The organism is Kribbella caucasensis (genome assembly GCF_004361855.1).
Taxonomy (GTDB): domain Bacteria; phylum Actinomycetota; class Actinomycetes; order Propionibacteriales; family Kribbellaceae; genus Kribbella; species Kribbella caucasensis.
The window spans coordinates 1-103,917 of sequence record NZ_SNWQ01000026.1; the positions used below are offsets into that span (position 1 = coordinate 1).

98 protein-coding genes, 1 tRNA gene and 1 pseudogene are annotated in these 103,917 nt (G+C 67.3%); 51 read left to right on the plus strand and 49 right to left on the minus strand.

The genetic code is table 11. From position 1 onward, the window contains the following. Nucleotides 1-232: 232 nt before the first annotated feature. Nucleotides 233-988, plus strand: coding sequence for a lysophospholipid acyltransferase family protein (locus tag EV643_RS36325; RefSeq protein ID WP_133804750.1), 756 nt, complete (start codon nucleotides 233-235; stop codon nucleotides 986-988). A 109-nt stretch (nucleotides 989-1,097) separates the two neighbouring features. Here EV643_RS36325 and EV643_RS36330 read toward each other — a convergent pair whose 3' ends face one another. Next, entirely contained in the window at nucleotides 1,098-1,496 is a 399-nt protein-coding gene (locus EV643_RS36330) for a nuclear transport factor 2 family protein (RefSeq protein WP_133804751.1), read from the minus strand. 82 nt (nucleotides 1,497-1,578) lie between these two features. On the opposite strand from EV643_RS36330, the gene EV643_RS36335 reads away from it, so the two are divergent. Together EV643_RS36335 and EV643_RS36340 are read left to right on the plus strand one after the other, a co-directional pair. Continuing rightward, on the plus strand, nucleotides 1,579-2,142 hold the full coding sequence (locus tag EV643_RS36335; protein WP_133804752.1) for a TetR/AcrR family transcriptional regulator: 564 nt from the start codon (nucleotides 1,579-1,581) through the stop codon (nucleotides 2,140-2,142). A gap of 254 nt (nucleotides 2,143-2,396) precedes the next feature. Next, complete coding sequence (locus EV643_RS36340; protein WP_133804753.1) at nucleotides 2,397-2,888, plus strand: hypothetical protein; 492 nt, start codon at nucleotides 2,397-2,399, stop codon at nucleotides 2,886-2,888. A gap of 66 nt (nucleotides 2,889-2,954) precedes the next feature. Here EV643_RS36340 and EV643_RS36345 read toward each other — a convergent pair whose 3' ends face one another. The 7 genes from EV643_RS36345 to EV643_RS36375 all read right to left on the minus strand — a co-directional run bounded on the left by EV643_RS36345 (nucleotide 2,955) and on the right by EV643_RS36375 (nucleotide 8,204). Beyond that, entirely contained in the window at nucleotides 2,955-3,953 is a 999-nt protein-coding gene (locus EV643_RS36345) for an inorganic phosphate transporter (protein ID WP_133804754.1), read from the minus strand. Nucleotides 3,954-3,955: 2 nt separating this feature from the next. Further along, nucleotides 3,956-4,588 (minus strand): DUF47 domain-containing protein, encoded by a 633-nt coding sequence (locus EV643_RS36350; RefSeq protein WP_133804755.1) that lies wholly within the window; start codon nucleotides 4,586-4,588, stop codon nucleotides 3,956-3,958. A gap of 150 nt (nucleotides 4,589-4,738) precedes the next feature. Continuing rightward, entirely contained in the window at nucleotides 4,739-5,056 is a 318-nt protein-coding gene (locus EV643_RS36355; RefSeq protein WP_238166052.1) for a DUF202 domain-containing protein, read from the minus strand. Continuing rightward, nucleotides 5,053-5,415 carry a YidH family protein gene (locus EV643_RS36360; protein ID WP_133804756.1) on the minus strand — a complete coding sequence of 121 codons (363 nt, stop codon included), beginning with the start codon at nucleotides 5,413-5,415 and terminating at the stop codon, nucleotides 5,053-5,055. The genes EV643_RS36355 and EV643_RS36360 overlap by 4 nt, the downstream gene beginning before the upstream one ends. Next, nucleotides 5,412-6,662 (minus strand): glycoside hydrolase family 3 N-terminal domain-containing protein, encoded by a 1,251-nt coding sequence (locus EV643_RS36365; protein ID WP_238166053.1) that lies wholly within the window; start codon nucleotides 6,660-6,662, stop codon nucleotides 5,412-5,414. Before EV643_RS36365 ends, EV643_RS36360 begins: the two co-directional genes overlap by 4 nt. Nucleotides 6,663-6,730: 68 nt before the next feature. Continuing rightward, nucleotides 6,731-7,216 (minus strand): MarR family winged helix-turn-helix transcriptional regulator, encoded by a 486-nt coding sequence (locus EV643_RS36370; protein ID WP_133804758.1) that lies wholly within the window; start codon nucleotides 7,214-7,216, stop codon nucleotides 6,731-6,733. Nucleotides 7,217-7,286: 70 nt separating this feature from the next. Then, on the minus strand, nucleotides 7,287-8,204 hold the full coding sequence (locus EV643_RS36375; protein ID WP_133804759.1) for a DMT family transporter: 918 nt from the start codon (nucleotides 8,202-8,204) through the stop codon (nucleotides 7,287-7,289). 38 nt (nucleotides 8,205-8,242) lie between these two features. Here EV643_RS36375 and EV643_RS36380 point away from each other — a divergent pair, with 38 nt between their 5' ends. Next, the gene (locus EV643_RS36380; protein WP_133804760.1) at nucleotides 8,243-8,875 is read left to right on the plus strand and encodes a TetR/AcrR family transcriptional regulator; all 633 of its coding nucleotides are present in this window, start codon (nucleotides 8,243-8,245) and stop codon (nucleotides 8,873-8,875) included. A gap of 31 nt (nucleotides 8,876-8,906) precedes the next feature. Here EV643_RS36380 and EV643_RS36385 read toward each other — a convergent pair whose 3' ends face one another. Next, entirely contained in the window at nucleotides 8,907-9,428 is a 522-nt protein-coding gene (locus EV643_RS36385) for an acyl-CoA thioesterase (RefSeq protein ID WP_133804761.1), read from the minus strand. Between the two features lie 123 nt (nucleotides 9,429-9,551). Here EV643_RS36385 and EV643_RS36390 point away from each other — a divergent pair, with 123 nt between their 5' ends. Together EV643_RS36390 and EV643_RS36395 are read left to right on the plus strand one after the other, a co-directional pair. Continuing rightward, entirely contained in the window at nucleotides 9,552-10,520 is a 969-nt protein-coding gene (locus tag EV643_RS36390) for a hypothetical protein (RefSeq protein WP_238166054.1), read from the plus strand. Between the two features lie 42 nt (nucleotides 10,521-10,562). Further along, nucleotides 10,563-11,942, plus strand: coding sequence for a pyridoxal phosphate-dependent decarboxylase family protein (locus EV643_RS36395; protein ID WP_133804762.1), 1,380 nt, complete (start codon nucleotides 10,563-10,565; stop codon nucleotides 11,940-11,942). Here the strand turns inward: EV643_RS36395 and EV643_RS36400 are convergent. Then, a complete protein-coding gene (locus EV643_RS36400; protein WP_133804763.1) occupies nucleotides 11,904-12,560 on the minus strand; it encodes a flavin reductase family protein in 657 nt (218 codons plus the stop codon). The two genes, EV643_RS36395 and EV643_RS36400, sit on opposite strands and share 39 nt — an antisense overlap. A 102-nt stretch (nucleotides 12,561-12,662) precedes the next feature. On the opposite strand from EV643_RS36400, the pseudogene EV643_RS46145 reads away from it, so the two are divergent. From EV643_RS46145 to EV643_RS36410, 3 genes and pseudogenes are all read left to right on the plus strand, one after another. Beyond that, nucleotides 12,663-12,911: pseudogene (locus tag EV643_RS46145) on the plus strand (phosphotransferase family protein); the annotation flags it as partial. A 111-nt stretch (nucleotides 12,912-13,022) separates the two neighbouring features. Then, complete coding sequence (mgrA, locus tag EV643_RS36405; protein WP_238166064.1) at nucleotides 13,023-14,087, plus strand: L-glyceraldehyde 3-phosphate reductase; 1,065 nt, start codon at nucleotides 13,023-13,025, stop codon at nucleotides 14,085-14,087. A gap of 324 nt (nucleotides 14,088-14,411) precedes the next feature. Then, nucleotides 14,412-15,083, plus strand: a complete 672-nt coding sequence (locus EV643_RS36410) for a hypothetical protein (RefSeq protein WP_133804765.1) — start codon at nucleotides 14,412-14,414, stop codon at nucleotides 15,081-15,083. Nucleotides 15,084-15,446: 363 nt separating this feature from the next. Here EV643_RS36410 and EV643_RS36415 read toward each other — a convergent pair whose 3' ends face one another. After that, nucleotides 15,447-16,427, minus strand: coding sequence for a TAXI family TRAP transporter solute-binding subunit (locus tag EV643_RS36415; protein WP_133804766.1), 981 nt, complete (start codon nucleotides 16,425-16,427; stop codon nucleotides 15,447-15,449). Next, nucleotides 16,424-18,451, minus strand: a complete 2,028-nt coding sequence (locus tag EV643_RS36420) for a TRAP transporter permease (RefSeq protein WP_133804767.1) — start codon at nucleotides 18,449-18,451, stop codon at nucleotides 16,424-16,426. Before EV643_RS36420 ends, EV643_RS36415 begins: the two co-directional genes overlap by 4 nt. A gap of 117 nt (nucleotides 18,452-18,568) precedes the next feature. Here EV643_RS36420 and EV643_RS36425 point away from each other — a divergent pair, with 117 nt between their 5' ends. Then, on the plus strand, nucleotides 18,569-19,234 hold the full coding sequence (locus EV643_RS36425) for a response regulator transcription factor (RefSeq protein ID WP_012918592.1): 666 nt from the start codon (nucleotides 18,569-18,571) through the stop codon (nucleotides 19,232-19,234). Nucleotides 19,235-19,270: 36 nt separating this feature from the next. Next, a complete protein-coding gene (locus tag EV643_RS36430) occupies nucleotides 19,271-20,608 on the plus strand; it encodes a sensor histidine kinase (RefSeq protein WP_133804768.1) in 1,338 nt (445 codons plus the stop codon). Between the two features lie 15 nt (nucleotides 20,609-20,623). On the opposite strand, the gene EV643_RS36435 is transcribed toward EV643_RS36430, so the two are convergent. Then, nucleotides 20,624-21,616: a TAXI family TRAP transporter solute-binding subunit gene (locus tag EV643_RS36435; protein ID WP_133804769.1), complete on the minus strand. Its 993-nt coding sequence runs from the start codon at nucleotides 21,614-21,616 to the stop codon at nucleotides 20,624-20,626. Between the two features lie 178 nt (nucleotides 21,617-21,794). Between EV643_RS36435 and EV643_RS36440 the strand changes: the two genes are divergently transcribed. Both EV643_RS36440 and EV643_RS36445 read left to right on the plus strand, forming a co-directional pair. Next, entirely contained in the window at nucleotides 21,795-24,815 is a 3,021-nt protein-coding gene (locus EV643_RS36440) for an alpha-mannosidase (RefSeq protein WP_133804770.1), read from the plus strand. A gap of 349 nt (nucleotides 24,816-25,164) precedes the next feature. Then, nucleotides 25,165-26,496 (plus strand): cytochrome P450, encoded by a 1,332-nt coding sequence (locus tag EV643_RS36445; RefSeq protein ID WP_133804771.1) that lies wholly within the window; start codon nucleotides 25,165-25,167, stop codon nucleotides 26,494-26,496. Nucleotides 26,497-26,512: 16 nt separating this feature from the next. On the opposite strand, the gene EV643_RS36450 is transcribed toward EV643_RS36445, so the two are convergent. Continuing rightward, nucleotides 26,513-27,016 carry a DUF5709 domain-containing protein gene (locus EV643_RS36450; protein WP_133804772.1) on the minus strand — a complete coding sequence of 168 codons (504 nt, stop codon included), beginning with the start codon at nucleotides 27,014-27,016 and terminating at the stop codon, nucleotides 26,513-26,515. A 91-nt stretch (nucleotides 27,017-27,107) separates the two neighbouring features. Here EV643_RS36450 and EV643_RS36455 point away from each other — a divergent pair, with 91 nt between their 5' ends. Beyond that, a complete protein-coding gene (locus EV643_RS36455; protein WP_133804773.1) occupies nucleotides 27,108-28,262 on the plus strand; it encodes an FUSC family protein in 1,155 nt (384 codons plus the stop codon). A 492-nt stretch (nucleotides 28,263-28,754) separates the two neighbouring features. Here the strand turns inward: EV643_RS36455 and EV643_RS36460 are convergent, their stop codons facing one another. Together EV643_RS36460 and EV643_RS36465 are read right to left on the minus strand one after the other, a co-directional pair. Further along, nucleotides 28,755-29,198, minus strand: a complete 444-nt coding sequence (locus EV643_RS36460) for an OsmC family protein (RefSeq protein ID WP_133804774.1) — start codon at nucleotides 29,196-29,198, stop codon at nucleotides 28,755-28,757. A 4-nt stretch (nucleotides 29,199-29,202) separates the two neighbouring features. Continuing rightward, complete coding sequence (locus EV643_RS36465) at nucleotides 29,203-30,399, minus strand: phosphatidylinositol-specific phospholipase C1-like protein (RefSeq protein WP_133804775.1); 1,197 nt, start codon at nucleotides 30,397-30,399, stop codon at nucleotides 29,203-29,205. 147 nt (nucleotides 30,400-30,546) lie between these two features. Here EV643_RS36465 and EV643_RS36470 point away from each other — a divergent pair, with 147 nt between their 5' ends. Then, nucleotides 30,547-31,179 carry a TetR/AcrR family transcriptional regulator gene (locus EV643_RS36470; protein WP_133804776.1) on the plus strand — a complete coding sequence of 211 codons (633 nt, stop codon included), beginning with the start codon at nucleotides 30,547-30,549 and terminating at the stop codon, nucleotides 31,177-31,179. 65 nt (nucleotides 31,180-31,244) lie between these two features. Here EV643_RS36470 and EV643_RS36475 read toward each other — a convergent pair whose 3' ends face one another. From EV643_RS36475 to EV643_RS46155, 3 genes are all read right to left on the minus strand, one after another. Beyond that, nucleotides 31,245-31,646 carry a DUF3592 domain-containing protein gene (locus EV643_RS36475; protein WP_238166056.1) on the minus strand — a complete coding sequence of 134 codons (402 nt, stop codon included), beginning with the start codon at nucleotides 31,644-31,646 and terminating at the stop codon, nucleotides 31,245-31,247. A 293-nt stretch (nucleotides 31,647-31,939) separates the two neighbouring features. Continuing rightward, the gene (locus tag EV643_RS46150; RefSeq protein ID WP_238166057.1) at nucleotides 31,940-32,890 is read right to left on the minus strand and encodes a hypothetical protein; all 951 of its coding nucleotides are present in this window, start codon (nucleotides 32,888-32,890) and stop codon (nucleotides 31,940-31,942) included. Nucleotides 32,891-32,985: 95 nt separating this feature from the next. Beyond that, nucleotides 32,986-33,900 carry a DUF5107 domain-containing protein gene (locus tag EV643_RS46155; protein ID WP_238166058.1) on the minus strand — a complete coding sequence of 305 codons (915 nt, stop codon included), beginning with the start codon at nucleotides 33,898-33,900 and terminating at the stop codon, nucleotides 32,986-32,988. 89 nt (nucleotides 33,901-33,989) lie between these two features. Between EV643_RS46155 and EV643_RS36485 the strand changes: the two genes are divergently transcribed. Both EV643_RS36485 and EV643_RS36490 read left to right on the plus strand, forming a co-directional pair. Then, nucleotides 33,990-35,645: an FAD-binding dehydrogenase gene (locus EV643_RS36485; protein ID WP_133804777.1), complete on the plus strand. Its 1,656-nt coding sequence runs from the start codon at nucleotides 33,990-33,992 to the stop codon at nucleotides 35,643-35,645. A 115-nt stretch (nucleotides 35,646-35,760) separates the two neighbouring features. After that, complete coding sequence (locus EV643_RS36490; RefSeq protein ID WP_133804778.1) at nucleotides 35,761-36,939, plus strand: 3-hydroxybutyrate oligomer hydrolase family protein; 1,179 nt, start codon at nucleotides 35,761-35,763, stop codon at nucleotides 36,937-36,939. Here EV643_RS36490 and EV643_RS36495 read toward each other — a convergent pair. The 3 genes from EV643_RS36495 to EV643_RS44450 form a co-directional block, all read right to left on the minus strand. Further along, entirely contained in the window at nucleotides 36,936-37,859 is a 924-nt protein-coding gene (locus EV643_RS36495) for a serine protein kinase RIO (protein ID WP_133804779.1), read from the minus strand. The genes EV643_RS36490 and EV643_RS36495 overlap by 4 nt on opposite strands. A gap of 151 nt (nucleotides 37,860-38,010) precedes the next feature. Then, complete coding sequence (locus tag EV643_RS36500; protein WP_238166059.1) at nucleotides 38,011-38,706, minus strand: NIPSNAP family protein; 696 nt, start codon at nucleotides 38,704-38,706, stop codon at nucleotides 38,011-38,013. 149 nt (nucleotides 38,707-38,855) lie between these two features. Continuing rightward, nucleotides 38,856-38,999 carry a GPGG-motif small membrane protein gene (locus EV643_RS44450; RefSeq protein ID WP_166665715.1) on the minus strand — a complete coding sequence of 48 codons (144 nt, stop codon included), beginning with the start codon at nucleotides 38,997-38,999 and terminating at the stop codon, nucleotides 38,856-38,858. Between the two features lie 244 nt (nucleotides 39,000-39,243). Between EV643_RS44450 and EV643_RS36505 the strand changes: the two genes are divergently transcribed. Beyond that, nucleotides 39,244-40,221, plus strand: coding sequence for a TIGR03557 family F420-dependent LLM class oxidoreductase (locus EV643_RS36505; RefSeq protein WP_133804781.1), 978 nt, complete (start codon nucleotides 39,244-39,246; stop codon nucleotides 40,219-40,221). On the opposite strand, the gene EV643_RS36510 is transcribed toward EV643_RS36505, so the two are convergent. Next, nucleotides 40,201-40,827: a UdgX family uracil-DNA binding protein gene (locus EV643_RS36510; protein WP_133804782.1), complete on the minus strand. Its 627-nt coding sequence runs from the start codon at nucleotides 40,825-40,827 to the stop codon at nucleotides 40,201-40,203. The genes EV643_RS36505 and EV643_RS36510 overlap by 21 nt on opposite strands. 165 nt (nucleotides 40,828-40,992) lie before the next feature. Between EV643_RS36510 and EV643_RS36515 the strand changes: the two genes are divergently transcribed. Next, nucleotides 40,993-41,811: a sigma-70 family RNA polymerase sigma factor gene (locus tag EV643_RS36515; RefSeq protein ID WP_133804783.1), complete on the plus strand. Its 819-nt coding sequence runs from the start codon at nucleotides 40,993-40,995 to the stop codon at nucleotides 41,809-41,811. Here the strand turns inward: EV643_RS36515 and EV643_RS36520 are convergent. The 4 genes from EV643_RS36520 to EV643_RS36535 all read right to left on the minus strand — a co-directional run bounded on the left by EV643_RS36520 (nucleotide 41,762) and on the right by EV643_RS36535 (nucleotide 46,225). Further along, nucleotides 41,762-42,508 carry a DUF8692 domain-containing protein gene (locus EV643_RS36520; protein WP_133804784.1) on the minus strand — a complete coding sequence of 249 codons (747 nt, stop codon included), beginning with the start codon at nucleotides 42,506-42,508 and terminating at the stop codon, nucleotides 41,762-41,764. The two genes, EV643_RS36515 and EV643_RS36520, sit on opposite strands and share 50 nt — an antisense overlap. Before the next feature lie 106 nt (nucleotides 42,509-42,614). After that, nucleotides 42,615-42,938 carry a plasmid stabilization protein gene (locus tag EV643_RS36525; RefSeq protein ID WP_133804785.1) on the minus strand — a complete coding sequence of 108 codons (324 nt, stop codon included), beginning with the start codon at nucleotides 42,936-42,938 and terminating at the stop codon, nucleotides 42,615-42,617. Between the two features lie 62 nt (nucleotides 42,939-43,000). Continuing rightward, complete coding sequence (locus EV643_RS36530; protein WP_133804786.1) at nucleotides 43,001-44,014, minus strand: DNA topoisomerase IB; 1,014 nt, start codon at nucleotides 44,012-44,014, stop codon at nucleotides 43,001-43,003. 36 nt (nucleotides 44,015-44,050) lie between these two features. Then, nucleotides 44,051-46,225 (minus strand): alpha/beta hydrolase-fold protein, encoded by a 2,175-nt coding sequence (locus tag EV643_RS36535; RefSeq protein ID WP_133804787.1) that lies wholly within the window; start codon nucleotides 46,223-46,225, stop codon nucleotides 44,051-44,053. 292 nt (nucleotides 46,226-46,517) lie between these two features. Between EV643_RS36535 and EV643_RS36540 the strand changes: the two genes are divergently transcribed. Next, the gene (locus EV643_RS36540; protein WP_133804788.1) at nucleotides 46,518-47,384 is read left to right on the plus strand and encodes a hypothetical protein; all 867 of its coding nucleotides are present in this window, start codon (nucleotides 46,518-46,520) and stop codon (nucleotides 47,382-47,384) included. 34 nt (nucleotides 47,385-47,418) lie between these two features. Beyond that, nucleotides 47,419-48,324: a non-homologous end joining protein Ku gene (gene ku, locus EV643_RS36545; RefSeq protein WP_133804789.1), complete on the plus strand. Its 906-nt coding sequence runs from the start codon at nucleotides 47,419-47,421 to the stop codon at nucleotides 48,322-48,324. A 14-nt stretch (nucleotides 48,325-48,338) separates the two neighbouring features. Here the strand turns inward: ku and EV643_RS36550 are convergent, their stop codons facing one another. Further along, on the minus strand, nucleotides 48,339-49,031 hold the full coding sequence (locus EV643_RS36550) for a hypothetical protein (protein WP_133804790.1): 693 nt from the start codon (nucleotides 49,029-49,031) through the stop codon (nucleotides 48,339-48,341). Between the two features lie 275 nt (nucleotides 49,032-49,306). Here EV643_RS36550 and EV643_RS36555 point away from each other — a divergent pair, with 275 nt between their 5' ends. Next, entirely contained in the window at nucleotides 49,307-51,409 is a 2,103-nt protein-coding gene (locus EV643_RS36555) for a thiamine pyrophosphate-dependent enzyme (RefSeq protein WP_133804791.1), read from the plus strand. A 39-nt stretch (nucleotides 51,410-51,448) separates the two neighbouring features. On the opposite strand, the gene EV643_RS36560 is transcribed toward EV643_RS36555, so the two are convergent. Continuing rightward, nucleotides 51,449-51,931 carry a DnaJ family domain-containing protein gene (locus EV643_RS36560; protein ID WP_133804792.1) on the minus strand — a complete coding sequence of 161 codons (483 nt, stop codon included), beginning with the start codon at nucleotides 51,929-51,931 and terminating at the stop codon, nucleotides 51,449-51,451. Nucleotides 51,932-52,289: 358 nt separating this feature from the next. On the opposite strand from EV643_RS36560, the gene EV643_RS36565 reads away from it, so the two are divergent. Genes EV643_RS36565 through EV643_RS36575 form a run of 3 tightly spaced genes read left to right on the plus strand, consistent with a single transcriptional unit; the run spans nucleotide 52,290 to nucleotide 55,978 of the window. Beyond that, entirely contained in the window at nucleotides 52,290-53,882 is a 1,593-nt protein-coding gene (locus tag EV643_RS36565) for an aldehyde dehydrogenase family protein (RefSeq protein ID WP_133804793.1), read from the plus strand. 11 nt (nucleotides 53,883-53,893) lie between these two features. Next, entirely contained in the window at nucleotides 53,894-55,039 is a 1,146-nt protein-coding gene (locus tag EV643_RS36570) for an NAD(P)/FAD-dependent oxidoreductase (protein WP_133804794.1), read from the plus strand. Then, nucleotides 55,040-55,978 (plus strand): ornithine cyclodeaminase family protein, encoded by a 939-nt coding sequence (locus tag EV643_RS36575; protein ID WP_133804795.1) that lies wholly within the window; start codon nucleotides 55,040-55,042, stop codon nucleotides 55,976-55,978. A gap of 26 nt (nucleotides 55,979-56,004) precedes the next feature. Here the strand turns inward: EV643_RS36575 and EV643_RS36580 are convergent, their stop codons facing one another. From EV643_RS36580 to EV643_RS36590, 3 genes are all read right to left on the minus strand, one after another. After that, nucleotides 56,005-56,664 carry a hypothetical protein gene (locus EV643_RS36580; protein ID WP_133804796.1) on the minus strand — a complete coding sequence of 220 codons (660 nt, stop codon included), beginning with the start codon at nucleotides 56,662-56,664 and terminating at the stop codon, nucleotides 56,005-56,007. 157 nt (nucleotides 56,665-56,821) lie between these two features. After that, complete coding sequence (locus EV643_RS36585; RefSeq protein ID WP_133804797.1) at nucleotides 56,822-57,853, minus strand: hypothetical protein; 1,032 nt, start codon at nucleotides 57,851-57,853, stop codon at nucleotides 56,822-56,824. A 201-nt stretch (nucleotides 57,854-58,054) separates the two neighbouring features. Further along, nucleotides 58,055-59,065: a LacI family DNA-binding transcriptional regulator gene (locus EV643_RS36590; protein WP_133804798.1), complete on the minus strand. Its 1,011-nt coding sequence runs from the start codon at nucleotides 59,063-59,065 to the stop codon at nucleotides 58,055-58,057. A gap of 200 nt (nucleotides 59,066-59,265) precedes the next feature. On the opposite strand from EV643_RS36590, the gene EV643_RS36595 reads away from it, so the two are divergent. The 8 genes from EV643_RS36595 to EV643_RS36630 all read left to right on the plus strand — a co-directional run bounded on the left by EV643_RS36595 (nucleotide 59,266) and on the right by EV643_RS36630 (nucleotide 67,235). After that, on the plus strand, nucleotides 59,266-60,753 hold the full coding sequence (locus EV643_RS36595) for an ABC transporter substrate-binding protein (RefSeq protein WP_133804799.1): 1,488 nt from the start codon (nucleotides 59,266-59,268) through the stop codon (nucleotides 60,751-60,753). Further along, entirely contained in the window at nucleotides 60,750-61,754 is a 1,005-nt protein-coding gene (locus tag EV643_RS36600) for a carbohydrate ABC transporter permease (RefSeq protein WP_133804800.1), read from the plus strand. Before EV643_RS36595 ends, EV643_RS36600 begins: the two co-directional genes overlap by 4 nt. Next, nucleotides 61,754-62,656: a carbohydrate ABC transporter permease gene (locus EV643_RS36605; protein ID WP_133804801.1), complete on the plus strand. Its 903-nt coding sequence runs from the start codon at nucleotides 61,754-61,756 to the stop codon at nucleotides 62,654-62,656. Before EV643_RS36600 ends, EV643_RS36605 begins: the two co-directional genes overlap by 1 nt. Before the next feature lie 3 nt (nucleotides 62,657-62,659). Continuing rightward, nucleotides 62,660-63,802: a hypothetical protein gene (locus EV643_RS36610; protein ID WP_133804802.1), complete on the plus strand. Its 1,143-nt coding sequence runs from the start codon at nucleotides 62,660-62,662 to the stop codon at nucleotides 63,800-63,802. Then, nucleotides 63,802-64,788 carry a hydroxyacid dehydrogenase gene (locus EV643_RS36615; protein WP_133804803.1) on the plus strand — a complete coding sequence of 329 codons (987 nt, stop codon included), beginning with the start codon at nucleotides 63,802-63,804 and terminating at the stop codon, nucleotides 64,786-64,788. The genes EV643_RS36610 and EV643_RS36615 overlap by 1 nt, the downstream gene beginning before the upstream one ends. After that, nucleotides 64,785-65,741, plus strand: a complete 957-nt coding sequence (locus tag EV643_RS36620; protein ID WP_133804804.1) for a D-2-hydroxyacid dehydrogenase — start codon at nucleotides 64,785-64,787, stop codon at nucleotides 65,739-65,741. Before EV643_RS36615 ends, EV643_RS36620 begins: the two co-directional genes overlap by 4 nt. 288 nt (nucleotides 65,742-66,029) lie before the next feature. Further along, nucleotides 66,030-66,743 carry a YqeB family protein gene (locus EV643_RS36625; RefSeq protein WP_133804805.1) on the plus strand — a complete coding sequence of 238 codons (714 nt, stop codon included), beginning with the start codon at nucleotides 66,030-66,032 and terminating at the stop codon, nucleotides 66,741-66,743. A 54-nt stretch (nucleotides 66,744-66,797) separates the two neighbouring features. Further along, a complete protein-coding gene (locus EV643_RS36630) occupies nucleotides 66,798-67,235 on the plus strand; it encodes a nitroreductase family deazaflavin-dependent oxidoreductase (RefSeq protein ID WP_133804806.1) in 438 nt (145 codons plus the stop codon). 11 nt (nucleotides 67,236-67,246) lie between these two features. Here EV643_RS36630 and EV643_RS36635 read toward each other — a convergent pair whose 3' ends face one another. The 3 genes from EV643_RS36635 to EV643_RS36645 all read right to left on the minus strand — a co-directional run bounded on the left by EV643_RS36635 (nucleotide 67,247) and on the right by EV643_RS36645 (nucleotide 68,871). Then, the gene (locus EV643_RS36635) at nucleotides 67,247-67,633 is read right to left on the minus strand and encodes a pilus assembly protein CpaE (RefSeq protein ID WP_133804807.1); all 387 of its coding nucleotides are present in this window, start codon (nucleotides 67,631-67,633) and stop codon (nucleotides 67,247-67,249) included. Nucleotides 67,634-67,786: 153 nt separating this feature from the next. Further along, complete coding sequence (locus EV643_RS36640; protein WP_133804808.1) at nucleotides 67,787-68,161, minus strand: hypothetical protein; 375 nt, start codon at nucleotides 68,159-68,161, stop codon at nucleotides 67,787-67,789. A 17-nt stretch (nucleotides 68,162-68,178) separates the two neighbouring features. Beyond that, nucleotides 68,179-68,871: a M15 family metallopeptidase gene (locus EV643_RS36645; RefSeq protein ID WP_133804809.1), complete on the minus strand. Its 693-nt coding sequence runs from the start codon at nucleotides 68,869-68,871 to the stop codon at nucleotides 68,179-68,181. A 167-nt stretch (nucleotides 68,872-69,038) separates the two neighbouring features. Between EV643_RS36645 and EV643_RS36650 the strand changes: the two genes are divergently transcribed. Together EV643_RS36650 and EV643_RS36655 are read left to right on the plus strand one after the other, a co-directional pair. Beyond that, nucleotides 69,039-70,373 (plus strand): sensor histidine kinase, encoded by a 1,335-nt coding sequence (locus tag EV643_RS36650; RefSeq protein WP_238166060.1) that lies wholly within the window; start codon nucleotides 69,039-69,041, stop codon nucleotides 70,371-70,373. Continuing rightward, complete coding sequence (locus EV643_RS36655) at nucleotides 70,352-71,119, plus strand: response regulator (protein ID WP_133804810.1); 768 nt, start codon at nucleotides 70,352-70,354, stop codon at nucleotides 71,117-71,119. Before EV643_RS36650 ends, EV643_RS36655 begins: the two co-directional genes overlap by 22 nt. Nucleotides 71,120-71,154: 35 nt before the next feature. Here EV643_RS36655 and EV643_RS36660 read toward each other — a convergent pair whose 3' ends face one another. The 3 genes from EV643_RS36660 to EV643_RS36670 form a co-directional block, all read right to left on the minus strand. Then, nucleotides 71,155-72,462 carry an esterase-like activity of phytase family protein gene (locus EV643_RS36660; RefSeq protein WP_133804811.1) on the minus strand — a complete coding sequence of 436 codons (1,308 nt, stop codon included), beginning with the start codon at nucleotides 72,460-72,462 and terminating at the stop codon, nucleotides 71,155-71,157. Nucleotides 72,463-72,785: 323 nt separating this feature from the next. Next, on the minus strand, nucleotides 72,786-73,025 hold the full coding sequence (locus tag EV643_RS36665; protein ID WP_133804812.1) for a DUF6343 family protein: 240 nt from the start codon (nucleotides 73,023-73,025) through the stop codon (nucleotides 72,786-72,788). 34 nt (nucleotides 73,026-73,059) lie between these two features. Next, nucleotides 73,060-73,413, minus strand: coding sequence for an MmcQ/YjbR family DNA-binding protein (locus EV643_RS36670; protein ID WP_238166061.1), 354 nt, complete (start codon nucleotides 73,411-73,413; stop codon nucleotides 73,060-73,062). A gap of 159 nt (nucleotides 73,414-73,572) precedes the next feature. On the opposite strand from EV643_RS36670, the gene EV643_RS36675 reads away from it, so the two are divergent. From EV643_RS36675 to EV643_RS36685, 3 genes are all read left to right on the plus strand, one after another. Then, nucleotides 73,573-74,610 carry an alpha/beta hydrolase gene (locus EV643_RS36675; protein WP_133804813.1) on the plus strand — a complete coding sequence of 346 codons (1,038 nt, stop codon included), beginning with the start codon at nucleotides 73,573-73,575 and terminating at the stop codon, nucleotides 74,608-74,610. A 76-nt stretch (nucleotides 74,611-74,686) separates the two neighbouring features. Beyond that, nucleotides 74,687-75,433, plus strand: a complete 747-nt coding sequence (locus EV643_RS36680) for an esterase family protein (protein ID WP_133804814.1) — start codon at nucleotides 74,687-74,689, stop codon at nucleotides 75,431-75,433. A 13-nt stretch (nucleotides 75,434-75,446) separates the two neighbouring features. Then, nucleotides 75,447-76,688 carry an ATP-grasp domain-containing protein gene (locus EV643_RS36685; protein WP_133804815.1) on the plus strand — a complete coding sequence of 414 codons (1,242 nt, stop codon included), beginning with the start codon at nucleotides 75,447-75,449 and terminating at the stop codon, nucleotides 76,686-76,688. A gap of 419 nt (nucleotides 76,689-77,107) precedes the next feature. Here the strand turns inward: EV643_RS36685 and EV643_RS36690 are convergent, their stop codons facing one another. Continuing rightward, entirely contained in the window at nucleotides 77,108-77,557 is a 450-nt protein-coding gene (locus EV643_RS36690) for an ArsR family transcriptional regulator (RefSeq protein WP_238166062.1), read from the minus strand. A gap of 81 nt (nucleotides 77,558-77,638) precedes the next feature. Here EV643_RS36690 and EV643_RS36695 point away from each other — a divergent pair, with 81 nt between their 5' ends. Beyond that, a complete protein-coding gene (locus tag EV643_RS36695; protein WP_166665716.1) occupies nucleotides 77,639-78,505 on the plus strand; it encodes an amidohydrolase family protein in 867 nt (288 codons plus the stop codon). Between the two features lie 5 nt (nucleotides 78,506-78,510). On the opposite strand, the gene EV643_RS36700 is transcribed toward EV643_RS36695, so the two are convergent. After that, entirely contained in the window at nucleotides 78,511-79,296 is a 786-nt protein-coding gene (locus tag EV643_RS36700; protein WP_133804816.1) for an epoxide hydrolase N-terminal domain-containing protein, read from the minus strand. 202 nt (nucleotides 79,297-79,498) lie between these two features. Here EV643_RS36700 and EV643_RS36705 point away from each other — a divergent pair, with 202 nt between their 5' ends. Next, complete coding sequence (locus EV643_RS36705) at nucleotides 79,499-81,310, plus strand: glycoside hydrolase family 2 protein (RefSeq protein ID WP_133804817.1); 1,812 nt, start codon at nucleotides 79,499-79,501, stop codon at nucleotides 81,308-81,310. Nucleotides 81,311-81,327: 17 nt separating this feature from the next. Here EV643_RS36705 and EV643_RS36710 read toward each other — a convergent pair whose 3' ends face one another. After that, the gene (locus EV643_RS36710) at nucleotides 81,328-82,395 is read right to left on the minus strand and encodes a YeiH family protein (RefSeq protein ID WP_133804818.1); all 1,068 of its coding nucleotides are present in this window, start codon (nucleotides 82,393-82,395) and stop codon (nucleotides 81,328-81,330) included. 111 nt (nucleotides 82,396-82,506) lie between these two features. Here EV643_RS36710 and EV643_RS36715 point away from each other — a divergent pair, with 111 nt between their 5' ends. Next, on the plus strand, nucleotides 82,507-83,283 hold the full coding sequence (locus EV643_RS36715; RefSeq protein ID WP_133804819.1) for a GntR family transcriptional regulator: 777 nt from the start codon (nucleotides 82,507-82,509) through the stop codon (nucleotides 83,281-83,283). 114 nt (nucleotides 83,284-83,397) lie between these two features. Here the strand turns inward: EV643_RS36715 and EV643_RS36720 are convergent, their stop codons facing one another. After that, nucleotides 83,398-83,793, minus strand: a complete 396-nt coding sequence (locus EV643_RS36720; protein ID WP_133804820.1) for a RidA family protein — start codon at nucleotides 83,791-83,793, stop codon at nucleotides 83,398-83,400. Between the two features lie 101 nt (nucleotides 83,794-83,894). Between EV643_RS36720 and EV643_RS36725 the strand changes: the two genes are divergently transcribed. Both EV643_RS36725 and EV643_RS36730 read left to right on the plus strand, forming a co-directional pair. Continuing rightward, nucleotides 83,895-84,599, plus strand: coding sequence for an ArsR/SmtB family transcription factor (locus tag EV643_RS36725; RefSeq protein WP_133804821.1), 705 nt, complete (start codon nucleotides 83,895-83,897; stop codon nucleotides 84,597-84,599). A gap of 63 nt (nucleotides 84,600-84,662) precedes the next feature. Continuing rightward, nucleotides 84,663-84,902, plus strand: coding sequence for a hypothetical protein (locus tag EV643_RS36730; protein WP_133804822.1), 240 nt, complete (start codon nucleotides 84,663-84,665; stop codon nucleotides 84,900-84,902). A 266-nt stretch (nucleotides 84,903-85,168) separates the two neighbouring features. Here the strand turns inward: EV643_RS36730 and EV643_RS36735 are convergent, their stop codons facing one another. From EV643_RS36735 to EV643_RS36745, 3 genes are read right to left on the minus strand one after another with little or no spacing between them, the layout of a single operon-like run. After that, nucleotides 85,169-85,831: an anti-sigma factor family protein gene (locus EV643_RS36735; protein WP_133804823.1), complete on the minus strand. Its 663-nt coding sequence runs from the start codon at nucleotides 85,829-85,831 to the stop codon at nucleotides 85,169-85,171. Next, nucleotides 85,828-86,337: a sigma-70 family RNA polymerase sigma factor gene (locus tag EV643_RS36740; RefSeq protein ID WP_133804824.1), complete on the minus strand. Its 510-nt coding sequence runs from the start codon at nucleotides 86,335-86,337 to the stop codon at nucleotides 85,828-85,830. Before EV643_RS36740 ends, EV643_RS36735 begins: the two co-directional genes overlap by 4 nt. Before the next feature lie 60 nt (nucleotides 86,338-86,397). Continuing rightward, nucleotides 86,398-86,811, minus strand: a complete 414-nt coding sequence (locus EV643_RS36745) for a DoxX family protein (protein WP_133804825.1) — start codon at nucleotides 86,809-86,811, stop codon at nucleotides 86,398-86,400. A gap of 217 nt (nucleotides 86,812-87,028) precedes the next feature. On the opposite strand from EV643_RS36745, the gene EV643_RS36750 reads away from it, so the two are divergent. Together EV643_RS36750 and EV643_RS36755 are read left to right on the plus strand one after the other, a co-directional pair. Further along, nucleotides 87,029-87,101 (plus strand) — tRNA-Lys (locus EV643_RS36750). A gap of 277 nt (nucleotides 87,102-87,378) precedes the next feature. Further along, on the plus strand, nucleotides 87,379-88,815 hold the full coding sequence (locus tag EV643_RS36755) for a helix-turn-helix domain-containing protein (protein WP_133804826.1): 1,437 nt from the start codon (nucleotides 87,379-87,381) through the stop codon (nucleotides 88,813-88,815). A 217-nt stretch (nucleotides 88,816-89,032) separates the two neighbouring features. Here the strand turns inward: EV643_RS36755 and EV643_RS36760 are convergent, their stop codons facing one another. Continuing rightward, on the minus strand, nucleotides 89,033-91,729 hold the full coding sequence (locus tag EV643_RS36760) for a hypothetical protein (RefSeq protein ID WP_133804827.1): 2,697 nt from the start codon (nucleotides 91,727-91,729) through the stop codon (nucleotides 89,033-89,035). 357 nt (nucleotides 91,730-92,086) lie between these two features. On the opposite strand from EV643_RS36760, the gene EV643_RS36765 reads away from it, so the two are divergent. Continuing rightward, complete coding sequence (locus EV643_RS36765) at nucleotides 92,087-92,905, plus strand: DUF5131 family protein (protein WP_238166065.1); 819 nt, start codon at nucleotides 92,087-92,089, stop codon at nucleotides 92,903-92,905. Here EV643_RS36765 and EV643_RS36770 read toward each other — a convergent pair whose 3' ends face one another. Next, entirely contained in the window at nucleotides 92,906-94,027 is a 1,122-nt protein-coding gene (locus tag EV643_RS36770; RefSeq protein ID WP_133804829.1) for a three-Cys-motif partner protein TcmP, read from the minus strand. Between the two features lie 580 nt (nucleotides 94,028-94,607). On the opposite strand from EV643_RS36770, the gene EV643_RS36775 reads away from it, so the two are divergent. Next, nucleotides 94,608-94,886 (plus strand): hypothetical protein, encoded by a 279-nt coding sequence (locus EV643_RS36775; protein ID WP_133804830.1) that lies wholly within the window; start codon nucleotides 94,608-94,610, stop codon nucleotides 94,884-94,886. A 594-nt stretch (nucleotides 94,887-95,480) separates the two neighbouring features. On the opposite strand, the gene EV643_RS36780 is transcribed toward EV643_RS36775, so the two are convergent. Beyond that, the gene (locus tag EV643_RS36780) at nucleotides 95,481-96,104 is read right to left on the minus strand and encodes a hypothetical protein (protein ID WP_133804831.1); all 624 of its coding nucleotides are present in this window, start codon (nucleotides 96,102-96,104) and stop codon (nucleotides 95,481-95,483) included. A gap of 177 nt (nucleotides 96,105-96,281) precedes the next feature. Between EV643_RS36780 and EV643_RS36785 the strand changes: the two genes are divergently transcribed. The 4 genes from EV643_RS36785 to EV643_RS36800 all read left to right on the plus strand — a co-directional run bounded on the left by EV643_RS36785 (nucleotide 96,282) and on the right by EV643_RS36800 (nucleotide 99,431). Then, complete coding sequence (locus EV643_RS36785) at nucleotides 96,282-97,220, plus strand: protein NO VEIN domain-containing protein (protein WP_166665717.1); 939 nt, start codon at nucleotides 96,282-96,284, stop codon at nucleotides 97,218-97,220. A 193-nt stretch (nucleotides 97,221-97,413) separates the two neighbouring features. Next, entirely contained in the window at nucleotides 97,414-97,839 is a 426-nt protein-coding gene (locus tag EV643_RS36790; RefSeq protein ID WP_133804833.1) for a hypothetical protein, read from the plus strand. 492 nt (nucleotides 97,840-98,331) lie between these two features. Then, a complete protein-coding gene (locus EV643_RS36795; protein ID WP_133804834.1) occupies nucleotides 98,332-98,754 on the plus strand; it encodes a hypothetical protein in 423 nt (140 codons plus the stop codon). Nucleotides 98,755-99,179: 425 nt separating this feature from the next. Further along, nucleotides 99,180-99,431: a hypothetical protein gene (locus tag EV643_RS36800; RefSeq protein WP_133804835.1), complete on the plus strand. Its 252-nt coding sequence runs from the start codon at nucleotides 99,180-99,182 to the stop codon at nucleotides 99,429-99,431. A gap of 1,363 nt (nucleotides 99,432-100,794) precedes the next feature. On the opposite strand, the gene EV643_RS36805 is transcribed toward EV643_RS36800, so the two are convergent. Further along, the gene (locus EV643_RS36805; protein WP_133804836.1) at nucleotides 100,795-103,125 is read right to left on the minus strand and encodes a fibronectin type III domain-containing protein; all 2,331 of its coding nucleotides are present in this window, start codon (nucleotides 103,123-103,125) and stop codon (nucleotides 100,795-100,797) included. Nucleotides 103,126-103,917 lie beyond the last annotated feature (792 nt).

Below are 103,917 nucleotides of genomic sequence, written 5' to 3' on the forward strand. Positions count from 1 at the left end.
ACAGGACTCAAAGGTCCAGGACGTAGGAGTGCTCACCCACCGGCGGCTTACCAGTCCCGAGTCTGCCGGACGGCGACTCGGTAACTCTCATTAGGACGTAGTCCGCGGATCGCAGCCCCGCCCCGCCTGCTCGAGCGCCGGCCGGCCGCGTTTTGACGGACTACCTCCTAATCGAAATGCACACACCGATCAGTTCTAGTGCCCCCTTGCGCGGACCCGGTAGCGTCAGGGGATGCGCGACATCGTCTATCCGCCGGTGGTCGGGTTCGCCCGGGCGGCATTCAAGGTGCTCGACCTGCGGTTCACCATGACCGGGACCGAGAACGTGCCGCGGACCGGTGGGGCGGTGATCGCTCTCAACCACATCAGCTACGTCGACTTCATCCTCGGCGGCTACGGCGCGGTGCCGAGCGGGCGGCTGGTCCGGTTCATGGCCAAGGAGGTGCTGTTCCGCAACCGGTACTCAGGTCCGCTGATGCGCGGCATGCACCACATCCCGGTCGACCGGAGCGCCGGGACGGCCTCCTACCAGCAGGCGGTCCGCTACCTCGGCGAGGGCGAGGTGGTCGGCGTGTTCCCGGAGGCGACGATCTCCCGGTCGTTCGAGCTGAAGGAGTTCAAGTCGGGCGCGGTCCGGATGGCGGCCCAGGCCGGTGTGCCGGTGATCCCGTTGATCCTGTGGGGTACCCAGCGGATGTACACCAAGGACCACCCGCGCGACTTCACCCGGCACCGGCCGATCTCGATCACCGTCGGCGAGCCGATCACGGTCACTCCGGAAGACGACGCGACGGAGGCGACCGCCCACCTGCGGACCACGATGGCCGGCCTGCTCGACCAGACGATCCGGGCCTATCCGGAGCAGCCGGCCGGCGCCTGGTGGTTGCCCGCGTCGTACGGCGGCGGCGCGCCCACCCCGGAAGAGGCCGAACGCCTCGACCAGGAGGAACTACGCCGCCGCGCCGCCAAAAGGTCCGGCCGGAGTTAGCGGATCAGTTCCTAGGCTCGGGTGATCTGCTGCCGCAGACTGTTGCCGGCAGGATCCTTCATCACGAGCTTCAGGACGCCCGTAGTACGGGGAGTTTGACCGCCTGCCCTCACTCCGGGAGTGGGAGCCCGCCGGGCACTTTGGTGTAGCCGAGTTGCTCGATGACGCGTCCGCTGCTCACCCGGGTTACGTTCACGCCGAGCACTGATTCTGCGTCCGTAGGTCCGAAGCGGTAGCGCCACCGGACCGTTGCCCAGGCGCCATCGGCGAAGACGTGCTGGACCTCGAAGGTGCTGGCCTCGTCGGCCATCAGCTCCGCCCAGAAGTCCACGCACGCCTCCTTTCCGACATACGCGGTGCCGTCCGGTGCCGGTTGCGCAGACACCATCAGGCACTCGTCGTGGACCAGTGCGGCCATCGCCTCGGTGTCGCGGCGCCGGAAAGCGTCGCTGAACAGGCGGATGGTTTCGGCGGTCTCAGTGGTCGAAGGAGCGTCCGGTGCAGTCATCTTGAGGTTCCTCCAGAAGTAGACTGATTGGTCTATGCGGTAGCATATAGACCGATCGATCTACTGGCAAGGAGAGCCGAGCATGAACGGGAAGGCCGAGACCGCGGGGCCTCGGGAGCGACTGCTCCTCGCTGCCGAGAGGCTCCTCTACTCGCGTGGCGGCTCGGTCGGCGTGAGCGCCCTGCTGGAGGAGGCGAGCGTCGCCCGTAGGTCGCTCTATGAGCACTTCGGCGGCAAGGACGGCCTGGTGGCCGCTGTTCTACGTCGCACCGCCGATGAGGATCTGGCGTGGTACGAGTGCGCTCTGGGCGACGGTGATTCGCCCCGAGGCCGGCTCCTGACGCTGTTCGACCGGCTGGATGAGCTTGTGTCGGACGCGGGCTTCCGCGGCTGTCGGTACCTTGCGATCGACCTTGCCTTCGCGGATCGGGACCATCCGGCTCATGCTGAGACGGATGCGTACCGGCGGCGGATCCGTGCCCTGCTGGTCCGGGAGCTCGAGGCCCTCGGTCATGCCCGGCCCGAGCACGCTGCGGAGCAACTGCACCTGCTGCTCGAGGGGACATTGGTCATGGGCGCCACCCAGAATCATCAGCACCCCGCCCGGGTCGCACGAGACCTCGCCGCGATCGTGCTGGACGGCTGAACGTCGTCCGCTTGATGTGTGACGCCTCTGAGTCGGCGTGTTGGGCCGAAGTGAAGACTCGGAAATGATTGACGCGTCAGGCTTGACCGGGGGCCGGGGACCGGAGTACCAAGGGCCTTTGGTGTCGTACCGGATCTGGGGGATCCCTCTCGACAGAGCCGACGGTCCCGGGCGGGGGCCGCCGGTCAAGTCAGCAGGGCGGGGGAAGGTCGTTGTTTCAATCTGGCGAGGAGTTGCATCTCTTCGAGCCGGGAATGCTGAAGATTCCCGCACATGTCGCGGAGGAGATTCCGGACGCGGGCGCGTTCTTCCTGTCCTGGGCGACAGCGGATCTGCGCCCGGAGCAGATCCGCGAGGTGGAGTCCGCGGTGAACGGGCGGCGGTGCCAGAACGGCTGGTTCCCGCTGGAGAGCCTGGACAACATCGGCAGCCGCGGGTTCTGGCGCGGCCCGCTCACCTATCTGGCGAAGATGACGGCCAACGACGCCGCCGTACTGCAGGCCTGGGCGACGCAGGGGCTGGAGGGGTCGAATGCCGACTCGGTACGCCGGATCGACGCGACGGCGAACCACCTGCTCTTCACCCAGGGCCACGCGGCCGCCGCGACCTGGGTGCTGGCAGTCCGCCCGCAGGCGTTCCTCAACATCTCCCAACTAGGCGACGCCCTGGCCGGCAACTGGGAAACCTGCCTGTCCGGCCTCCGCACCAAAGACGTAGCCAAGGCAATCCGCCGCTGGAACCGCTGAAACCAAACCACCGGGCCCGCACCGCCCCGCCCGCGCGCCAGGCGGCTCGTAGTACGAGAGGGCGGTCTACTCGAGGATCAGGTGGGCCAGGGCGTAGCAGCCGGCGGCGACCAGACCGGCGGCCGGGATGGTCAGGATCCAGGCGGTGATGATGCCCCTGGCAACACCCCACCGGACCGCCGACAACCGCTTCGTCGCGCCCGTCCCCATCACCGCCGACGTGATGGTGTGCGTTGTCGAGACCGGCGCGTGCAGCCCGATCGCCATCACATACAGCACCGTGGCAGCGACCGCCTCGGAGGCGAACCCCCGGGCGGGATCGAGGTGGATGATCCGCCGGCCCAGTGTGCGCATGATCCGCCACCCACCCGAGTAGGTGCCGAGGGAGATCGCGGACGCCGCGGCGATCTGCACCCAGAGCGGAATCCCGTCGCCGGCGTCGACATGCCCGGTCGTGAGCAGGGCGAGGAACATCACCCCCATCGTCTTCTGCGCGTCCTGGAGCCCATGGCCGAGCGCCATCGCGGCCGCCGACAGCGACTGGGCGAGCCGGAACCCCCGGTTCACCTTGCCCGGGTTGCTGCGCCGGAACACCCACAGGATCGCCGTCATCAGCCCGAACGCGCCGAGGAAGCCGACGGCGGGCGACACCACCATGGGGATCACGACCTTGTCCACGATGCCGGACCACAGCACCGTGCTGGCCGAGGCGAGCCCGGCTCCGACCAGGCCCCCGATCAGCGCGTGCGACGACGAGCTCGGCAGGCCGAAATACCAGGTGATCAGGTTCCAGGTGATCGCGCCGACCAGGGCCGACAGCACGATCACCAGGCCGTGCTCTCCGGTGGGTGTGTTGATGATGCCCTTGCCGACCGTCTGTGCCACCTCGGTACCGACGAACGCGCCGACGAAGTTCATCACCGCGGCCATCGCCAAAGCGACCCGCGGCGTGAGCGCGCGGGTCGAGACCGAAGTGGCGATGGCGTTGGCGGCGTCGTGGAAGCCGTTGGTGTAGTCGAAGACCAGCGCGATCGCGATGACCACGACGACGAGCGCGAGCTCCACGCTCAGCTCTCCTTGACTGCGATCTGCTCGACCGTGTTCGCGACGTGCTCGAAGGCGTCGATCGCGGCCTCCAGCAGGTCGACCACGGTCTTCACCTTCATCACCGTGAGCGCGTCGAACTCGCCGCTGAACAGCTTGGCGATGAGCCGGCGGTGCACCGCGTCACCTGTGTTCTCCAGCCGGTTGATCTCGATCCAGTACTCGGCCAGATCCTTCATCGTGCGCAATCGTGGCATCGTCTCGGCGGTCAACGTCGCCGCCCGCTGCAGGACCTCGATCTGCTCAGCGATCTCCTCCGGCAGCTTCTCCAGGCCGAACAGGTGGACCGAGTCGACGGCCTCCTCCATGAAGTCCATCACGTCGTCCAGATCGGACGCGAGCCGGTAGATGTCCTCCCGGTCGAACGGCGTGACGAAGGTGGAGTTCACCCGGCGGATGATCGAGTGGGTGGTCTCGTCGGCCGCGTGTTCGGCGTCCTTCATCTGGGCGGCGATCTTCTGGCTGGCCGACAACCCGGTCCCCGCGGTGCTGCCGAGCAACTCGGCCAGGATGCGGGCGCCTTCGACGAGGTGGTTGGCGGACTCGGTGAAAAGGTCGTAGAACGTCGGGTCGTTCGGACGCAGACGTAACGGCACTTCAAGCTCCGGGTGAACGAGGGACAAACCGTGAACATGCTAAGTGCAACGGATCGCCTACTTCGCATCCGCCCCGGTCAACGTATCGCGAGTTCGTGAACAAGTTGACGATGCACCTACATTGCGCAACCAATCCGTAACCAGTTGATGTCAGCGAGTGAAAACGGCGTACAGGTCGAAGACGCCGACCACCAGAACCACGCCTGCGGCCGCCTGCAAGACGCGGTCGTGGCCGAGGGCCCCTGGAGCCTGGGACGCTCGGGCTGCCCGGCGGAAGACCGCGCTCACGGCCGCCCAGCCGAAGAGCGCCAGCACCAGGACGACGATGCCGAGCCCGAACCGCACACTCGACGTACCGTGGCCGGAAGCAAGCAACAGGATCCCGTTCGCGATCAGGCCGAGTGACGTCCGCCGCCACGCGAGCATGGTGCGCTCGGGCTGCAGGCCGGGATCCGGTGTCATCGTCATCGCCAGAGGGTGAACAGCAACCCGATCGCGCCGACCACGGTGATGGTTGCTCCGAGCATCAACGGCAGCCGGGTCACCGGGAGCCGTCCGCCCCGGCGCATCGCGGTGATGTTCTGCTGCCACCGGAGGAACGCGCCCGCGGTCGTGACGATCCCCGCCGTCACCAGCACGATTCCGATGATCCGGGCCGGCCAGCGGTCATTGCCGAGGTCAAGGAACTGTACGGCGGACAGCCCACCGGCGTAACAGGCCAGTGAGGTCCGCAGATAGGCCAGGTACGTCCGCTCGTTCGCCAGCGTGAACCGGTAGTCCGGCTCCTGGTCGGGCTCCTCCTGGGGCTGCCCGGGCTGATCCGTCACCCGCAGGTCACCAGGCCCCGGTCATGCTTCAGCGCGAGCACCCGTCGGACGCTGGTCCGCAACTGGGCCGCGAACGCCGGGTCCTGCTGGGCCTTCGTGACGAGCGCCCCGACCATCACGGACGTGAGCGACGCCTTGGCCGTGATGACGATGTCGCCACCAGCCGCGACGAAACGGGTGGCCCGCGCCCCGACCGGCACCGACGCAACCTCAGCCGCCGCGCCGACGTCGTCGGTGATCACCACCCCGTCGTACCCGAGGTCGCCACGCAGCATGCCCTGGATGATCGTCGGCGAGAACACGGCCCGGTTCTTCGCGTCGATCTTGGTGTAGGTGGCCGTGGACACCATCACCATGTCGCTGCTGGCCTGGATCCCCGCGGCGAACGGCGCCAGGTCGTCGTCATCGCGAACCGTGCTGCTGTCCACCACGCCGGAGGAGAAGTCCGTGTTCCCGCGCACGTGTCCGAGCCCCGGGAAGTGCTTGACCGACGTCATCACCCCCGCGGCATCCATCCCCTTGATGAACGCGACCACGTGCTCCCCGACCGGACCAGGCGTACTGCCATAACCGCGATCCAGTGCACCGATGGGCGCGTTGGCGTCTCCCATCGACGCCGGTACTACGTCCGCGACCGGCGCGAGGTCTATGTTGATGCCCGCCCGCTTGAGCTGAGCGCCCCAGTCCTGCGCTTCGCTGGTGAGCTTCTGCGTGGACCAGGTCCCCTGCACCGTTGCCGAGGGGATGCGGTCGAATCCGGACCCCTTCAGCCGCTGGACTTTCCCGCCTTCCTGGTCGGCGGCGACGAACGGCTTGATGCCGTCCGTAGTACTGGCTGCCGATGCCGTGGCCATCGCAGTACGGGTATGGGAGGCGCTGCCACCGGAACCCATCAGGAGGAGACCGCCCGGTTTCTGCGCGCGGACGACAGAGCGCTCGGACGAGGTCATGCCCTGCGCGTCGATACCGGTCATGATCAGCTGGGCCGCCTGCTCGCGGAGGGTCAGTCCGGTCAGCTTCTGGTCGACACAGCTCGGCACCGGGGTGCTCGGCGTCGGGCTCGGTGTCTGGCTGGGCGTCGTCGGGGTACTGGGCGGGGTGTCGGTCGAGGGGGTCGTCGTCGGGGTGATCGGGACCGTCGACGAGGGGATCGTGCTCGGACCGGCCGTCGGCGGAGCGGAGTCACTGCAGCCGGCCAGCAGCAGTACTGCGGCGGCGACCGCCAGTGCGCCTTGGAAGGTCTTCATCGGCGTCATTCTTGCTGATGCGCTCACCAGCTGTCCGGGCCGATCTGCGAACGAGCGAACGTGCTTCTTCAGCGCTGCTCCAAGGCCGGACTGTCGGACGTGTCCTCCGAGTGCCGCGCCAACGTCGCGCAGATGTCGTGCAACTGTGCGACCTGCTCCTCGCTGAGCGCGTCGAACACCGCTGCCCGGACCGTCTCGACATGACCGGGCGCGGTCTCCTTGAGCTTCTGCCGGCCCGCCTCGGTGATGATCGCCACCTGACCGCGCCGGTCGGACTCGATCCCTTCCCGGCGGACCCAGCCGACCTGCTCCAGCCGGTTCACAGCGTGCGACAGGCGGCTGCGCGAGCCCAGGGTGGCGACGGCGAGCTCACTCATCCGCAGTCGTCCGTCGGTCGCGTCGGACAGCCGGACCAGGATCTCGTAGTACGTGTGCGGCATCCCCGCGTCGCGCTGCAACTGCTGCTCGATCCGCCCGTTGACGACCCGCTGGGCCGCGATGAACGCTCGCCAGGCCTGCTGTTCGCTGTCATCCAGCCATCGCGGTTCCGCCATGCTCGCAGCGTAACCATCTCTCGGACGCTCCGCCTGTTCATCGCCGGCCGCGCCTCGCAACTAGGGCCCGTCAGACAGGCCCTAACCGACCCCTGAACCGGATCAGCAGTACTGCGACGGCGCAGACCACCATGCCGGCCAGGGCGAGCAGTCCGATCGTCTCGTTGAAGGCGAAGAAGGCGATCACCATCGTGGTCGGCGGTACGAGGTACATGAGGCTGCTGATCCGCGTTGCTCCCGACAGCCTCAGGTTGACCAGGTACAGCCCCCATCCCCCACCAGTGGACAGCACCACAAGCCACACGGCCGCACCGTAGAAGCCCGGCTCGCCATGGACCGTCATCTGGCCGGTGGCGGTGGCGACTGCGATGAACATGACGCAAGAGGCCAGAGACTGCAGACAGAGCGCGTCGACCAGTCCGGCGGTGGGCTTCCGCGTTCTCTCCAGACAGGTGCCCGCGACAAGTCCGAGCAGACCGCCCAGGGGAAGCAGGAACAACAGCAGTGAGGTGTGGCCCTCGCCGAGGTCCTCTGCGACGACAAGACCGACTCCTACAAGTCCCAGGGCCAGACCGATCCACTGGCGCGGGGTTACGTGCTCGCCGAGCAGCGGACCCGCGACCGTGGCGATCAGTAGCGGCTGGAGCGAGCCGATGAGGGCAGTGACGCCGGCGGGGATGCCGTGGTCGATCCCGATGAAGATGAGGCCCAGGTAGACGAACTGGGTGAGGAGCGCCATGCCGAGGTGCGTGACGACGTCCCGCTGAGTGAACCGAGGTCGTCGTACGAGCAGGACCATCGCAGCCAGTCCGCCCGCGATCAGGAAGCGCCAGGCGAGCAGGTCGACCGCCGACGAGTACTCCGTCCCCCAGCGCGCGCCGATGAAGCCGGAGCTCCAGAAGACGACGAACCCGGCACCCGCGAGGAACGGGATCGCGCGGCCGGCCGCGGTTCGCAGTACGGGCGTCTGGAGCGTCTCGGTTGTCATGGCCGGACTGTAACCACACCGGTCGGTATACTGTCAGTATGGTAGTTCAGCAGGTGAGACCGGGACTGCTGGTGGAGCGGACCGGCGTCGAGGAGCCGGCCAAGCCGTTGACCGCGGCCGGCGAGCGGATCCTGACCGCGGCGTCGACCCTGTTCTACGAGCAGGGCATCCGCGCGGTCGGGGTGGACGCGATCGCCATGGCGGCCGAGGTGACGAAGAAGACGTTGTACGACCGGTTCGGGTCGAAGGACCGGCTGATCGCGGCGTACCTCGACCGGCGGAACCGGGTGTGGCACGCGTTCCTCGACGAGCAGCTGGAGCGGCGCCGGCCGGGTGGCCCGGAGGAGGTCATCCTGGCGGTGTTCGCGGCGCTGACCGACTGGCTGGCGGAGTCGCGGCGCGGGTGCGGGTTCATCAACGCGAGCGTCGAGCTGGCGGCTCCGGATCATCCGGCGATGCCGGTGATCGTGGGGCAGAAGCAATGGCTGCGGGCCGAGTTCGTCGCACAGGCAAGGCTGGCCGGGTTCGCCGAGGTGGAGGAGCTGGCGGATCGCCTGTTGCTGCTGCACGAGGGAGCGCTGGTGAGCTTCCGGGTGGCGGCGATGGAGCACGCCCCCGAGGTCGCCGAACGCGCGGCCGCGGACCTACTGGCCGGCTGGCCGCGGGGTTAACTGCCCTGTCGCCTCGCAATGGTGAAGACTGTCATTCGGCTTTGTCGCCGTTCGCCTGCCGGGACTCGATGATCGCCTGGCGCCGGGCCAGCCGGTGACTGCGGCGGATCTCGGCCTCGCGGGTCCGGCGGCGTTCCTCATCGGTCTCCGGCACAACCTGCGGGACCGGGCGCGGCTTGCCCTCGTCGTCGACCGCCACGAACACCAGGTACGCCGACGCCACGTGGACCTGTGGACTGACCGAGTCCCAGCGATCGGCGGTGATCCGGACACCGACCTCCATCGAACTGCGGCCGGTCCAGTTCACCTGAGCGCTGAAGTGGACCACGTCGCCGACCCGGACCGGGACCAGGAAGACCATCTCGTCCATTGACGCGGTGACCGCCGGACCGCCCGAATGCCGCGCGGCGACGACTCCGGCGACCGAGTCGACCAGGGTCATGACCACGCCACCGTGCACGGTGCCGAGCAGGTTCGTCTCGTTCTGCGCGGTGATGTGCGACAACGACAACCGCGTCGCCGAGGTGGGACGGGACTGCGGCTCGTCGGCCATGGCTCTCTGCTCCTTGCAGGGTGCGTTTCGGGCGAACACCCGCCGAGTTTTCCACAGGCTCTCAATTCGCCGCCGGGCAACGGGGTGAACACCCGTACTTTCTCTGGCGAGGAGGTGGAGAACATGATCATCCACGACGAATCCACCGAACGGGCCGCGGGCAACCATCACCCGCTCGCCCCACTGACCCAGGCCCAACTGGCCCACCTGGTCCGGCTCTGCGTGACCGCCGCGGCCGAGCGCGGCCTGCACGCCACCTACAACGGCTCCGACGCCCTCTTGCTCGAGCCGCGCACCGAGGCGTTCGCACCCGGCTTCTCCCCACCCCTGATCGCCGGCCTGACCAACCTGGCCAGAGTCGTCGCCCGGAACCGCCAGCGCGACTGGCCCCACCTCGTCGCAACCCACTTCGACGAGCTCCGGATCAACCTCCACACCGGCCCACCACCACCGCCGGCCGACCCCGAGCGCGATCTGCTCCTGAGCCTGACCCCGAAGACTTCACTCCCGCCCGACTGGACGGCGCAGACCCCCGAGTTCCTGCCCAGCCTCCTCGCCGTCCCCTGCACGTACGACGACAACATCGCCACACTTCATTGCGACCCATCTGATTACGGCATGACCCCCGCCGAAGCCCATCAGGCCGGTTTGGCCAACCTGTGCCGCCTCACCGACACCGTCGAGTACGTCGAGAACGACGGCGCCCAACTCGCCGTCCTCAGCGACTCCCCTTTCGCCGCCTCCCGGGCCTTGGTCCTGGACACCGTCCTCCGCGAAACCCTCCACATCGAAGACCCACCCCATGGAGTCCTGGTGGCTCTACCCGTCCGCAGCGTCCTCCTCATCCACGTCATCACCGACCTCTCCGTCCTCCCCGCCCTGGCCTCCCTGCTCGCCATCACCCTCCGCACCCACACCGAACTCCCCGGGCCCTTGACGCCCTGGATCTACCTGGCCGCCCCGCAAGGCTCAGGAGCGCCGATGGTCGCGCCCCCGTGGACTCCCGCCACCACCCAACCCGCCAACCTCCGAGACCTCCGCCCGTCCCCCGCCTTCCTGGCCCTCGCCCAAACCCTCAGCAACCTCGAGTAGTTCTTCATCGGCAACATCGGACAGACCTGGGAGAGTCGGATCATGGGAGACAAAACACCGGATCTGCGCAAGCTGTTCATCGACGCGGCCGGCCACGCCGCGGCGTACCGGGAGTCGCTCAGCGAACGGCGCGTGCGTGCGCCGAAGCCAGTGGGCGAAGTGCGTGCGGACTTTCATCGTCCCTTCGGCGATGCACCGCGGCCGGCGGATGAGGTGATCGAGGAGTTGGTGTCGGTGGCCGATGGCGGTCTGGTCGCGACCGCCGGTCCGCGGTACTTCGGTTTCGTTGTCGGGGGTGCGCTTCCGGCCGCGACCGCGGCCGACATCCTCGCGGCCGGCTGGGACCAGAACGCCTTCAACAGCGTGCTCTCTCCCGCCGCCGCAGCCGCCGAAGAAGCAGCCGGCACGTGGCTGAAGGAGCTACTCGGCATCCCACCAACGGCATCGGTCGGATTCGTCACCGGCGCCCAGGCGGCCAACACCGTCGGCCTCGCCACCGCGCGCAACCACGTGCTGCTGCAAGCCGGCTGGGACGTCGAGACCGACGGCCTGACCGGTGCGCCCAAGGTCAGGATCCTGGCCGGCGAAGAACGTCACGCGACGATCGACCGATCACTCCGCCTGCTCGGCTTCGGCTCGGCAAACCTCGAACTAGTGCGCTCAGCGCCCAACGGTGCCGTCGACCTGGCAGACCTGAGAGCCCGGCTCGTCGACCATGTGGGTCCACTGATCGTCTGTCTCCAAGCAGGCAACGTGAACACCGGCGCCATCGACCCACTCGGCGAGGCTTGCGAGCTCATCCACGAATACGGCGGCTGGGCGCACGTCGACGGCGCCTTCGGCATCTGGGCGTCGGCCAGCCCCACTCTCCGGGATCAGGTCACAGGCGTCGAACTGGCGGATTCCTGGGGCTGTGACGGGCACAAGTGGCTCAACCTGCCGTACGACAGCGGGTTCGTGTTCACCGCCCACCCCGATAGCCATGCCAGGGCCACCTCCTACAGCGCCTCGTACCTCATCACCTCAGGTGCGCCCGAGCCAGGCGACTTCACCCTTGAGTCGTCCCGTCGCGCCCGCGGGCTGGCGGTGTGGGCCGGCCTCCAGGAACTGGGCCGTGACGGGGTCCGCGAGATCATCGACCGCTGCTGCCACCTGGCCCGCCGATTCGCCGTCCAGCTCGCCGAGGCCGGGTACGAGATCGCCAACGAGGTCAACCTCAACCAGGTTCTGGTCTCCTTCGGCACCGATCAGGAGACCGATCGGGTCATCGCCGCGACTCAACAGGCCGGCGTCTGCTGGCTGGCCGGCACCACCTGGAACGACCGCCACTACGTACGGATCTCGGTCTCCAACCATCTGACCACCGAATCCGACGTAGACCGATCAGTGGCCGCGCTCCTCGCTGCCGCCCAGACCACCTGAGGAGTTGGCTGAATAGTGGCCGGGCCAGTCGGTGTAGCGGATGCGGGAGATGGTGCGAACTTCGCCGAGCGTGGACCACTCGTCTTTGCCGAGGCGGGCGAGTGGGCGGAGTTTGTGGATGTCGGGATGGTTGCCGTCCATCACGGTGGACGCGATGGCGAGATGACGGACGCGGCCGATGACGACGGTGGAGTCGCCCAGTTCGAGGGTGGTGTGCAGGGTGCATTCGATCGCGACCGGGGATTCCGCGACTCGGGGTACCGAGATCGTCCGGGACGGCTCGGTGGTGAGGCCGACCGCTTCGAATTCGGAGATCTCGGGCGGGAAGTTCGTCCCCGTCGCGTTGACCTTCTCGAACAACGCCTCGGCCGCGAAGTTGACCACGAACTCACCGGTCGCCTCGACGCTGTTCAGGCTGTCCTTGCGGCCGACGGAGGTGAACTGCACCATCGGCGGGCGCACACACGAAACGGTGAAGAACGAGTGCGGCGCGAGATTCAGTACGCCGCCGGCCGACCGCGACGAGACCCACGCGATCGGCCGCGGTACGACGACCGCGTTCAGCGCCGCGTAGAAGTCCCTGCCACCCACGACTTCCGGATCAAGGTCCACTCGCACCCCGTCAGTATCCAGGCGAGCGAGGAAAACCGTGGGCCGGCATGACGCTGAGGGAGCAGACTGCGGGGGGTGGATGTCGATGTGGTCGCGGCTCGGTATGGGGTGCAGCCCGCAGGTGTTCGTGAGCTGGCGGGAGGTGTTGCGAATCGGGTCTTCGAGCTTGGCTACGACCTCGTACTGCGGGTTCCGCGCGCGGCGGAGTTCGAAGGGGATCTGCGGAAGGAGGTTGCCGTGATCCCCATTGCTCGGCGAGCGGGAGTGCGGACGCCCGCGATCGTGGAGTTCGACGAATCCCGCGCGCTCATCGACGCGCCGTACGTGGTGATGGAGCGGGTCCACGGCAACGAACTCGAGGCGACCCCCCGCACCACCATCGCCATGGGCCGATCTGACGTAGATCAAGAAGGTGGATCGCTGGCACTCATCGACCCCGTTTCTGCAGTAATACAAGGGTTCGCGGACATGTCCTGGCATGAGGCAGACTGGGTTTCCGTGACTGACTACGTAGCTGCCCAGGAACGGTACGACGACCAGATGGCCTACCGGCGGACCGGCCGCAGCGGATTGCAGCTGCCGGCGATCTCGCTCGGGCTGTGGCACAACTTCGGCGACGACAAGCCGTTCGCGACCCAGCGCGACATCCTGCGCCGCGCGTTCGACCTCGGCGTCACCCACTTCGACCTGGCGAACAACTACGGGCCGCCGTACGGCTCGGCCGAGACCAACTTCGGCACCCACTTCGCCCGCGACTTCAAGCAGTACCGGGACGAGCTGATCCTCTCGACCAAGGCCGGCTACGACATGTGGCCGGGGCCGTACGGTCAGGGCGGCGGCTCGCGGAAGTACCTGCTCGCCTCGCTCGACCAGTCGCTGTCCCGGATGGGCCTGGACTACGTCGACATCTTCTACTCGCACCGGTTCGACCCGGACACGCCGCTCGAGGAGACGATGGGCGCGCTCGACGCCGCCGTCCGCTCCGGCAAGGCGCTGTACGCCGGGATCTCGTCGTACTCCGCGGACCGGACCCGCGAGGCAGCCAGGATCCTGCAGGAGCTGGGCACCCCGTTGCTGATCCACCAGCCGTCGTACTCGATGCTGAACCGCTGGATCGAGGAGGACCTGCTCGACGCCGTCGGCGAGCTCGGCGTCGGCGTGATCGCGTTCTCCCCGCTCGCGCAGGGCCTGCTCACCGACCGCTATCTGGACGGTGTCCCCGCGGACTCGCGGGCGGCGCAGGGCAAGTCGCTGAGCACCGACATGCTGACCGAGGAGACCCTCAAGCACGTCCGCGCGCTGAACGAGATCGCCAAGCAGCGCGGCCAGTCGGTCGCCCAGCTCGCCCTCGCCTGGACCCTCCGTGACGAGCGCGTCACCAGCGCCCTGATCGGCGCCTCCAGCGTCACCCAACTGGAGGACAACCTCGCCACCGTCCGGAATCTCTCCTTCACCAAGGAAGAACTGGACGCCATCGACGCCGACGCCGTCGAGGCAGGCATCAACCTCTGGAAGAAGAGCTCCGACAGCTGACACAAGCCGCACGTGCGGTGGCCAGGAGACCCGTCCCGGCCACCCGCCCGCCGCACTGCCGAGACACGAGGCCGCGGGACGGTCGCCCAGTGCGGATGCCCAGTGCGGATGCCCAGCGACGGCGCAACACGCGATGCGGGATGCGGTGCTGGGTGCGAGGTGCCGGGTGGGTGCGAGGTGCCGGGTGGGTGCGGGGTGTGATGCGGGGCTGTGGGGCGGGGTGGTTCACGGTAGGGGTTCGGTGTGGTTACGGGGTGTGCGGGGGCGGTTGCGCGTGTTCCGAGACAGGCGCAGGCTGGGGGTAACCCCCGGGAGGTGGTTGTCATGACCCCTTCGACGCTCGAACTGGCCCTGACCTACGAACACGACAGGATCCGCGAACTCGCGGCGCCGGCCCATCAGCCGGACGCGGCGAAACCGGATCGCCGGCACCAGACCGACTGGTTCTACGCCATCGCCGCCCAGCACCTGGCCGCGGCCGAGGACATCCTGTTGCCCCACGTCCGCAAATTGCCCGACGGCGAGAACCTGGTCGCGATCTATGTCGGCAACGCGAGGGAACTCGAACGATCACTGCGCTTCCTCAAAGGCCGCCAGTACGGCGACAGCCGGGCGCAGCACCTTCGCCCGGCCGACGTGTGGGAAGTGATCGACAGGCTGCTCCTTGAACACGAGCAACTGGAAACGGAGTACGGCCGGATGCTCGGCGAACGACTGGACAGCGAGGACGTAACCACGCTGACCGAGAAACTGCTCACCGCCGAGGAAGTCGCGCCGACCCGCGCGCACCCGTTCTCACCACACACCGGACTCCCCGGCCGCCTCGCCCACCGCTGGTGGAGAGTCGCTGACACCGCCTGGGACAGCGCCGAGGGTCGAGTCGTCCCCACCAAGTACCACGTCCACCCCAAGCGCGACTCCACGCTCTCCCACTACCTCTACGGCACGCCTCTCCCAGAAGCCAACCTCGAAGAACGCGAAAACCAAGCCGAGTAGGCGGCAGGTACTCGAACCACCGGCCGACGGCCGGCGCTGTTACACGCCTTCGCGTGCGGTCAGCGCTCCTGCGGCTCTCCTCAGACGGAAAGAGCGGAGTGGTCGGGCGGCCGGTGAAGTGGGGCGGACGGGCGCGGAAAAGAGCGGCCGGGCCCGTGGTCCCTTTGGATGCCTCCGCAGGGCGCGGGCCCGGCCTGGCCCTTCCCCACTGCGCCTGGTTGTGGGGGAGGGCGTACCCGCCCTCGCTGCGCCTGGTTTGCGGGGGTGGGTGTGGTTCCCGCCTCCGCTGCGCCTGGTTTGCGGAGGTGGGACCTTGCGTCCTCCCCCGCTGCGCCTGGTGTGCGGGGAGGACGGATCCGAGGGTTACTTGAGCGAGTCGATCGCCTTCTTCGCGCCGGGGTGCAGCGGCACCGGGTCGGTCTGGGTGGCGGTCTCCAGGGTGATGCCCTTGGCCGCCGCGTTCACCTGGACCAGGCGGTCCTTGTTCTCGAAGATCACCTTGGTGAGCTTCTCGGCCAGCTCGTCCGGCATGTTCTTCCGGACCAGCAGCACGTTCGGGACGATGATGGTCGCCACGTCGGCCGGCTGCTTGTACGTCGCGCCCGGGATGGTGCCCTGCGCATAGATGTCGCCGTACTTCGTCTGCAGCGCGGGAAGCAGATCCGTGATCGGGATCAGCTTGACGTCCTTGCCGAGGCTGGTGGTCAGGTCGGTGATCCCACCGGTCGGCAGGCCGCCGGACCAGACCAGCGCGTCGATCGAACCGCTCTTCATCGCGTCCACGGACTCCGGCAGGCCGAGCCGCTGGGCGGTGACGTCGCGGACCGGGTCCAGCCCCGCCGCCTCGATCAGCCGGCGGGCGATCACCTCGGTGCCGGAGTTCGGCGAACCGGTGGAGACCCGCTTGCCCTTCAGGTCGGCGATCTTGGTGATCCCGGACGACGCGCGAACGGCGACCTGGGTGTAGTTCGGGTAGAGCCGGGTCAGCGCCACCACGTCCTGCACCTGCTTGAAGCTGTTCTGCCCCTTCACCGCGTCGGTCGCGGTGTCACCGAGGGAGAAGGCGATGTCATAGTTGCCGGCCACCAGGCCCTGCACGTTCTGCACCGAGGCGCCGGTCTCGCTCGCGGTCGCCTTGTACCCCTCCACCTTCTCCGAGATCACCGACGCCAGCGCACCACCGAGCTGGTAGTACACGCCCGTTGTGTTGCCGGTGGCAATCGTCAGCCGGCCGCCATCGGTGCCGGCTCCACCTTCGTCGGGTTCACGCTGACCACCACAGGCAACCAGTGAGAGGACGGTGGCGAGCGCGACCACAGCAGCGGGGTAGCGACGGGTTCTCATTCTGTGACGGATCCTTCCGTGGGTCCGGCCTGGCGTTGCCGCCGGACCAGATTGATGACGACGGCAACAATTAGCAAACCGATTCCGGTCGCGATGGTTACGGGGGCGAGGTACAGCAGGAGTGCGGCGGAAGGCACACACAATGCCCGTTCGATCCAGCCGGCGCCAGTCACGATCCAGCCACCGGTCACGACGGCCAGCGCGGCGACGGCCAGCGCGGACACCACCAGCGTCCACAGCATGCCGACGAAGTTGCCCTGGCCGAGCAGGGACGCCCCGTTGTCGGTCAGCACGAACGCGAACGGCACCAGGAACGCGGGCAGCGTGTACTTCCACGCCTGCCACATCGTCGGCATCACCTTGCCGCCGGTGATGGCGGACGTGGCCACCGCCGCCAGCGCGGTCGGCGGCGACACCTCGGACAGCACGGCGTAGTAGAAGATGAACATGTACGCCTCGGCCTGGGTGACGCCGAGCTGGATCAGCGCCGGCGCGATGATCACGGCCGCGATGATGAACGACGCCGTCACCGGTACGGCGAGCCCGAGCACCAGCACTGCGAACGCGGACAACACCACCGTCAGGATCAGTACGACGGTGTGGTTGTCGGTCAACCCGCGAGCCGCCTCCACGATGATCTCGGCCAGGTTGAGCCCGAGTCCCGTCTGCGTGGTCACCGCGACGATCACGCCTGCGGTCGCACACGTCGCCGCCACCGGCAGAACCGAACGGGTGCCCTGGGCAAGCGCCTTGAACAACGGGCCGGGAGTCAGCCGGTGCTCGCGGTCCAGGAACGACAACGCGAGCTGGATGATCACGGCGTACACGACGGCCTTGAACGGCGGGACGTCGATGGCCATGAAGCCGACGATCACGAACAGCGAGAGGAAGTGGTACCCGAACCGCAGCAACAGCTTCCAGGCGGACTGGATCGACGCCGGCTCGGTCGACGTGGTGCCGTGCCGGCGGGCGTCGATCTCGATCGCGAGCAGGATGCCGAGGTAGTACAGGATCGTCGGGATCACCGCGTAGCCGAGCACGGTCAGGTACGAGACCTGGAGGAACTCCGCGATGATGAACGCGGCCGCACCCAGCGTCGGGGGCGACAGGATCGCGCCGATACCGGCGGCCGCGAGCATCCCGCCGGCCGGTTCGGCCGGATACCCGGCCCGGCGCAGGATCGGCCAGGACACGGTGCCCAACGACACCGCGGTCGCCGTCCCCGAACCCGACACGCTGCCGAGCAGGAACCCCGCGAGCGTCACGGTCCGCCCCGGCGCAGTACGGCTGCGTTTGAAGGCGGCGAACGACAGGTCGATGAAGAATTTGCCGGCGCCGGAGTAGTCGAGCACCGCGCCGTAGATGGTGAACAGGACGATGTAGCTGGCCGCGACGTTCAGCGGGGTGCCGTAGAACCCGGCGGTGCCCATCGTGAACTGCGCGATGATCGCGTCGAAGTTGAACCCTTGGTGGGCCAGCGACCACTGGTACGGGAGATAGCCGCCGTAGTACGCGTACGCGATGAACAGCAGGCTGAAGAGCGGCAGCACCCACCCCGTCGTACGGCGGCATGCCTCGAGCAACAAGATCAGCAGGATCGCGCCGGCGACCACGTCGAGAGAGGTCGGCGCCTGGCGGCGTTCGAGGAAGCCGTCGAAGTCGCGCAACGGGTAGAGACAGACGACCAGCGCGACCAGGGCCAGCGCCCAGTCCAGCAGACCCGGGTCGTCATGCGTCCGACCCTTCAACGGGTTGACGAAGGCCGGCACCTTCCAGCCCCGGTAGCACAACAACGTGATCGGGAGGACCGCTGCGAGAAAGATCACTAAATAGAACTGCGTGCCCTGCGCCAGCGGGAAGAACACCTGCAGCAGCACGCCCACGCTGATCACGGCGCACCACGCCGAGATGACCAGATCCAGGGCAGGGCGAAGCCGCCGAGCTGGCCTCTCTTGCTCGAACTCGGCTACTTCGGACTCGGAGAGCGCGGCAGAGCCGCCCCCCGTGTTGATACCGACAGTCATCGACCGGTTCCCTCCTGTGGTCGAAGGCTAATGTCGGCGACCACTCCATGGAGTCGCGTGATTACGTCTTTACCAAGATCTGATACAGATGAGCGCCTCCTGCCCTACGATCTCGGCATGAGCGGCGCCGTCAGGATTCTGTTGGTCGAGGACGATCTCGATATCGCGAACGCTCTGATACCTGCGTTGCGCCGGTACGGGCTGATGGTGACGCATGTCCGGACGGCCGCGGACGCGCTCGCCGCGGACCCCGGCGACCTGGTCCTGCTGGACCTCGGCCTGCCGGACGGCGACGGCATCAACGTCTGCCGGCAGATCCGTACGGTGTCGGACGTCCCGGTGATCGCGGTGACGGCGCGCGGCGAGGCCGCCGACCGGGTCCGCGGTCTGCGCAGTGGCGCCGACGACTACGTGGTGAAGCCGTTCGCCATCTCCGAACTACTCGCCCGGATCGACGCGGTGCTGCGCCGGACCGGGCTGCTGCAGCCCCGCCCCCGGGTGACCGTCGGCGACCTGACCGTGGACATCGAGGCACGAACCGTCCAGGTCGCGGACAAGCCCATCAGCCTGACTCGCAAGGAGTTCGACGTGCTAGCTGTGCTGGCCGCGCACCACGGCCGGGTGGTGCCGCGCGAACAGGTCGCCCTGTATGCGTGGCAGTCAGTCTTCGAGGCGTCCTCGCGGACGATGGACGTCCACGTCGCGAGCCTGCGGGCCAAGCTCGGCCGGCCGGAACTCGTCCAGACCATCCGCGGCGTCGGTTACCGCCTGGGCTCGGACTGACCGTTGCGCCGTCGCCTGCTGCAGTCCCTTGTTCCGATGGTCGTGATCCTGGCCATCGTCGCCGCCGTACCGCTCGCCAACTACATCGCGACCAGCACGTCCCGGACGCTGTTCCTTTCCCGCAGCAACGACGCGGACTGGTTCGCCACGATGGCGGAGTCGCCGCTGCAGTCCGGTGACATCGCCAGCCTGCGCGAGCTCGCGGTCCGCTACCACCAGCTCTACAACACCCCGGTGTTCGTAGTGGACGTCGACCGCCGGGTGATCGCCACCTCCCGGTCCGGAGTCGACGTGAAGGCGCCCGACCTAAAGGTCGCGCTGGACAGCACCCTGGCCGGCCGGCTGCCCGCCGAACCGCCCGCGCTGTGGCCGTGGCGGACCGGCGAGATGGTCGTCGCCCGCCCCGTGGTGAACAACGGCCGCGTCCTCGGCGCCGCCGTACTGCGGGTCCCCACCGAGAAGGGCCGGGACCAGGTCGAGCGAGGGCTGCTCCTGTTGCTCGGAGGTCTGCTGATCGCCATCGGCGCGGTCGTCATCGGCATCGTCCGCCCGATCACCCGCTGGGTGCTGCGGCCGCTGAACGACCTCGACAACGCGACCCACCAGATCACCCGTGGCGCACTGGATACGCGGGTGTCGACGGACGGCCGTGCGCCAGAGCTGCGCCGACTGGGTGACAGCTTCAACTCGATGGCGCTGAGCCTGCACCAGGCCCGGCAGCGCGAGCGGGAGTTCGTCGCCGACGCGTCCCACCAGCTCCGTACGCCGCTCACGTCGGCGCGGATCCACATCGAGGGTCTGTCCCGGTTGTCCCCGACGGCGCGGTTCGCGCTCAGCGACATCGACCGGCTCGGCCGGATCGTCCAGCGGCTGTCCCGGCTGGCCGGTTCGGACCGCCCAGGCGATATCGAGGGCAGCGAAGCGCCGCTGGACCTGGCCCAGGCAGTGAAGGAGCGGCTGGTCGGCTGGAAGGCCGTGTACGCCGCTGACGACCTGGAGCTGATCATCGGCGAAATGGTCCCCGGTGGGGTCGCCGCCGAACTCGAGGTGGACGACATCCTCGACGTACTGCTCGACAACGCCTCCAAGTACGGCGCGCCGCCGGTCGAGGTGTCGGTCACCCGGGACGGCACCGAGGTCGTCATGTCGGTCCGGGATCACGGGCTCGGGCTGGGTTCGCGCGATCTGAAGAAGGTCGGCGAGCGCTTCTGGCGGAGCGCGCACCACCGGGAGATGCCAGGCACCGGACTCGGCCTGGCAATCGTCCGCTCCGAGGCAGCCCGCGTCGGCGGCCGCGTAGTAGCCCGCCCCCCGATCGGCGGCGGCCTCGTGATCGAAGTCCGAGTCCCCCTGATCGACGACTACGAAGACTGATCCCAACCCGGGCGATCAGATGTGGTTGTTCTTGTACCAGCGTTCGGCGGCTGGGTGGAGGGGGATCGGCATGGTGGCGATCGCCGATCGGGCGTCCAGCGAACCGGCTTCGGGGTGGATGGCCATCAGGTCGGTCTGGCGGCGGAACATCGTGTTCAGGGTCCACCAGGCCCATGAGTCGGACAGGCCGCGGCGGGCCAGCAGGTAGTTCGGGATCGACAGGGTCGGCACCGAGGCGGACAGCGAGTAGACCGACGGCGGGATCGACGACAGCACATAACCGCCGAACCGCTGGTTGGCCAGCTTCTGCGCGGCGCCACCGATGTCGACCAGCCGGAACCCGAGGGACTGCAGTTCCTGAATCGGCTTGGTCGGCAGACCGCCACTCCAGATCAGCGCGTCGACGCCCTTCTTCGGGTCCTTCATCCGGTCCCTGAGCGCCTGAACGGCGGTCTCCAGACCGTAGTGATGCGGTTTGACCTTGATACCCGCGGTGCCGAGGATCCGCTCCGCGACCACCCGGGTGCCGGAGTTCTTCGGGCCGATGCTTACGTCCCGATCCTTGAGGTCCTTCAGTTGGTCGATGTCGGAGCCGGTCGGCACCACCACGTGCACGTAGTTGTCGTACACCCGGGCCAGTGCGCTGAAGCGGAGCGCGCCGGAGGCGAACTGGGTCCCGGGTGCACCCTCCCAGGCGTCCAGCGCGGAGTCGGACAGGCTGAACCCGACGTCGGCGTTCCCGACCGCGAGCATCTTCAGGTTCTGCACCGAGCCCTCGGTCGGGAGCGGCGTCATCGCCACCCCGGTCACCTCGCTGACCAGCTTCGCCAGGCCGGCGCCGTACACGTTGTACACCCCGCCCGCGTTGCCGGTGGCGAATTTGGCCGGGCCGGCCGGAGCGGGCTCGTCCGAGCGGCCGCGCGAGCAGCCCGGCGTCACCATGGCCGCCGCAGCCGCGGCTCCGAGCCCGAGCACGCTCCGTCGATTCAGCTGGCGGGGACGATCCATGGGGGACAACTTAGAGGGCGGGAGGTCCGCACCGGTAGTTTGCCGCCGCGAGCGGGAACGGAGCGCAATCAGCCGAACACCAGGGAAACTGCGTCTGGACGGGCCCCCGGAGTATGTGACAGCGTTGTCATGCAGTCGGCCCGCTGGGTCGCGGAAAACGTCATCGGAGGATGATTTCGTGCACGACGATCGACAACTGATCGAGGAGCGGTTGTACCGCGCCCTGCGGGAGCGGATCCGCCCCGCGATCTATGGTGCCTCCGTTCCGCTGGCCATCGAGGTGTGGCACGCGCCCGGTGAGCCGGTATCGCCCGCCGAGGCGCTCGCCGCGAGCTACGAGCCGGCCGAGATCGGCCTGCCCTGGGGTCCGGCCTGGGGCACCGCCTGGTTCAAGTTCAGCGGCCAGGTGCCCGCCGAGTGGGCCGGTTCGCAGATCGAGGCCGTGATCGACCTCGGCTTCAGCGGCGGCCCGGGCTTCTCCGCCGAGGGCCTGATCCACACCACCTCCGGCGTCCCGCTGAAGGGCCTGCACCCGCGGCAGACCTACGCGCCGCTGTCGATCCTCGGCCCGGACGGTACGGCGGCGTCGGCCGGCGACCGGATCGAGTTCTACGTCGAGGGCGCCGCCAACCCGGAGGTACTGGGGTCGAACGCCTTCGCGCCGACCGACATCGGCAGCAAGCCGGAGCCGGGCGGCCGGCCGATCTACCGGCTGGCCCGGGCCGACCTGGCCGTCTTCAACCCCGAGGTCTGGGACCTGATCCTCGATCTGGAGGCCCTCGACGGCCTGCAGAAGGAGCTTTCGCCGCAGGAGCCGCGCCGCCGCGAGATCCTGCGCGCGCTGAGCCGGGCCCTCGACGCGCTCGACTACGAGAACGTGGCCGGGACCGCGACGGACGCCCGCGCCCAGCTCACCGACGTACTGAGCCGTCCGGCGCACGCCAGCGCGCACCAGCTCTCCGCGGTCGGCCACGCGCACATCGACTCCGCCTGGCTCTGGCCGCTGCGCGAGACCCGCCGCAAGGTGGCCCGCACGGTGTCCAACGTGGCGACCCTCGCGCAGGAGTACCCGGAGCTCGTCTTCGCGTTCTCGCAGGCGCAGCAGCACGCCTGGGTGAAGGAGAACTACCCCGAGGTGTGGGAGCGGCTGAAGAAGGCCGTTGCCGACGGCACCATCGTCCCGGTCGGCGGGATGTGGGTGGAGTCCGACACCAACCTGCCCGGCGGCGAGGCGCTGGCCCGGCAGTTCGTGCACGGCAAGCGGTTCTTCCTCGACGAGTACGGGATCGACACCCAGGAAGTCTGGCTGCCGGACTCGTTCGGCTACACCGCGGCGCTGCCGCAGCTGGTCAAGCTGTCCGGTTCGAAGTGGTTTCTGACCCAGAAGATCTCCTGGAACAAGGAGAACAAGTTCCCGCATCACACCTTCTGGTGGGAGGGCCTGGACGGGACCCGGGTGTTCACCCACTTCCCGCCGATCGACACCTACAACTCCGACCTGTCCGGCCGCGAGCTCGCGCACGCGCAGCGCAACTTCGCCGAGAACGGCGCGGCGACCCGGTCGCTGGTGCCGTTCGGGTACGGCGACGGCGGTGGCGGCCCCACCCGCGAGTTCGTCGCGACCGCTCGCCGGGTGGCGAACCTGGAGTCCTCGCCGCGGGTGACGATCGAGTCGCCGACCGAGTTCTTCGCCGCCGCCGAGGAGGAGTACGCCGGGCACGCGCCGGTCTGGTCAGGTGAGCTCTACCTGGAGATCCACCGGGCGACGTACACCTCACAGGCCAAGACCAAGCAGGGCAACCGGCGCAGCGAACACCTGCTCCGCGAGGCCGAACTGTGGTCCGCCGCGGCGGTACTCGCAGGCAAGCTGGACGCGTACCCGTACGAGGAGCTGGACCGGATCTGGAAGGCCGTGCTGCTGAACCAGTTCCACGACATCCTGCCCGGCAGCTCGATCTCGTGGGTGCACCGCGAGGCCGAGGCGACGTACGCGCGACTGGCCGAGGAGCTCAACGCCATCATCGCCAAGGCCCAGCAGGCGCTGGCCGGCGAGGGTTCGACCCCGATCGTCTTCAACGCCGCGCCGCACGCTCGGAACGGTGTCGCCGGTATGGGCGCCGGGGCTGTCTCCACCAATGCGCAGCTCGCGACGATCGACGGCAACATCCTCGACAACGGGCTGATCCGCGTCACCGTCGACCAGCGCGGCCTGATCACCAGCCTGTACGACGTGGCGGCCGAGCGCGAGGTCATCGCACCGGGCAGCGCGGCCAACCTGCTGCAACTGCACGTGGACACCCCGAACCACTGGGACGCCTGGGACGTCGACTCGTTCTACAAGAACAACGTCCGCGACGTCACCGAGGTGGACACCGTCGACTTCAGCACCGTCGACGGGGTCGCCACCGTCGTGGTCAAGCGGTCCTTCAACCGGTCCAGCATCACCCAGACGCTGCGGTTGCGGCCGGGCACGAAGCGGGTCGACATCGAGACGTCCGTCGATTGGCACGAGTCGGAGAAGTTCCTCAAGGCGGCCTTCCCGGTCGATGTGCACGCCGACCGGTCCGCCTCGGAGACCCAGTTCGGCCACATCTTCCGGCCGACCCACCAGAACACCTCGTGGGACGCGGCCAAGTTCGAGATCGCGGCCCACCGCTGGGTGCACGTGGGCGAACCCGGGTACGGCGTTGCCGTGGTCAACGACTCGACGTACGGCCACGACATCAACCGGACGGCGCGCGAAGACGGTGGCACGACCACCACAATCCGTACGTCGCTGATCCGGGCGCCGCGGTTCCCCGACCCGCAGACCGACCAGGGCGTGCATGTGGTGAACCACGCACTGGTGGTCGGCGCCGGGATCCCCGAGGCGATCGAGGAGGGCTACCGGATCAACCTGCCGGAGCGGGTCGTCACCGGCGCCGACGGCGTCGAGCCCATCGTTGCTGTGAGCAACAACAACGTGGTGGTCGAGGCGATCAAGCTGGCCGACGACCAGTCGGGCGACGTGGTTGTTCGGCTGTACGAATCCACCGGCGGCCGCTCCCGCGCGATCGTCACCCCGGGCTTCGCGGCCATCTCGGTCGCCGAGGTCGACCTGCTCGAGCGCCACCTGGCCGACCGCGAACTGACCGACGACGGAGTCTCCTTGGAACTCCGCCCCTTCCAGATCCTCACCCTCCGCTTCAAGCGTTCCTAGCACCACCCCAAGGGACCCGGTCGGAAGCCGGGGACCACAGGCGGCAGCGCCACTCCGCCCGCGGTCCCCACTCCCGACCCCCGGCAACCACGGCTGCGGCCAGCAGCAACAGTCGACGCGGCCTCATGATTGCGCGGCTGTTGCGACGATCTGGGCGCCTGCCCGAAGGCTGGTGCCGTCGCAGCGATCCGGGCCGCCAGTTGGTCCACGCCACCTGGCCTTGATCCGGCCCACGCGGATCAGCTCCCCAGGCTTGTTGCCGCACTGGCCGCCTACGACGCCTCGTGAGTTCACCGTCCTGACGTAGCGTTGTCGTACCGACTTTGGTTCGCGGATCGGGAGGTGGCCAGTGGCCGCACAAACACCGTTGCTGGGCTCGCGCACGCTCGATCGGCAGACCGCCCGGACGCTTCCACCCGGGCCGCGGCTGCCGACGTTGGTGCAGACGGTGTTGTTCGCCAGTCATCGCAGGACGTTCTTCCCGCGGATGCGCGAGCGGTACGGCGATGTCTTCACGATCCGGCTGGTGCCGTCGAGCCGGGTGGTCGTCGTACTGAGCCGGCCGGAACACTTCAAGGAGGTGTTCACCACGCCGCCGTCGGTGATGCACGCCGGCGAGGGCAACACGGTGCTCGCGCCGATCATGGGGAACCACTCCCTGCTGCTGATCGACGACGAGGACCACGCCCGGATGCGGCGGCAGTTGATGCCCGCGTTCATGGGCAACGCACTGCGCGGGTACGCCGGGATGATCGCGGAGCTGGCCCGGGCCGAGGTGGAGTCCTGGCCGATCGGCGTACCGTTCAAGCTGCACGACCGGATGCGCCAGCTCACCCTGGAGATCATCCTGCAGGTCGTGTTCGGGGTCACCGACGACGACCGGCTGGCGCGGTTGCGGCCGTTGGTCGACCGGATCGTGTCGGTCCCACCGGTCATCATGCTCGGCGGCTTCTACCCACGGCTGCTGAAGTTCCCGCCCTGGAGCCGCTACCTCGACACCCAGCGGCAGGTCGACGAGATCCTGTACGACGAGATCGCCAAGAGCCGGGAGAACTTTGCCGGACGCAACGATGTGCTGAGCCGCCTGCTCGAGGCCGGCACCTGGTCCGACGTCGAACTGCGGGACCAGTTGATCACGCTGCTGCTGGCCGGACACGAGACGACGGCGACCGCGCTGGCCTGGGCGTTCCACGAGCTCGCCCGCCAGCCCGAGCAGCTCCGGGCAGGACAGCTGGCCGCCGACGAGGGTGACGACGAACGGCTGGACGCGATCGCCAAGGAGTCGATGCGGCTGCACCCGGTCGTCTACCAGGTCGGCCGGCGCGTCACCGAGACCGTCGACATCGCCGGCTACCGACTCCCCCGCGGCACCACGATCATGCCGGCGATGGGCCTGGTCCACGCCGACGGCGAACACTTCCCGGCCCCGGAAGAGTTCCGCCCCGAACGCTTCCTGTCCGAAGACCCGCCGGCCCCCGGCACCTGGCTCCCCTTCGGCGGCGGTGCCCGCCGCTGCATCGGCGCCGGCTTCTCCCTCCTCGAAGCCACCGAAATCCTCCGAGCCTGTCTCACCCGCTACAACTTCCAAGCCCCCAACCCAAAGCCAGAATCCGCAAAGCCAAAAAACGTCACCTTGATCCCGTCCCGCGGCGCCGAAGTCCTAGTAACCCCGCGCACCTGAATAGCAAACGGGTTTGTCAGTCCTCCGGGTCGCCTATGTCACCGAGGTCTACGTCGGACAGGTCTTCGAGGTCTGATTCGTCCTCGTCATCCAGTTCGAAAGGTTCTTCGTCGTCGACTGTGTGGACGGCTGCTTCCTCGGCGCTGGCGGCTGAGCCGTCGATACCGACATCCTCGGCGATCAACTCGGACTCCTGGTCCTCGTGCGCACCCTCATCCGGCGCGACCAGGCGCCCCGAACGCTCCACACCGACCTCCGGACCAGCCACGTTCTCCGGGTCCTCGGCGTACGGGTCGACGTCGGGTTCCTCCTGGGCCAACCGCTGGTCCAGTGACTCGCCCTGCACCGCCTCGTCGGCGGTGGTGCCGAATCCCTCGCCGGCCGACCACTTCTCCGGCGGCGAGTAGCCCTCGTCCAGCAGATCGTCGACGCCACGGTCGTTCAGCGTGTCCTGCGGCTGCAGCTGGTCCTCGTCGTCGACGCTGTAGCTGCCGTAGTCCTCGCGGTTGTTCTCGGTCATGGCACCACCCTGACCGTCCACCGGAGACGAATCAAGACGGAGCGCAGTACGCCGCCGCGCCCGCGACCGTGGTACCGGAGATGATGGGACCGTGGACCCGGTCAGGCTGACGCTCGAGCAGTTGCGGGAGTTGCGCGACGACATCGCCCCGCAGGCGGCCCGCCGATCCAGGGCGTCGGTCCGCCGCCGGGTGGAGCGCTGGCGGGACCGGGTCTTCTTCATCATCCAGTGCGCCCTCGCCGCCGGTGTCGCCTGGACGGTGGCCCGGCACGTCGTCGGCCACCCGGAGCCGTTCTTCGCGCCGGTATCCGCGATGGTCTGTCTCGGGTTCAGCTACGGTCAGCGGCTGCGCCGGGTGGCCGAGGTGATGGTCGGGGTTTCCGTCGGGGTCGGCGTCGGCGACCTGTTCGTGAAGTTCTTCGGCACCGGCCCCGCCCAGATCGTTTTCGTCATCGCGCTCGCGATGAGTATCGCCGTGCTGCTCGGCGCGGGCACCCTGATGACCACCCAGGCCGGCGTCCAGGCCGCGATCGTCACTACCCTGCTGCCGAACGCCGGCGCCGGGTTCAGCCGCTGGCTGGACGCGGTGATCGGTGGCGTGGTCGCGTTGGCGGCGGCAACGATCGCGCCGGCCGCGGCGATTCGTCGCCCGAGGCAACAAGCTTCCGAAGTGCTGAACGAGCTGGCCGCGATCCTGATCGAGACCGCCGAAGGTCTGCGCGAGAGCGACGAGGACAGGGTCACCGACGCACTCCGCCGGGCCCGGGGCAGCGAATCCCTGCTCGACGATTTGCGCAGCGCGGCCGACGAGGGGGTCGCCGTGGTCCGGCTCTCCCCGTTCCGCCGCCGGCACCGCGGCCGGGTCCAGCAGATCGCCGATCTGGTCGTCCCGCTGGACCGCGCGATCCGCAACATCCGCGTCCTGGTACGCCGCTGCGCCGTATCGGTCTGGCGCGACGAGAAGATGCCGTCGGAGTACCCGATGCTGCTCGAACGACTGGCCGACGGGGTCCGGCTGATCGCGGAATCCCTGTTCGAGCCGCACGCCGACGTCGCCGCCCACCGGGTCCTCGGCGAACTCGGCCGCCGCACCGCCGTGATGCCGATCCCCGGTTCGCTGTCCGGAGTCGTGGTCCTGGGCCAGATCCGGTCGACCATCGTGGACCTGCTCGAGCTCACCGGTACGTCGTACGACGAGGCGCGCGAACTCGTCCCGCTGCGCGCCGACGGGTTGGACGAAAAGTAGCCCCATCGCTGCGGAGAGCACCGAATCAGGAGCCCTCGGCAACGAATGAGAAGTAGGTCACACGAAAAGTTCTGTCAGATCGCCGTCATACCCGCCATCGGCGTGCGTCTCACCGGCATGACGATCCACCGACTGATGGCAGCCATCGCGAGCGAGCAGGTCAGCCTGCGTGGCGAAGACGAGCCCACCCAGACCACCGACGACCGGAACGACGCCGCCGCCGAGCAGCAGTAACGCTCAAGGCACGTGCCGGACGGACGGACCCGGCGGCGCACCCGGACGGTCTTCCCCACCGAGGTAGACCGCACGGATGTCGCACAACGCAGAGGCGCCCTTGCGAAAGCGCCGCCGCGGTCCGTCGAGTGCACCGCCACAGAGGTGCACGGAAAACCACCCGCCGGCTGTCCTGACGCCGCTTGCGCGAGGCTCAGGGCAGCCGGCCGGGTGGTTTTCACGTCCCGGCCGGTACGCCGACAACCGGCGTACCAGTGGCTAGCTTTCGACCGTGATCTCGGTGGTCACCGAGTTCGCGATGAAGCACTCCTGGTGGGCCAGGTGATGCATCCGCTCCAGCGTCTCCGCATCCGGCGTCGGCCCCGCGAAAGTGATCTTCGGGTGCAGGGCGACCTGGGTGACGGCCATCCTGCCGCGCTCGTTCTTCGACATCACCCCGACCGCGTGATCGTCGTACGAGTCGACCACGATCCGCTTCCGCGCCGCGATCGCGAGGAACGTGAGCATGTGGCACGACGACAACGCCGCCACGAACGCCTCCTCCGGATCGACCGGCCCCGGGTTCCCCAGGTACGTCGGATTCGCGGACGCCGGCACCGTCACGCCACCGTCGAAGCGCCACTCGTGATCGCGGTTGTAGGTCTGGTAGGTGAACTCGTGCTCACCCCTGGACCAACTGACGTCGACCACGTGCTCCGACATACCCTCACCTCTCCGAAACGTCGCCCCGGCACCAAGCGGGAGATGACACAGGGTTGCATCGTACGGGAGTGTCGCCCGGCAGTTTGGCCACGAATTCACTGTCGTACCGAGCGGCCATGCCGACCACCGGGAAGTCGGTGGTGACGTACTGCGCACCGCTCTCCAGCGCGATCCCGACCCGGCTGTACTCCTTGTTCAGCACGGTCGACATCGGCTCGTCGGACCGGGTCCGGACCAGGTAACCCTTCCGGACCAGCCGCTGGATCTCGGCCTGGTTCGCGCCCCGCGGGTCGTTCACCATCGTCACCGCGGCGTCCGGCTGACCCTCGGGACCGCGGGTGAAGACGGCCCGGCCCTCCAGGCTCGGCTTGCCCTCGCGGTAGGTGTCGCGGATCGCACCGGGCCCGCCGTTGTCGAAGAAGAACATCACCTTGCTGCGGGCCTGGTCGACCGTCGGCCAGCCCTTCTTCAGCACGGACTGCTCCAGCGTCAGACCCGGCTTGCGGACGTCATCCGGAGACAACAGCTGCTTCTCGCTGAACACCGACCGGATCTCGGTGTCGATGCTGTTCAGGTTGCCCAGGTCCCACGGCGGCGCCTTCACCCCGCCGGCCGCGACCAGCCGCGGATCGGACTGCTTCAGCTCGAGCTGGATCACGATCGGAGCGTGGCTCGGGTTGGCATCGGACCAGGTCTTCACCTGGTTGAGGCACTTCGCGAACGTCGAGCAGGTGGTTCCGTAGTCGAAGTCTGCCCAGTGCAGCACCTTGATCCCGGGCTTGGCCAGGTCCGGATCCGTCAGCGGGCCCTTGCCGGCCAGCTTGCGGATCAGCGGGTAGGTGTAGAGCCCGCCGGCCGGGTCCGGGAACAGGTCCAGCTCGACCATCCGGATGTTCTGCTGTTCGAGCTGGTCCGGGATCGACGCGTGCGAGTAGAACAGGCCGACCGCGCCCGGGTCCTGGGCCAGCTGGATCTTCTTCTCGTCGTCCGGCGCCTCCCGGTGGTAGGCGTTGTGGGCGCCCATGACCTGGACCTGGTTCATCCGCAGACCCGAGCCGTTCCGCGCGTCGTACTGCGTGGCCGTGGTTGGCGCCTGCGCCTGGCTGCCGGCCTGGCCGGTGCTGAGCGCGGTGCCGGCCAAGCCCGCGGCGGCGACGGCCGCGGACGCGAGTCCGGCGGCCAGTTTGCTGCTGATCCGCATGCTGGTGTTCCCCTCGATTCGATCGGGCGGGTGTTCCTCCGGCCGATTCTGCTCGAAGTGAGGTTCCAGGGAGCTGGCGGAAAGCTGTCATCAAACTGAACAGCTCGGGTGGCAACGTTGTCCCTCTGCCACATGCACAATGACCTCATGGTCACCACTACTGCCGGTGAGGAGCCGGGTGCCTACCCGCTGCGCCGGACGCCGACCCAGGACCGGGCCAGCCGGCAGGTCGAGCGCATCCTGGACGCCGCCTGCGCCGAGGTGGTCGAACGCGGGTACGACGCGGCCTCCACCAGCAGCATCGCCAAGCGCGCCGAGATCGCCGTCGGCAGCGTCTACCGGTACTTTCCCGACAAGCGCACCCTGATCCAGGCGATCGAGCGCCGCAACCAGCACCGCTACACCGAGGCCGTCCGCGAACGCCTGGCCTCCGTCGGCGACTGGCGCGAGGCCGTCACCGTCACGCTCGAGACCTTCCGCGAGATGCATCGCACGGATCCCGGCTTCCGGGCCGTCGTGCTGAGCGGTCTGGGCGATCCGGAGCTGGAGGCCACGCCGGGCGAGTTCGACGACCAGCACGCCGGCGAGTTCGCGGAGCTGCTCAGCCAGCGCTTCGGCGCCCGGGACGGTCGCGAGTTCCGCCTCACCGTCACCCTGACCATCACGATGGGCGAGGCCCTGTCCCACCTGGCCGACCGGCTCCCGCCCGAGGATGCGGACCACGTCCTGGCGCAGGGGATCCCCACGCTCCACCGCCTGCTGGAGCCCTACCTGCCGTAGTAACCACGAGAACCCTCGCCTTCTCCCAGGCGAGGGTCCGACCGACGGCGTACTGCAATGAAGAGTCAGGGCATCGGGACCGTAGTGGATGATCTCGGTCCCAGCTGCGGCCAGTGGCTGACCCGGCCGGCCAGTCTGGCCCGGCGCGGAGTCCTGACGTCGTAGCTGACGATCACGCGGTCGTCCACTGCGTACGGATTCCTGCTGCCCACCGGCATCCGGCGGTGGACCTCGAACGGTCCCTCACCGTGCCGGGTGTAGTACTCGACGGTGATCTCGACGTAAGCCGCCGGAACCCCGCCGTCCAGCTGACCACGGACCGGGCCACGAACCCGGGTCACGCGTCCCGCGGTCTTCTCCTCACCGAGGACCAGGCGTCGCCTGGACCCCGCCACCACGTCAGCCAAGATGCATGCCGCGACCAGCAGCACCAGGCCGAAACCACCCACAACAGCGATAGTCAACATGGCACTCCCCCGACGCGCCGCCCGCAAGCAGCGCGGTCGTCGTAGTCGATCCTTCTGCGCGGCCCTTGCCGCACATCCATGAGACGCCAGCTGAAAGGCGTTGGTTCCAGGTTCTGACAAACTGGTTTCAAACGCCGCGTGTCGGGTGTCATTCGAGTGATTGCGGTGTCCAGGTGCGTGCATCGCAAGGCGGAGACGAGGCCTCGATGCGGTGTTCATCGTGGCCTTGTCTCCAACGCGGCGAGGTGCGTGCCTGGGCGCCGCAAGCGCCGAATGACACCCGACACGCGGCGTTAGCGATCTCCGAACATGCCGAACTCGTACTGCGCGGGCACCGGGCGGTCGGTGCCGAGAAGCTCTTGAGTGCGCTGCCAGTACTCCGCGAGCGGGTTCGCCCCTTCTCGTACACCGGCCAGCTCGATGCCCTCGTCCAGCAACCTCTCCGCAGCCGCTGCGTCACCGAGGGCGAGCAGATACCGCACCTGCACAAGGCGGATCCGCGGATCGCTCGACACGTCGGCAGGCAACCGGTCCAGGATCGCCCGGGCCCGCTCGGGGTCCACTTCAAGCGCAGCGTTCACGGCCTCCGCGACCAGGGGCACCAATCGCGGGTTCAACTCGACGGCGCGTTCGTAGGAAGCGAGTTCACCCGTCGTCAGCGCGAGATTACGTAACGCCCACGGGTTCTCCCCCGACCTCTTCCACGCCTCGACGGCGCCAGCCTCATCGCCGTGATGCCAGCGCGCCACACCTCGGTGGTACCAGACCAGCCAGCTGTCCTCCGCGTCCTCCAGCAGGTCCGTCCACCCCACCAGCGTCCCGTCCGGATCCCCGTCGCCCGGCAACCGCCCATCCAGCAACGGCAACCACGCCAGCTCCCGCGGCCCCATCGTCTCCTCCGCGAACGGAGTCCCCGCCGACACCTCCCATCCGGTCCGTCGCAGCTCCAGCGCACCCCACCCGGATCCCACGGCCAGCTGCTCGGTTGGCGCGGAGTCCGCGACCGCCAGCCACTCCCGCTCACGGTCAGCCAGGTCCTCGACCAACGGCTCCAGTACCGCGCCCGCTCCGCGTCGCGCGCTCTCCCAGTCCCCGTGCACCACGGCCGGATCCACCGAGAGCCGCCCGTACGCCTCCAGCCAGCTCCAACTGGTTGCGCCCGGCAACTTCAAGTGTTCCATCTGGGTCCGAGCCAGGCCGGCCTGGATCTCGCAGTACCCGGGTCCGTCCAGCCCTGGCGACAACCACTCCTGCCAACGGCGTCCACCCTTGCCTTCGCCCCAGACGAACAGCTTGCGCCCCCGCAGCGCTTGACTCGAGCCCCGCCCCGCCGCCCCGGTCAGGGTCTGATTCGAGCCCCGCCCCGCCGCCCCGGTCCGGTCCGGCGATCGGTCGACGCCTGGACCAATCCGTTGCCTTCAGCATCGAGTGCGGCGATCCAAGGGTGCTCGACGGGTTCCAGTTCGAAGAAGAAGTCGACTGCCCGGCGGTGCCGCATCGGGTAGGTCAGATCGATCCCGTCGTACTCCGGGACGTCGACGAGGTCGAGCCGGTCGCCGTACCCGAATCGCCAGGCCTGGTCCGCCGGAACCAGGACGCGGGTTTCCGGCGACTGCTCGACGGCGATGTTCGACCACCAGTACGCCGGGACCACGTCGCTGGACGGATTCTGGATCCGCGCGCCGACGTACAGGAGTTCCGAGTCTGCTGGCAGCCAGAGGTCGAGCTGGAGGACGAGGTTGCGGGTGCGCTCCCATTCCCACAGGCGAAGGATCGGGGTGCCGTCGGGTCCGTCGACGCGGGCGGCGTGGAGTGGGGCGTACGTGCCGGTCCAGTGCCCGGTGCTGCCGAGGTTCCACTCGACACCGCCTGCGAACCACGCGTTGCGGAGGGCGAGGTTCGCCGGTTGGAGGACTGGGTTGCGGTAGAGGAGTTCCTGACCGCTGGCCTTGTGGATCAGGGAGTAGAGCCTTCCACCGAGACCGGGGAGGACGGTCGCGCGGAGGTGATCGTTTTCCAGCACCAGGGATGGCAGGGTTTGCTCGACGAGGTGACGGTCGTACCCGTCCTGGTCGAGGCAGGGCAGCATGCTTTGTAGGCCGCCGTACTGAATGTTCTCGCGCAGATCGTCCGGCAGCGAGTCCAGGTTCTCGACCCGGTGCAGCTCTTGCTGGCTGCGCAGCGGAGGCAGTGGGTTCTCCTCGCCAAGCGAGGCGGCAGGCAGGACCAGATCTTGCGCGGAAAGGGTCGTCACACCGCCGATTCTTGCAAGTTTGCGCATGTCCGTCCATCGGGCAGCGGTGTCCGATATATATGGACGACCGAATCAAAGGGGATGGGCAGATGGACGCTGAGGTCATCGTCGTCGGAGCCGGGCTGGCCGGGCTGGCCGCGACCGCTGAACTGGCCGATGCCGGCCGGAAGGTGCTGCTGCTCGACCAGGAGCCCGAGACGTCACTCGGCGGGCAGGCCTTCTGGTCGTTCGGCGGGCTGATGTTCGTCGACTCACCCGAGCAACGCCGGATGGGGATCAAGGACTCCCACGATCTCGCGTTGCAGGACTGGCTCGGATCGGCCGGGTTCGACCGGCTGGACGACGAGGACAAGTGGGCCCGGCAGTGGGCCGAGGCGTACGTCGACTTCGCGGCCGGCGAGAAGCGGTCCTGGTTGCATGCCCAGGGAGTCCGCTGGTTCCCGGTGGTCGGCTGGGCCGAGCGCGGCGGCTACCTCGCCGACGGACACGGGAACTCGGTCCCGCGGTTCCACATCACCTGGGGGACCGGGCCGGGTCTGGTCGCGCCGTTCGAGCGCCGGGTCCGGGAAGCCGTCGCCAAGGGACTGGTGGAGTTGCGGTTCCGGCACCGGGTGGACGAGCTGACCGTGACCGGTGGAGTTGTCGACGGCGTCCGCGGGAAGGTGCTGGAGCCGAGCAGCGTGGCTCGCGGCGAGGCCAGCTCCCGAGATGAGGTGGAGGACTTCGCGCTGACCGCGCAGGCGGTGATCGTCACCTCCGGCGGTATCGGCGGCAACCACGACCTGGTCCGTGCCCAGTGGCCCGCCCGGATGGGCAAACCGCCGGAGAACATGATCTCCGGCGTCCCGGCGCACGTGGACGGCCGGATGCTCGCGATCACCGAAGCGGCCGGCGGCCGGTACGTGAACCGCGACCGGATGTGGCACTACACCGAGGGCATCCGGAACTGGAACCCGATCTGGCCGATGCACGGCATCCGGATCCTGCCCGGCCCGTCGTCGCTCTGGTTCGATGCCACCGGCCACCGGCTGCCGGTCCCGCTGTTCCCCGGTTTCGACACCCTGGGAACGCTCGAGCACATCATGAAGACCGGGTACGACTACAGCTGGTTCGTGCTCACCCAGAAGATCATCGAGAAGGAGTTCGCCCTCTCTGGCCAGGAGCAGAACCCGGACCTCACCGGCAAGGACATCCGGGGCGTGCTCGGCCGGGCCCGCGGCGGCGCGACCGCACCTGTGCAGGCGTTCATGGACAAGGGCGCCGACTTCGTCGTCCGGGACAACCTCGCCGACCTGGTCCGCGGGATGAACGAGGTGGCCGGCCAGGACCTGATCGACGCGGCCGAGTTGGAACGCCAGATCGTCGCCCGAGACCGCGAACTCGACAACACCTTCACCAAGGACCTGCAGATCACCGCCCTGCGAGGCGCCCGCAACTACCGCGGCGACAAGCTGATCCGGGTCGCCTCACCGCACCGCATCCTCGATCCCAAGGCGGGTCCGCTGATCGCGGTCAAGCTCAACATCCTCACCCGCAAGTCCCTCGGCGGCCTGCAGACCGACCTGGACTCCCGAGTACTCCGCGCCGACGGTACTCCGCTCCCCGGCGTCTACGCGGCCGGCGAAGTCGCCGGCTTCGGCGGCGGCGGCGTCCACGGCTACCGATCCCTCGAGGGCACCTTCCTCGGCGGCTGCCTCTTCAGCGGCCGAACCGCAGGCCGCGCCGCCGCAAAAGCAGTCGGCTGACACATCCTGTGTCCTTGAACGACACTCGGCGGGGTGTGGGTGTGTCGCCGGACCATCTGTCTGTGTGGGGGTCCGGCTTCTAGCGTGGCGCGCAGCCGACTCCGGAGGTATGTCGATGCGCCGCCGTCTTGCTTTGCCCGTTGCCGTTCTGCTGCTGGTCAGTGGTTTCGCCTTACCAGCCGAGGCTCACGGCTGCCCCCGGCCGCGGGTGCCGGGAGCTGAGTACCAGGAGGTCGCCTGTCTGGCCGACCTGACCACCGCCGGGACCGTCGCCTCGGGGCACACGAATCCGGCGGACTACGCCGGGCTGACCCATGCGGGGTTGCCGCAGCAGTCGAACGTGCCGGGGGTCCAGATCGACGGGTTCTTCCCCGACACGTCGTACACGAACAAGAACCACGGGTGGAACCACGACTCCCAGTTCGTCATCCGGCTGCCGAAGAAGTGGAACGGCGGGCTCGTGATGTCGGGTTCGCCCGGCGTGCGAGCGCAGTACGCGAATGATCGGTCGATCTCCGACTACGTGCTGGCGAAGGGGTACGCGTTCGCGGCGACGGACAAGGGCAACACCGGCGTGGAGTTCTACCGCGACGGCGTACGGCCCGGCGACGCGATCGTGGAATGGAACCACCGGACGACCCAGCTGACCAGGGCGGCCCGGGCGGTCGTTGCCCAGTACTACGGTCGCCCGGCTCGCGAAGTCGTTGCCGCGGGCATCTCGAACGGCGGCTACCTGGTCCGCTGGCAACTGGAGAACCACCCGGAGCTCTACACCCGTGGCGTCGATCTCGAAGGCACCCTCTGGTCCGCCGACGGGCCGAACCTGTTCACCTTCCTGCCGCCGGCGATCAGGGGCTACGAGCAACAAAACCCCGCGCTGATCACCGGAGCCGGTTTCGATCCGGGATCGGCCTTCCTCTGGGACTTCCACTACACCGTCTACTGGAAGCTGACGCAGCGGATCTACGCGGCCGAGCTCGACCCGTCGTACCAGGGCACCGAGGCGGACTACGACTACGCCAGCCGCCCCGAAGCCCAGCAAGCGGTCAAGCGGATCGCGCTGACCGGGAAGATCGGGCGACCACTCGTCACCTATCACGGCACGTTCGACAGCCTGCTGCCGATCACGCAGGACTCCGATGTGTACGCCGCGATGGTCCGGCAGGCAGGGCGTTCGGCCTTGTTCCGGTACCAGCGGGTCGAGGCAGGCAACCACGTCGACGGTCTCGTCGACGCCTACCCCGACCGGCTGGTCCCGTTGGTACCTCTGCTGCAGCAGGCGATCACGCGTTAGAAGACCATCGTCAGGAGGTCGGCGAACAGTTCTTGTTCGTCGACCTCAAGGCCGCGGTTGGTGAACCAGGTCGCCATGTTGTGGCAGTCCCGGAGGAGGAACTCCATCCCCTTCGGGTTGCCGACGATGTCGATCACCTGCGGCAGGTCGATCATCACGATCCGCTCGCCCTGCGCCAGCACGTTGTACGGCGACAGGTCTCCGTGGGCCAACCCCGCCCTGGCCAACTCGCGCATCCCGTCGCGCACCTGCTCGAAGTACTGGTCGAGCAGCCGTTTGTCCGGACGGACCTGAGCGAGCCGTGGCGCGGCACCACCCTCACCGTCGTCGATGAACTCCATCAGCAGCTCGGTGCCGTCCACCTGGACCGGGTACGGCACCGGGACTCCTGCTTTCCAGAGCCGGCAGAGTGCGTCCCACTCCGCGTAGGCCCATTGCCCGGCGGCGACGCCACGACCGTGTGCGGTCTTCTTCGCCAACGCCCGGCTGTCGCGACTGTTGCGGGTACGCCGGCCCTCGACGTACGCCGTACTGCGGTGAAACGTTCGGTGTTCCTCGGTGCGATACCGCTTGGCGGCGAGCAGTGAGGACTTTCCCGGGTTGTCGCCGATGGCGTCGACAGCCCGTTCGAGCAGGAAGACGTCGGCCTCCTTGCCGGTTTTGAGGATGCCGAGCTCGGTATCGATCGCGGCCTGTTCCGTCACGACCCAATCGGGTCGCGGATCCGGGCCGCGAGAACCGCGCTCGACATCCAGCCAGGTGGTCCAGCGCTGATCGGGACCGAGTTCCTCGTCGACCTGGTGGAACTGGAAGACGAACGCGTCGGCTGGATCGGGCTGGGACTCGTCGCTGGTGAACTCGCCCCAGCGCGCGTCGAGGTCAGAGAATTCTGATTCGGTACGAAAGACGTCGGAAGACATCCGGGGTGCTCCTGAACCTAGAGGTGTGATGGGCGCGGACATGCCGCAGCACAGTGATGGCCATCCGTCAGCCCTCCTCAGGTCCAGGCAGCACTTGTCGCTGCACGAGTCCGACCCAGGATGCCGGGCCGGCTCGGGCAGCGCAATTGATTTATCGCAGCTGGGATCGCGACGTCGGCCGCAGCCGGAGTTCCTGTGGCTTCCGCGCCAGCAGTTCGGGCAGGATCTTGCCCTGCCAGGCCGGCGAGGCGGCCAGTTCGCGCCGATGCTCCTCGTACGCCGCGTCGTCGCGGAAACTCGTCAACCAGACGAGCACGACCTCATCCCGCAACGGCAGCGCGGGGAAGTTGTTCTCCACCACCAGACTCTCGAAGATCGCCACCGGCTCGGCGCCCGTGTCGGCAAGAATCGGCACGACCTGATCCGTGAAGAACTGAACGAAACCGTCATCCGCGGACGCGCGATGGTAGACAGCACCGCCGACGATCGACTGCGGAATCTCAGCCACCCCGACCGGCGGCCTCGGCGACTCGAGTACCGGATAGCGCGGACCCAGCTCGACCGGCTTCAGCAGCAACGCATTGTCGGAGTCGATCATCGTCGCATTGGCCTCCGGCCCACGCGCCCTCCACACGGGCCCGGTGTAGAACCCCTCCAACGCCTTCGCCCGAGCGGGCAGATCGGCGAACCCCCGCAACCAGACGAACCGATCGGGCTGGTCCAGATCCCGGAACTGACCGACGATGTGCATCCCCCACTCTTCCTGCCCCTCCACGAACGCCTCGTCGAACACCCGGATCAGCTCGTCCCGCCGCCCCGGCACCAAGGTGTACTGCCGAAGATCCACAACCGCACAGCACTCCATCAACCAGCCCTCACTCGTCGCCCGTCAGTGCTCCCAGTCAACCCCCAAAACCTGACAAGTGCTGGCAGTGATCCAAAGCAGAGGACTCGACGGCCGCGAGGTGATCGCGACCGCCGAGGACGATCTCCGGGTCAGGTGAAGATGCTCACGCCACCGGGGCCCACCAGCAGGCCGATGACGATGAGCGCGGCACCCATCAGTACCTGGCCACGGACCAGGGAGACGATTCCGGAGATGACGAGGATCGCCGCGATGATCCAGAGCACTAGGCCCATGATCGTTCCTTTCGTGTGGGCCGGGCAGGGTGCCCGGCGGCTGTACCCCGTGTTCTGGCGGTTGGTCGCCGCCCACTCCGGTGCCCCGTGACCAGCGGCGCAAAACGGTCGGGATGCCTTGGAACCAAAGGAAACGCCCGCTCGAGACGCTCCGTGCACCACCCGCCACGCAGTACGGCGAATGCGGTGCCGGCGGATGGGAACCGGGCGGGCATACCCACTCGCGCGAGGTGGAGGAGATGTCGTGAAGTTCGGGTACTTCCTGTCCAGTGAGGAGTTGACGCCGGCGGAGCTGATCGAGCAGGCGCGACGGGCCGAGGAGGCCGGGTTCGATGCGCTCTGGATCAGCGATCACTACCACCCGTGGAACGATCAGCAAGGCCAGAGTTCGTTCGTCTGGTCCGCGATCGGGGCGATCTCGCAGGTCTGCGAACTGCCCGTGACCACCGCGGTCACCTGCCCGACGGTCCGGATCCATCCGGCCGTGATCGCGCAGGCCGCCGCCACCAGCGCAGTACTGCTGAACGGGCGCTTCGTCCTCGGAGTCGGTACCGGTGAGGCTCTCAACGAACATGTGCTCGGCGACGTCTGGCCGACGGTCGACGTCCGGCTGGAGATGCTCGAGGAAGCGGTCGAGATCATGCGCCGGCTGTGGACCGAGGACGGCTTCGTCTCGCACCGGGGCAAGCACTACACCGTCGACACCGCGCGGATCTACACCAGGCCGGACACCCCACTGCCGATCTACATGTCCGGGTTCGGGCCTGAGGCGACTGATGTCGCTGCCCGGATCGCCGACGGCTACATCACCACGTCACCGGACCAGGAGTTGCTCGATCGATTCCGGGCCAACGGCGGCGGCGACAAGCCCGCGCAGGCAGGCTTCAAGGTCAGCTACGCACCGACCGAGGAGGAGGGCGTCGAGCAGGCGCACCGCCTCTGGGCCACCTCCGGCCTGCCCGGCGAACTCGCCCAGGTCCTCCCGTCACCGAGGCATTTCGAGCAGGCCTCCCAGCTCGTCACCAAGGAGTCCACCGCGCGATCCGTCACCTGCGGTCCAAAAGCGGACACTCATCTCGACGCCTTCATGCCGTACGTCGACGCCGGGTTCGACGAGATCTACGTGGCCAACATGGGCCCGTATTCGGTCGACCTGCTGAACCTGTATCGCACCGAGATCCTCCCCGAGCTCCGGGCGCGGTCACTGATCGGCCGGCAGTAGCGCGACGGCGGCCTTGAGATCGTCGACGAAGAGGGCGAAGTCGCGGCGGAACTCCTCCGACCGCACCACCGCCGACGGATGAACGGTCGCCATCGCCGGCGTACCGTCCGGGAGTTCGACCGCCTCGCCACGGTGCTGGGTGACCTTGAAGCCGGTGCCGAGCAGAGCGCGCGCCGCGACCGATCCGAGTACGACGACGAGCGACGGCCTCACGATCGCCTGCTCTGCCCGCAACCAGGGGCTGCAGGCAACGATCTGCCCGACCGACGGGGTCTTGTGGATCCGGCGTTTCCCGCGGGGTTCGAAGCGGAAGTGCTTGACCGCGTTCGTCAGGTAGACGTCGGCGCGATCGATCCCGGCCTCCACCAGCGCCTTGTCGAGCAGTCGCCCGGCCGGCCCGACGAAGATCCGGCCCTGCTTGTCCTCGACGTCCCCCGGCTGCTCGCCGACGAGCATCATCCGCGCTCGCACCGGACCCTCGCCCGGCACCACTTGCTCGGCGTACGACCACAAATCGCAGCCGCGGCATTCGGGGAGCGCGGCCTTGAGCGCGCGCATCCCGCCGCGGTCCGGGACCCAGCGTTGCGCGCCGGTGTGCTCGTTCATGCACACCCTGTTCCCTCGGGGGTGACACCGGACACATCGGCCCGATTTCAAACAGCTGTAACAACCGAGGGGTTGAAATCAGGCAGCCAGGTTTGATGAGGTGGGGAGCAAGTGGTTCAGCCCCCCGCCACCGACCGCAGGCCGACACACGACGAGGTCTCTCCCGTGACGATCGCACCTGTCCTCGCTGCCGACTCGCGGCAGCACATCGCCGACACCACCCAGGAGCTGCTCGAACAAGCCGACGGCGTACCGGATCCGTGGCACCAGCAACTGCTCGACCAGGTGATCATCCTGAACGCGCCGGTCGCCCGCTCGATCGCGTCCCGGTACCGCAGCAAGGGCGTCGACGCCGACGATCTCGAGCAGGTCGCGTACCTCGGCCTGGTCAAGGCCGCGAACGGCTACCGGCTGGACACCTCGACCGCGTTCCTCTCGTACGCCGTCCCGACCATCCGGGGCGAGCTGAAACGGTACTTCCGCGACTGCGCGTGGACCGTCCGGCCGCCGCGCCGGGTCCAGGAGATGCAGGGCAGTATCGCGGCCGCCGAGCCCGAACTGACCCAGCGGCTCGGTCGTCTGCCTAGTGATGAGGAGACCGCCGAGGCGCTCGGCACCGAAGCAGTGGAGATCGCCGAGGCGACGTCGGTGCGCACCTGCTTCAACGCTCTGTCACTGGACGCTCCGGGCGCGGCCGAGGGTGGCACCACACTTGGAGAAACGGTCGCGGCGGCCGAGGACGGCTACGAACTGGTCGAGAACGTCCACACCCTCACTCCGGCGGTGTCCGAGCTGGGCGACCGGGATCGGCGGATCCTGGAGCTGAGGTTCTGCGACGGCCGCACCCAGGAGGAGATCGGCCGCGAGCTCGGTGTCAGTCAGATGCACGTGTCCCGCCTGCTCCGCGGCATCCTCGACCGCCTCCGCGCCGAACTCACCCGCCCGCCGGACCGGCCCGCCCGGCCTTCGACAGCGCGGAGCTGACCTCCAGGACCACACACCCGAGCACGGCACTCACCGCGAACAACTCGCCACCGTCCTCCAACAGGTGCAGCAACTGCAGCCCGGAATCCCCGACCCCGGTGGCGAGCCCGTCCACGAGCATCCCGAACACCGCGAGCTCCAAGCTGACGACCAGCAACCGCCGGTACGCCGTACGGGTGCGCGCGGTTCCGCGGCGATAACCCCATGCCAGCAGCGCCAGCAACACCAGCCCGACCGATCCGGCGAACACGAGCTCGCCCAGATCCTGCATCCGCAACCCGCCGAAAATCAGGTGTTTCGGCTGCTCCCCGACGGCGTGCACGAGAGCGGTCCCGGCCGACTCGTGCAGCGCGAGCAGGTCATCGGCCAGGAGATAGGCGAACAGCAACGCCCATGGCAGAAACGACCGCCGGTTCCCGAACAGCCCGACCCACAACAGCAGCACGACCACCCAGAACAGCTGCACATACCCGAACGACTCCGCGATCCCGTGATCGCCCGAGATGTTGAACGCCTGCGACTTCAGCACCGGCACCCGGGTCGTGACCTGGACACTGCGGTGCGCCAGATGCAGCACGATCATCACCAGATCGGTACACACCAGCAGCCCGATCACCACCGCCGCCGGACCGACCCGCGCCGGCGCCAACCGCTCGGCCAGGCGCCCCGTTGACTCGGTGAAAGTGGATGCGACCATAACGGCACATCCTGCAGGCACAACCAGGCGAGTTACCAGCAGGATCCGATGAGAAAACCCTCATCCGAGCAGGCGCGCGTATCGCAGCCCCGTCGGGGTTTCCGCGTCAGCGGCCGACCGCTTTCTCCAGCTCGGCCTTGGTCATCTTCGAGCGGCCCTTGATGTTCTTCTGCTTGGCCTCGTTGTAGAGCTGGTCCTTGGTCCGGCCCTGGGATCCGCTGTGCGACCGCAGGCCGCCGCGCCGGCTCGAGGAGATGTCGTGCGTCGAGGAGCGGCTCTTCTGCTTCGCCTCGCCCGACCGCGCGCGCTCCTTGTTCACCGTCCGCGCCGCGATCTCCTCGGCGGTGTCCTCACTCCGGCCGCGCTTCTTCAGCCCGGCCTTGATGTGCTCGTACTGCCGTTCACGCTTCTTGCTCGACCCTGCGGGCATGTTGAGCTCCTTTCACACACACTGCCGCCCCGGTACCCCATGCGCAGTCGGGCAATCGGCCCCTATCCGTCCACTTTCAGCAGCCGGGCGACCGAGCGCTCCAGGCGCTCCCGGACCTTCTCGCTGCCGAGGTCGTCCGAGCCGGTGCGGCTGATGGCCGGGGCGATCGTGCGGCCCTGCTCGAACTGCGTGATCACCCTCGGGTCGACGTATGAGCTCCGCGCGACCGAGGGCGTGTTGCCGAGGTGGTCGGAGACGTCGCCGAGCATCGTCCGCACCGAGGATTTCAGCGCCTTCTTGGTAGTCGGCGGGTCTTCCTTGGCCAGGGCAACCGCCGCGTGAACCGTGGCGTTCCAGGTCCGCAGGTCCTTGACCGTGTACCCGTTGCCGACGAGTTCGTGGAACCGCTCGTTGATCAGGCCGGCGTCGATCTCGTGCCAGCCGCTGCGGTCGGTGTAGACCAGCAGCAGCGGGCTGTGGTGCCGGCTGCGTTTGAGCGCACCGACCGCAACCGCGAGCTTGTCGTCCTCAAGCTCGATCACCCGATCCACCCCGCCCTTCGCGGTGAAGTCGAACACCAGCTTGCCCCGCTTGATCCGTACGTCGTCGCGCAGCAGCGTGGCCGCTCCCCGACTGCCGTAGTCCTCGGCGTACTCCGAGTTGCCGGTGCGAAAGACCCCGTGGTCGAGCATTCGCAGCGCCACCGCGAGCACCCGGTCGGGGCCGAGACCCTTGCCGCAGAGGTCACGGTCCACTTGTGCCCGGAACGCGGGCAACCGGCGCGCGAGCCGCCGTACCCGGTCGTGCTTGTCCGCATCCTGCTCGGCTCGCCAGTCGTCGTGGTACAGGTACTGCCGCCGGCCGGCGTCGTCGGTACCGACAGCCTGGATGTGACCGTTCGGATATGGGCAGATCCAGACGTCCTCCCAGGCCGGCGGGATCGCCAGCGTACGGATCCGGTCGAGCGTCTCCGGGTCGGTCACCCGCCCGCCGTCCGCGTCCAGGTAGCTGAACCCCTTGCCCCTCCGGCGCCGGGTCAGGCCGGGCCGATCGGGGTTGCTCCGTCGTAACCGCACACGGCCTCCCTTCTCCCGGCGGACCGGTACCCCGGGCTAGTCCTCCTCTCCGGACGGGGTGAACGTGGTGCGGAAGATGTCGCCGTTGCCCAGGTTTGTTTGGGTTGCGGTGTTGCCGGCGGTGAGACCGGAGACGTACGTCGCGCCGGCGCGGGTCGCGACGTACAGGTTGGCCTCTGCGAAGGCGTCGGCGCCGTCGTCCTCGGTCGTGCCGAACTGGCGGATCCAGGTGCGGGTGTGGTCGGCGGAGTACCTGGCCAGGACCGCGTCGAACTTGCCGAGGCTCGTCTGCAGCGGTCCGTCCGTGAAGGCTGCGACGACGAAATCGCCGGAGGAGTCTCGGGTGATCGCCGCGCCCTTGTCGTTGCCCGGCGTACCGAACTGGTCCTTCCAGGAGATGGTGCCTGAGTCGTTGAGCTGGGCGACGATGATGTCCTTGTCGCCGGCAAGAGTCCCGGCGAAGTCGCCCGCGGAGTAGCCGCTCAGGTAGGTGCCGCCGGAGCCGTCGGCGGCCAGCCCCCAGACCTCGTCGGCGGCCGGCGTACCGAGTTGGTTCAGCCAGGTTCGCGTCCCCGCCGCGTCGAAGCGTGCGACGAAGCCGTCGATACCGCCGGCGGGTTCGCCCAATGAGCCGGCCGTCATCCCGGCCAGGTAGACCGCGTCGCCGCTGGTCGTCAGGGCCATACCTTTCTCCTCGCCGGCGCTGCCGAACTGCCGGGTCCAGACCGGCTGGCCCGATGGGTCGAGCTTGATCAGGATGACGTCCTTGTCGCCCTGGTTCCCGCCGCCGCCAAGGTCGCCCTTGGTGTAGCCGCCGAGGTAGATCGATCCGGACTGATCCGTTGCGATCGCGTAGCCCCGGTCGGCCAGTCCCGATGCGCCGAGCTGGGTGGCCCAGCCGCGGTTGCCGTCGGCGTCGTACTGGACCGCGAAGACGTCGTCCGTGGTGTTGCCCGCATGGTTCCCGTCGAGGTTTCCGGTGGTGTAGCCGGTGACGATTGGTCGGCCTTGCGGGTCCAGCGCCACGCCGTACGGGCGATCCGTGCCGGACGTGCCGAGTTCGCGGGTCCAGAGGCGTGAACCGTCAGGCGCGTACTTCGTCAGGACCACGTCCTTGCCGCCCGCGTGGGGCTGACCGTCGACCGGACCCTCGGCGGCGATCGCCTGGTAGGTGTTGCCGTCCTGGTCGACCGCCAGGCCGCCGGCGCGGTCCTCGCCCGGCGTACCGGACAGGGCCGCCTTCATCGGCGTGGCCGGCGGCTTGCCGATGAACTGGAAGATGTACTTCGCGCCCTCGACGAACTCCGGCTCCCAGATATCCCAGTCGTGGCCGCCGTCGACCACCCGGAACTCGCTGGTCAGGCCTGGCACCCGGACCGCCTGGTTGAAGACCACGTGCGCCTCGAAGTCGAGGTCGTGGGTGTAGTCCTTCGGTTCGGGGTTCTTGTACTCGTCGTCGCCGACCGCGATGAACAGGTGCGACTGCAGTCCCTTACTGGCGAACTGCTTGAAGGCGGTCGGGTAGTTCAGCCGCCAGTAGACCGACTCGGAGAACAGGTCGTTGCCCTTGCCGTAGGCGCCGAACTCGCGCGTACTGGAGTCCGCCGGCGGCAGCGGGAAGTAGACGGCCGGGCTGAGCACGATCGACGCGCCGAACACCTCCGGGTGAACCATCGAGTAGCGCAGTGCACCGGCACCACCCATCGAGTACCCCGCGATCGCACGGCCGCTCCGATCGGCGATCGTCCGGTACGCCGCGTCGACGTGCGGCACCAGATCGCGCAGGTACGCGGTCTCGACCGGACGGCCCGGGTCCGCACCCTTGTACGCCGAGTCGACGTAATAGCTGGCCCGGTTGCTCCAGGGCGCGTCCGGCATGACCGCGATGGTCGGCGGGATCTCGCCGGTGGAGATGAGTTCGTCGAGGCGGCTCTTCACCTGCGTCCACGCGCTCATCGAGTCGCCCCGGCCGTGCAGCAGGTAGATCACCGGATAGCGGCTCGAGGAGGACTCGTATCCGGCGGGCAAATAGACGTTGTAGTCGATGTCCTCACCCAACGTGGCCGACCGCATGCTCGCCGTACCGATCGTCCCGGGTGCGACCGCCTGGGACGTCGCGAGTGGTGCGGCTGGTTCGGCCGTGGGCAGCAGGAAGTTGACCACGAGCGCAGCCGCCGCGGTCAGGCCAAGGGCCGGAAGTCTCGTACGCACGGCATCTCTCCAGTCTCAGTTCCGTCCCCACGCCACCGCCCCGGTCGGGCCCGCTGACGGATCAGGCTCTTTGTAATCGGTTACGTAAACGATTACAAGAGGTCGATAACCGAACTGGCGGGAATAGGCCGGCGAGTCCGGGGCACCAGGACAGGGTCAGATCCGGCACCACAGAGGAGGAAACCGCTACTCCCCACCGGCCTGTCCCGTCGGTGGGGAGCCGTCTGCCGGGCACGAATCGCTCCGGCCGAGCTGATGAACAGCATGCACACGGTCCTGTAGCGTCGTACGGGTGGACTTCGAGGAGGCGGCAGACGCGTTGTACGCCGCACCGGCCGCTGACTTCATTGCCGCTCGCAACGAGCTCGCGAAACAGCTGAAGGCCGACGGCGACCAGCTCGGGTCGACCCGGCTGAAGGCGCTGCGCAAGCCGACCGTGGCGGCCTGGCTGGCGAACCTGGTCGCGCGGGAGCAGCCGGACGAGCTGGACGACCTGGTTGCCCTCGGTGACGAGTTCCGCGAGGCGACGGCCGACCTGGACGGCGAGCGGCTGCGAGAGCTGACACCGAGGCGGCACAAGCTCATCGACCAGCTGGTCCAGGCCGCGGGCAAGCTGGCAGCGGATCAAGGGCAGAAGGTCAGCGCGGACGTCGGCCAGAAGCTGCGCGAGACCTTCGATGCCGGACTGGTCGATCCGGCCGCAGGCGAGGCGGTTCGCGAGGGCCGGTTGAGCAGCGCGCTTCGTCACGTCGGCTTCGGAGTGGTCGACGAGAGCGGCGAGCCGTCTAACGTCACGCCGCTGACGGACGAGCGACGACAGCGGGCGGTGGATCGGCGGAAGGCGTCGAAGGCGGCGGAAGAGGAAGAATCGGCCGCCGCCCGGACCGCACGGGAGCGGGCCGAACGTAAAGAGGAAGAACGCGAGGCGGCCCGTCGCGCCGAGGCGAAGAAGCAGCTGGAGGACAAGGTCGCCGCCGCGGAACTCGCCGAGGCGGTGGTCGAGGACCTGGAGAACCAGCTCACCGAAGCGCAGGACACCCTGGAGGAGATCCGGGTGACGATCCGGCGCCTGACGGCCGAGCTGGACGACGCGAAGAAGACCGCCCGGGAAGCGCAGAAGCAGAGCCGCGAGGCCCGCAAACGCTACAACCGCCTCTGACCTGGGTACCAGGGGTCTGGAGAGGAGCTGACCAATGGCGCGGTCGATCTGGAGCGGGTATGTCAACTTCGGGCTGGTCTCGGTCCCGGTCGGCCTGTACTCCGCGACCCAGGAGCACGAGATCGACTTCCACCAGTTCCAGCGTGGGACGTCCGACCGGATCCGGTACAAGCGGGTCAACGAGCGCACCGGCCGTGAAGTCGACTACGGCAAGATCGTCAAAGGCCATGAGGTCGGCGACGGCGAGTACGTGATCGTCGAACCCGACGAGCTCGACGACATCGCGCCCGGCCGGTCCAGGTCGCTGCAGATCGACACGTTCGTCGACCTGGACGAGATCGACCCGATCCACTTCCAGAAGAGCTACTACCTGGCCCCGTCGGATCAGGAGAACGCCTCGTCGTACGCGCTCTTCCGCGACGCGCTGGAGAAGACGAACCGGGCCGGCATCGCGACGTTCGTGATGCGGGGCAAGGAGTACCTGGCCGCGATCCGCGCGTCGGGCAAGGTACTGGTCCTGGCGACGCTGTTCTTCGCCGACGAGATCCGCGATTCGACCAAGGAGATCGGCGACCTGCCGGTCAAGTCGAAGGCGGACAAGCAACTGAAGATGGCGGTCGACCTGATCGAGGCGATGAGCGGCGAGTGGCGCGCCGCGCAGTACAAGGACAGCTACACCGAGCGGGTGAAGAAGCTGGTCGAGTCCAAGCACAAGGGCAAGGACGTCGTCGTCACCGAGGAGGAGCCCGAGGCGACCGCGACCACCGATCTCGTCTCCGCGCTGCGCGCCAGCGTCGATGCCGCCCGGGCCCGCCGCGCCGGTGGGACCAAGAAGTCCGCCGCCGCGAAGAAGTCGACGGCCAAGAAGGCCACGACAAAGAAGACCGCGGCGAAGAAGACCGCTGCTAGGAAGAAGACGGCCAAGAAGAAGGCCGCTTGAGCAACTCGGTCGGTTTACTCACCGGGTTTGGGGAGGAGGTAGGTGCCTGGGTCGGCTGGGGCGCCGGCTTCCAGCCAGCGGTGGAAGCCTTCGGGGTTGCGGCGTTCGAACTCGTCCAGGCAGATCCGGCGGACCTCGGCGACGGCCTGCCGGTCGCGGGATCCGGCGCCGGCGGCCAGGGTCCTGGTCGTCTCGGACCAGACTCCGCAGAGTTCCTCGATGGTGAGCGGGCACTGGAGTGAGGCGATCAGCTTCTCGTCCTCGATCTCCTGCGTCCGGGTCAGCAGGACCAGTCCCCCGTACTCGGGCTTGCGGCGACGGAAGAACCGCCGGTCCCGGCCGCGACGGTTTGCGCGGCGTTCCCGGCGGGTGCTCGGCAGGATGAAGTCGAGGCCGACGAAGAGCAACGCCGTCAGCATCGCGACCGACAGCCCGGCCGCACCCCAGCCGAGCAACCGCACCAGACCGGGCAGGCAGAGCACCCCACCGGCAGCGCAGACGGCGATCAGGAACGGCGACTGGTACGGCGCTTCGTCGGAGAGGCGCTTGATCACCGCCGCCAACGGCCAGACGAGGGCGAACACCACCGCGAGCACAATCGTCGACACGAACGGTCCGAGCAGCAGCACCCCGGCCAGCAGCCCCGCGGTACCGATCCCCAGACCGGCCGCGATCGCCATCCGCTGAACAGCAGGAGAAAGCCGCATCGCCGCGCTCGCTCATCGTCGCCAGGGAGCACCCTCATGGGCACCCCCGCCGACGCCCGGCACCCCACCCGGCGTCGACACCCTCAGAACGAACAGCCGCCGCCGGAGGTTCCTGACCCAACAGGATCGGCTGGAGTGGAAGGCGGGGCGAACCGCCGAAATTGGTGGCTGGTGCGGTGGTTGTGGGGTTCTTCGCGGATCATGTTCCAAGTGAGGAGCTTTGACATGCCGCGGGCAGGCGGGGTGTTGGGGGCCGGGAACAGGGAGAGTGGTTGGTGAGTCAGGTCGACGAGTTGTTCGCCAGTCGGGTACGGGCGCTCAGACCCGCGCTCGGGACGCTCCCGCTCGAGCTGGTCAAGCAGCTGTACGACGCGCAGCTCGGTAGCCGGCACGCGGATCTCGCCGCGAGGTGGTTGCAGGCCGAGGGCCATGGGTTCTACACGATCGGGTCGTCCGGCCACGAGGGCAACGCAGCCGTCGCGGCCGCTCTGCGTCCGACCGATCCCGCTCTCCTGCACTACCGATCCGGTGCGTTCTACCTCGCCCGGGCCGCTCAGCACGGCGACAAGGACGCGTTGCGCGACATCCTGCTCGGCGTGACCGCGGCGACCACTGAGCCGATCGCGGGCGGCCGGCACAAGGTGTTCGGCCGGCATGACCTGGCCGTCATCCCGCAGACCTCGACGATCGCGTCGCACCTGCCCCGCGCGATGGGGGTCGCCTTCTCGATCGCCCGAGCGGCCAAACTCGGCGTACCGTGCCCGTGGCCGGCCGACGCGATCGTGGTGACGAGTTTCGGCGACGCCTCGGCGAACCACTCGACGGCCACCGGGGCGATCAACGCCGCCCTGCACGCGTCGTACCAGGGGCACCCGATGCCGTTGCTGCTGGTCTGCGAGGACAACGGGATCGGCATCAGCGTGCGCACCCCGGAAGGCTGGATCAAGCAGGCCTGGGGACAACGCCCGGGACTCCGGTACTTCGATGCCGATGGCACCGATCTCGCGGCGGCACTGGAGATGGCCACCGAGGCAGCGACCTTCGTACGGCGAAACCGGCGGCCGGCCTTCCTTCGGCTGCGAACCGTGCGCCTGATGGGGCACGCCGGGTCCGATGTCGAGGCCGCATACCGCTCACCGGCCGAGCTGACCGCCGACGAGGAACTCGACCCCTTGCTCGGTACTGCCCGGCTGCTGCTCTCCGCGGGATGCACCCCGGCCGAGATCATCGAGCTCTACGAGAACAAGCGTTCCGAGGTGATGGGGATCGCCCGCGAGGTCGCCGGACTCCCCCAACTCACGACGGCCGAGGCGATCGCGGCACCCCTACGACTACAGACCGTCGCCGCCGACACGTTGCCCCCGCGATCGTCGTACCAAGGTGAACCGCTGACCCTGAGCCAGTCGATCAACCGAGCCCTCGCGGACGTGCTCACGGCGTACCCGGAAGCGCTGGTGTTCGGCGAGGACGTGGGGCGCAAGGGCGGCGTGTACGGCGTGACGCGGGGGCTGCAGAAGACGTTCGGGCCGGCGCGAGTGTTCGACACGTTGCTGGACGAACAGTCGATCCTCGGACTCGGTCTCGGCGCCGCGATCTCGGGATTGCTGCCGCTGCCGGAGATCCAGTATCTGGCGTACCTGCACAACGCGGAGGACCAACTGCGCGGCGAGGCGGCGTCGCTGAAGTTCTTCTCGCAGGGGCAGTACCGGAATCCGATGGTGGTGCGGATCGCCGGATACGGCTACCAGAAGGGGTTCGGCGGCCACTTCCACAACGACGACGCGATCGGCGTACTGCGGGACATCCCGGGCATTGTGATCGCGTCACCGTCACGCCCGGACGACGCGGCCGCGATGCTGCACACCTGCGTCGCGACCGCTCGGGCCGATGGCGCCGTCTGCGTCTTCCTCGAACCGATCGCGCTCTACCACCGGCGCGACCTGTACGCCGACGAGGACGGCGCGTGGCTCGCCGAGTATCCGGCCGGCCATGTACCGATCGGGCGCGGGCGGACGTACGGCGATGGCGATCGGCTGACCCTGGTCACGTTCGGCAACGGGGTGCCGATGAGCTTGCGCGTGGCGGCGCGGCTGGACGGCGTACGAGTGCTCGACCTGCGCTGGCTCGCGCCGCTGCCTCTCGACGATTTGTTGCGCGAGGCAACGGCCACCGGACGGGTGCTCGTGGCAGACGAGACTCGGCGGTCCGGGGGCGTGTCCGAGGGCGTGCTCGCGGCGCTCGTCGATGCGGACTACTCCGGCCGGATGGCGCGGGTGACCAGCGAGGATTCCTTCGTCCCGCTGGGCGACGCGGCCCGTGAGGTCCTGCTCAGCGAACAGACCATCGAGAACGCCGCCCGCCGCCTGCTCGCCGATTGATTGCTCGCCGATTGATTGCTGGCAGCAACGATGCGGGAGTCAGCTGAAGAGGCGTTGCCAGAAGGAACGCTTGGGTTCCGGCTCGGGCTCAGGCTGGTCCTGCTGCACTGAACCCGGCTCGGGCCGGTCCCGCAGCCACTGCTCGACGATCTCGTCCTCGTCGACCGGGCCGACCGGGACCACCACGCCGGTGGCGTCGCGCACCTGGATCCGGATCCGCTCGTTGAGATCCTTCAGGTAGTCGCGCACCTCGGTCTCGGTGCGCAGCTTCGCGACGGTCTCCGGTATCCGTTCTTTCTCCTTGCGCAGCTGGACCGACGCCGGCAGCAGGACCTCGGTGTCGATCTGCTCCCGGCGGATGAAGTCCTTCACCCACCAGTCCGGATCATGCGCCTCGGCCAGCTTCGGCAGCGGCTTACCGGCGAGGGCCAGATTGTCGAACTCGCCTCGCTCGTCCGCCTGCCGCAGTTGCAGGTCGACCCACTCCTGGGCCTTCATCCCGGGCGGCTTCCGCTCGGTCATGTACGCACCTCCCAATGATCGGGTCGCTGTACGCCACAGAGCCTAGGGCCGTCAGACAGGCCCTGGTCCGCGTCAAAACCAAGCCAATCATATTGTGAACGCATTCACAATATGCGATTCCCGGCCGCACGTGCGACCGCCCGTGCCCAAGATCGCCCCACCCGCCTCTGGGGAGGGTTTTTCCGGCGACCGAGGAGAGTTTTTGCACGCGGAAGACGACATTTCCCTCCCCAGTCGCGCCGCATGGGGAGGATGTCGTCGGTCAGCTGTGCGCCGCTCCCCCGGCGAGCAGAGCATCAGCGCACGCTCACATGAGAGGCTGGTTGGCACCGAGATCGCCCACCGAGAGGACCCACCCGTGTCGTCTGCCATCCTGTCCGTCGTCGCCGGGGAACGGGTGCCGAACCCGGCCCGGACCATCGCCTCGACCAACCCGGCGAACACCGCGGAGGTGGTCGGTGAGATCGGGATCGCCGGTCCGGAGGTGTTCGTCGCGGCCGCCGGGGCGGCGCGATCCGCGCAGGCCGCGTGGGCTGCGGTACCACCCCCGCAGCGCGGTCAGGTGATCGCGAACGTCGGCCGGCTGATGACCGCGAACAAGGACCGTCTCGCCGCCCTCGTCACCCGCGAGATCGGCAAACCGCTGGCCGAGGCGCTCGGCGAGGTGCAGGAGATCATCGACACCTGCGACTTCTTCCTCGGCGAGGGTCGCCGGCTCTACGGCCAGACGGTGCCGTCGGAGATGCCGGACAAGCAACTGTTCACCTTCCGCCGCCCGGTCGGCTCGGTCGCGGTGATCTCGGCCGGCAACTTCCCGGTCGCTGTCCCGTCCTGGTACATCGTGCCCGCCCTGCTCTGCGGCAACACCGTGGTCTGGAAGCCGGCCGAGTACTCCGCGGTCGTGTCCGACGCGTTCCACCAGCTCTTCGCGCACTCCGGCGTACCGGCCGGCGTCTTCAACGTCGTGTACGCCGACGGGCCCAGCACGTTCGAGGGGCTGGAGCGGTCCCTCGAAGCCGGGTTGATCGACAAGGTCGGCTTCACCGGGTCGAGCGAGGTCGGCCGCCGGATCGGCGAGCTCTGCGGCCGTCACCTGCAGACCCCGTGCCTCGAGCTCGGCGGCAAGAACCCGATGGTGATCACCGAGGACGCGGACCTCGAGCTCGCCGTGGAGGGCGCCCTCTTCTCCGGCTTCGGTACTGCGGGTCAGCGGTGCACGTCGCTCGGGACGGTGATCGTGCACGAGTCGGTGCACGACGAGTTCGTCCAGCGGTTCAGTACTGCGGTCGCGGCCGCGCGGATGGGCGATCCGGCCCAGGACGTGCTGTTCGGCCCCTTGCTGGACGAGAAGTTCGCGGCCGGATTCGAGAAGTCGCTCGGCTGGATCGCGGCCCACCACCGGGTGATCGGCGCGGTCGGCCGGGTCGGCACGGACAGCCCGCGGGACGGATTCGTCGGCGATCCTGCGGCTGGGTTGTTCTACCACCCGGTGATCGTCGATGGCGTCCGGCCGGACGACGAGTTGTTCCTGAACGAGACGTTCGGGCCGATCGTCGGAATCACGACGTACGCCGAGCTGGACGAGGCGATTGCTCTGGGCAACAAGTCGGGATACGGATTGTCGAGCTCGATCTACACGACCGATCCCACGAAGGCGTTCCGGTTCGCCCAGGGGATCTCGGCCGGGATGGTCAGCGTGAACAACTCGACCTCCGGCGCGGAGGCGCACCTGCCGTTCGGCGGCAACGGGAAGTCGGGGAACGGGTCGCGGCAGAGCGGGATCTGGGTGCTGGACCAGTTCACCCGCTGGCAGTCGCTGAACTGGGACTACTCGGGCAAACTCCAGAAGGCCCAGATGGACACCGTCACGGTCGAGGCCGACTTCGACTTCCGCCTGCCGGACCGGTCAGACCCGGCGGACCCCGCGGACCCGGCCGACCCGGCTGCCTGATGGTCGCGTCTTTGCCCGCTGCTGCCGAGGTGGTGATCGTCGGCGGCGGCGTGATGGGGACGAGTATCGCGTTCCACCTCGCCGAGGCCGGGGTGGAACGGGTGCTGCTGGTGGAGAAGGCGGAGCTCGGTTCGGGCTCGACCTCGAAGGCGGCCGGCGGCGTACGGGCGAACTTCTCCGACGAGCTGAACATCGCCCTCGGCATCCGCAGTCTGGCTGCCTTCGAAGCCTTCGGCGAACGCCCCGGCCAGGAGATCGACCTGCATCGGGTGGGCTACCTGTTCCTGCTCTCGACGGCCGATCAGGTGGCCGGCTTCGAAGAGAGCACCCGCCTGCAGAACGCGTCCGGCGGCCCGACCCGGATGATCTCGGTCGACGAGGCCGTCCAGTTGGCGCCGCTCATCTCCCCCGACGGACTTGTCGGCGCCTGCTTCTCCCCCGACGCGGGCCACTGTACGCCGGAGGCCGTCGTACTGGGGTATGCCACGGCGGCCCGGCGACTCGGGGCGACCCTCGTGACCGGCTGCGAGGTCACCGCAATTGATGCCGTAGGCAACCGTATCCGTGGAGTCCAGACCAGCAAGGGATTCGTCGAGACGTCGACGGTCATCTGCGCAGCCGGAGCGTGGTCGGCGGAAGTCGGGGCGCTCGCCGGGATCGAGCTGCCGGTGACTCCGTTGCGGCGGCAGATCGTGGTCACGTCGGAGGTGCCGGGGTTGCCGGCCGACCTGCCGATGACGATCGACTTCGACAGCACGTACTACTTCCACCGCGAGGGACCGGGGTTGCTCATCGGAATGTCCGATCCGCTTGAGGAACCCGGGTTCCACCTGGAGCGGTCGGATGCGTGGTTACCGCGACTGACCGAGGCGATGGAACGCCGTACGCCGAGTCTGCTCGACGTCGGGCTGACAAGCGGCTGGGCCGGACTCTACGAGATCACTCCGGACCACAACGCACTGATCGGCGAGGCCGAGGAGCTCGGCCGGTTCCTGTACGCCACCGGCTTCTCCGGGCACGGGTTCCTCCAGGGACCGGCCGTCGGCGAGGTGATCCGCGATCTCTTTCTCGGCCGCGCGCCCTTCGTCGACGTCACACCTCTGCATGCCCGGCGCTTTCATCACGCCGCCACCCGAACCGAGCTGAATGTGGTCTGAATGACACTACTGCTGACCCGATCCGACATCCTCGGCCTGGTCGACATCCCTTCCGTGCTTGGCGTACTCCGCGCGGGGTTCGCCGCTCCCCAGACGTTCGAAGCACAGCGGATGCGGACCGACCTTCCAGGGCCCGGTACGGCGACCGCGCTGTTGCCGGGTGTGATTCCGGGGATCCCGGCGTACACCGTGAAGGTCAACGCGAAGTTCCCGGGGGCGACGCCGGCGCTGCGTGGTGTCGTCTGTTTGCATGACCTGACCGATGGGTCGCTGCTCGCGCTGCTCGACTCGTCCACGGTCACCGCGTGGCGGACGGGACTCGCCGCGGCGCTGGCGACCGACGTACTGGCTGCTCCTCAGTCGTCCACGGTTGGCGTGGTCGGGGCGGGGGCGCAGGCCGAGATGGTGGTTCGCGGGCTGGCGGCGTTGCGGTCGATCGAGGGATTGGTCGCGCATGACATACGGTCCGGACGTGCTGAGGATTTCCTTGCTGGGTTGGAGATTCGGGGCGCGGTTGCCGATGACGCGGCGACGGTGGCGGCGCGGGCGGAGGTCGTCGTACTGGCGACGTGGTCTCGGGAGCCGCTGTTGACGGCTGGTGACGTGCGGCCGGGGCGGCACTTCACTTCGCTCGGTGCCGACGAGCCGGGGAAGGTAGAGCTCGGGGCAGATCTGCTGGCCGGCGCCCGGGTGGTGGTCGACGACCTCAGTCTCGCGGTACAGATGGGTGCTGTCGGCAACGTTTCACTCGGTGAGTCGGCCGTTGCCGCGACGTTGACCGACGTCCTGACGGGAGCCGTCACGGGGCGACAGTCAGCCGATCAGGTGACCGTCTACGCGCCGGTTGGACTGCCATGGCAAGACCTGGCGCTCGCCTGGCCCGTCTACCAGGCCGCAGTCGCCACCCGCACCGGCCACGAAATCGACCTCCTGGCCTGACAACCGCCCGGGGGCAGCGGGTGCGGTTAGCGGTAGGGCGGCGGAGTTTCGGGGTCTTCGGGTTGCTCGGGCCAGTTGTCGGGGTCGCACCATTCGGGGTCCCAGCCCTGTTGGCGGCAGTACTCCTCGAGGAGTTCCTCGCGGGTGGGCGGAGTAGACGTCGAGGTGCGTGGCGGGCGGACCGGCTTCGTCACCGACTTGGTCGGCGTGGGAGTGCGGGACTCCTCGGTCTGCTCGGGTTTCCTGCTGGTGCGCGACTTGGCCGGCTTGGCGGTCGGCGTGACCGTCGTCGGCGTCACCGCCGGCGGGGTCTGCGTCGTCCACGGCGGAGTCGGCGTCGGGGTGGGCGTGAGGGTCGGCGTCGGGCTCTTGTCGTCGAGGACCGGCGCCGCCTGCATCGTCGACCGCCGGCCGTCGTCGCCGTCGAACAACCCGATCGCCGACAACGCCCAGATGTTGATCGCCAGGAAGACCATGAGTCCACTCGCCCCGGCGAACACCGCGCGCCGTGACGTCCCGCCGTACAGGCCGACCGGGCCGCGGACCGCGTTACCCTTGCCGTCGTCCCAGAAGCGCCAGCCGGCCGGTGCTGGCGGCCAGGACGGATCCGGGCGCCACGTCTTCGGCGGCACCCAGCTGCGTCGGGGCGGTGTGGGCCAGCCAGGCGGTACCACGAACCGCTTCACGAATCCTCCACCTTCGCCGACGCCCAGGCTAGTGACCGATTCAGCACACTAGTACACCGTCGGAGTCCCCAACACCTGCCAAACCTCAGCAGAAGGTCAAGAACCCACCCCACTCAACGAGCCAACCACCCGGAAAGCTACTTCCTTCGTCAGCGAATCAGGACTTTGCGGTGGCGACGAGCTTCTGAGCCTGTTCGAGTAGGTCGGCTGCGAAGCGTTCGCTGAAACCGGCGGCAAAACCGGCGACAGCGAAGACGGCGACCGAGGCAGGGGTGGTGCCGGGGGTGGCGCCGCCGGCCAGCACGCCGGCTAGCAGCGTGAAGTAGGCGAGGGATCCGAAGATGGCGCCAATGCCGGGGCGGAAGGCGCCGAGTAGTTTCCGTTGGGCGCTCGATGCGACCCGGTAGTTCATCACCAGCGAATCACTGGACATCCGCTGGATCACACTGATCGTGGCACCGAGGGCGGACATCGCGATCGCGGCGACGAGTGCCGACGGGACCAGCGCACTCTTCCACCACGCGGATGCGGCGAGACCGAACAGCGCGACGAGGACGAGGGTGGGTATCACACCGAGGAGGACACCGCGGAAGTAGTCGACGCCCGCCTGGCGCTGCAGGAGCTTCTCGATCCGGCTCTCGATCAGTGCGTACTCGTTCTGGGCTGCCGCGATGGCCTCGGCGATCTCCAATTCGGACGACGCCCGAGCGCCGACCAGGTCGGCCGCGACCATCACGCGGGTCAGCCCTGAATACGCGTGGTCGGTCGCCTCCTCTAACTGCTGAGCCACATTGGCGTCCCGCAACCCATACCCCGCTTCCTTGGCCAGCACCTTCAACGACACCTCGGCATCGACCAGTTCTGGCGGTGGTGAGTTGAGGATCGAGTAGACCGTTCGATCCTTGGCCAGCAAGCAACCACCGGTGACATGCTGACAGTAGTACTCCTTCTCGATCCCCCCGTGCACTTCGCTGAACTTCTGCGCCAGGTGCGTGATCAACCAGTGCCCGGCATCGGACGCGATCTGGTCGTTCTTCGCCCGGGCCAGCTTCTGCGCCTGCACCAGGTGCCGGAAGGTCGCCGGCCCGTTGACCGCGGCCTGATACAGATCCGGAAACCTTCTCGCGCTCTCCTCGCCGCTCAACCGCTTCGGCAGCGAGGTCGGCTCCGGCGCAGCTTCCGCGGGCAAGGCTCAACCCTCCCGACGTGGATCGTCCACGGCCTCTCCTGCTGTATCGTCGCCCGGCTCATCGGGCCTTGGTTCACGCCTAAACCGCGGTTCGTCCACAGCCTCTTTCCGGAGACCATCGGACTCATCTAGCGCTCGTTTGTTTTCCCCACCAGGTTCCATGCGAAAACCGTACGGCCACCGCTCGTTCGCCGGAAGCCCTCAGATGGTCGGGGGTGGGGCGGTGGTTTTGCGGAGGTGCAGGGTCATCGGGAGGTAGACCGGGTCCGCGTCATGGCCGGTGACGAGGAGTTCCTCGAGGATCTCGCCGCCGCGACGGCCGAGGTTGTCGCGGGAGACGGAGACGGTGGTCAGCTCGGTGTGGGCGACCCGGTCGAGCGAGAGGTCGTCGAAGCCGACGACGGACAGGTCGGCCGGCACGGATATCCCGAGTTCCTGCAAGCGGGACAAGGCGCCGAAGGCAACGAGATCGTTGTAGCTGAGGATCGCGGTGACGCCGGCGTCAAGAGCAGCCGAGGCAGCGTCGTACCCGGCCTGGCTGGTGGCACCACATTCGACAACGGTCACCTCCAGCCCGAAGGCACGCGCCCCCTCGAAGGCACGGATGCGTTCCGCGTTCGCCCACGAGGCCGACGGCCCACTCAGGTACGCCGCGCGCCGGTGCCCGAGTTGCGCGACGTGCCCGCAGACCTGGGTCATCCCGCCGTGGAAATCGACCGAGATCGACGGCACCGACAGGCCCGGGACGACGCGGTTGAACAACACCATCGGGTGCTTGCGGCCGGCGAGTTCGACCAGCTCGGCCCGATCCATCCGCGGTGAGCAGAGCAGTACGCCGTCGCAGCACCGCATCAGGTCTTCCACCAGGTCGTGCTCGGCGGCCGGGTTCTCGTCGGACTCCATCACCATCATCCGGCGGCCGTGCGCCCGGGCGACCGTGGAGACGGCCTTCAGGATGTCGGGGAAGTACGGGTTCGCCAGATCCGGAACCAGCACGCCGATCGTGCCCCATTCACCGCGCGCGAGTCCCTGCGCTGCCGCATTCGGCCGGTACCCGAGCTGGCGGACCGCGTCGTGCACCCGGTCGACGAGGGACGAGTCCACCTTGGCGGTCCCGTTCAGCACTCGCGACACGGTGGCCGCGGACACTCCAGCCGCCGTACTGACGTCGCTGATCGTGATCCGCGGCGGCCGGCCCGGGCGGTTCTGCACGCACTCCTCCCAAGATTAGAAAGCGTTTGCACAGCGTGGACCAGAGACGGGTCAGCTAGCAAGCCCACAAGCAACTTCGGCTCGGAGCAATTTCTGAAACCGCTTTCAGACGAGGTCTTGCCAGCCGCCCGGAGGAGGACTACCGTCCCTGGGCAAGCGCTTACCAACCTCGCCGAGACCCCGCCCCGAGGAGGGCTCCGATGAAGGCATTACGGCGCGCGGCGAAGACCGCGACCACGGCGGTCGCCTTGACTGCCACACTCGCCCTGATCAGCACCGCCTGCGGCACCGATCCGAACCGCGCCTCGAACGGCGGCGGTGATGGCAAGGGCGTCACCCTGAAGATCTGGGACTTCTCCGCCGAGCAGGTCGACTTCCACAAGCTGGTCGCCGCGGAGTACCACAAGCAGCATCCGGACGTGACCATCGAGTGGCGGTCGATCACCCAGTCGGAGTACACGAAGACGCTGCCGCTCGCCTTCCAGAGCAACCAGGCGCCGGACATCTTCTACTGGAGCGACTCCGGCACGAACAACATGAACCAGCTGCTCGAGCAGCAGTGGATCAAGCCGCTGACCCCGAGCGGCACGGTGCCGGAGAACTTCCTGAAGCGCTGGCCGGCCGGCTCGTTCGTCGACGGCATCAACCAGTCCGGCGGCAAGACCTACGGCTTCCCGTTCTCGGAGAACCTTTACTGGGGACCGGGCTACATGTTCGTCAACAAGAAGGTGTTCGGCGACGCCGGCCTGGACGTGAACAACCCGCCGAAGACCTGGACCGACCTGAAGAACGCCTGCGCGGCGGTCAAGGAGAAGACCAAGGCGCAGTGCATCGCGTCGCCGAGCAAGGGCAAGGAACTGCAACGGATCTGGGGCGGCCTCGCTCCGGGTCTGCGCAACGAGCAGTTCTTCGACCTGAAGACCGGAAAGTTCTCCATCGACGACCCGGCCGCCGTCAAGACGTTCGAGTTCATCCAGGACCTGAACAAGTCCGGCTACCTCGCTCCCGGCACCAACGACAAGGACTTCTCCCGGCAGCAGTTCGCCGCCAACCAGGCCGCGATCTACTTCGACGGCACCTGGATGCCGAGCGTCTGGAAGAGCCAGGGCTTCGCCGACGACCAGTACGTCGTGGCGCCGCATCCCAACCCGGACAGCGGTGCCACCGGTGCGCTCTCCCGCCAGCCGGACGGCAACAAGTACTGGATCAGCTCCAAGAGCGCCCAGCAGGAGAAGGCCTGGGACTTCCTCAACTGGATGACCGAGCCGGACGGGTACTTCGTCAAGGAGTACTACAAGGCCGGCTTCGGCACGCTGGCGTTCGCCGACAACAAGAAGCTGGTCACCGATCCCGCGCTGCTGAACATCATGAAGATCGCCGAGACCCCCGGCTACCGGGTGAACCTCCCGGTCCCGGTGCTGAAGTGCCCCGATCTGGCCAAGTCCAAGGCGTACCTGGACGCCACCGCGAAGCGGCCGTCGGGTGAGTACGAGGTGATGGTCGAGGCCCTGGTCGGCAACAAGCCGCTGCAGCCGCTGGCCGCCCAGCTGGTCAAGGAACGGCAGGACATCTTCGAGAAGACGCTGAAGGAAGAGGCCGCCAAGGGGCTGAAGGTGTCGAAGGACTGCTACACGTTCCCCGACTGGAACTACACCTCCGACTACAGCCTGGACAAGTACAAGAAATGACCGCCACCCTCGAGACCCCGGCGCCGCCTGACGCCGGGGCGACACCCCCAGCCCGCAGACGGACCCGCCGCCGTACGCCGGATCCGAACCGGGACCAGGTTCGCGGCTTCGACAAGCTCTGGGTGTTCGTCTTCCTGCTGCCGTTCCTGCTGCTGTACCTCGGGTTCACGCTCTGGCCGCTGGTCGCCACGGTCTACTACTCGTTCTTCGACTGGGACGGGATCGGGCCGATCGACAATTTCGTCGGCGTCGGCAACTACGGCTCGATCCTGAACGACAAGCTGTTCTGGCTGGCGGTCGTCAACACGCTGATCTTCGCCGTCCTGAACACGGCAATCAAGTTGCCCCTGTCGTTGCTGATGGCAATCGTCCTGACGCGGAAGTGGCTGAAGGGCACGAAGGTGTTCCGGACGGTGTTCTTCGCGCCGCTGATCATCCCGGTCGCGATGGCAGGACTGGTCTTCACGTACCTGTTGAACCCGTCCAACGGCGCGCTCAACGCGTTGCTGCTCGACCTGCACATCGTCGACCAGCCGGTGGACGTGTTCGCGAACCGGTGGAGCGCGCTGCTGGTGCTCGTACTGGTCTCGATCTGGCAGATCTTCGGCCAGTACATGATCTATTGGATGGCCGCCCTGCAGAACGTGCCGGAGGAGGTCTACGAGGCCGCCGACATCGACGGCGCGAGCGAGTGGCAGAAGGCCACCCTGATCACGTTGCCGATGATCAAGCCGGTCGCGGTGGTGATCCTGCTGCTCGCCTTGGTGAACGCGATGCACGTCTTCGGCCTCGTGGTCACACTGACCGGCGGCGGCCCCGGGACGAGCACGTATGTCGTGTCCTACTTCATCTATCAGGAGGCCTTCGGCAGCGTGCCGTTCTCGTACGGCTACGCGTCCGCGGCGGCCCTGCTCTTCTCGGTGATCGCGTTCGTACTGGTCACCAGCCAGGGCGTCTTCGTCCGCCGGGCCCAGCAACTGCGGAAGGAGTACGGCGTCTGATGTCGGCCAAAACGATGCCGGCCAAACCGATGTCGGCTGAAAGGATTCTTTCCCCACCCCACCGCCCCGGTCAGGGGACCCGGCGGTTGCGCCTCAATCTGGTGGCGATCCCGATCCTGCTGCTCATCTCGCTGGTCTGGGTCTACCCGTTCCTGTGGACGGTCTCAGCCGCGTTCAAGACCCAGGCCGGGGTCTTCTCCGGTGGCGCGAGCCTGATCCCCGACCAGCTCAACTTCGAGAACTTCCGCCGCGCCTGGGTGAACGCCGGGTTCTCCCAGTTCTTCGCCAACACGGTGCTCTACTCGGCCGTCTCCACCTTGATCGAGGTGGTCAAGGCGGCCCTGTGCGGCTACGTGCTGGCCAGGTACGACTTCCCCGGCCGGCAGTTCCTGCATCGGCTGATCATCGCGACCCTGTTCATCCCGGTCGCCTCGATCATCGTGCCGCAGTTCGTCCTGGTCGAGCAGCTCGGCCTGCTGAACACCCGGGCGGGCGTGATCCTGGCGATGTCCGGGTCGGCCGGTGCGCTCTACGTGCTGATGTTCACCGGCTTCTTCTCGACCGTGCCGAACGAGCTGTTCGACGCGGCCAAACTGGACGGCGCCGGGTTCCTGCGCACCTTCCGGCTGGTGCTGCCGCTGGCCAGACCGGTGATCGCGGTCGTGGTGATCTTCCAGTTCGTCAGCAACTGGAACGAGTTCAACATCCCACTGGTGTTCACCCTGGGCCAGCCGGAGCTGCAGAATCTGGCCGTCGGGATGTTGTCGTTCCGGGGTGAGCACTCGGTCGACTGGTCCGGGTTCGCCGCCGGGATGACGATCTCGTTCGCTCCGATGCTGATCGTGTTCATGCTCTTCCAGAACTACTTCGTCCGCGGCCTGGCGGGCGCTACCAAGGGGTGATGTATGAGGAACGGCGTCTTCGCGTACACCTGGGACCTGGTCGGGGACCCGGACACGGCCGCGCGGTTCGCGGACCTCGGTGCCGACACGGTCACCCTGCAGGCGTCGTACCACTCGGTGCGGGCCACGACGGCGTGGCACCCGCGGCATCGGGTGGTGCACGCCGAGCACGCGGCGGCGTACTTCCGGCTTCGCCCGGAGAGCTGGGGTGGGCTGAGGCTGCAACCGCCGGCGCCGTCCTGGGGTGTCGAGGACGAGGACCGATTCGGTACGGCGACGGCCGCGCTGACCGCGGTTGGTCTGCGGACCGAGGCGTGGGTGGTGCTCACGCACTCGTCGGCGCTGGGCGGGTCGGCGCCTGACCTCACCGTGCGGAACGCGTACGGCGAGCGGTTCGGGTATGCGTTGTGCCCGGCGCAACCGGACGTGTGGGAGTACGCGTTGATGCTCGTACGGGAGATCTGCGAGCAGTACGACGTACCGGCGTTGGTGCTGGAGGCCTGTGGATGGTTGGGGTTCGAGCACGGGAGTCATCACGAGAAGACGTCGGGCGCGGACCTGTCGACATGCGCGAAGGACTTGCTGTCGATCTGCTTGTGCCCGGCCTGCGCACGAGGGCTGTCCGTCGATGTCGATGAGTTGGCGGCGGACATCCGTACGACGATCGACCGGGAACTGCAAGACGGCATACCGGCCGGCCAGAACCTGGTCGAGGCGCTCGGCCGGGATCGTGCACAAGCGGTGTACGACCATCGCCGTCAGGTGATCACGGGGCTCGTCGCGGAGGCGGCGTCGATCGCTCGCGGGCGAGAAGTGTTGCTGATGGCAACCGATGATCCACAGGTGACCGGGCCTGACGTCGGTGTCGACTTGACCGCCTTCGAGGTTCAGCGGCCGGACGGGTTCGTGGTGAAGTGCTGGGATGACGAGGAGGCCGCGATCGCCCGGGTGAAGGCGGCCGCGGCCCGGACCGACGTACCAATCGTCGCCAATGTCAACGCTCTCGGTGAGCGGCCGGCCGAGTTGCCCGCGCTGGCGGCCCGACTGGTCGCTGCGGGTGCGTCGGGTCTGCGGTACTACCACGGCGGTTTGGCTTCGCCGGCTCGCCAGGCGGCGATCCGGGCCGCTGTTGAAGAGGTGCAGTGATGCTGACCGGCCTGTACGTGATGGACCTCGCACGCTTCCCCGAGGTGTACGGCGAGGACGCGCGCGCCGCGATCGAGAAGCAGGTGCAGATCCTCGCTCCACCGCTCACAGCGGATCTCTTGACGCCCGAGTTGCTGGCCGAGGTCGACGTACTGGTCACCGCTTGGGGTGGTCCGCAGCTCACCGCTTCGCTGTTGGCGGCAGCGCCTCGGTTGAGGCTGGTGCTGTACGGCGCGGGGTCGGTCCGATCCGTCGTGACTCCTGAATCCTGGGCTCGTGGTGTCCGGGTCACGACGGCCAACGAGGTGATCGCCGCCTCGGTCGCGGAGTTTGCGCTGGCGCAGGTGCTGTATGCGCTCAAGCACGGCTGGCGATATGTCCTCAGCGCTCGTTCTCGCGGATCGTTGCCACGGGCCACCGACGAACCTGGCGCGAGCGGATCGGTGATCGGCCTGATGTCGCTCGGCGCCACCGGCCGGGCAACAGCTCGCCTACTCGGCCGCCACGACCTGGTGTTGCAGGCCTACGACCCGTACGTCGATCCGGGTGCCGCGGCCGCGTGGGGTGTTCGGCTGGTGTCTTTGGAGGAACTGTTCGCGACCTCGGACGTGGTCAGCCTGCACGCGCCGGTGTTGCCCGAGACGCGCAAGATCGTCGGGTTTGAGTTGCTTCGGGCAATGAAGCGCGATGCGACACTGATCAACACCGCCCGTGGCGCGCTGATCAACGAAGACGCGCTCGTCGACGTGTTGCAGGAGCGCCCGGATCTGTTCGCCGTGCTCGACGTCACCCACCCGGAACCGCCGTTGCCTGGCTCACCGTTGTACTCATTGCCCAACGTGGTGGTGACGCCGCACCTGGCCGGCACGCTCAACACCGAGCGCCGCCGTCAGGGCCGCTTGATGGCGGAGGAGTTGGCCCGGTTCGTAGCCGGTGAGCCTCTACAGCATGAGGTCTTCGAAGCCGGGCAGGCGACGTCGGCATGAAGCTGGTCCTGGTCCCTCCCCAGTCCGAGAGCACCGCGGACTGGCCGGAACAGCTGATGTCCGCGGTCCCCGGGCTGGAGGTTGTTCGGCCTAGTTGGGAGGACGCGGCAGAGGCCTTGCGCGACGCCGACGCGGTGTACGGCGTACTGCCCGCTGAGCTGCTCGCGAAGACCACGCGCCTTCGGTGGTTGCAGGCCGAGCAGGCAGGACCACCGGCTGGGTTCTACTACCCGGAGCTCGTCGCGCATCCGCTGCAGGTGACCAACATGCGCGCCACCTACACCGATCACGTCGCCGAGCACACGCTCGCGATGGTGTTGGCGCTGACCCGAGGGCTGCCCCGCTACATCCGCGATCAGCAGCGCGCCGAATGGAATCCGGACTGGACCCCCGAGTCGATGTTCCCGTTGTCGGAGGCAACAGCCCTGATCATCGGAGTCGGCGCCGTCGGAGCCGAAATCGGACGCCTACTGGCCGCCTTCGGAGTACACGTAGTGGGCGTCGACTTGCAACCGTCGAACAACCCCGGATTTGCATCCGTCTGGCCGATAGACGCTCTGGAAGAACAACTGCCCGCCGTAGACCTGGTGATCTCGACGGTGCCGCACACCCCAGACACCGAGGGCATGGTGGACACCCAGCTGCTGAAGTCGTTCAAGCCGTCGTCGCTCTTCATCAACGTAGGCCGCGGTCCAACAGTCCACCTGGACGCACTAGACGCCGCCCTGGCCGACGGCCGCCTCCGTGGCGTGGCACTCGACGTCTTCGAACCCGAGCCCCTCCCCCCGGACCACCCCCTCTGGCGCCGCCCCGAAGTCCTGATCACCCCCCACGTCGCCGGCGCCGGCCCCCACGAATCCGAACGCCGCTACGCAGTCCTCCTAGAGAACTGCGAACGCTTCGTTTCCGGTGAGGACCTGATCAACGTCGTCGACAAGACGAAGTGGTTCTAGTCCGCCACCGCTGCCGGTGTCGTGGGGTGGCTGGGTGTTCGGGGAGGGAAATGTCGCGCCAGAGGCCAAGGACCCTCCCAGGTTGGTGGAGAAACAGTCCCCGGTCCGGATGTGCTCCACATGGTGCCGCAACCAGATTCCCTCGGCCATCCGGCCTCCGCTCCAGTCGGCAACTTTGGTCTAGTTCCAGGGTGTCAGGCGCCGACTTCGGTATCGCGAACCGTCTCAGTCACTGACCGCGCTGTCGTTGCTAGCTTCCAAGCAACTGTGACGGATAAGGAGCGGGAAATGACCACGGGGACCAAGACCGTGATCGGGCACTCGGCGTCCGACAAGGCCGTCTTGTTCGGCGGGCTGCCGCTGGCCGGGGCGGTACTCGGGTTCTTCCTGCCCCGGATCGCCGACTGGGCGAGCGGCCTGCGCTGGGTGCCGTTTCAGGGACCGCTCGAGCTGATCGCCGGCTGGGACGCGTGGCGGGTGGTCGTGATCACCACGGTCGTCGGCCTGGTCGCGGGTGTGCTGCTCGGGGCCGTCGCGCTGGACGACACGCTCAAGGTGACGGTGACCGACGGCGACGTCGAGTTCCTGAAGAACGAGAAGACCAGGCGGGTACCGCGGGACCAGGTGTCCGTGGTCTTCCTCGACGGCAAGGACATCGTGCTGCAGGACCGGACCTCGCGGGAGCTGGCCCGGGAGCGGCACGATCAACTGAAGTCGCAGGTCAAGGAGATCCCGGCGGCATTCCGTGCGCACGGGTATCCGTGGTCCGACGGCGGCGACCCGTACGGCGACCGCTTCCGCCGGTGGGTGGAGGACGATCCCGACCTGCCGGGCGCGGTCAACGCCGTACTGCGGGCGCGGTCGAAGGCGTTCGCAGCCGGCGGCGAAGGCAAAGCGGATCTACGCGAACTGCGCGAAGAGATCTCGAAGCTCGGCTACGTCGTCCGAGACCAGGACAAGAATCAGTACTGGCGCGCGATCCAGCGCCCTGCTGGGTTGTGAGGGGACATGCCGTCAGACTGGCAATGGTGACGCGTCACCTATAGGATTCATGACATGACATCTAGCGACTATGCCCCGAGCCCGACCGACTGGGTTCGCACTCAGGTAGAGAAGGTCGAGGCGGCCGGGACCACGGAAGTGGTCGACATCATGGGCATGCGGGTCGTGCTGCTGACCATGCGCGGCAACAAGTCGGGCAAGCTCCGCAAGGTCCCGTTGATGCGGGTCGAGCACAACGGCGTGTACGCCGCGGTCGCGTCGCTCGGCGGCGCGCCCAAGAACCCGGTCTGGTACTACAACCTGAAGGCCGACCCCAAGCTCACCCTGCAAGACGGTGAGACCACCAAGGAGTACGTGGCCCGCGAGATCGAGGGCGCGGAGTACGACGAGTGGTGGGAGCGGTCGGTCGCGGCCTACCCGCCGTACGCCGAGTACCAGACCAAGACGACCCGCAAGATCCCGCAGTTCGTTCTGGAGCCGGTCGGCGAGTAGTACGTGGGCCTTCAGGCTTCCAGCAGGTCCAAGAGGGCGACGGCGTAGGCCTGTTCGGCGTCCTCCGCGGTGTAGCTGCCTTGGGCGGTCTCGACGGTGTAGCCGATCGGGGCCGACTCGAGGCGGCGGAACTGGGAACCCAGGAGCGCGCGGAGCTGGTCCTCGCGGGGAAGCCAGATGACCTCGCGTTGTTCGATGCTGTCCAGCGCCCATTCGGTGGTGCCGTTGAAACCGATCACCTTGCCGCCCGGATAGTCGTGCACCTCGACGGTCATGTCGCTGACCACGAACACGTCGTCGTCCATCCCGCGGTCCGGTACCACGAACCGATCGCCGGCGCCGGGCACCCACAGGGCGCCGGCCTTACGTAGCCGCTTCGCCTGCTCAACCGTGATCACCCTTCCATCCTGCCCGCCCCGGCAAGCCCTTTCACGTTGCCGCGAGTCGGTCCCGGAACGCGAGACGGCCGGCGGGTCCGCAGGGGGCCCCTCAGCCCTGGCGAAACCGGCCGGCCGCCGCCGGTGGTGGCACTTCCTCCTTCCGCTCGGGGGTTAGCGGACGAGGGCCTTCCGGAGCTCGTCGGCACGGAGGGCGACCCGGTCCCGGGTGCCCGCGGTGAACCGGTGCAACGGCAGGTCGACGATCGCGACCGCCTGCGCCGGACGGATCCCGAGCAGCTCGCCCAGCCGGCGTACCGCGGTGTCCCGGTCCGGTGCGGACGCGATCGTCTCCAGCACCTCCGCACGACGGTCGAAGGCGCTCAGCACGGCGTCGTAGATCTCCAGCTGCGTGAACGCCGAACGGTCTGGTTCCGGCTGCACAGTTCGATCGTCCTCCTTAACGGCTCCGCGCACCACCTGCCGCCACAGGGCGGGCACGACGAGGCGCTTGCGGGGCCGGAGGGGGTACGCATAGGTCATCGTCATCGGAGTCTCCTCAGCTGTCAGTTCTTGGGGAGTGAGTACGGTTCGCGGGCCGGGCATTTGCTGCCCGGCGTGGTGAGCGCCTCGAAGTGCCAGGGCTCGTTGTCGTAGCGGCGGCAGAGGCCGTAACGCCAGCCGTTCGCGTTCAGCCAGCGCTGCCCGGCCTGCGGGCCGATGTCGACCGCCTTGCCCTTGACGTGCGCGGAGTACTCCGGCGGCAGCACCCAGCGGGTGGCGGCCTTGTACGAGCCGTACCGCTCGATCGCTTCGTCGAGGAGTTGTTGCTGTTTGGCGGCACTGCGGCGGCCGGACGTGATGGTGATGACGACCCCGTCCCGCTTCGCCGCCGCCATCGCCTTCAGCAACCGGGTCCGTAGCGTCCGGGTCAGCCCGTCCACCGAGGATTCGTCGTACGACGGGGTGGTGGGCGACGTCTTCTTCGGTTTCGGCGTGGCCATCGATGGGGTGCGCAGCCGCTTCGGCGGCGTGGTCGGGGTCGCCCGCGGGCTCGGCCTCGCGGTCAGCGTGGCCACCGGCGTCGTACCGCTGACTCCGGATGCGCCGACCACCGGCTTCTCGTCGGCGGACGTGATGCCGACGAACTCGGCCAGCTCCGCGTGCCAGACCAGGACGGACGCCAGCACCGCAAGACCGGTCACGGACAGCAACCGGGTTCGCATCGACAGGGTGCGGCGCGGCGAGTCGTTGGTCATGGGCTCTACCCTCCCCCGTCGGCAGTGCTCTTCGCATCCGTCCCAGGGACCGTTGTCGGTCGGACCCAGGTATGGGGTCGGACGCCCACTCTCCTCCGAAAGTTGGAGACAGTGCCCGTTCGGGCGAAGGAACCTCTTGCTGGGTCACGCCCATTACTCTGAGCAAGGTGTGGAGCTTATGGCGTCGGTTGCCGACAACGCAGCAGGATCTGCTGCTGGCGGCGCTGATCGGCGTTGCCTGGTTCCTTGCGCTGAACGTGATCAGCAACAGCAACCTGCGCCCGGCGAACCCGAGCGTGTCCGCGATCACCGGGGTGTTCCTGATCATCACCGTCGCCTTCGGACGCCGGCTCCCCCGGACGACGCTCGTCCTGGTCTCGGTCGTCTACCCGTTCATGTACGCCGCGGCCGGGACCGGGCTGGCCGAACAGATGGGGCTGCGGATCTTCGGCCAGCCCCGGATCAGTGACGCGGCCCTGCAGTCCGAGATCCACCTGGTCCCGCTGCTGGTGGTCGGGTACCTCGCGGCGGCCGCTGGAGTCCGGCGATTCACCTGTCTGTTCTGGACGATGGGCAGCCTGGCCGGCCTGATGATCGGATTGCCGGCCGCGGTGGCGATCGTGCTCAGCCAGACCAGCGGGATCACCAGCCTCCGGTACCGGTCGCTGCCGCGGGACCTGGCCAGCCTGTACTCGTACGTGGACGTGTCGCTGTTCGTGTTCGCCGAGGCGCTGACCTGCGGCATGGTGCTGCTCGGCGCGAACGCCCTCCGCCGCCGCAAGAGCCTGCTGGTCCTCGAAGCGCGCAACACCGAACTGGTCCGGCTCCGCGCGGTCGAGGCCGAACGGGCCGCGGCCGCGGAACGGACCAGGATCGCGCGGGACCTGCACGACGTGGTCTCGCACCACATGAGCGCCGTGGTGATCCGGGCCCAGGCCGCCGACCGGGTGGCCGATCAGAACCCGGCGGCGCTGCGCGAGGCGGTCCGCTGGATCATTGCCAGTGGCAAGGAGGCGCTGACCGCGATGCGGGAGACGGTACGGGTGCTGAACACCGCGTCGCCCGGGGCCGGCGCCGAGACCGCGCCGGTACCCGACCTGGCCGATGTGGCCCGGATGGGTGACCGGTTGAAGGCGGTCGGCGTGGACGTCACGATGAACCTGCCGACCCGGAGACGGGAGCTCACCTCCGCCACCGACCTGACCGCGGTACGGATCATCCAGGAGGCGCTGACCAACGTGATGGTGCATGCGAAAGCGACCGCCGCCCAGGTGAGCTGGCAGAGCGGGCCGCAGGGCGAACTGCTGACGATCGACGACAACGGTGCGGGCGGACCGCCGCCGGTGAACGTGCTGGAGACCGCCAAGCGGAGCGAGACCGGTCGCGGTAACGGGCTGACCGGGATGCGAGAACGAGCCATGGCCTGTGGCGGCACCCTCGCCGTCGCGGCCGGACCCCTGGGTGGATGGAGAGTGCAGGCATGGTTGCCGCCGCAGAAGTAGCCGACCCGATCCGGGTCTTGGTCGCCGACGACCAGGGCGTGATCCGGATGGGTCTGGCGATGATCCTGGACCACGAGCCGGACCTGACCACGGTCGCGCAGGCCGGAGACGGTGAGGAGGCGCTCCGGCTGATCGAGCAGTACGACCCGGACGTCGTGCTGATGGACATCCGGATGCCGGTGATGGACGGCCTGGTCGCGACCGAGCGGATCACCAGGGCGAACCAGGAATCCGGGCGCGACCGGCCCGCGGTACTGGTGTTGACGACCTTTGACGACGAGGCGTACGTGTTGAGCGCCGTACGGGCTGGGGCGTCGGGGTTTCTGTTGAAGGACACGGATCCGGATCTGCTCGTGTCGGCCGTACGGGCCGTGCATCGTGGGGACTCGCTGGTGGATCCGGCGTCGACGCGGGTGTTGCTCGAGCGGTGTGTGGAGTTGGAGCGTCAACTGGGCAGCAGCGCCGACGGACAGCCCGCGCCTGCTCCGGCGATGACCGCTGGGCGATGGGCGGGGTTGCTGGCTCAGTTGAGCGAGCGGGAGCGGGACGTGCTGGTGTGGATGGCGCGCGGTCTGTCGAACCGGGATCTTGCGGCGAAGCTGTTCGTCAGCGAGACGACGGTCAAGACGCACGTGAGCAGCGTGCTCTCCAAGCTCGGTCTGTCCAGCCGTGTGCAGGCTGTTGTCGTCGCTTACGAGGCCGGCGTGGTCCGTCCCGGCGAGGCCGATGTGCGCTGGGACGCCTAGTACCGGGACCGCACGGGGTGCTGGCTGGCCGCTGCTCAGCGCAGGCGGATGGTGACGAGGGTGGTCTCGATGCCGCTGTCGTTCAGGTTGCCGGCGGCATCGAAGGCACCGGGGCCGTCGGTCATGCCGAAGTCGTTGTCGTTGATGACGACCAGCGTTCGCGGGTTGACGAGGGCGACACCTTCGATCTTCTTCGGCGCGCCGGGGATGGTGTTGAGGTCGATGAAGAGCTTCTTGGCCAAGACCGGAACGCCGGCGGCGGCCGGGTCCGGCAGGGCCTCGAGCGACGGGGTGGTCGCCTGGGAGTCCCACTGAGTGCCGAGGATGTTGTTGCTGCGGTTGAGGACGACGCGGTGCAGGCGGGCGGCGTTGTCGGTGCGCTCCTGGACCAGTAGGGTTTCCGGGCCGACGGCAACGAGTGAGGAGATCTTCAGTTCGGGAGTGTCGGTCTCGCCGGGGTCGACCACGCCGACCGGGTCGAAGCGGTAGGCGTACTCCGCGGTGACCTTGCCCTGGCGCGGCGAGAAGCGGAGCAGCCGGGTGTTGAGCGACGCATCACCGATCGCCTTCGTGGGGTTGAGCAGCGGACTCTGCAGCGCCAGCACCAGATCGCCACCGGGCAGCTGCGCCAAGCCCTCGAACCCGCGATTCCCCTTGCGGGTAAGGAAAATCGACGGCAACCCCTCGATCACCGGGTAGTCGGCGCCGGTCAGCGACAACCCCTTCGGCACGTAGCGGGCAAGCACCTTGCCACGCGCGGAGACGTGCACCAGGGACGGGCTGTACTCGTCGACCAGCCAGAACGTGCCGTCGTGCGCACGGACGATGCCCTCCGTGTCCAGTCCGTTCGCATTGAGGCCCAGCCGGGTGGAAGCGTCGTACGTGTAGGGGAGCTCGTCGCGGCTTTCCTGGTTCGACAGTCCGGTCACCGGCGCGCCGCTTCTCGTGGTGATCGGGATGGCCGTGAGGACCTGGAGCCGGCCGCCGATCACCTTCACCTTGACGATGGCCGGGTCGAAGCCGGGGACCGGGAAGGTCCGCCGGTTGACGCCGTCGATCTTGATCTGGCCGTTCGGGCCGCGGTCGGTCACGGTCCAGAACTCACCCGGTCGCCCGGTGGGGAAGATGTCGCTGCCGATACCGCCCAGGTCGACGCCGCGATCGTTCGTGACGGTGCCGGGCAGCAGTGCGTTGGAGAACGCGCCGAGCGGGATGTCAGGGAGCGTCGCCGTACCGATGAGCCGGGCCTCCGGAGTCGTGGCCTGCGCGGCGCCGGCCAGCAGCGCCGCGGCCGCCAGCACCGAGGTACCGGCAAGAGTCAGTCGGCCAAATACACGAGACATGAACGTGCTCCCCTCCACCAGACGTCATCGCGACGTTCCTCGGGAGGGGTGAACGCCGACTGTCGCCGGGATGAACGTCAGCACAAGCAGTCGCGTACGCCGGGAGCACCTAGAAGAAGGCGTACAACGCAACTGCCGCGATGGTCAGCAGAACTACAACCGTCACTACCTGTGCCCGGACCGACGCCCTCGGGCGCCGGGGCAAGAAATCACCCGTCATGCCATCAAGCCTGCTGGCTGCGGCCGCGCCGGACATCGGCCCACAGGACGGTCTCCCTGCGACGTCAGTCACCCCCTGGGGGGTCTGGCGTCATACCAAAGGACTAGTTGCCCGCGGCCCCTGATCGGAGACGGGCGATCACGATCACCAGGTCCACCACCCCGACCGCGGCCAGCACCACCGGTATGACGACCACCGCCACGGGCGCGTCCAGGCCGAACAGCAGAAACGCCAGCAAGACGAAGCCCAGTATGCCGATCGCGGCCAGCGCCAGCCGTAACCGCAACGCACTCCGCGCCGGCGCGGCACCGGTTGCGTCGGAAAACCTGTCCTCGTCGGGCATCCCACTCACCGCCTTGGATCCAGGTTCTCACCAATCAGCGCTCGTGGGTGGCGAGGTACTCAGCCGCGACCTTCTTCGGGACGCACATCTGCCAGGCGTCGAGGACCAGTTCACGGAGTTCGGTGGTGTCGATGGCGTCGAGGTGGACCTGGATCCACCGGAAGCGCTCGTCGGACGGGATCGGCCGGAAGAACTTGTCCGGCTCGGCGGCGATCGCGGCGTCGCGTTCCTCCTTGGGAAAGCCGACGCCCATCGAGAGCTCGTCGGGCGCGACCGCCAGGTAGACGATCTGGCCGACCCGGAACTTGATCCGGTCCCGGACCAGCACCTCGTAGCTCCGCGGCAACCCCTCGGTCGCCGCCCGGATATCCGCCAAGTCGACCATCATCTACCTCCTGCCCCCGACGTTACCGGCGAAACCTGACAGTGCGTGTCAGCCTTCGCATTTCGCCATGATCACGTGACGTCAGCACTGCGGTACTCCCGGTGGATGTGGCGTTGGCCTCAGGGTTCTTGGTCGGCAAGGTCCAGGCCGTACCTTGGTCGGATGTCCAAGAAGGTGGTCAGCGCGGTCGAAGGCGCCGAGGTGGTGTTCCGCCTCGGTGATCCCGAGCATGGGCTGACCGGTGTGCGGTTGTGGGAGGAACTTGGTCTGGCGGCCGAGTTGCTCGAGTTCAAGCCGGTCGACTTCGGCTGGGAGCTGCGGTTGCCGCGGCCGTCGGTGCACCGGATGGAGTACATGTTCGACATCGCCGGGACCGGGCTGCGCACGGATCCGACCAACCCGCGCGTGGTCGGCGGTGCGTTCGGGGAGCACTCCTGGTTGCCGCTGCCCGGGTACGTCGAACCCGCGTGGATCCAGGTCGATCCGATCGCGTCCACGCTGGCCCCGCTCACCGTGGACCCGACGCCGGTCGGCCCGGTCGACGTACAGGTGTGGGCGCCGGACGGGATCGCGCCTGGGTTCGAGTTGCCGTTGCTGCTGGCGCATGACGGGCCGGAGTTCGCGTCGTACGCCGGCCTCACGCACTACGTCGGCGCGATGGTCAACGAGGGACGGCTGCCACCCCTGCGGCTTGCGTTGATCCGGCCGGGTTCGCGGAATCTCTGGTACGCCGCCAACCCGCAGTACGGGATCGCATTGACGGAACACGTGCTGCCTGCGATCGGGGCGCAGTACAAGAGCAAGTTGCCGGTACTGATGGGCGCGAGCCTCGGTGCGCTGGCGGCCCTGTACGCCGAGTGGAACCACCCAGGGACGTTCGCCGGGTTGTTCCTGCAGTCGGGATCGTTCTTCACCCCGGAAACCGATCCGCAGGAGTCGGGGTTCGAGTTCTATGCCGAGGTCACCGGTTTCGTGAACCAAGTGCTGACGGCAACGGCCGCGCCGAGCACCCCGCCGGTCGGGCTGACCGCGGGAACGCCTGAGGAGAACGTCCACAACAACCGGGTGATGGCCGCCCACCTGACCTCCCTCGGCCTGGACGTGGCGTTCGACGAGACCCCGGACATGCACAACTTCACCGCCTGGCGCGACGTCCTCGACCCGTGCCTCACCGACCTGCTGAACCGCGTCTGGTCCTAGGGACTCGCGGAAACACGCAGGCAACCACCTGACATGCAAGGGTGTGCGGCAGGACACTAATGCCGGGGGTGACCGCATGGAGCGTGAGCAGGTCGAACTGGAGGCACCCGGTCTGGACCGGCCGGGCACTCTGATCCGCTATGGCCACTACGGCCGCCCGGTGCTGGTGTTCCCGAGCGAGCAGGGCCGCGCCTGGGACTACGAGAACAACGGCATGGTCGGCGCCGTGTCCGACCTGATCGAGGCCGGCCGGGTCAAGCTGTACTGCGTCGACTCCTACGACCACGTCAGCTGGTCCGACCGAAGCATCCAGTTGGAGGACAGGGCCCGCCACCACGGGCTGTACGAGTCCTGGATCGTCAATCAGGTGGTCCCGACGATCGGGGCCGACACACCCGGCGCGTCCGACATCATCACCACCGGCTGCAGTCTCGGCGCCTTCCACGCGATGAACTTCGCGCTGAAACGGGCCGACCTGTTCCCGATCGCGATCTGCCAGTCCGGCAACTACGACGCGGCCAGTTGGCACGCGTGGGGTGAGCGCGGTGACGCGGTGTACTTCAACAACCCGGCCGACTACCTGCCGAACCTGTCCGGCGATCACCTGGATTGGTTGCGGAGCCGGGTGTTCCTGGTGCTCACGGTCGGCCAGGGCGACTGGGAGACGAACCCGACCGGTTCATTGCCGTCAGCGCGCGCCACCGCCGCAGTACTGGCGTCGAAGGGCATTCCGTACGAGCTGGACCTGTGGGGTCACGACGTGGCCCACGACTGGCCCTGGTGGCGCAAACAGCTCGCACATCACCTACCCCGATTCTGTTGAGGAGGATGACCCCGTGTCGAACACCGCACAGCATCTGATCGGGTTGTTGCTCGGCGCCGAGGAGGACTGGCCGCAGGCGTTCGAGGCGCTGCTCCGGCGGGTCGGGCCGGTCGCGGACAAGACCGGGACGACGCACGAGTTCGGCTCCGAACGGCTCACCATCGAGCCGTTCGACCTCAACGATCCGGTCCGCGTCGGGCTGGTGATCGACCGGCTCGCGTACTGGTACTACCACCCGCGGGAGTGGCTGAAGAAGGCCGCGCTGATGAACGGCACGTATCTGCTCAATTCACCGTTCACGTTCCAGTCGATGGAGAAGCACAGCGCGTATTGCGCGATGCTGCGGCTGGGGCTGAAGATCCCGCGGACCGTGCTGGTGCCGTACAAGAACCCGGTCGACAACGTGCGCTGGGCGTACACGTCGGCCAAGTACAACAAGACCTTCGACCTGGACGCGATCGCGGACGATCTGGGCTATCCGATGTACATGAAGCCGTTCGACGGCGGCGGCTGGCGCGGGGTGTCCCGGATCAAGAACCGCGACGACCTGCATCAGGCGTACGACGAGTCCGGCGAGATGCTGATGCACCTGCAGGCGACGGTCGAGTACGACAAGTTCGCCCGCGCGCTGTCGATCGGCGCCGAGACGATGGTGATGGATTTCCGGCCGGACGAGCCGATGCACAACCGGTACGCCGTCTCGCACGACTTCCTCAGCCCGTCGGCCGGCCACCAGGCGGTCGCGATCAGCCGGATCGTGAACGCGTTCTTCGGCTGGGAGTTCAACTCCTGCGAGATGCTGGTCAAGGGCGATTCGGTGCACCCGATCGACTACGCGAACGCCTGCCCGGACGTCGCGGTCACCTCGTTGCACTACTACTTCCCGTGGGCGATCGGCGCGCTGGTGAAGTGGTCCGTGTTCTGCCTCGCCACCGGCCGCCGGACCAAGGTCGACCTGCACACCGAGCGGTACTTCGCGATCGCCGACGACGAGTCCCTCGACTACGACGCCAAACTCGACGGCTACCTGGCACTGGCCGACGAGTACTTCGAAACCGCCCGCTACCACGAATGGTGCGCCGAACACCTCCCGCACTTCGACGAGCAACTGGTCGACTGGGTCTCCAGCCCCGACTTCGACCGGCTACTCCGCGAAACCGTCGCGGCGACCTACCCCGCGCACGAGCAGGAGGAGTTCCTCGCCCACTTCCGAGGCCTCATCGGTCTGTGGGTCAGCGAGCAGTCTCAGCCGTGAGCACGGGGGTGATCGCGTCGCGCAACTTGTCTTCGAAACCGAGCCGCTACCCGGCTCACCCCCTCTGCTGGCACCGCCCCGAAGCACTGATGTCGCCGGCGCCGGTCCCCACGAACCGAGCACCTACGCCGTCCCACTGGAGAACTGCGAACGCGTCATCGCCGGCGAACCCCTGATCACGGCGAACCCCTGATCAACCTCGTCAACATAACCAAGTGGCTCTAACCACCCCTGAGAGGCATCCCCGCCGCCTTGAACAACAACCCGGCACCGTGAACAAGAACCCGGGACCTTCAACTGGCTACGTCATGTTCAAGCCCCCCACTTCTTGACCGAGCTCCCCAGTTCCTGTTCAAGGTAAGGGCCCTCGCACCGCACCACTGCCGGACTGCCCCGCCACTGCCAGCTCGCTCAGCGATTCAGGTCTCCAGCGCGGCCAGGATCGCGAGTAGCGCCGCGCGTTTGTTCGGGGGGACGGCGAAGACGCCGCGGGTGGGGGTGTGTAGCCAGTCTTCGGCGGTCAGGTGGCGTAGGTGGTGGTAGATCTGGCCGGTCGTCCCGAGGCCGTCCACCTCGCTCAGCGCGTTGACCGTGGTCCGTCCGTGCAGGATCTCGCGCAGCAATGTGAGCCGGACCGGATTGCCCAGCGCGGCCAAGGTCGAGGCCCGCGCCGCCCAGTCCGATGCCAGTACGTCGGCCGTGCGCGCCGCCAGTACGTCGGCCGTGGTCGTTGGTACGGCGCGGAGTACCGGATCGTCAGCCGGATCCGCCTCGTCCGGCAACACCTTCTTCCGCTGTGGATGCGCGGACTCCAGCGCGGCGACTCGCCGCTCCAGCGCCGCCAGGCGGTTATCCACAGCCTTCTCCACATTGTGGATAGTACGTAGCTACGTAGTTCTTGCAAAGACACGGCGTGTCCAGTGCCGACGCGGGGCACTAAGGTGGTCGGCGTGCGCGATGAAGACGTTCCTGGGTGGTGGCAGCGGCTGGGGCTCGATGGGCTTGTCGACGTCCACGTGCACTTCCTGCCGGATCAGGTGATGGGCGCGGTCTGGGCGTACTTCGACCGGGCCGAGCAGCACTACGGCGTCGCCTGGCCGATCAACTACCGGACCAGTGCAGCCGAACGCCTGCAGACCCTCGACGCACTTGGCGTACGGCGCTTTCCGGCGCTGGTGTATCCGCACAAACCGGACATGGCCACTTGGCTCAACGCCTGGGCCCGGGACTTCGCCGCGACGACACCTGGTTGCGTTGCGAGCGGGACGTTCTACCCGGAGCCCGGCGCCTCGCAGTACGTGAAAGAGGCCCTCGAACTGGGCACGCGGATCTTCAAGGTGCACGTCCAGGTCGGCGACTACGACCCGCGCGACGACGAGCTCGACGCGGTCTGGGGTCAGCTGGCCGAGGCCGGCGTACCGGTCGTCGTGCACTGTGGATCCGGGCCGATCCCGGGGCGGCACACCGGACCAGGGCCGTTCGGTGAGGTACTACGCCGGCATCCGCGGCTGACGGCGGTGATCGCCCATCTGGGCATGCCGGAGTACGCCGAACACCTGGCGATGGCGGAGACCCATCCGAACGTCCACCTGGACACGACGATGGCGCTGACGCCGTTCACTGAGGCGATGATGGAGTTCCCGCGCGAGCTGCGGCTGCGACTGGCCGCGTTGCAGGACCGGATCGTGCTCGGCTCGGATTTCCCGAACATCCCGTACGAGTACGCGATCCAGTTGGAGTCGCTCGAACGACTGGATCTTGGCGACGACTGGTTGCGGGCCGTCTGCTGGGACAACGGCACAAGACTGCTTCGCTAGATCTGCTAGGCCTGGGCCAGTTGGGAGGCGAACCAGGCGAGTGTGAGCCCGGTGAGCAGGGCCTCACGGTCGAGCTCCAGATTGACCAGTTGGGCGTTCCACGCGAGCAGGGCGGTGCTCAACACCAGCGCGGAGATCTGCCGGCCCTCGTTGAAGGCGTTGAGGTTCTCGTTGAACCACCGCACCTCGGCGAGGTCCGCCGGATCCAGTCCATGCTGCTCGGCCACCGCCTCGGTGACAGCCGTGTACGCCGGTGTCGCGGCCAGGCCGTCGCGGTCATCACCGACCTGGTACTCGTCATACCCAAGTCGCTGCATCAGCTCGTCCCAGCCGGCTGCGGTACGACGGCTCGGTGAACCGCCCTCGGGTCCGGTCAGCGCCGTCCAGGCGATCGACGGGATCACCAGGTGATGGTTGCCGGCGGCCCCCAACGGCAACGCGGTGTCGAGGACCTCCATCACCCCGCTCGGCCAGGCGTGGGTGAGCAGCGCGGGCCGGGCGGACGGGTTCGCCGATCGGAGGTGCAGGAAGTGCACGAACTGGCCGGCCACCTCGGTCGCGTAGTGGTGGTAGGCGGCCAGCCGGGCCTCGTGGATCCGCCAGTCGTACCCGCCGACCCAGTAGTCGATCAGGTCGTCGGCATAGGCGGCCGGCACGATCCGGTCCAGGCCCGCAGCGATGTAGCCGCCGCCGTCGCGGAACTCCCGCAACCGCCGGTACAACGCGTCGAGATCGGCCTGCGGCACGCGCAACTGAAGCTCGCGCACCTCCGCCGTACGCTCAGTGCCCACCCATCACCCTTTCGCCTCTCCCCGTGCCTGACCATCATGACGTCGCTGACGGACAGATTGTTGATCACCGCGGCTGCCAGTTGCTGCAGATCACGTCCCCGGGCAACAGATTGACATCACCGGCTACCCGTTGCCGAGCCTATTCCAACGTTGTACTGTCGTTGCCGACCCCGCTCAACCCGACCATCCCGGGAGCCCATCGATGCCCAGCACCCAGCCGCGCCCCGAGCACCCCCGGCCGCAGTTCACCCGGCCGGACTGGCTGAATCTCAACGGCGAGTGGCAGTTCGAGATCGACCGCTCCGACTCCGGCCTGGAACGCGGCCTGCGGGACCGGGACCTGGCGCAACGGATCACAGTCCCGTTCGCGCCCGAGTCGAAGCTGTCCGGGATCGAGGACGTCGACTTCCTCGAGGCCGTCTGGTACCGCACGACCGTGACGATCCCGGCCGACTGGACCGGCAAGGACGCGGTCCTGCACTTCCAGGCCGTCGACCACGACGCCACCATCTGGGTGAACGGCGTCGAGGTGGTCCGGCACCGCGGCGGCTTCACCCCGTTCAGCGCGAACCTGGCCGGCGTCGCGGGACCGGGCGACGAGGCCGTGATCGTGGTCCGCGCCCGGGACAGCCGGTACGGCGTACAAGCTCGCGGCAAGCAGACCCAGACCTACTTCAACTACAGCTGCCTCTACACCCGGACCACCGGGATCTGGCAGACCGTCTGGCTCGAAGCGGTCCCGTCGGTCCACCTGGGACGGCCGCGGATCACCCCGGACGTCGCGGGTTCGGCGTTCCACCTCGCCGTTCCGGTGTCGGCGAACAAGGCGGGCTGGAAGGTCCGCGCGATTCTGTCCGACGCTGATGGTGAGGTGGTGTCGGCCGAGGTCCGGGCCGATCTGGATCTTGCGCCGCGGTTGGTACTGGCGATCCCCGCCGACCGGGTCCGGTTGTGGGACACGTCCGACCCCCACCTGTACGGCGTACGGGTGGAGCTGGTCGACGCCGATGGGGCTGTTGTGGATGCGGCGGACAGTTATGCCGGGTTGCGATCGGTGTCGATCGACGGGCAGGCCGTGCTGATCAACGGCAAGCACGTCTTCCAGCGGCTCGTGCTGGATCAGGGGTACTGGCCGGAGAGTCTGATGACGGCGCCTTCGGAGGAGGCCCTGCTCGCCGATCTCGAACTCAGTCTGGCGGCCGGGTTCAACGGGGCACGGTTGCACCAGAAGGTGTTCGAGGAGCGATTCCTGTACCAGGCGGACCGGCTCGGCTACCTGGTCTGGGGCGAGTTCGGTGACTGGGGTGGAGCTGTTGCCGATGGCACCCAGAAGGACAACCAGCAGCCGTCCGCGTCGTACGTGACGCAGTGGCTGGAGGCGGTCGAGCGGGACTACAGCCACCCGTCGATCATCGGCTGGTGCCCGCTGAACGAGACGCATCAGCTGCTGCACGACCGGATCACGCAGCTGGACGACGTGACCCGGGCGATGTTCCTGGCCACCAAGGCGGCGGACACGTCCCGGCCGGTGCTGGACGCGTCGGGGTACTCGCACCGCGTACCGGAGACCGACGTCTGGGACTCGCACAACTACGAGCAGGATCCGGCCGAGTTCGCCCGTCAGCTGGCCGGCCTCGCGGACGGGACGGCGTGGGGGAACAGGGGGACGGAGGACCGGCCGATCTCCCAGGCGTATGCGGGTCAGCCGTACTTCGTCAGTGAGTTCGGCGGGATCTGGTGGAACGCGGAGGCGGCCACGGCGGACGGGACCAACCGGGACGAATCGTGGGGCTACGGGGATCGGGTGGCCAACCTGGAGGAGTTCTACGCGCGGTTCACCGGGCTGGTCGACGTACTGCTCGACAACCCGTTGATGTTCGGCTACTGCTACACGCAGCTGACCGACGTGTTCCAGGAGGAGAACGGGATTTACCGGTTCGACCGGTCCAGCAAGCTCGACGTACCGCGGATCAAGGCGATCCAGACGCGCGCGGCGGCGTACGAGAAGGACTAGGGCCAGTCAGACAGGCCCTACAGCGAGCCGGTGAGGAACTGCAGGCCGAGGCTGCTGGCGGCGACGGAGAGCCAGAGGACGGCACCGAGCAGGACGGGACGGATCCCGCCCTCGCGCAGCTCCCCCGGACGCACTGACAGACCGATCGCCACTAGTGCGCTGGTGATGAGGAACGTGCCGGTGAGGGAGAGGCCGGACTGCCAGGCTGTCGGCACCAGACCGGCGCTGCGCAGTCCGGCGGCGACGATGAAGCCGACCAGGAACAACGGGACCATCCGGCGCCAGGGCAGCTTTCCTTTGATTGCCGCTGCTCCTGGTGCTGCTGGGCTTGCCGGCCGGCGGGACTTGAGGATGACGAGGGCGAGGACGATCGGGATCAGCATCAGCGAGCGGGTGAGCTTGACGACGAGCGCCTGGTCGCCGGCCTGCTGGCTGTAGGCGTATCCGGCGGCGACGACCGAGGACGTGTCGTTGATGGCGGTACCGGCCCAGAGGCCGAAGGCTTCCGGGCTCAGTCCGAGCAGGTGGCCGAGCGGCGGGAAGGCCAGCACGGCGACGACGTTGAAGGTGAAGATCGTGGCTAGCGAATAGGCCACCGAGGACCGCTTCGCGCCGATCGCGGCCGTCGCTGCGGCGATCGCGGAACCGCCGCAGATCGCAGTACCGACGCCGATCAGGATCTGCGTGTCGCCGCGGACCTTGAGGAGCCGGCCGAAGAGCCACGCGCCGCCAAGCGCGACCGCCAACGTACCCAGCATCACCGGCAGCGAGCTGCCGCCGACCTTCACGACCTGCTGCAGCGACAGGCCGGTGCCGAGGACGACGATGGAGACCTGGAGCAGGTTCTTCGCGGCGAAGTCGTAGCCGGGCCGGGCCCAGCTGTTGTGCAGGGCAGGCATCAGTACGCCGGCCGCCACGCCTAGCACGATTCCGAAGACCGGACCGCCGACCACCGGGACCAATCGCCCCAGCGGCACCGCGACGGCCGCCAGCGCGAGAACCACGAGCAGGCCGGGAACCCGGTCGATGAGGTGCGGCTTGGCAGGTGCGGCCGGCCCGAGTGGCCTAACCTCGACCTGCACCATGCCGGTTTCCCCTCTTGCCTAGAAATGTACGCACATTCAAGCTATGAGATGACCGGACATTTGGCAAGCTGTTCTTCGGAGCGGGAGCCGCAGGCGGACGGAAAGGGCAGGATGAGCGGGCGCGGGCTTGAGCGGGCCGGTGGGCAGCCGCTGTGGAAGCAGCTGCAGCACGACCTGGTCCGTCGGTTGCGGGCCGGGGAGTTCGCCGACGCGTTCCCGGGCGAACTCGTGCTGGTCGAGGATTACCAGGTCAGCCGACACACGGTCCGGCAGGCGCTCAGCCAACTCCGCGCCGACGGCGTGATCGTCGCCGAACGCGGCCGGCAACCACGCGTCGCGACCGCCCCCGAGATCCGCCAGCCGATGGGCGCGCTCTACAGCCTGTTCTCCTCGGTCGAGGCGTCCGGGCTGACCCAGCACAGCACCGTCCGCGCACTCGACATCCGCGCCGACGGCGTGATCGCGAGCCGGCTCGACCTCGAAGGGTCGAGCCCGCTGGTCTACCTCGAACGCCTCCGCTTCGCCGGCGACGAACCCCTCGCACTCGACCGCGTCTGGCTCCCGGCCACGCTCGCCGAGGGACTGCTCGAGGCCGATTTCAGCCACACCAGCCTGTACCACGAACTCGCCGAGCGCACCGGGCTCCGGCTGGACCACGGCCGCGAGGACATCCGGGCCGTCACCCCGACCGCCGCTGAACGCGCCCTGCTCCACTGCCCGGCCGACGCCGCCGCCTTCTCCATCAACCGCGTCGGCCACGCCCAGGGCCGCAAGGTCGAATGGCGCCACACCTTGGTCCGAGGCGACCGCTTCGCCCTCTCCGCCGAATTCTCCGCCCACCAGGGCTACCGCCTGACCCCCGCCACCACCACGAACCCCCTCGGCTGAACCGTCCGCCGTACCCCCACCACTCACCAACCACCCGAATTCGCTCAATCCTGGTCCCACCCAAGCGCGGTCGGTGGACCTGGAAGCAGGTTGGTGAGTGCTGCAGGTACGGGCCTAGTCGGCGACGATCGCGTAGGCCTCGACTTCCAGCAGGATCTCGGGCCGGAAGAGCGCGGTCACCTGTACGGCGGTGCTTGCGGGCGGGTACGCCGTGTCGACGTACTTGTCCCGGGCAACCCGCACCGCGGGCAGGATCGCCACATCGGTGACGAAGAAGTTCAGCTTCACCACATCCGCGAAGGTCGCACCCGCCGCGGCCAGACAACGCTCGAGATTCGCGAACACCTGCGCAGCCTGAGCCGCCGCATCACCGGCTCCGACCAACTCGCCATCCGCATCGAACGGCACCTGCCCCGAGATCGCCACCCAACGCCCGCTCCCGGTCACGACCTGGCTATACCCGTTGCCCGGGGCAACACCTTCGGGCTTCGGATAAGACAACTCACCCACAACAGTCCTCCCGATCGAAGTGTCTTCATCCTGCCACGCGGCCGCAGCCCGAGTGGGACGCTTCGGCTGGGGCCGAACTGTGGGCGGGGCAGGATTGGGATATGGCCACGACTGAAGGGCAGGAGCTTGCCGCTTGGGCGAGGATGCTGGCGGACTCCACCAGGGCGACCGTTTGCCTGGCGCTGATCGACGGACGCGCGTGGACGGCGACCGAACTCGCCCAGCTGGCCAAGGTTTCCCGGCCGACCATCAGCGAACACTTGAACGTACTGGTCGACGGCGGACTGCTGACCGAAGTACGGCAAGGGCGTCATCGGTATGTGCGGTTGGCCGGACCCGAGACCGCCGAGTTGCTCGAAGAACTCGCCGCGCTGGCACCGCGTAGTACGGAGGTGGCGACCAGCCTCGCCGCGGCGAGCAAGCGGGACGCGTTCGCGCGGGCGCGGACCTGTTACGACCACTTCGCCGGGAAACTGGGCGTCGCACTCACCGACACGATGACAGAGCGTGGTCTGCTGGACTGGTCCGAGGGCGTCGCGATCACGTCGAAAGGCCTGCGCTGGCTGGACGAACTCGGCATCGTCGTCGACTCGCACCGGGGCCGGCCCGCGGTACGGTCCTGCCTCGACGTGACCGAACGCCGGCCGCATCTCGCCGGCGCGGTCGGAGCCGCGTTGTGCCGGCACGCGCTCGGGCACGGTTGGGTGACCCGGATCCCCGGCGGACGTGCGCTTCGAGTGTCCGGCGCCGTCGCGGAACTTGGTCTGCCCGATGGAACTGTGCGAGAACTCCGTTCCAGGGTGTGAGATCCACGGCGGAGAACACGCGCTGGACAGGCGCCCGTCATCTGGTTCGCCTACCCTTCGGCCATGACTGGATTCGAGCCCGACACCGAGTTGGTGTCCCGCCTCCCTCTCCCCAGCCATGTCGTCGTCCTGGTGGATGACGTCTGGCGCCGTGGCTGGCTGATCGGCCGCGAGCACGAGGAGACGGGCTGGACCGGCATGGTGCAGTACGAGGGCGACGACGGCGTCGAGCGGACCGAGCGGCTACCCGCCGACCGGATCGCTCTGCCGGAGTCGGACCGACCGACTGAGCGAGCGTCGTAGGAGGGATTCGCAGAGATGCGACGGGCCCCGGGGAATCCCTCGGGGCCCGTCGCATGTAACGGCACCGTGCGGAACGGGCTCGGGCGCCTCTGCGAACGAGATCCCGCTCCAGGTCCTTCGGGCGGTCGGCCTGGAGCGGGACTCAGCGTTACACCCTCTGTATCGGAGACACCACGGCCGGTGTTACACGCATCAGGTAATAAGTTTGCAAGCTCGCCGCCACCGGCCCGCTTTCTGACGGCGACCCCGGTTCCGGCGTACGGGGCTCAGAAGTGGACGGCGAGGAGGATGCGGCCGGTTTCGGAGCTCCTGATGTCGAGGGCCTTGATCTCGCTGCGGCGCAACTTGGTCGTCGCGGCCGGCTTCACCGTGGTCCCCGGCGACGCGGTCCAGCTCGCGATCAGCGCGGCCTTGCCGGACTCGTCCGTGACGTACAGGTCGTATCCGCGAGCACGTTCGCTCGGCGTCGCGAGTTCGTCGTACCGGCAACTGATCTCGATCGTGGTCCCCCACCGCTCCTCGACCAGCCGCGCATCCGCCGTCAGCTTGCTCGCGACGGTCTGCGCCAGCACGACGTAATCCCCCTGCGGCTCCTCCCGCGCCAACGGGATCGCCACCACCACACCGATCGCGGCCGCGGTCGCCGCCACGCCCGCCAGCACCCCAGCGAACCGGAACCGCCTGCGCCGACGGTCCTCCTGTACTGCGCGCACGAGCCCCGGCAACAAGTTCGGCGGACTCGCGCTGAGCGTGGCGAGGGCCCGATCGTCCGGCACCAACGCCAACGTCCCCGGGACCCCCGCCAGCGATCCCACTTCCGCCGAACACTCAGCACACGTGCGCAGGTGTTCCTCGTACGCCCGCCTGTCGCTCGCCGACAGCGCGCCAAGCAGGTATGCCGCGTCCCAGTCCCGGTACGGATCACTCATTCCTGCGTCACCCCCCTCTCCTGCAACGCCAGCTTCAGCGCCCGTAGTCCATAGTGCAACCGCGATTTCACCGTGCCCGGCGGGATGTCCAGCTCCTTGGCGATATCCGTCACCGTCCGGCGTCCGTAGTACGCGCGAACGATGACCTGCCGATGATCGTCGGACAGCTGGGCCAGCGAGTCCGCGACCAGCCACGCATCCAGTACTGCGTTCGCGTGGTCGGCGCTCGGCCGTTCCGGCAGGTCGTCGCTGGCCACCTCCCGGTTGACCCGGGCGCTGCGCCGATCGTCGATGACCAGATTGCGCGCCACCGTGAACAGCCAGGCCCGGGCCCCCGCCTCGTCCTCGGCCAGGATCTGCGGCCGCCGCCAAGCCCGCAGCAGCGTCTCCTGTACGACGTCCTCGGCGAACCGATCGTCCCCGGTCAACCGCACCACGAACCGCCACAACGCCGGAGCATGCACGTCGTGCAACTCACGCAGCAGCGCCGCGCGATCGTCGGCCATCGGCGCTCCTGCTCGCTCGGGACGTGTCATGGTCGGATGCCCGGGTTCACCGTGTCCGGATCAATCCGACGCCGCGGCCAACTCGCGCTTCCTGAGGGAAAGGCTACTTTCCAGTGCCCAAGCCCCGTTACCGAGGAACGCGATCAACAGGAACGCGAACGCGAACAAGGCCGCCTTCTCCCCACCGTTCTGCACCGGCAGCAACGCGTCCACCTGATGCACGCTGAAGTACGCGTACGCCATCGATCCCGAACACAACAACGCCGCCACCCGCGTCCCGAACCCCACCATCACCAGCGCCCCGCCCACCATCTGAATCGCCGCAGCCCACCAACTCGGCCACACGAACGCCGCGACCCGCTCCTCCCCCAACACCCCGAACAACCCCGCGGCCCCATGACAGGCGAACAGAAACCCCACCACGATCCTGAACACCGCCAACACCTCATCCCGCCAGCGCTCCAGCACGTTCATTTGGATACTCCTCACGTCGAACGGACGGCGCCGCCCCGGACCCACCTCACGCCTACGGCCCGAACCGGCTTCTCACCCCACTCAACGACCACCCCACCCATCCGGTTCAACGCTTCGTGACTCTCTCACTACCCTCCGAGACCACTTCTCCCACTGGTCTACCCCCAATCCAATTCGCACTTCCCACCCCGCACCTGCCAGACTGTCTCCGACACAAGGGGCTCTAGCTCAACTGGCAGAGCAGCGGACTTTTAATCCGCGGGTTGTGGGTTCGAGTCCCACGGGCCCTACAAACGCCCAGGTCAGGGCGGCGCCCGCCCCCTGACCAGGTCTCCAACTCACCCTTTACGCACCCTTTTCGGCCCGAACCCCTCTGGCACCCGGTACCGCGCTGCCTCCCGTTCGGCACCTCAGCGACTCGACAGCGCCAGATGGCGGTGTCCCTCAGCACCGTGGTGCACCATCACACTGCGTCACATCACGTGCGTGATTCCTGCCCCGCGCTGATCCAGGTACCCGCGGCCAAGACGTTGAGCAGTCTCCGACCCACCACGTTGGAGGCGTGAGATGCCGAGGCCACCATTGCCCATCGGAACCTGGGGCAGCATCCGCACCCGAGTCGTCAAGACAAACGAAAAGGGCAAGGCTGTCCGGCACCAGTCCCGGGCAAAGTTCCGTGACTTCGACGGCCGCACACGCCCCGTATCCGCCGAAGGCAAGACCGCAACAGCGGCGGAGAACAACCTGCGGAAGAAGCTTCAGGAGCGAGCCAAGACCAGCCGCACGGGCGAATTGACGGCGATGCATAGGGTCAGGCAGGCATACGACCTCTGGGAGAAGAAGTTCGCGGACAAGGTCGCCGCAGGCGAACGCTCACCCGGCTCCCTGCAGGCGTACCGCAGCGTGGCAGCAAAGCATGTGCTGCCCCGAGTCGGCGAACTTCGCATCGGCGAGGCGAACACGCCACGCATCGACAATGTGATCTCAGAGATCAAGACAACGGTCGGCGCCCCGACGGCCAAGACCTGCCGGAGCGTCATCTCAGGCCTGATGGGCCTCGCCGTGCGGTACGGCGCCATCTCCGCGAACCCGGTCCGCGACGTCGAGTCCATCGAGAACAAGGCCAAGAAGTCACCACGAGCGCTCACCGCCGAAGAGGTGCAGCTGGTCCGAAAGCAACTCGCCGCAGACGAACGTGCCGCCCATGCCGACCTGCCCGACTTGGTCACGTTCATGCTCGGAACCGGCGTGCGGATCGGCGAGGCCCTGGCGGTCCTCTGGTCACAGGTCAACTTCGACACCGGCGAAGTCGAGATCACGGACACCATCGTCCGCATCACGGGTGAAGGCCTGATCCGCAAGATCACCAAGTCGGACGCAGGCCAACGCGTACTCCCGCTACCCAACTGGGCACTGGCAATGCTGCGCGCGAGGTTCGCTGCCGGCATCCGCCTCGACGAGCCGATCTTCGCCGCCACGCTCGGCGGCTTCCGCGACCCCTCCAACGTCCGACGCTCCCTCCGCGAAGCCCTGACACCCGTCGGCAGCGCCGCCCGCCGCGACCTCGGCCTCACCCTCCGCAGCCTCCGCCGGCAGACCCGACTGACCCGCAAGGAGGTGGCCGAGAAGCTCAACTGGCCCCAGAACAGACTCGCCCTCATCGAAACCGGCCGAATCAAGGTAGACCGCGCCCTGGCCACAGAACTTCTTCGCATCTACGGCGTCCATCAGGACGTGTCCGAAGCCCTACTCAACGAGGTCGACGAAGCGGCCCGGCCAGTTCCCGCGGACACCCTGGCGTGGATCAGATCCCACGCCTTCCGCAAGACCACCGCCACCGCCCTCGACGGCCAAGGCCAAACCGCCCGCCAGATCGCCGACCACCTCGGCCACTCCCGCGTCTCCATGACCCAAGACAACTATCTAGGCCGCAAATCCACCAACCCAGCCGCGGCCGAAGCCCTCCAACGCGCCTTTGACGACCCCGATCTCGAACTCCCGTAAGGGAAGGGGACCCGTCGGGCCGGAAACACCTTTAGACGGACAGTCCCCCTGTGTGTTTCCTACCTGCCTGTTCTCGCACTGTCCGCCAGCTCGCATCTAGTCGTGTCGGCGACGGAACGCCTTGGGCGCAAGAGGTGTGGCGGTGCTGACCTATCCCGGCAAGGCCGAGTGGCGATGGCGGAAGGCAAGGGTTCGTCTGCCGCTGCCAGGCTCGCACTCAGGCGTCGTGGTACTGGTCCGTGAGTGTCGCAGTTCCGAGGCCGGTCACAAGTCGCAGTCGTGGGGTTCGATCGGGGGCGAAGGTTGAGTCCACCGTGGCTGCCTTGAGTGCGTCTGCCACGGCCGAGATGCTGGACGGCTGCCAGTCTGGTTGGGTGGTGGCAAGGAGAACCTCGTCAGCGCGAAGTACCGCGGCCCAATGGACCCGCTTACGGGCGGCGTCGGTGCGTTGCGCCCTGCTGGCGAGGGAATTGCTGGTTTTGACCTCGGCCGTGATCAACTTTCCGTCCACGTGCGCGATGAGATCAACTTCAGCGAGCGAGGTGCGTGTCCCGGCTTTGAGAAGGTTGAGTTCAGCGCAGTCGCTGTAGGCACGAGCCTGGGTAGCGAGATGGTGAGCGAGCCAGAGGGGTGCGTGGCCGTTGTCCTTCACGAAGCCACGAGCGACCTGGTGAAGGTCGTAGAACCATGTCGGTTCATCGACGGGTTGCCGCCACGCGCCTAGAGTCAGATCCGTGAGCGCACCGCATCTAGCGCAGTTGTTGCGTTGCCCTAGATCTTGGATGGGAACGAAGTTGGGCTGTTCGCAGGTGGCGCAGACGAGAAGGAGTCCGCGCCGGATGATTCCCCGTCGGACGAAGCTGTCGATGCGGGTGCGGGCGACGAGGCTTCGGTCTGCTGGCGGCTCATGACCGGCGGCGGGCGTCGTGGTCGACTCGGGAGCAAGGACGCTGCGGAGGCCTTTGAAATTCAGAAAGCCGCCGACGCCGCGGATCAACACTCCCTCGGCATCGGGGTACGCCTGGTTCGTGCCTGGAGCGGTTCTATTGAATAGCTCGGTGAGTTCGACGAAGTCGCGGGCGAAGTCCTTGACTAGGTCCGGGCGACCTCCCCACATCTGCTCCAGGAGCCTGGCGCGCCGGCCCGCGTCAGACCAGCCGATGTCGTAACCGGCCTGCGCAGCCATGGCTCGGCACCAGGCGAGGAGTGTCAGGAATCGAATTCTTGGGCGGGCAAGCTGTTGTTCGAGGTTGGAGCCCGCCGGCACAAAGTCCCATCTCCGGTTCTCGAAGCTCACGCCTCGGTTGCCGGAGCGGATCCATGTTTCGTACTGCTCGTCGGGGGTGGCAGCGAGGACATGGCCATCTAGGCCACGCCCACGAGGCATTTCTGTTCCAGAGAGGCGGATATCGACGTGCCATGCCAAGCCGTCATTTGCTGCCAGCCGAGGTTCCGATGGGCGCAGTACCGGAGGAGTCGTTGCGAGGACTACAGCCTCCTCGTCGCGGAGCACTGGGAGAGCTATCCGGGTGGCGAAGTCGTCGGCTGCAGCGAGCATGATCTTGCCGCGAGCTCCGAAGTCGACTGGGACCTCGATCAGAGGTGTTCTCGGTGGCCGCGACCGGTGGTGGACTGGCGTTTGCGCTTCTTTTGGTTCGGCCTTACCGTCGGTTGGCTGCGGCGCATCCGTCAGATTGTCGGCCTCATCTGAGGGGTTAGATACCTCCAGGGAGAGCGACACATGCGATTGGGGTGCCAGCAGCTGGACGATCTTCTCGACGTCCTTGACCGACTTCGAAGCAGAGGTGAAGACGACCTGCCCGACACCGCGTACACGCCAGCCGATATGTTGCAGTCCTCGCCGTGCGGTAGCGCCTACTTCCCCAGCCGCATCGGGCGACCAGTCCGAGTGCATCCAGAGGCTGTTGCCCCACACTCGGTCGCAGATGAGGGCGAGCGCAAAATCCTCGGCCGTATCGCCAACGACGAGCGTGGTGCGACGGCCATGAAGCGCTTCCCCGACCGCTGCGAGGCCGGTCGTCGTCTTGGACCAGGCTGCTGGGAGGGTTGTTGTGTCGACACCAAGTTTCAAGCCGTCGTGATGATGTGCGAGCAAGGAAGGCGGCCTGGCCTTGAGGTCTGCTGTCGTCCGATCGAACCGACCGTAGAACCAGGAGGCTAGCTCCTGTGCCTGATCCGGCGCTGGACCGCTGGCACTTCCTGGTGGTGACGGTCGCCGTGCGGCTCCGACGATAGCGGCGGTCATCGCGCCCCAATGCCCCGTGAGCGAGTCGGGCGCTGCCAGACACATGTCATCGCCTATGCCGAAGGATTCGACACGGGTCAGATTGGCATCACGCAGGAACCGCATGGACTCGTCCGGTTCCTCCCATGGACCGTCCCATCGTGGCAAGGTTGGCCCGGCAACGGCGCTTGGCTGCTCCGTGACTGCCGGTTGAATATTGCGACGCCGATACACCTCACACACTGCGGCCACGGCATCACGAGCCCCGTCGGTTGCCCAGTCTGCGGCGTCCTCGTCTGTCATGGAGGCGAGCAAGTCGGCACGCCGCTCCGGGGAAACGGGGATGCCGGCGCCGTCGACGATCTGCGGCATGGCATTTGGCTTGCCAGCGAGTAGTTCATGCCACGTCACTCGGTGCGCCACGACGTAGTCAGGGTCGTAGGCGGCGACTGCCTGCAGGAGGTTCACCGACACCTTGCCGTCCTGGTGGGGGACAAGCACGAACCCCGCGCCGCCCCAGATCTGGTTCGCCTCCCACAACGCGGCCTGGGCAAAGAAGATCCAGTGTTGAGTATCCGCTGGAAAGACAATTGCCACCCGCGGAGCACGGAGCCCGAAGAAGGCTTCTGCGTAGCCGGGCACGGCGCCGTCCGGGTCGTCTAGCGTCACATCCCGAACCTACGGGATGGGTCGCCTGCTATCCCGAGCTACCCCAGACATGGAGCATCGGTCGGTCGCCAGCTTTTGGCAGTGGCGTCCAGCAGAGTGGTGTACGGCAGGCCCGGATGGGCGTGGCGTAGACGCTTGAAGGCGGTCATCGCGTGATCCTTTGGAAGACCTCTCACAGTGCTTCTGAAGGAGAACTCACGCGATGACCGCGAACACCAGTATCGACCCTGCCCGGGCCCGGATGGACATGGACGCAGCAAACGCGGTGGTGAGGGGACCGGAGGTCTCAGGCACACTACTTCTGGGCTCGACCCTGTCCGTCGAGACGGGTCAAGCCCAGCTGGCGCCCATCCGAAGATGACTGCTGGTGTGACCTCTTGCGCCCGTCCTCCGTTCTGTAAGGTGAGGTCAGGAGGACCGTTGAGCGATCGATCGAGTATCGAATGGACAGAGGCGACGTGGAACCCGTCGACCGGATGTGATCGGATCTCGCCCGGTTGCGACAACTGCTATGCGCTGACGTTGGCAAAGCGCCTGAAGGCCATGGGGTCAGCGAAGTATCAGACCGACGGGGATCCTCGCACGAGTGGGCCGGGCTTCGGACTTGCGATCCATCCCGACTCGCTCGATGTGCCACGACACTGGAGACAGCCGCGCGTCGTGTTCGTGAACTCGATGTCGGATCTGTTTCACGCAAGGGTGCCCCTGGATTTCGTGCAGCAGGTGGTCCAGACGATGCGGGACACTCCGCAGCACACGTACCAGCTGTTGACGAAGCGGGCGCGGCGTCTCCGGCTGCTGTCGAGTCGGATCGAGTGGCCGAACAACGCCTGGGTTGGCACGTCAGTCGAGTCGGCGGATGAGCTTCATCGCATTGATGACCTTCGGCAGGTCGAGGCGGCGGTGCGATTCTTGTCGCTGGAGCCGCTGCTTGGCCCGTTGCCCGATTTGGACCTGACAGGTATCGGTTGGGTCATCGTCGGCGGAGAGTCCGGGCCCCGTGCGCGGCCGATGGACGTCGGTTGGGTTCGTGAGATCCGCGACCAGGCGATTGCGCAACGCGTGCCGTTCTTCTTCAAGCAGTGGGGTGGTCGGACCCCGAAGGCTGGTGGACGCGACCTCGACGGTCGAACCTGGGACGGCATGCCCGAGCGATCCGGTCGCATAGCAGTCTGATCAAGCGCCCTTGAGAAGCCGGACGGTGCTGGCCTTAGTGATCCGGCCAGACGGCTCGATCACGACCTGCCCTTCGCCGTGGAGGTGCTGTACGGCGCCTTTCGCGTGCATGGCTCGCCAACGAGCTGTCTCGAGGAGCAGCCACTTTCCGAGTTCCTCGAGCGTAGTGAGTGGCTTATCCGTCAGATGTTGGCGTACGAGCTCGAGTAGCTCGGGATCGACCATCCCTTCTGAACTGAAGAGATCCAACTGGCCAATCGGTACCGCACCCCTAACCCGTGGATCGAGAAAACGCATGCCGTCGGAGCCATCTACTTTCCACATTGCGTCCTTGATCGCCTCAACTCCACTCTCGTGGTTCGTGCCGAACACCAGGTTGAGCGGCTGGCCCGTTCTTGGCACGACCATGAACTGAAGTTGATGGGCGAAGCCCGCTCGACGCAATGCGGCGCGGTAGGTCGCAAGCCAGTTGCGCCAGCGCTCGTCAGTGTCTTGGCTCGGATCGGACGGGCTCCAGAACTCGCGCCCACCGAAAACATCGTCCAATTGGTCCGGGTCTTCGCCCTCGCGCCGGCTGAACCAGTTGGGCCCGAAGGTGACGATCACCTCGCTGGATTGGTTGCGGGCGATGCTGGTGATCACAGGAGAGAGCGGGATGTTGACGTTTCCCCAGCTGTCGAAGACGGCCAGGATCGGGTGCAACCATGCGCCGAACTCGCTGAGCAACGGAATGGTTAGCCGCGCAGCGTCGCCGTGCCGCACGATAACCGTGACTGGCAGGGCGTCGAGATCTCCGAACCGCGCCACTAGCTCTGCAGAGAGGTGCTCGAAGCGTGCCCGGTCATTCTCGGTGAATATCAGCCGAACACGGTCACGGCGTAGCTGCATTCGTTCGACTGCGGTGTGGTGAAGTAGGCGGTCGAGCACGAAGATGGGAGAGCCTTCTTCTCCGCCGAGATAGCGTCCTGGTCCGGCGAAGGCGTCGAGGTAGGTGACTCGTGGTCGGAGGTAGCCGCGTTGCGTGGGCTGCAGCATGATCGGCCACCAAGCGTCTAGATAACGCTTGTAGAGCTGATGCTTGGCCGCGGTCGCCGGTTGGAGTTCCCAAAGCACGTCGGACATGCCGCAGCCTCCCTTGTGCGCTCGTGAATATCCAATCACGCTACGTCATCAGCGGTAGATTCGCGCGGCTTATCGTTGTGTCGGCACCTCGGCACCTCGGCACCTGACACGCAGGGAGAGGCGCCCGGTCACGGCAGCGTCTGCAGTTCCTCGACCTCCGTACGGGCCTCGTGTAGTGCAATGACAGCACGTTGAATGAGATCTTCCAGGCTCTCTCCCCACTGGCTCCCAGACCCAAGTCTGGGTCTCGCCGGTGTCCGCGTCGCTGGAAGTCATAGGAACTCCGCTCGTCAGTCGAAGCGCGGGCCGTTCCCGTCTGTCGAGGAAGTGCCTTGAGTCTGCGTCCATTTTCGACTTACACCTGGCACAGAGGTTGGACGGCAGCCTGCCGTCGCTGCGGGAGCTGAAGCTCATGCCGTGACCGCTGATGCCGCACTTGGTCCGCGCCTCCGTCGCATGTTGTCCTCGACGTGAACGACATCGCTGGTCGACTTCCAAACAAAACCGGTCATGACTAAGCTCTCAGCGCTGTGCACTTTCGACTAGCGTGTAGGTGAATCCCCAGGTGCAGACTAATCGCATGGGATCTTTCAAGGACGTGTGGGATCGCGTTGAGCGGTGTGCCGGCCAGACCTTCACGACCGCAACTGGTCTGGAGTTTACTTACCGCGTCCCAGGCAACTACCTGCGTGTCACCCGAGACGGTCGGGAGATCAACCGCTCTCTCTCGCGAACCAACTTTGAGAAGGCAACGTCGGCCATGCCCGCCGAGAAGCCGAGTGACCTCAAGGATCGGCAAGGCTCTGCCTATACGTGGGCGATCCTCATGGACTCGCGCATACGTCGCGACGACTGGTAGCTCCTCCAAGGTTGCGAGACAACTGCAACTCCCACCCCAAGGCAGGTCGACCATCGGGCGGCGGCACGACGGGCAAGCCCCGCCAACGTGCCGGAGGTGGCGTACCTGCCCAGGATACGGCTGGGATGGCGGTCGAGGTGGTCGCAGGCTCGACCGAAGCGGCATGGTTCGCAATAAGGGCTGGCGGGCAGATGGCCGCTTCCGCGCGAGGTCTCGCATTGGAGGTCTTGATGGATTCGCCCGACAGGGGACTTGCTCGTCTATCGATGTTCCTCACTGCGCACGCTGTGAGCGGGAGTCGGAGACAGAGACCAATCCCGTGGCGTAGAGATCGGTGGCTATCATGGTGTACGGCGCGGCCCGATCTCGAGCGCTCAGCGCGTCTGCTCCCCGCTCAACCACAGCCCCGCGGAGTCCTCACCGTCACGCCGCGCAGATGCTCGGGCTGGATGCGGTCGAAGTCGCTTCTCCTGAGGTCCACGCCACAGCGCGATCCCAGCGGGAGCCGAAAATTCACATCGAGCACGGGTCCTGGCACCGGGCGCGCCTGGAGGCCGCTCAGCGCGTCATTCGACCGCATTTGGACGACGCTGATTACTTCGACTCGAGCGGTCCGATCAGGTAGGCATCGACGCTAACACTCAAGCCCCATTGGCATCCGCCGTCGATCTGGAACCGCCGCCACGGTGCATCAAACTGGACGAGATCGGCCTCCCACATCTGTCGAGCTCGTGAGCCAACCAACGCAGCGTCGCCGTCCTCGCTTGCAAGCGCGGCTCGGATACCGCTGCTGTACTTCACCACATTTCTTCGCAGGTGCGGTGCGATCGAACCGTCAACGTGCGTGATTAGCGCTAGAAGGAGGGCCGCGCCGCTGGGAACCAGCGCCACCATCTTCAACCCATCGCTCGCCAGCTTCGCCAGGAACTTCGTTCGGGATTTCGCACTTAGCACATCGAATGCGTACATGGCCTTGGCCTCAACCTGGACCAGCGGTTCGTCACCGCGCAATAGCGCGATATCGGCGCGACGCCACTCACGCGAGACCACGTAGGGCGCGCCTAAGGCAGTCTGAAGCCTCCAGGCGAGACGATCACGGATGGGCAGTTCCGCCTTGCTCGTGAGCGCCAGATATGCCAACTCGTTCTGCTCGTAGGCTTCAGACAGCGACGAGAGCGCGCTCTCGAGCGCCCAAGTAATGTCGTGGTCATCGCTCATGGACGCTCCTGAGGAGGGGTTTCACTCTGTGACGCTGGTCAGCGTAGTCAAGCCGCCGCTCACGGCGTCACCTCGAGCGTCACGTGCGTCATTTCGCCGCCTCTGCCCGGTTTGGCTCTCACACTCTCCCGGCGCGGTTAGCGCCCGGCGAGCCCCGCGGTGTGGATGATCGGACACATGCGCTATGTCCTTCTGACTTGGAATCCCGGGCCACACAACGAAGAGCAGTACACGCCCGAGCAGTGGCTCGAGGAGATGGTCATCCCGCTCCGTTCTGGTGACCAACCGGAAGGCGATCGCTGGAGTATCGGCACGAACTGGCATGTGATCGGAGAAGCCGATCCAGTGTGCATGTTGCGCCAAGGCGTCCACGGACGCGGGATTGTTGCCATGGGCGTAATCACCAGGGGCCCGTTCACCGCCGCACACTGGAATACAGCGAAGGACGGGGACGCGCACTATGTAAACGTCGCTTGGCACCGAGCGATGGACCTGAACCAGATGATCACTCTTGACGAGCTAGAGCAGGCGGTCCCCGGGTTCGCCTGGAACAAGGTTTACAGCTCGGGGCGGATCATTGAAGGTGAGCCAGCGGATCAACTCGCTGCCCTGTTGGGGCAGGCACCTCCTGGGAAGCAGCCGAGGAAGAAGGGTCCCGGCCCTCAGTACGGGTCGGCGGAACACAATCGCCTTGTGGAACTTGAGGCGATGGCAATTGTCACGGGTGGCTATGAGGACGAGGGGTGGACGGTCAGCGATGTCTCCAAACAGAACCTTGGATGGGACCTGGAGGTGCGGAGAGGTAGGTCCGTCAATTGTGTCGAAGTGAAGGGCGCGACGGGACCTCTTCCGGAATTCTTCTTAACGCCCAACGAGCACCGAGCGGCCGCCGAGAAGAGCAACTGGGTCGCCGTGGTCATCACAGACATCTTCACTGGCGAGCCAGGTTGGCACGAGCTTTCGGGTGCCGATGTGGTCGCTGCCGCTGTGCCGACTCAGTTCAGAGTGACGAGCTGCTCGAGCGTCATTTCGGCCGCGAGCGACTACGCGGGTGCAAGCCGCGCGGGGGCCGATACGCTGCGGAGCACTCGGTGGCGGCCGCGACATGACACGTGAGCGGTGCGCGACACACGTGGCCGCAGATGCAAGGGGGAGCACATGTACACGACCAGGCAGACGTTGTTGACGTGGATGGCGTCCTCGAGCGGGGTCGGCTTGGAACGCAACTGACTCACGGCGAACCTCGAGCGCGGCCGAGCCGGAGGCGATTGGCAGATAGCGTCAACAAGGAGGGGCCGAGGAGGTACAAATGAAGTACACCCACCTCAACAACGACCAGGTCCACCAAGTGGGGATCTACATCGCGGCAACGGAGGCCGTCCTGCAGGGACACAGTGTGGAGGTCGTTCCAGAGGAGCGTCGATATCGACTGCGGGTAGACGGAAAGCTAGTCCAGGTCTTCACGAGACGGGCAGGCGACTGGCAACCGAACGCGATGCAACCGGTTGCTGACGACACCGAGGGCGTGATTTTCCTTGACCTGGCTGCTGACGAGCCGGAGTTCTATGTCGCGGCAGGCGACTGGTTGCGCGACGACGTCGCAAAACACTACGGACATTACCTAGCGGCCCACGGAGGTACGCGGCGTGATAATCCCGAGAGTCGCCACCACAAGGTGACGACCAGGCGCGTTGCCCAGTGGCGAGATCGATGGGACGTACTGGGAAGCGGGTAGGCGTCCTATGCGTTTCGCGGGCCGGCCAAGGGCGTGGTGTGCCGCGCCAACGGGCGCCAGGTCTAAGGTGGCCGGATTTTGGCTCTCCGCTGCGCACATGGACCGCCGGTCGTGACACCCTCACCACGGGCGCCGACTCGTCCTTCGGCGCCCTAGTGTCAGTCGCGTCCTGTAGATGTTTAGGCGCGTGTCCGTTAGCGGCAAGAGGACCTCATTTTGAACCAAGACTCGACAGACGGCACCGCGGCTGGCACTGCAGGTGTCTTGGCGGTTATGCGGAAGCGGCCCCAGTGGCCCCAAGCCGTCGAGCGCCTTCGGAACCTCGCTGCTTCGCGTGGGGACGGACCCCATCGGGCCGCTGAAGCGTACGGCGAGGTGTATCGCGGACGCCGCGGGGCGATGGTCTTCGATGTGGTCGTCTCCCGGCAGCGGAAGTACCAAAGCGTCGTCTTGCCTCGCGTCGAGAAGTGGGCCGCGGCAGGTGACCCCTCCTTGGCGAGGCTGGCGCAGAGCGAGGTGCGGGCCGAGCAGTTCGGGCTGCAGCGCACCGAGCCGGTAACACTTCAGACGGTGGCCGCCAACCTCCTCGCCTTCTGTCGTGACCAGGGGCTTTCGGAGGACGAAGGCTGCCGAGCATGGGCCGACGGGGTTCAGGATCTCGAGCACGCTCCGAAGTTGGACCCGATCGTTGGTGGAGTGTCGGGGATCGGTCCGGCACTATTCGCCTACATGCGTATGCGATGTGGATCCGACGCGTTGAAGCCGGACCTACGGGTCGCCGGCACACTCCGCAAGCTGGGCTTCGACGTGCCCGGCGATGAACATTCCATCCTGGTTGTGGCGCGGGCGGCGGCGGCCGAGCTTGGCGTCAGTCTGCTCGTCCTCGATCAACTGCTGTGGGGCCGCGACGGGTGATTCTCACTGGCCAGTCACACATGTAGCGCACCCCTGCCCTAAGTCCGACAGCCTCCTGGCGACCCTGCGCGAATCCTCCGGTGCGTCAGCCGGCAGCTCCACTCCGCAGCTTCGGCGCGGGCAGTCGCGCTTCTTTTCGCGGCTTGAAGCCGCTGCGCGGCTTGGTGCAGGCATCTCGGTTGCTGAGTTTGCCTCTAACAGATCAAGGGCGCGCCTTCGGCGCGCGGCCCCGGATAGCCCCGTCCCCCCGGCCGCCCGATCGTACGGCCACCACGACCCATATCAGAGCGCCTACGGCGTCCCTACGGGAGCGGCAAGCCGACTCTTGACATGCGCCGCGCTGGCCTGGGTTTGGCAGCTATCGGGGGACGGGCCAGGAATGGCGTTCGACCATTACACGCTGACGGCGCGAGATGATCCCGGTCATGTTGACTGAACAGCAGCAGCGCGACTGGTTCCTCCGCGAGATCACCGAGGAGATCAAGCGGTACCCCGAGCAAGCCGAGGAGAGCGACTACCAGGCAGGGTTCGTCAAGGGCGTCATCGACGCCTACGTGCGGGCAGCCCACCACTTCGACCTCATCGACGGCGACATGCTCGGCGACTATATGGCCAACGAGCTTGGCGAGGTACCCCACGAGTTCGAGAACCTGCTCCCGCGCGCCGACGAGTCCTAGGCGGCAGCCCCGGCGTGTGCCCTCCACATGCCCTAAGTGGTGGTCATGGGCGGGCACTGACGGGTCGAGCGGGGGTCGGTTTCAGGCGCGGAAGCCCGTCCTACACAGGCGACGGGCCGCGCTTCCAAACCGGCTACGTGCTAACGGCCCCGCTAACTGCGGGTCTGGATCGGACCGGATGCCGGTGGACGATCGAGCCGGATCGAGCGGCCGACAAGGTGTGCGACAGACCCTGGACGATCGGAACTCGACGACGGGATCAGGAGGCCGGCGCCCGGCCGCACCCTAGCGGTGGTCGAGATGCGTAGCATGACTCGTGGCACGAAACGACTGATACGCATGGGGAATCTCGCGCTCGCTGGGGCCGGCCGTGTTGCTAGAAACGCTGGTAGAGAGCAGATGCGAAGATGTAGTTCTTCCTCGTAATGAGAACGTCGGCAGTCGCATTGCTGGGCTTACCGGGCAAACCCAGCAAAGTTGATCCGCCAGCAGGTGCGCGACACATGTCCGCCAACTGATTCGCGACCGGCTGGAAGCCTGGCGACCCAGGGGCACCGGCCAACGCACGCACATGCCGATGAGAGGATGCGTCCTACCGGCCAGATAGAACTCGACCAGGGTCGACCTTTGCGCGCCGTCCGGGTACCGTGCCGAACGCCTCAGCAACATCCGCACCGACGGCGTCGGGTGCACCGCCTAGGCGGCACCATCGTCTGGCCACCAAGGCCGGACCGCTACCTCCCCGGCAGCAGCAACTCCGAAACGAGAGCGAGCGAAACCCACGGCAAGCGAGTCCTGCCCCATATGCGGCGAAGAAGCCGACGCCGACGAAATCGACCCGCACGGCCACTTCTCCGGCGACAACGACGGCGGCGACGACAGCGAGGACATCGTTCACCTGCTCATCCTCGGGTCGCGAAGGGACAGGACCGCCTGCGGTGAGGACCCCGACGACAGTAGCGACGGGGCAAGCACGGACGAAGGTAGCGTGACCTGCCCCGAGTGCCGCGCCGTCATGTGACACTTCGTAGCCGTTGCCGCCGAGAGGTCTGCCGAGAGTGACCGCGATGTTCGGTGCCGATTGGCTGTGCTCGGCCGCCTCCTGGATCTCGCGGCTCCGTAGGGCATCTCGGCAGCTTTCCTCTTGGTGTAGAGCATTGCGAGTGTGGAGGCGACGAGGCGGAAGACTGACACGGCGAACGCCGCAACAACCATGTCGGCAACGTACTGCACCGGACACCCGGCGGAGAGGGGTCGACCGACCGATTGTGGCGGGTGATGTCTCGCTGAGCTAAGGCTCCACGTCACCGATCAAACGGAACAAACGATAGGTGCGAGTCCGGCGCCGAGTCCGGGTCCGGATTCAGTCAGGGAGCACAACCCTCAACACCGCCGAGGCCGTAGCCACACCTCCCTGCCCGTCGGGTGCCGTCAGCGTGATCGTATGCGCTCCTTCTGAGAGGCCATCTGCGATCAGCTCGAATCCGCGACCGAGCACTCCGTCGACGTTCGAGCTCCACACCACGTCTTCCGGCGCTCCCAGCCCATAGTCCGACGAGAAGGCGCCGCCGCGAAGGAGCGCCTGGCCAGTCGAAGTGGTCTCGGATGTGGATTTGGGCGAGAGGATGGTGGCGCTCCGAGGCTCCGATGGGACGGAGAACGGCTTAGTCTGCGCGACGTGTGTTCGGATGCCCGATGACGCCACGACCTGCAGCAGGCATTGTTCGCCGCCGGGCAGCTGACGCTGCCGTAGCACGCACTCTGACTTGCTCGAATTGACAGCCACGACTCGCCAGGTCCGCCCAGCGTCACGGCTGTAGCGGACGAGATAGGTCACAGCGCGTTCCGGATGGTGCCCTTCCCATTTGAGAGTCAGCCGCTGTTCCGAGGAGCGGAGTCCAGAAGCGGGCAATTTCACGGTAGGCGCTAGCGCCTCGATGTCGTGGAGGTGGAGCACCTCCTTGTTGCGCAGGAACCGGATCGCTGTAGCCTCATCAACCCACGGGATCGCCTCATGGAAATCGATATGGGGGCCGTCGGGATCGACGTGCGATCCGCGCGCGCGGCATCGGTGGAAGCCCAGCACCTGCCCCTTGCCGTCGAGGAGCTCGCAAGACACATCCGACGTGGACGTGTGGTCAGGCGGTTGGGCTCGGGCGGGGAGGTGGAAGCTAGGGTGCACTTCCACACTCCCGTCGCGGTTGACGCGGAATGAGAGGAAGAGTGTCTCCTGCGACGGATCGCCTGACGGGCTGAAGCGCCCATCGGCCAACCCGGCGAATGATGCATCGCTGAACCGCTCGACGATCTCGTTGCGGAGGCCCACGTAGGTGTGTGGCGAAACCCATCTGTCACTTCCGTAGCTCATGAAATCGTGCGATGTATTGGGGTCGTATACCTCCGAGGTCACGACGTCGAACCCATACTCGCCGATGCTGCCCAACGGGTAGTCGCCGTACTGAGGAAACGGGGGCTCCTCCTGCTCCCATCCAGGGGCATAGGGCGCGTGCTTGCGGTCCAATGCGTGGCCCATCTCCTGCGCCAGCGTTGCCCCGCGACCGTCTTGCGCAGCGGCTATGTTCTTGTTCCCGCACCCCCCGACGCACATCCGCGCGTCGGACGGAATCAGAGCTACGCGGATAGCCGGCCTGTCGCTGCTGTCATCCAAGTCTTTGAGGATCACCATCAGTCCTCCCGGGCCCTCAAAGCCCGGCCCACACCCGCCACCACAAGTACTCAGGTTCTTGTCGAAGTCGATCTCGATGCAGTCCTCGAACTCGAGTCGACCAATCGGGAACGTCTTCAAGACGTACTCAAGTGTGTCCGCGAAGTCGAAGCCGGTCGGTGCGGGAAGGTTCTGCCCGCCCCCCGTGTAATGGACGAGCACGGCCTGAACGCGGAAGGTCGGAACGGGCTCAAATCGTCCGTGCACCTTGAGTGAGAATGCGGCGGGTGCGGCCGCAGTCGTTGTCGCAGATCCGGGCAGCCATGTATCGCGTTCCGACGGACGTGGGGCATAGATTGCGCCAAGAACGTCGTCGATGACCACCGGACCTTGCTCGAATACGGTCACAGTGAACCGGAGCAGCCCCTGGCAATCACTCGCGGCCACCCGGAAGTTGAGGGTGTGGTTGGGGTCGCCGCGGTCGATCGAAGCGGAGGACCTCGCTGCGATCGGTCCGTTGATCGGTTTCAGTGTCGCCACTCGGGTGACCGATCCGTTCGTTCGGATTCGGTCTACGATGACACTCCCGGAAATGTGGATCGGGAGATGCTGGGGCCCCTGCTGCTGGACTCGTTTGCAGTCGACGTACACCCGAAGGATCAACGTGCGTTGCGCGATCAGGGGCACGCTGTTGTCCGGCGCGTAGCCGCTGCCCTGGCCGTTGATGGAGAAGAACTGAATCCCCTGAGTCTTTTCGACCCCCACGATGGTGATGTCGGAGAGGCACAGGACCAGCTCCTGCCTAAGCCTGGCGAGCGTGTTTCGGTCCTGGTACAGCTGCTGTTGGATGTGCGCAATCTGTGATGGCGAGAGGTCCGGCTCGGAATCCAGGATCCGCTGAAGCACCTCGACATGGCGCTCGAGATCGGCGATTCGATCCGCAATCTGTCCGCAATCTTCCCGAGACCCTTCCGGTAAGTAGGTCGGGATTCCGGCAGCGATGAGGGATTCTTCCTCTATCCTTTGCACGATGACACCCCCAATTCCACCGGGCGTGAGTGTGTTGAGTCTAGTGCTCCGACGAGCGGTTCGAAAGGCTTGTGAACCCCGTGACGCGATACGACGGCCATGTCATCCTCCAAGGCGTGAACTTAGGCCAGTGAGAGGCTCCCACCATAGAATGGAGGGTGGCCATTTTACGGACATCGCTGTGCAGTGCGCGGTATATTGAAATCTTCGTCTCATCTGCCGCGACTCCCATGGTCTAGTGAACTGAATTTTGTAGTTAACTCGAGTTTGGAGTCGTTCTTGAACCGGTTCGCGGGCCCTGAGTCTCGTCGGTCGGTGCCTCGTTGGTGACGTGGGGTTATTGCGCCTCCTCACCTGATGGGACTCATCGGTGTGGAGCAGTCGATTACCACTGAGTTGGCAGAGAGCGCCTCGGGCGCCCGTTGCGTCCTTCCACTGATGTTTCAGGGAGTTGGACTCTTGTGCACAGTTGCGGGAACCACGTCGCGAGCAGCGATGTCAGCGAGTCGATCTGAACAACGGTGCGATACATCAGTTCCCTCCAGATCGTTCGATGCCTTGCACCTGCTCCTGGAGCCAGGCTCTTGCCGAGTCGTCGCTCTCCACCATCTCTGATGCCAGCGGGCCGCACCAGAAGCGCCTTATGCAGGTGCACCTCATAGCCGTCCTCAAGCAACCGCACGCATTCGTCAGCGGTCAGGGCCCCGGCATAGTCGTGTTTCAGCAGGTCAGGAGCAGGTTGAGGATGGTTTCGGGGTCTCGGGCGTGATGTCGTAGGCGTTGGGCGATGTT

What these genes read in the sequence shown, in the direction of transcription:
- EV643_RS36325 (WP_133804750.1), top strand. Translation starts at nt 233, where the DNA reads ATGCGCGACATCGTCTATCCGCCGGTGGTCGGGTTCGCCCGGGCGGCA.
- EV643_RS36330 (WP_133804751.1), bottom strand. Translation starts at nt 1,496, where the DNA reads ATGACTGCACCGGACGCTCCTTCGACCACTGAGACCGCCGAAACCATC.
- EV643_RS36335 (WP_133804752.1), top strand. Translation starts at nt 1,579, where the DNA reads ATGAACGGGAAGGCCGAGACCGCGGGGCCTCGGGAGCGACTGCTCCTC.
- EV643_RS36340 (WP_133804753.1), top strand. Translation starts at nt 2,397, where the DNA reads ATGCTGAAGATTCCCGCACATGTCGCGGAGGAGATTCCGGACGCGGGC.
- EV643_RS36355 (WP_238166052.1), bottom strand. Translation starts at nt 5,056, where the DNA reads ATGACGATGACACCGGATCCCGGCCTGCAGCCCGAGCGCACCATGCTC.
- EV643_RS36365 (WP_238166053.1), bottom strand. Translation starts at nt 6,662, where the DNA reads ATGAAGACCTTCCAAGGCGCACTGGCGGTCGCCGCCGCAGTACTGCTG.
- EV643_RS36370 (WP_133804758.1), bottom strand. Translation starts at nt 7,216, where the DNA reads ATGGCGGAACCGCGATGGCTGGATGACAGCGAACAGCAGGCCTGGCGA.
- EV643_RS36375 (WP_133804759.1), bottom strand. Translation starts at nt 8,204, where the DNA reads ATGACAACCGAGACGCTCCAGACGCCCGTACTGCGAACCGCGGCCGGC.
- EV643_RS36380 (WP_133804760.1), top strand. Translation starts at nt 8,243, where the DNA reads ATGGTAGTTCAGCAGGTGAGACCGGGACTGCTGGTGGAGCGGACCGGC.
- EV643_RS36385 (WP_133804761.1), bottom strand. Translation starts at nt 9,428, where the DNA reads ATGGCCGACGAGCCGCAGTCCCGTCCCACCTCGGCGACGCGGTTGTCG.
- EV643_RS36390 (WP_238166054.1), top strand. Translation starts at nt 9,552, where the DNA reads ATGATCATCCACGACGAATCCACCGAACGGGCCGCGGGCAACCATCAC.
- EV643_RS36395 (WP_133804762.1), top strand. Translation starts at nt 10,563, where the DNA reads ATGGGAGACAAAACACCGGATCTGCGCAAGCTGTTCATCGACGCGGCC.
- mgrA (WP_238166064.1), top strand. Translation starts at nt 13,023, where the DNA reads ATGTCCTGGCATGAGGCAGACTGGGTTTCCGTGACTGACTACGTAGCT.
- EV643_RS36410 (WP_133804765.1), top strand. Translation starts at nt 14,412, where the DNA reads ATGACCCCTTCGACGCTCGAACTGGCCCTGACCTACGAACACGACAGG.
- EV643_RS36415 (WP_133804766.1), bottom strand. Translation starts at nt 16,427, where the DNA reads ATGAGAACCCGTCGCTACCCCGCTGCTGTGGTCGCGCTCGCCACCGTC.
- EV643_RS36420 (WP_133804767.1), bottom strand. Translation starts at nt 18,451, where the DNA reads ATGACTGTCGGTATCAACACGGGGGGCGGCTCTGCCGCGCTCTCCGAG.
- EV643_RS36425 (WP_012918592.1), top strand. Translation starts at nt 18,569, where the DNA reads ATGAGCGGCGCCGTCAGGATTCTGTTGGTCGAGGACGATCTCGATATC.
- EV643_RS36430 (WP_133804768.1), top strand. Translation starts at nt 19,271, where the DNA reads ATGGTCGTGATCCTGGCCATCGTCGCCGCCGTACCGCTCGCCAACTAC.
- EV643_RS36435 (WP_133804769.1), bottom strand. Translation starts at nt 21,616, where the DNA reads ATGGATCGTCCCCGCCAGCTGAATCGACGGAGCGTGCTCGGGCTCGGA.
- EV643_RS36450 (WP_133804772.1), bottom strand. Translation starts at nt 27,016, where the DNA reads ATGACCGAGAACAACCGCGAGGACTACGGCAGCTACAGCGTCGACGAC.
- EV643_RS36460 (WP_133804774.1), bottom strand. Translation starts at nt 29,198, where the DNA reads ATGTCGGAGCACGTGGTCGACGTCAGTTGGTCCAGGGGTGAGCACGAG.
- EV643_RS36465 (WP_133804775.1), bottom strand. Translation starts at nt 30,399, where the DNA reads ATGCGGATCAGCAGCAAACTGGCCGCCGGACTCGCGTCCGCGGCCGTC.
- EV643_RS36470 (WP_133804776.1), top strand. Translation starts at nt 30,547, where the DNA reads ATGGTCACCACTACTGCCGGTGAGGAGCCGGGTGCCTACCCGCTGCGC.
- EV643_RS36475 (WP_238166056.1), bottom strand. Translation starts at nt 31,646, where the DNA reads ATGTTGACTATCGCTGTTGTGGGTGGTTTCGGCCTGGTGCTGCTGGTC.
- EV643_RS36485 (WP_133804777.1), top strand. Translation starts at nt 33,990, where the DNA reads ATGGACGCTGAGGTCATCGTCGTCGGAGCCGGGCTGGCCGGGCTGGCC.
- EV643_RS36490 (WP_133804778.1), top strand. Translation starts at nt 35,761, where the DNA reads ATGCGCCGCCGTCTTGCTTTGCCCGTTGCCGTTCTGCTGCTGGTCAGT.
- EV643_RS36495 (WP_133804779.1), bottom strand. Translation starts at nt 37,859, where the DNA reads ATGTCTTCCGACGTCTTTCGTACCGAATCAGAATTCTCTGACCTCGAC.
- EV643_RS44450 (WP_166665715.1), bottom strand. Translation starts at nt 38,999, where the DNA reads ATGGGCCTAGTGCTCTGGATCATCGCGGCGATCCTCGTCATCTCCGGA.
- EV643_RS36510 (WP_133804782.1), bottom strand. Translation starts at nt 40,827, where the DNA reads ATGAACGAGCACACCGGCGCGCAACGCTGGGTCCCGGACCGCGGCGGG.
- EV643_RS36520 (WP_133804784.1), bottom strand. Translation starts at nt 42,508, where the DNA reads ATGGTCGCATCCACTTTCACCGAGTCAACGGGGCGCCTGGCCGAGCGG.
- EV643_RS36525 (WP_133804785.1), bottom strand. Translation starts at nt 42,938, where the DNA reads ATGCCCGCAGGGTCGAGCAAGAAGCGTGAACGGCAGTACGAGCACATC.
- ku (WP_133804789.1), top strand. Translation starts at nt 47,419, where the DNA reads ATGGCGCGGTCGATCTGGAGCGGGTATGTCAACTTCGGGCTGGTCTCG.
- EV643_RS36550 (WP_133804790.1), bottom strand. Translation starts at nt 49,031, where the DNA reads ATGCGGCTTTCTCCTGCTGTTCAGCGGATGGCGATCGCGGCCGGTCTG.
- EV643_RS36560 (WP_133804792.1), bottom strand. Translation starts at nt 51,931, where the DNA reads ATGACCGAGCGGAAGCCGCCCGGGATGAAGGCCCAGGAGTGGGTCGAC.
- EV643_RS36575 (WP_133804795.1), top strand. Translation starts at nt 55,040, where the DNA reads ATGACACTACTGCTGACCCGATCCGACATCCTCGGCCTGGTCGACATC.
- EV643_RS36595 (WP_133804799.1), top strand. Translation starts at nt 59,266, where the DNA reads ATGAAGGCATTACGGCGCGCGGCGAAGACCGCGACCACGGCGGTCGCC.
- EV643_RS36600 (WP_133804800.1), top strand. Translation starts at nt 60,750, where the DNA reads ATGACCGCCACCCTCGAGACCCCGGCGCCGCCTGACGCCGGGGCGACA.
- EV643_RS36605 (WP_133804801.1), top strand. Translation starts at nt 61,754, where the DNA reads ATGTCGGCCAAAACGATGCCGGCCAAACCGATGTCGGCTGAAAGGATT.
- EV643_RS36610 (WP_133804802.1), top strand. Translation starts at nt 62,660, where the DNA reads ATGAGGAACGGCGTCTTCGCGTACACCTGGGACCTGGTCGGGGACCCG.
- EV643_RS36615 (WP_133804803.1), top strand. Translation starts at nt 63,802, where the DNA reads ATGCTGACCGGCCTGTACGTGATGGACCTCGCACGCTTCCCCGAGGTG.
- EV643_RS36620 (WP_133804804.1), top strand. Translation starts at nt 64,785, where the DNA reads ATGAAGCTGGTCCTGGTCCCTCCCCAGTCCGAGAGCACCGCGGACTGG.
- EV643_RS36625 (WP_133804805.1), top strand. Translation starts at nt 66,030, where the DNA reads ATGACCACGGGGACCAAGACCGTGATCGGGCACTCGGCGTCCGACAAG.
- EV643_RS36630 (WP_133804806.1), top strand. Translation starts at nt 66,798, where the DNA reads ATGACATCTAGCGACTATGCCCCGAGCCCGACCGACTGGGTTCGCACT.
- EV643_RS36640 (WP_133804808.1), bottom strand. Translation starts at nt 68,161, where the DNA reads ATGACGATGACCTATGCGTACCCCCTCCGGCCCCGCAAGCGCCTCGTC.
- EV643_RS36645 (WP_133804809.1), bottom strand. Translation starts at nt 68,871, where the DNA reads ATGACCAACGACTCGCCGCGCCGCACCCTGTCGATGCGAACCCGGTTG.
- EV643_RS36655 (WP_133804810.1), top strand. Translation starts at nt 70,352, where the DNA reads ATGGTTGCCGCCGCAGAAGTAGCCGACCCGATCCGGGTCTTGGTCGCC.
- EV643_RS36660 (WP_133804811.1), bottom strand. Translation starts at nt 72,462, where the DNA reads ATGTCTCGTGTATTTGGCCGACTGACTCTTGCCGGTACCTCGGTGCTG.
- EV643_RS36665 (WP_133804812.1), bottom strand. Translation starts at nt 73,025, where the DNA reads ATGCCCGACGAGGACAGGTTTTCCGACGCAACCGGTGCCGCGCCGGCG.
- EV643_RS36670 (WP_238166061.1), bottom strand. Translation starts at nt 73,413, where the DNA reads ATGATGGTCGACTTGGCGGATATCCGGGCGGCGACCGAGGGGTTGCCG.
- EV643_RS36675 (WP_133804813.1), top strand. Translation starts at nt 73,573, where the DNA reads ATGTCCAAGAAGGTGGTCAGCGCGGTCGAAGGCGCCGAGGTGGTGTTC.
- EV643_RS36680 (WP_133804814.1), top strand. Translation starts at nt 74,687, where the DNA reads ATGGAGCGTGAGCAGGTCGAACTGGAGGCACCCGGTCTGGACCGGCCG.
- EV643_RS36705 (WP_133804817.1), top strand. Translation starts at nt 79,499, where the DNA reads ATGCCCAGCACCCAGCCGCGCCCCGAGCACCCCCGGCCGCAGTTCACC.
- EV643_RS36710 (WP_133804818.1), bottom strand. Translation starts at nt 82,395, where the DNA reads ATGGTGCAGGTCGAGGTTAGGCCACTCGGGCCGGCCGCACCTGCCAAG.
- EV643_RS36715 (WP_133804819.1), top strand. Translation starts at nt 82,507, where the DNA reads ATGAGCGGGCGCGGGCTTGAGCGGGCCGGTGGGCAGCCGCTGTGGAAG.
- EV643_RS36725 (WP_133804821.1), top strand. Translation starts at nt 83,895, where the DNA reads ATGGCCACGACTGAAGGGCAGGAGCTTGCCGCTTGGGCGAGGATGCTG.
- EV643_RS36730 (WP_133804822.1), top strand. Translation starts at nt 84,663, where the DNA reads ATGACTGGATTCGAGCCCGACACCGAGTTGGTGTCCCGCCTCCCTCTC.
- EV643_RS36735 (WP_133804823.1), bottom strand. Translation starts at nt 85,831, where the DNA reads ATGAGTGATCCGTACCGGGACTGGGACGCGGCATACCTGCTTGGCGCG.
- EV643_RS36740 (WP_133804824.1), bottom strand. Translation starts at nt 86,337, where the DNA reads ATGGCCGACGATCGCGCGGCGCTGCTGCGTGAGTTGCACGACGTGCAT.
- EV643_RS36745 (WP_133804825.1), bottom strand. Translation starts at nt 86,811, where the DNA reads ATGAACGTGCTGGAGCGCTGGCGGGATGAGGTGTTGGCGGTGTTCAGG.
- EV643_RS36755 (WP_133804826.1), top strand. Translation starts at nt 87,379, where the DNA reads ATGCCGAGGCCACCATTGCCCATCGGAACCTGGGGCAGCATCCGCACC.
- EV643_RS36765 (WP_238166065.1), top strand. Translation starts at nt 92,087, where the DNA reads ATGACTGCTGGTGTGACCTCTTGCGCCCGTCCTCCGTTCTGTAAGGTG.
- EV643_RS36770 (WP_133804829.1), bottom strand. Translation starts at nt 94,027, where the DNA reads ATGTCCGACGTGCTTTGGGAACTCCAACCGGCGACCGCGGCCAAGCAT.
- EV643_RS36775 (WP_133804830.1), top strand. Translation starts at nt 94,608, where the DNA reads ATGGGATCTTTCAAGGACGTGTGGGATCGCGTTGAGCGGTGTGCCGGC.
- EV643_RS36780 (WP_133804831.1), bottom strand. Translation starts at nt 96,104, where the DNA reads ATGAGCGATGACCACGACATTACTTGGGCGCTCGAGAGCGCGCTCTCG.
- EV643_RS36785 (WP_166665717.1), top strand. Translation starts at nt 96,282, where the DNA reads ATGCGCTATGTCCTTCTGACTTGGAATCCCGGGCCACACAACGAAGAG.
- EV643_RS36790 (WP_133804833.1), top strand. Translation starts at nt 97,414, where the DNA reads ATGAAGTACACCCACCTCAACAACGACCAGGTCCACCAAGTGGGGATC.
- EV643_RS36800 (WP_133804835.1), top strand. Translation starts at nt 99,180, where the DNA reads ATGTTGACTGAACAGCAGCAGCGCGACTGGTTCCTCCGCGAGATCACC.